Consider the following 115,343-nt stretch of genomic DNA (forward strand, 5'->3'; position numbering starts at 1 on the left):
AACGCGAGCGCAACCTGCGCCACCCAGGATGCGAGGAAGGTGATCAGGATGACGCCGATCAGCGCGCCGAACGCTGCCGAACCGAAGGCGGTCGCGAGCGCCGTCGTTGGCCGGCCGTCGCGCGCCATCGGGTAGCCGTCGAAGGTGGTCGCGACCGACGACGGCTCGCCGGGAATGTTGAAGAGGATCGAGGTCACGGAGCCGCCGAACAGCGCGCCCCAATACATGCTGGAAAGCAGGATGATCGCCGAGACCGGCTGCATGCCGAAGGTCAGCGGCAGGAGCAGCGACACTCCGTTCGGCGCACCCAGCCCCGGCAGCACGCCGACGAGAATGCCGAGCAGCACGCCGACGGCCATCAGGGCCAGATGCGGCACGGTGACTGCGATGGTGAAGCCGTGCAGGAGCTCTGCGAGATTATCCATCGGCCTCTCCGTCAGAACCCGAGCGCGGCGGCGAGCGCGCCGTGCGGCAGGCTGACCTGGAACATGCGCTCGAACACGACGTAGAGCGCGAGTGCCGTCGCCCCCGCCATGGCGAGCGCACGCGGCATGGACTGGTGTCGGGGGATCGCCAGCACCGCGAAGACATACAGCGCCGAGGCGACGTACATCCCGGCCAGCGGAATCGCGGCCACGAAGATCGCGGCCGGCACGAACAGGCCGGCGAGCCGGCGCAGCTCGATCGGCGTGATGGCGATGGGGACATTCGCCAGCGTGGCGGCAGGCAGCACGCCTCGCACCAGATTGTAGAGGCTCCCGACCACGATGATGATCCCGGTCAGGAACGGAAACGTGCCGGCGTCCACGCCCGCGCTCGACCAGCCGATGCCGTTGTCGAGGCTGGAGACGACGACGGCCACACCAAAACTGCCGGTGAGCACGGCGGTCGCAAGTTCAAGCGCGCGGCGGGATATCATTGGGTGCCCTCTCTCAAGCGTCGTCCCGGCGAAGGCCGGGACCCATAACCCCAGGGAGGAATTTGGCGAGGACTAGGGGTTAGATCCACTTTTGTACGACGACCAACGCTTCCCGAGAGATCACGCGGTATGGGTCCCGGCCTTCGCCGGGACGACGGTGGAGTTTGTGGCGCGACAGGCGAGATGCGGCGCGAAGCCCTGCCCACATCGTCGTAGCCGATGCAACAGCCCCGCCTCACTTGACGAGCCAGCCCTGCTCGCCCGCGACCTGCTTGACGTGCTCGAGGTCCTCCTTGATGAATTTGTCGAGCTCGGCGCCGGTCAGGAAGGTGTCGACCTGCGAGGTCTTCTCGATGTAGTCCTTCCATTCCGGCGTGGCCTGGACCTTCTTCATGAGGTCGACATAGAACGCGGCCTGGTCCGGCGTGACCTTGCCAGGCAGCCACACCGTGCGCGGCTGCTCATATTGCTTGATGTCGAGGCCCTGCTCGACGCAGGTCGGAACGTCGCTCCAGCCTTCTGTCGCGGTGACCTTCGGGCCCTGCGGCAGCCGCTTCGGGCTGAAAACACAGAGCGGGCGCTGCGTGCCGCCGCGCCATTGTCCGAGGCTTTCGCTGGGGTTGTTGACGTGGGAGTCGAGGTGTCCGCCGGCGAGCTGCACCGCGGTCTCGGCGCCGCTCTTGAAGGGGATGTAGGTCAGCTTGACCTTGCCGGCCTTCTCGATCATGCGCGTCAGCACCTCGTCGGTGTCCTTTGACTGCGCGCCACCCATCTTGAATTCGCCCGATGCGGCTGCCTTCAGATAGTCGCCCGCCGTCTTGTAAGGCGCGTCCTGCTTCACCCAAAGCAAAAATTCGTCCTGCGCCATCGCCGCGATCGGGGTCAGATCGGTGTAGTTGAAGGCGACCTTGGAAACGAGCGGCTGCCGCCAGGCGTTCGAGGTGCCGAAGATCACCTTGTAGGGGTCGCCCGCGGAGGCCTTGCCGTAGACATAGCCTTCGGCGCCGCTGCCGCCACCCTTGTTGACGACGACGATCGGCTGCTCCGTCAACTTGTGCTTGGTGATGATGTTCTGCACCGCGCGCGCGAGATTGTCGGTGCCGCCGCCCGGCCCGGCAGTGGCCACGAACTCGATCGGCTTTTGCGGTTGCCAGGCCGCACACGCCGGCATCGTGCCGGCGAGCACGGTCGCGGCCGCGGAGAGCAGAAATGTTGACGTCCGACCCATGATTTCCTCCAGCTGATTTTTGTCTTTTGTTGTTGTCGTATCGACGCCCGTTCAGGCGACGCGTTCCTCGCGTCTTCCTGCGGCCAGCACGATCGCGCCTTCTTTTTCGAGCGCTTCGATTCGCGACTGGTCGAACCCGTGCTCGGCCAGCACCTCGCTCGTGTGCTGACCATAGACCGGCGCACCTGATCGCACTTTGCCTGGGGTCTCCGAAAACTTGACGGGAAGACCGATCGTCTTGACGGGGCCGAGCGTGGAGTGCTCGACCTCGACGACCATCTCGCGCGCCAGCGTCTGCGGATCGCTGAGCGCCTCCAGCATGTCGTGCACGGGTCCGCACGGCACGCCCTTCTCGTCCAGCGCCGCGAGCCAGTGCGCGCGGGATTTGGTGCGGAAGCGTTCGCTCAGGACCGCTTCCAGCTCTTTCAGATTGGCCATGCGGTCGGCCCCGTTAACGAAGCGCGGATCAGCGGCGAGCTCGCTGGCGCCGAGCGCCTCCAGCATCAACAGCCAATGCTTCTTGTTGGCGCCGCCGACGACGATCCAGCCGTCCGATGCTTCAAAGGCCTGGTACGGCGCGTTGAGCGGATGGGCCGAGCCCATGGCGCGCGGCGCGGTGCCCGCGGCCAGTGCGATGGTCGATTGCCAGTAGGTCTGCACCAGGGCGGCCTCATAGAGCGAGGTCTCGACCCACTGCCCTTCGCCGGTCTTGAGGCGATGCGTATAGGCGGCGAGGATGCCCATGCTCGCGAGCAGGCCGGCGGTGATGTCGGACAGCGGCGGGCCGCATTTGACGGGCGGACCGTCGGGACGTTCACCGGTGAAGCTCATGATGCCGCTCATGGCCTGCGCGACCAGATCGAAGCCACGGCGGTGCTTGTAGGGTCCGGTGCGGCCGAAGCCCGACAGCGAGCAGTAGATCAGCGCCGGAAATTCGGCGTGCAGTGCGTCGTAGCCGAAACCGAGACGCTCCATCGCGCCGGGCGCAAAATTCTCGACCAGCACGTTGGCGCTCGCGATCAGCCGGCGCAGCACCTCTTTGCCGCCGTCGGTTTTCAGATCCAGCACGATGCCGCGCTTGTTGCGGTTCATCATCAGGAAGGAGGCCGCCTCGTCGCCGATCTTCGGCGGCACCGAATGGCGGGTATCGTCGCCGTTCGGCCATTTCTCGATCTTGATGACGTCGGCGCCCATGTCGGCGAGCATCAGGGTGCAGGTCGGCCCGGCCATGACATGGGTGAGATCGATGACCTTGAGACCGGCGAGCGGTCCCGAACGACGAGAGGTGGATTGCGAACTTTGCATCGGCCCGTCCTATTGGCCGCGCCATTGAGGCGCGCGCTTGTTGAGGAAAGCATCGAGCCCTTCGCGAAAATCCTGGCTCGTGTAGCACATCAGGATGAGGTCTTCGCCCTCGTCCCGCGTCAGCCGCCGTTGCAGGCGGGCCACTGCCTGCTTGGTCGCATTCAGCGTCAGCGGCGCGTGACTGGCGACGAGCCGGGCCACCTCCTCAGCGCGCCGCTCGAGCGCGGCAATATCCTCAACGACCTCGCCGAGCAGCCCGACATTTGCAGCCTCCGCGGCGTCGACGAGACGTGCAGTGAAGATCAGATCCTTGACGCGCGCGGCGCCGATGAGTGCGGTGAGACGGCTGACATTGGACATCGACAGGCAATTGCCGAGCGTGCGGGCGATGGGGAAACCGATCCTGGCGCTCTTGGTGCCGATGCGGAGATCGCAGGCTGCGGCGATGCCCGCCCCGCCTCCGGTACAGAACCCGTTGATCGCCGCGATCGTCGGCACGCGGCACTGCTCCAGCGTGGTCAGCACCCGATCGATGCGGTTCTCGTAGTCGATCGCGTCCTGCGGCGCCTTGAACTCGCGGAACTGGTTGATGTCGGTACCGGATGCAAAGGCCTTGTCGCCCGCCCCGCGCAGCACCAGCACCTTGATCGCATGGTCGCGGTTGGCCTCCTCGCAGATCGCGGCGAGCCGCTCGTACATCGCGAAGGTGAAGGCGTTGCGGGCCTGCGGACGGTTGAAGGTGATCCGCCCAATGCCGTCCTGGCGTTCGAAGACGAGGTCTTCTGCCTCCACTTGCAGGTCCATTTCCTCGTGCCTTTCTGTTTTTTACATTTTTGAATGCAAAATCTGGAATTTTCAAGCAGGAACTTGCAAATATCCGCACATGAGTTCATTTTTGAATGCAAACTGAGTTCAGACCCATGCTTCATGAAGAAGTCGTCGGCCGCATCCGCGCCATCCTGCTCGACGGCGAAATCCCGCCGGGCGCGCGGATTCCCGAGCGCGAGCTGTGCGAGCGGCTCGAGATCTCGCGCACGCCGCTGCGCGAGGCGCTCAAGGTGCTGGCCGCCGAAGGCCTCGTGCAGCTGCTGCCGCATCGCGGGTCGCGGGCGGCGAAGCTGACCGACAAGGACATGCGCGACCTGTTCGAGGTCTGCCAAGGCCTCGAAGCCCTCGCCGGCGAGCTTGCTTGCGAGCGCATCACCGACGCTGAGATCGACGCGATCGCGGCCGCCCACGCGGACATGGTGCAGCATTATCGCGAGGGTGATCTGATCCAGTACTATCGCGGCAACCGCGCCATTCACGAAGCCATCGTCAACGCAGCAGGAAACCCGGTGCTCGCGGGGCTTTACACCTCGGTGACCGCGCGCATCCGCCGCGCGCGCTACGTCACGCCGATGACGCCGCAGCGCTGGGCGCTCGCAGTGAAGGAGCATGATGCAATCCTGAACGCGCTGCAAAGGCGCGACGGCGCCGGCCTCGCCCACATCCTGCGTGCGCATCTGCGCCATAAGCGCGAAGAGGTTTTGCAGGCGGGTTTTGCCGAAAGGGAGGGAAACGACCTCACACTGCGAATCGCGTGAGGCGCGGCCCTGAACTTCTAACGTCGACCGCCGAAACTATGAATCCTGGCGTGGAACATCACCGAAGACCTCGACGAGGCAAAAGCGCTCGCACATCAGCATCATGTCGTCGCTATATCGTCCAAGCCTACCGAAATACGCCTGATGGGCGCGGCGCCAATAGGCCAGGCTCCGGTCACCTTCACCCTCATCATATGCAAAGGCTGCGTCGACCTCATTGAAGCGCCGATATGTTACGTCGATGGATTCGATGACGCAGCGCGCCTCTCCTCGCCCGTCGAGCACGACCCAGCGCTCACCGGGCGTGGACGTGTTCGGCTCGTCTTCGGTGCTGCACGTCGCGGTCTTGATGCCCTTGATGACGAGTTCGACCAATTCATCTGCGAGTGCGGGGCTGTCCCCGAACGCAAACGTCCGGAGGTTCTGATAGCGCTCGGGAATCGGTTTGCTCATGGGTCTTCAGGCCTTCACGTCCCCTCGTCATGCGCAATCAGACTTTACTGCGTCATGAAGACACGGCCTAACAGCCCAGCCTGTTGGCGATCCCGCCAAAATCCTTGGCGACGATGTCCCAGTTGCCGGTGGCCTCGAAATCGACCTTCTGCAGCGGACCATATTCGGTCGGCCGTGCCACGAACGCGGTCTTCAGCCCGTTCTTCTGGGCGGCCGCGAGATCACCGTTGTGGGCGGCGACCATCATTACCTCTTCCGGCTTGAGACAAAGCAGGCGCGCGGCACCGAGATAGGTTTCCGGATCGGGCTTGTAGTGCTCGAACAGCTCGGCCGACATGATGAGGTCCCACGGGAGCCCTCCAAACTTCGCCATGTTGGTGAGCAGCGCGACATTGCCGTTCGACAGCGGCGAGATCACGAATTTCGATTTGAGCCGCGTGAGGCCGGCGACGCTATCGGGCCAGGGATTGAGACGATGCCAGCCTTTCGTGAGATAGTCGAGATCGGCTTCCGTGAGGCCCTTGATCGAGAATTGATCGACCAGCTTTTCCAGCGAGCGGCGGTGCAGATCATCCAACATGACATAGCCGCGCTCGGGATGTTTGCGCACGTCGTCCATCGAGGCCATGTACATGCCGCGCCAGCCGTCGACCAAAGCGGTCCAATCGGCGCTGATGCCGCGCTGCCTGCCCCACCACATGAAGTCGGTGATGAGGCTAGTGCGCCAGTCGACCACGGTGCCGAACACGTCGAAGACAAGGGCTTTGACGGCGGAGAGATCGGACATGGGCGCTTCCCGTGATGATTCTTATTGTCATTCCGGGGCGCGCAGAGCGCGAACCCGGAATCCATTTCACCTCGAACTCTGCCGCTCGATGGATTCCGGGCTCTCCGGGCCGCGCGTTGCGCGGTCCCGTCGCCCCGGAATGACAGGGAGCATCAATCCAAATGGAACTTCGCCAGCTCGCGGTGCTCGGCCTTGATATAGCGCACGGTGCCGGTGACCGAGCGCATCACCACCGTCTCGGTTTCAATCACGCCATCCTTGCGGAACTTGACGCCCGACAGCAGCGAGCCCGTGGTGACGCCGGTGGCCGCGAACAGGCAGTCGCCGCGCGCCATGTCCTCGATGCCGTAGATCATCTTGGGATCGTTGACACCCATCTTGGCGGCGCGCTCGCGCTTCTCCTCGGAGTTGAGGATGAGGCGGCACTGCATCTGGCCGCCGATGCAGCGCAGCGCCACGGCGGCGAGCACGCCTTCCGGCGCGCCGCCGGTGCCGAGATACATGTCGACGCCAGTGTTGTCGGGGTCGGCGCAGTGGATCACGCCGGCGACGTCGCCGTCAGTGATGAGGCGCACGGCCGCGCCGGTTGAGCGCACGCTCGCGATGATGTCGGCATGGCGCGGACGGTCGAGCACGAGAACCGTGATGCCTTCCGGCTTGACGCCCTTGGCCTTGGCGAGGCGGCGGACGTTGTCGGCAGGCGACGCATCGAGATCGACGACGCCCTTGTCGTAGCCCGGTCCGATCGCGAGCTTCTGCATGTAGACGTCGGGGGCGTGCAGCAAGGTGCCGCCATCGGCCATCGCCATGGTCGCGATCGCACCCGGCATGTTCTTGGCGCAAAGCGTGGTGCCTTCGAGCGGGTCGACCGCGATATCGACCTGGGGACCGGCATTCATGCCGACCTTCTCACCGATGAAGAGCATCGGCGCCTCGTCGCGCTCGCCTTCGCCGATCACGATAGTGCCTTCGATCGGCAGCTTGTTGAGTTCGCGGCGCATGGCGTCCACAGCGGCCTGATCAGCCTGCTTCTCGTTGCCATGCCCGCGCAGTCGCGCCGACGACACCGCCGCCCGCTCCGTCACCCGCACGATCTCAAGCGTGAGAATGCGCTCGAGCAACGCTTGCGGCGGGACTGAAATATGGGTCGACATTGGCTCACTCCTTTAAAACAGCTCGGCGGACACCTCTGTCCGCATCAACTCGCAACGCCAACGGTTCGTTCGAACCGTCCTCTCCGCTTGAGCATGATCTCTTTTCCGGAAAACCGCCACATGCGTTGCGCTAACGCGGCCTTCCGGGTCCGGATCATGCTCTAGTTCTTCTCGATCCGGATCACCTGCGGCCGTCCGCTGATTACCTTGTCGTGCTGAACGGCGGCGAGCGCGCGGCGCACGGCGTCTTCATGGGTCGCATAGGTGATCAGGATGACGGGCACGGGCACCACCTTGCCGTCGCTGGGCGCAGCGCCGCCATTGGGATGACGCTGCACGATCGACTCGATCGAAATCTTCTGTTCTGCAAGCCGGGTCGCGATCGCGGCCGCTGTACCCGGGAAATCGCGCGCGAGCAGGCGGATGTAATAACCGCCCTCATGCCGCTCCATCGGCGCCTTCTTGGTGTCGTGCAGTTGCGCAATCGGCCGGCCGAACGGATTGGCGCGGATGCCGCGCGCAACATCGGCGATGTCGGCGACCACGGCAGATGCGGTCGCGGCACCGCCTGCGCCGGGGCCGACCAGCGTGATCGGCGGAATCCCCTCGCCGTCGATCGTGACCGCATTGGTGACACCCATCACCTGCGCGATCGAGGAGGATTTTGGCACCATGGTCGGATGCACGCGCTGCTCGATGCCCTTGGCGGTGCGAACCGCAACGCCGAGCAGCTTGACGCGGTAACCGAGATCGGCCGCCGCACGGAGATCTTCCGGCGCGATGGATGAGATGCCTTCGACATACACTGCGCTTTGAGCAACTTTTGTGCCGAAAGCGAGGCTGGCGAGAATGGCGAGTTTTTGCGCGGTGTCGTGGCCGTCGACGTCGAAGGACGGATCGGCCTCGGCATAGCCGAGCCGCTGCGCGTCCTTCAGGCATTCGGCAAAGGACAGCCCCTCCTGCTCCATCCGGGTCAGGATGTAGTTGCAGGTGCCGTTGAGGATGCCATAGACGCGGTTGATGCCGGTTCCGGCAAGACCTTCACGTAACGTCTTGATGACAGGGATCGCGGCGCCGACCGCTGCCTCGAAATTCAGCGCGCCGCCGTGCTTTTCAGCCGCCTTGGCGAGCTTGAGGCCGTGCTTGGCGAGCAGCGCCTTGTTGGCGGTGACAACGGACTTGCCGGCATTGAGCGCGGTTTCCACCGCCGACAGCGCGGGATCACCGGCACCGCCCATCAACTCGACGAAGCAATCGACCTCGGGATGGGTGGCAAGGGCCATCGGATCCTTCGCCCATTCGACGCCGCGCAGGTCGACGCCGCGCTTTTTCGCCTTCGACCGCGCGGTGACGGCAACGACGCGGATGCCGCGGCCGCTGCGCCCCGTGAGCACGCGCGCTTGCGTTTCGATCAAACGGACAACTTCGGCACCCACGGTGCCGAGCCCCGCTATGCCCACTTTCAGGGGTGCGACCATGATACTTCAGAAAACCTGCAGAAGAGAACTAGCGCCGATTGGCGAGCGGAACGATGTTGTGCAACGTTTCGATGCCGCTTTCAAGGAAGCGGCGCACGCCGCGCGCGGCCTGCCTGATCCGTTGCTCGTTTTCCACCATGGCGATGCGGACATATCCTTCACCATACTCGCCGAAGCCGACGCCGGGCGACACCGCGACGCCGGATTTCTCCACCATCAGGGTCGCGAATTGCATGCTGCCGACGCTGCGGAAGGCCTCCGGCAGCGGCACCCAAGCGAACATCGAGGCCTCCGGTGGCGGAATCTCCCAGCCGGCGCGGCCGAACGATTCCACCAGGGCGTCGCGGCGCTTGCGGTAGGTGTCGCGCATCTCCTTGATGCAATCGTCGGGTCCATTCAGCGCCGCGGTCGCGGCGACCTGCACTGGCGTGAACGCGCCGTAGTCGAGATAGGATTTGACGCGGGCGAGCGCCGCGATCAGGCGCTCATTGCCCACCGCAAAGCCCATGCGCCAGCCGGCCATGGAATAGGTCTTCGACATCGAGGTGAACTCGACGGTGACGTCCATCGCGCCGGGCACCTGGAGCACCGAGGGCGGCGGGCTATTCTCGTCGAAATAAACCTCGGCATAAGCGAGATCGGACAGGATCAGGATTTCGTGCTTCTTCGCGAAGGCGACGAGATCCTTGTAGAAGTCGAGGCTCGCGACATAGGCGGTCGGGTTCGAGGGATAGCAGACGACGAGCGCCAGCGGCTTGGGGATCGAATGGATGATCGCCCGCTCCGCCGCCTCGAAGAATTGCGGCGTCGGCTCCGAAGGTACCGAGCGGATCACGCCGCCCGCCATCAAAAAGCCGAACGCGTGAATCGGATAGCTCGGGTTCGGACAGAGGATGACATCGCCCGGCGCGGTGATGGCCTGCGCCACGTTGGCAAAGCCCTCCTTCGAGCCCAGCGTCGCTACGACCTGGGTGTCCGGGTTGAGCTTCACGCCGAAGCGGCGGTCATAATAGGCGGCCTGGGCCCGGCGCAGCCCCGGGATGCCGCGGGAGGCCGAGTAGCGATCGGTGCGCGGCTTGCCGAGCGTCTCCTTGAGCTTCTCAAGCACGTGCGGCGGGGCCGGCAAATCCGGATTGCCCATGCCGAGATCGATGATGTCGGCGCCGGCATTCCGCGCGGCCGCCTTGGCCCGGTTGACCTGTTCGAACACGTAAGGCGGCAGGCGGCGGATGCGGTAAAATTCTTCCATGGCTCTCTGGGCTCCGGGCAGCCGGTCAGGACAGAATCGACAGGCCACAACGGCCGTTCGGAAACGCGCCCAGCCCCTCGCGAAAACTACTCAAAATCAAATACTTAGAGCAATCATCGACAATGGCGACTGAAGTCGTTCGCCCTAGACTCTCGGCTGAACTGAGGTCTTTTAGCACGGCAAGACGGGGGCGCCAGCGATTACCTTGCACCGTCTCACTTGCTCACTTGGCTGCTCACTTGGCGTCCTTGGCGGCCACGGCCTGACGATCGCGCGCCGCGGCGAGCTCAGCCTCGATCTTGGCGCGCTGGTCCGGCGGGATGGTCGCCTGATCGCGATCCGGCGGCAGATCATGCACCGGCAGATAGCTGCCGGGCTCCTTGGGATGCGCCTGCGCATCCGCAGGTGTCATATCCGCAAGCTGGCTCGAGCAGCCGCCGAGGGCGAGCGCCGCGATCAACAGCGCGCCGCGGATCGGCAGCGTCTTTTGCAGGTCCCATAACGCCAACACTTGGGAAATCCCCTACTCGTCCCAAAGCACGGCCCCGGGCAAACCTTACCCAAGACCGCGCCCAAGCTCAAACCATTGCTGCCCAAATGGTGTGAGCGAGAAAATAGCCCGGCACTACCAAGCCGAGCGGTGCGGCTCGATTGTGACGAAACCAAGAAAATTTGTCGCACTGCAGCACATCTTCGAGAGTGTTTAACGCCAAAGATGCGAGCTTCGCGGTGACGAATACGGAATGAATCGTTACTGTTCTGCGCATGAGTACCATCACAACCGACACGCCCAAATCCGGCAACACGTTCGAGACGAAGTTCGATGCCGAAGCCTTCGCGATGAATGTCGCGCGGGCGATGGAGAGTGGTGGCAAGGCGCTCGCTGCCTATCTCAAACCGCGCGAAAGCGGCGAGGTGCAGGATCGCCCGCCGGCCGAGCTTGCCGAGGTCGTCAAGACCTTCACCTCGGTCGCCGAATACTGGCTGTCGGACACGTCCCGCTCCTCCGATCTCCAGACCAAGCTCGCCAAGGATTATCTCGACCTCTGGGGCTCTGCCGTCCGCCGCATGGCTGGCCAGGACGCTCCGCCCGCGATCGCGCCTTCGCCGCGCGACAAGCGCTTTGCCGATCCGGAATGGAAGTCGAACCAGTTCTTCGATTTCGTGATGCAGCTCTATCTGCTCACGACCAAATGGGCGCAGGAACTGGTGCGCGACGCCGAAGGGCTCGATCCGCACACACGCCGCAAGGCCGAGTTCTACGTCCAGCAGGTCACCAACGCGCTGTCGCCATCGAACTTCGTGCTGACCAATCCGGAGGTGTTGCGCGAGACGGTGGCCAGCAGCGGCGACAACCTCGCGCGCGGCCTCAAGATGCTCGCCGAGGACATCGCGGCCGGCAAGGGCATGCTGAAGATCCGCCAATCCAATCCGGACAATCTCGTCGTCGGCGTCAACATGGCGACGACGCCGGGCAAGGTGATCTACCAGAACGAGATGATGCAGCTGATCCAGTATTCGCCGACCACGGAGAAGGTGCTGCGCACCCCGCTCCTGATCGTGCCGCCCTGGATCAACAAGTTCTACATCCTCGATCTCAAGCCGGAGAAATCCTACATCAAGTGGTGCGTCGATCAGGGCATCACCGTGTTCGTGATCTCATGGGTCAATCCCGACAAGCGGCTCGGCAACAAGGGCTGGGAAGACTACATGAAGGAAGGTCCGCTCACGGCGATGGACGTGATCGAGAGGGTCACTGGCGAGATGAAGGTGCACACCGCCGGCTATTGCGTCGGCGGCACGATGCTCGCGACCACGCTGGCCTGGCTCGCCGAGAAACGCCGCCAGCGCGTTGCATCGGCGACGTTCTTCGCCGCCCAGGTCGATTTCACCCATGCCGGCGATCTCCTCGTGTTCGTCGACGAGGAGCAGATCGCAGCCCTCGAGCATGACATGAAGACGGCCGGCGTGCTCGAAGGCTCGAAGATGGCGATGGCCTTCAACATGCTGCGCTCCAACGATTTGATCTGGTCCTACGTCGTCAGCAACTATTTGAAGGGCCAGCAGCCGAGCGCGTTCGACCTGTTGCACTGGAATTCCGATGCGACGCGCATGACCCAGGCGAACCATTCCTATTATTTGCGCAACTGCTATCTGGAGAACCGGCTGTCGACCGGCACGATGGTGCTCGACAACACCCTGCTCGATCTCTCCAAGGTCAAGGTCCCGGTCTACAACCTCGCCACCCGCGAAGACCACATCGCGCCGGCGGAATCGGTGCTGTACGGCTCGCAGTTCTTCGGGGGCCCGGTGAAATATGTGCTGTCGGGCTCCGGCCACATCGCCGGCGTGGTCAATCCGCCGGCCTCGAACAAATATCAGTACTGGACCAACGACAACATCAAGGACGTCAACGTCGCGCAATGGATGAAGGGCGCCGTCGAGCACAAGGGCTCGTGGTGGCCGGACTGGCGGCAATGGCTGGGTGCACTCGATCCGGAGGAGGTCCCGGCGCGCGCGGCCGGCAGCGACGCCCTGCCTCCGATCGAAGACGCGCCCGGCAGCTATGTCACGGTCCGCGCATAGCGCATGATCCGGAAAAGTGCGAAGCGGTTTCCGAAAGCATCATGCGCAAACAAGGCTTCCATGCGCATGGCGCAATCTTGCGCGCTTTCGTATAGAACTCGCTCTCACCACCGTGACGACAGAGGGGACCGGACTATGACGCGCGAATTGTTCTGGCTGACACTGACGGTGATCCTGACCGGCATCCTCTGGATCCCCTACATCATCAACCGCTGCCAGGTCCGCGGTCTTTCCGGGGCCATGGCCAATCCCTCGCGCAGCGACAAGCCGCAGGCCGAATGGGCCACCCGGCTGATGTTCGCGCACGACAACGCGGTCGAGAATCTCGTGATCTTCGCGCCACTGGTGCTGATCCTGAATGCGATCGACTATTCCACCAAATGGACCGTGCTCGCCTGCGCCGTCTATTTCTGGTCCCGCGTCGCGCATCTGATCGTCTACGCGATCGGGATCCCGGTGTTCCGCACGCTCGCCTTCACCGTCGGCTTCTTCGCCCAAGCCGTGCTGGCGCTGGCGATCTTTAGGGCGCTTTGAGCACGTGATGGCTCGTAGTAATGGACAACGAAGCCGCCCGGGATTTTCTTGAATTCCACGACCTCGGCGCGGAAGCGATCCTGTCCATCATCGACCGCGCGCAGGTGCTCGCGGCGGCATGGAACGACCGCGCCATGCCTCAGCGCCTCGCCGGCAAGCGCGTGGCGCTGATCGCCGACGACAGCGGCTGGCGGAATACGACCGCCTTCGAGCTCGGCGTGAAGGCCATGGGAGCATCTGTGTAAGCGCGCCAGTCAGATTCAACACCGGCGAGGCGACGGCCGATCTCGCCAAATATCTCGACAACTGGTTCGATGTCCTGATCGTGCGCACCAGGGAGCTGTTGGCTCTGCGAGAGCTCGCGTCCCACGCCGATACGCCGGTCGTCAATGCGCGAACGCGATCGAACCACCCTTGCGAAACGCTCGGCGATCTCGCCTATGTCAGGAGCAGGAGGGCGAGCCTGGACGGACTGAAAGTCGTCGGCGTGGCTCCGGCCGCGAACATCCTGAGGTCATGGGCCGAAGCCTCCATCGCGCTGCCACTCCGGGTGACCCAGATCTGTCCGGAAGACCGCCATATCAAGGACGTCGCGGCTCCGAACTTCACCGCCAGCACCAGCCTGGATGCGTTGTTCGATGCGGACGTGATCGTCACGGATTGCTGGCCTGACGACGCACGTGCGGATCAACTCCTTGAGTACCAGATATCGGGATCGCTGCTCGACAAATGCCGTCCCGACGTCATTTTTCTGCCCTGCCCGCCAGTCACGCGAGGCCGTGAGGTTAACCTTGATGCGATGTCGCATCGCGCCTGCCAGAGCCCAGCCGCAAAGGCCTATCTCCTGCACGCGCAGAACGCATTGCTTGAATGGATCGTCGGCTAGCGGGCATCCGGCGACAACGGCCAAACTGTACGCGTTGGCCCTCCGGGGATATGATCGCCACGGCGGTCAGAATGGGGAATCCCGATGCGGCCCCTTTTGCCAATCATGACGATGATCTTGCTTGCCGGATCTGGCGGCGCAGCCAACGCACAGGCGCAATGCCCCGAACTGACGCGCCTGCGCGGTGAGGCCATCGAGGCCACAAAGCCGATGAACCGTGGATTGATGCCGGGCCGCTGTGACGCCTACATCCGCGCATCGCTCGCCTGGAGCTCCCTGCGCGCCTACGCGCGAGACCATCAGGAGGCGTGTGACATCTCCAGCCGCTCGCTGGGTGACATCGAAAAGTCTCACCACGACGCGGTGGTGGCACGCGACAATGTCTGCGCCGGCCGCCCCGTTCGGCCGTTTCCGGCGGACGTGATCCTGCGCTGAAGCGACGAAGCAATCCAGACCGCTTCCGCGCGGACATTTCTGGATTGCTTCGCTTCGCTCGCAATGACGGTGGATAGGTTCGTGCCCTACTCCTCCGGCAATCCCAGCATCAGCCGCATGTTCTGCACGGCTGCGCCCGAGGCGCCCTTGCCGAGATTGTCGAGCCGCGCGACCAGCACCGCCTGCTGATATTTGTCGCTGGCGAAGACGTAGAGCTCGAGCATGTTGGTTTCGTTGAGCGCCTCCGGCTCGAGCCGGCCGCCCTTGGTCGCCTCGTTCTGGAGCGGCATCACCTTGACGTATTTCGAGTCGGCGTAGCGCTTGGCGAGCGCGGCCTGGAGATCGGATCCGCTGGGCTTGCCCGGCAGCGTGTCGAGCTGGAGCGGCACCGAGACCAGCATGCCCTGACGGTAATTGCCAACCGAGGGAATGAAGATCGGCCGCCGCGTCAGGTTCGAATAGAGTTGCATCTCCGGCAGATGCTTGTGCTCGAAGCCGAGACCGTAGAGCTCGAAGGACGGCGCACTGCCGTCTTCGAAGCTCGCGATCATCGACTTGCCGCCGCCGGAATAGCCGCTCACCGCATTGACGGTGACGGGATAATCCTGCGGCAGCAGGCCGGCATCGACGATTGGCCGCAATAGCGCGATCGCGCCGGTCGGATAGCAGCCGGGATTGGAGACCTTCTTCGCGGCCTTGATCTTGCCGGCCTGGTCCGGCGTCAGCTCGGGAAAGCCATAGGCCCAGTCCGGCGCGACCCGGTAGGCCGTCGAGGCGTCCAGCACCTTCGGTGCAGAAGTGCCCATGCTGTCGACGAGGGCGACCGTCTCCCTGGCGGCATCGTCGGGCAGGCAGAGGATGACGAGATCGACCTCCTCCATCAGCGCCTTCTTGGCCAGGGGGTCCTTGCGCTTGTCGTCGGCGATGGTCTTCACCGCGACGTCGCCCTGGAGCTTCAGCCGCTCGTTGATGCCGAGCCCGGTGGTGCCGGAGCCGCCGTCGACGAAGACGGTTGCGGGCTTCTTCGCCGCGCTGGTGGTCGGGGCTTTGGTGGTGTCAGCGAGGCTCATGGCGCGCTCCCTTCGAGCATGTTCGTATCGTTGGCAAAAGCTTGCGGCCGGGTATGCCGCATCAAATGTGCGATCTGCTTCGCATCGGCATCGCCGGCGCCAAGCGCGTTGGCGATCGCCGTATAGTCGGCGTCCGATTTGTGCTGGTTCAGCTTGAAGCTGCCTTCGACCTCCTCAACCGTCATCACCAGACCCACGATCGCCTTCTTCATCGTCTCGAGTTCGGCCCGCCGTCATCTTGCCTGACGTCCACGGCTTTTTCGGCAGCAGCCGGGTCTCGAACTTGTCGCTGAGCGTGTCGATCTGCAGCGCCAGTTCGTCGTCCGATAGCAGCCGCACCGGCCCGCTCAGATGCACCGACTGGTAGAGCCAGGTCGGCACCTGATCGGGCGAGACGTACCAGTCCGGCGATACATAGGCATCGGGACCATTGACCGCGAGCAGCCAGGACGCATCACCGCCCGCAAGCTTTAGCAGCGGATTGTGACGGGCGACATGGAAGGCGGCCTGCGGCGTGCCGTCAGCGGCATAGGTCAGATAGAACGGCAGCGGGGACGCGACCGGCTTGTGGCCGTCGAAGGCGCACATGGTGCCGAAGCCGCGCTCCTCGGCGAATTTCAGGCTCGCGGCGCGGTCCTGCTTGAAAAAGGGTGGCGTGTACATCGTGGTCTCCTGCTGGGCCTCCTTGGGAAGCCGCCGGATCAGATCGCGCTGACAGGAGAGAAAATGCCGCGGACCGGATCCAGCGGCAAAGACGATGATCTCAAACGCGATCGACCGCCCAAACCGCTAAAGAGCGGCGGCGGCGACGGGCGAACAGGATGGTCGCGGCGTTGATCATGGCGCGCGGCTATAAGGCCAGATCCGGTTCCCGTCAAGGTTCACGGTCTCAGAGGAGACGCCAGATCCATTCCATCAGCTTTGCGATCACGTCGCCGAACAGCAGCAGTGCCGCGGACCAGACCAGTGCCGAGACGAAATTGGCGACCTGGAAGCTCCAATAGGGCATCTCGAAGATGCCGGCTGCGAGCGGCACCGAGGCGCGCAAGGGGCCGAAAAAGCGGCCGATGAAGATGCTGGGCACACCCCAGCTCCGCACGAAGACCTCGCCCTTGGGCAGGAGTTCCGGATAGCGCGAGAGCGGCCACATCTGGGCGACGCTCTCCTTGTAACGGTAGCCGAACCAGTAGGAGACCCAGTCACCCAGCGCCGCGCCAAGGCCGCCAGCGATCCAGACCGGAAAGAAGCTGATGCCGCTCACCCCGATCAGCGCACCAATCCCCACCAGCGCGCCCCAGGCCGGAACCAGCAGCGAGATGAAGGCAAGCGACTCCCCGAAGGCGAGCAGGAACACGATCGGCGCCGCCCAAGCCTGGTGAGCGCGCACGAAGTCGGCAAGGGCGTGCGCAAACTGCTCCATTCCAGATTAGCCTTCCGCCCTGTCTCAAGGTGCTGCTCGATGAAAAGGACTGGTAAGCCAAGGGCTTGTGTGACATCAAGTCACAAAGCCCGGTTAGGGATGGGTCCGGACGTCAAATTGCCGGGACTTGGCGGGTCTGCGGCGTAAAATCGCCGAGATTGGCAACCAACCACACGGCCCGACAGGCCCAGATGTAACCTTTCCGAGTCAGAAGTGGCATAGTCGGCCTAACCGATTCGCCGCTCCTGCGGCCCTCAAAACGTATCAAGAATATGTCCAAGCAGTTGAAAACCAAAGCGAAAGACGATCTGTTCGGCGCCGACGGGCCAAAGTCCCGCGCGCCCGCCGCCAAGACGGCCTCGCGCGGAAGCGGCGGGGAAGCCGACTACACGGCGGCCGACATCGAGGTGCTCGAGGGCCTGGAACCGGTGCGGCGCCGACCCGGCATGTATATCGGCGGCACCGATGAGAAGGCGCTGCATCACCTTCTTCGCCGAAGTCATCGACAACTCCATGGACGAGGCGCTGGCTGGGCACGCGACCTTCATCGAGGTCGATCTGAGCGCGGACGGGTTCCTGACCGTGACCGACAACGGCCGCGGCATCCCGGTCGATCCGCATCCGAAATTCCCGAAGAAGTCGGCGCTCGAAGTAATCATGTGCACGCTGCATTCGGGCGGCAAATTCGACTCCAAGGTCTACGAGACCTCGGGCGGTCTGCACGGCGTCGGCATCTCCGTGGTGAACGCCCTCTCCTCGCGCCTCGAGGTCGAGGTCGCGCGCAGCCAAAAGCTCTACCGCATGACGTTCGAGCGCGGGCACCCCAAGGGCAAGCTCGAGGATCTCGGCAAGGTCAACAACCGCCGCGGCACGCGCGTGCGCTTCAAGCCCGATACCGACATTTTCGGCGCCAAGGCCTCGTTCAAGCCGCAGCGCCTGTTCAAGATGACGCGCTCGAAGGCGTATCTGTTCGGCGGCGTCGAAATCCGCTGGAACTGCGCGCCCGAGCTACTCAAGGGCGTCGAGGACGTGCCGGCGGAGGCGACGTTCCACTTCCCCGGCGGTCTCAAGGATTATCTCGCTGCGGCGATCCACGCCGACACGCTCGTGCATCCCGACATCTTCTCCGGAAAATCCGGCCGTAACGGTGCCCATGGCGCCTGCGAATGGGCGGTGGCGTGGACCGCCGATGCCGACGGTTTTCTCTCCTCCTACACCAACACCGTGCCGACGCCCGATGGAGGCACACATGAATTGGGTTTGCGCAGCGCGCTGCTGCGCGGCCTGAAGGATCACGCCGAGCGCGTCGGTCAGGGCAAGCGCGCGGCGTCCGTCACCTCCGAAGACGTGATGGTCGGCGCCGCCGTGATGCTCTCGGTGTTCGTGCGCGAGCCTGAATTCCAGGGCCAGACCAAGGACCGCCTCGCCACGGCAGAAGCGCAGCGCATCGTCGAACAGGCGATGAAGGATCCGTTCGATCACTGGCTGTCGGGCAATCCGAACATGGCCAACAGGCTGCTCGACTTCGTGATCGACCGCGCCGAGGAGCGGTTGCGCCGGCGTCAGGAAAAGGAGACTGCGCGCAAGACTGCAGGCAAGAAGCTGCGTCTGCCTGGCAAGCTCGCAGACTGCACCGATGCCGGCACCGAAGGCTCCGAGCTCTTCATCGTCGAGGGCGACTCGGCCGGCGGCAGCGCCAAGCAGGCGCGCGATCGCAAGACCCAGGCCGTGCTGCCGTTGCGCGGCAAGATCCTCAACGTCGCCTCCGCCGGCAAGGACAAGCTGACGGCCAACGCCCAGCTCTCCGATCTCGTGCAGGCGATCGGCTGCGGCCAGCTCTTGCATTATCGCGAAGAGGATTTGCGCTACCAGCGCATCATCATCATGACCGACGCCGACGTCGACGGCGCACATATCGCTTCGCTGCTGATCACTTTCTTCTACCGGCAGATGCCGCGGCTGATCGACGAAGGCCACCTCTTCCTGGCGGTGCCGCCGCTCTACAAGCTGACCCACGGCACCAAATCGGTCTATGCGCGCGACGACAAGCACAAGGAAGAGCTGATCAAGAGCGCGTTCAACGCCAACGCCAAGGTCGAGGTGAACCGCTTCAAAGGCCTCGGCGAGATGATGCCGGCGCAGCTCAAGGAAACCACCATGGATCCGGGCAAGCGGACGCTGCTCAAGGTGGTGCTGCTTGCCGACGATCGCGACACCACCGCGGATTCGGTGGAACGCCTGATGGGCACCAAGGCCGAGGCGCGCTTCGCCTTCATCTCGGACAAGGCCGAATTTGCCAGCGAGGAACTGCTGGACGTCTGATCCGCCAGCCTCACGCTGCCGCATCCCATCAAGAGCCCCGGTTTGACCGCCGGGGCTCTTTCGTTTGTGAGGACGACCTTGCCGGCGGTTCCGCCAGGACGCGGTTGATTCCCACCCTTCGCGCTGCGACTCGGCCAACAACTCACGGGAACCAAAGCTGAGGCAGGATTGCCTCCATTCCGGACGAAGCCGATTTCGTTAACGAGAGGTTGCCAGACTCCAAGTTTACACCACTAGCATCCAACCCATTGATAGGATGTAGTTATTTTATGAAATGGTCCTCTCAAAGCAGATCTCTGCCGATCGGCGTTTTCCGGCGAGTGTGCCTGCCCAGCAACAGCATTTCGGCCGGAAACGTCTATAGTCCGGGTATCAGATCACACGAACTTACAGCGCGCTCGCGCCGGCTACGACAGACCAAGGTTGGGGATTTTAACATGAAGAAGACTTTGCTCGCTCTGACCGCGGTTGCGGCAATGACCGGTTCGGCTCGGCCGCTGACCTTGCTGCCCGTCCCTACGCGAAGGCTCCGGTGCCCGCGCCGGTCGCCAATTGGACCGGCTTCTACATCTTCGGTGGCGCCGGCGGCGGCGTCTGGGATGCGAACTCCCACACCAACTTCGTTGGCGTTCCCGTGACGATCGATCAGCGTGTTGGCGGCGATGGCTGGTTTGGAACGGTCGGTGCCGGCTACGACTGGCAGTTCTCCGGTACCTGGGTGGCTGGCGTGTTCGCCGATGGTCAGTTCGGCAGCCTGCGCGGCAGCATCAACGATGAGTTTGCTGCGCTGACCGGCCGCATCAAGATGCAGGACGCTTGGGCTGCGGGTGTTCGCCTCGGCTATCTGGTTGCTCCGAATGTTCTCTCCTACGTCAATGGCGGTTACACTGGATCGCACTGGTCGGGCGCTGGCTTGACGAATCTCGCCGGGACGGCTTCGGGCTTCCACACCGACTCGTTCAACCGCAATGGCTGGTTCGTCGGCGGTGGCGTCGAGAACAATCTGAACATTTTCGGCATCACGGCGCCGGGCTGGTTCATGAAGACCGAATATCGTGCTGCCTACTACGATCGTAAGGACATTGCCGTCCGCACCGACGTCGGCAACCTCGTGACCACCGACTCCATCAGCTTCAAGCCCTTGGTGCAGACCATCAGCACCTCGCTGGTCTACCGCTTCAACTGGACCGGTCCGGTCGTCGCGAAGTACTGATCTGATCTTATATTCAGACGTCAAAGCCCCGGCATCGTCCGGGGCTTTTTCGTTGTGGACTTGTCAGCGGTCGACGCACGCCTCAACGAGGTGTATGCATCGACGAGGCTGCGCTTCCACCGCCGCCGATCGGCATCCCTGATCGCCTTTGGCTCGAGTGCTTGTCCAGAAGCATAGCCTCCTCCCCGCACGCCGGCTTGTCCCGGCACCGCCATTGTATCCGAACCGAAGCTACGGTTAGTGTGCGCTCAAGCTTCGCGGCGGCGGCGATCCTTCATCGCCGTGTCGCGACAGAAGCGGATCGATGGGGAGGAATGCATGCGCAGATTTCTGCTGATCGCAGGCCTGTTTGCGACTGCCGTCGGGCTGCTCTGGATCGGACAGGGCACGGGCACGCTTGCCTGGCCGCGATCGAGCTTCATGGTCAACCAGCTACAATGGGCCGGCTATGGCGCAGCCATGGCCGGCTTCGGGCTGGTGCTGATCTGGCAAAGCAACCAATAGAAGAAACCAGGGAATAAAAGCATGACATCCAGCCGGTTCGATCTTCGCGGCAAGGTCGCTGTCGTAACAGGAGGCAATGGCGGCATCGGGCTCGGCATGGCCCGCGGCCTTGCCGACGCCGGCGCCGACATCGCCGTGGTCGGACGCAACGAAGCCAAGTCCGCCGCCGCCGTGGCCGATCTCAGCCAGCGCGGCGTAAAAGCAATCGCCATCACCACCGACGTGACCGACACGGCCGCCGTCGCGGCCATGGTCGACCGCGTCATCAGGGAGCTCGGCCGCATCGACGTCCTCATCAACAATGCCGGGATGAGCATCCGCAAGCCCCCGCACGAGCTCGAGCTCGACGAGTGGAACAAGGTGATCGACACCAACCTCACCAGCGCGTTCGTGTGCTCGAAGCTGGCCTATCCAGCCTTGAAGGCGTCCGGCAACGGCAAGGTGATCAACATCGGCTCGATGATGTCGATCTTCGGTGCGAGCTTCGCGACCGCCTATGCGGCGAGCAAGGGTGGCATCGTGCAGTACACCCGCGCCTGCGCCAACGCCTGGGCGCCCGACAACATCCAGGTCAACGCCATCTTGCCGGGCTGGATCGACACCGACCTCACCCGCGGCGCGCGGCAGCAAGTCTCGGGGCTGCACGAGCGCGTGCTCGCGCGCACGCCCGCGGGGCGTTGGGTGACATCGACGACTTCGCCGGCATCGCCGTATTCCTCGCCTCGCCCGCGTCGAACTTCGTCACGGGAACCGCGATCCCCGTCGACGGCGGCTTCTCGGTGATGGCCTGACGCTAGGCCTGCACCACAACACTGCACGCAAAAAGAAGCCCCGGTGGAAGCCGGGACTTTTGAAATTTTGGCAGTGCTCTTTTTTGATCGTTGGTCGCGTTGCGTCGACGTGCTCAGTAGCGGGCGATGGTCGGTGCGTCGAACTTGTAGCTCGCGCGCACGACGGCCCATTGGATGTCACGCGGCTTGGCATCGAAGGTGTAATTGCCCGCCGTGCCGCCGAGCTGATAAGTCTGGCTGCCGAAGGCCGCGTAGTTGTATTCGAGGCCGACGATCCAGTTGCGGGTGATGCCGTATTCCCAGCCGGCGCCGACGGTCCAGCCATTGGCCCAGTGAGTCTGTCCGCCCGTACCCGCTACGACCGGGTCGGTGACCGAGAGTCGGTTGTTGACCCCCGCATAACCGCCCTTGATGTAGAAGAGATTGTTCTGCACGGCAAAGCCGGCACGACCGACGATCGTCGCCAGCACATTGGCCCGCCAGGAGAACACGTCGTTCGCCGGGGCGAACGCGGTGTTCACGACCGTACCCTTGTTGTCGAGGCCGGAGATCGTGCCTTCCACGCCGAACACATAGTTGTTGGCCTGCCAGTTGTAGCCGATCTGCGCGCCGCCCATGACGCCCGAGTTGCGCTGACGATAGCCCTCTCCCGGGAGCAAATCGCCGAACGCCGCGCCGGTCCCGTTGTTGATGAACTGCTCGTTGGTCCATGCGCCACCGATGTGGCCGCCGACATAGAAACCGGTCCAGTTGAACAGCGGCTCGACATAGGCCGGCGCCTTCGTGTAGCGCGCAGCAAGATCGGCGGCGGAAGCGGCGCCGGTCGAAACCAGAGCGGTCGTGCAGGCGAAGGCGGCAATCAATTTATTACGCATGGTACACCCCGTGTCCTTTGATGGGCGCACGGTCACAGACGGCTCTTACTAAAATTGAAATCAACACGGTTAACGTGACAAGATAGACACGCGGTGGCCCGAGAATCCGTTTGTGCTGTTGCACGTGCGCAACGCGCCGCGCGCGCTTTAACGCAGCGTTATCCCTAGCGATGTCTTGCGCTACGATGGCGGCGCGGCCTTCGACTGGACGTGCTCGGGCCGAACGCCGAGCGCAAGCAGGCGCGCCGGAATGCCCTGGAGCCAGGGCACTGCGGTGATGAGGCGCAAGATCAGCGGCACCTTCAGCGGCCGGTCGCCCGGCTGCAAGGCGCCGCTGATGATGTTGTTCTGCATGATGACCTGCATTCGCTGTGTCATCTTCACCGGGAACTCGCGCCGGCGTCGCACCGCATCGAGCTCGTTCTCCGATGGACAACCGTGCTCCATCTTGTCGGCCAGCAGGTTTGCGGTCGCGACCGCGTCCTGCACGGCGAGATTGACGCCGACGCCGCCGACTGGCGACATCGCGTGCGCGGCATCGCCGATGAGAAGCAGGCCTGGCAATGTCCAGCGCGTCAGACGGTTGATCGCGACGGTGAGCAGCTTGATGTCGTCAAAGCTCTTCACCTCCGCGATGCCGGATCGAAGGATCGGCGCCATGCGCACGACGTCATCGAGCAGCGCCTGCAATCCCCTCGCCTTCACCGCATCAAATTGCCCCTTGGCGATGACATAGGCGCATTGCCAATAATCGCCGCGGTCGAAGGTGATCATCATCTTGCCGGGCTCGATCCGCGCGAACACACTCTCCGTCTCGTCGGGTCTGCGGCCAGCGCGGAACCACAGCACGTCCATTGGCGCGCCGATCTCCTCGACCTTAAGGCCGGCGCGCTCGCGCACCGTCGAATGCCGGCCGTCGCAGGCAATGGTGAGATCGGCCGCGATGTCGATGATGCCCTCGGGCGTCTTCGCCCGCACGCCGGTCAGCGTCTCGCCGCGGCGGATCAGATCGACGGCCTCCGTGCTCATCATCACCTTGAGCGAGGTAAAGTGCTTGCCGGCCTCGCGCAAGAAATTCAGGAAGTCCCATTGCGGCATGAAGGCGATGAAGGGGTACTTGGTATGAAGCCGGCTGAGATCGGCGACGCGCACCGGCGTGCCGCCGAACAGGCCATCCATCTTCTGCAAGCGCTGGTGCGGCAGCTTCAGGAAGCCGTCGATCAAGCCGAGCTCGTCCATCACCTGAAGCGTCGAGGGATGCACGGTGTCGCCGCGGAAGTCGCGGAAGAAATCCGCGTGCTTCTCCAGCACCACGACGTCGATGCCGGCGCGGCCCAGGAGATAGCCGAGCATCATGCCCGCCGGACCGCCGCCGACGATGCAGCAGCGGACTTTCATGGTCCGGTTTGGTTGTTGGTCGGATGTCATTGCCGCCGCGATCCGCGATGTGAATATCGATCAAGATATGCCGGACGATACTAACGCGATTCAGGCCGAAGGCAGTCTCAATTTGCAGGGAAAAGCCCACCGCGGTTTCCAGCAGCAAACAAGCGCCTGATAAAAAAGGCCCGCAGAGCGCGGGCCTTGCCTGAAATCGGGACCGGATTATTTCTGGTCCTCGTTGCTGGTCCCGGTGCCGGGACTGCCGATCGGCAACCCATTCGTCGCATGACCGACCCCCATGTTTCGCTCGGCTTGCGCTGCTGCCGGCGTCTTAGCGTTTGCGGTTGGAGCCTGAACGTTCGGATTGGGCTGACCGATGTTGGTGTTGACGTTGGCCCCCGTAGTGGTGTCATGCGTCCCCATCCCGGAGGGAGCCGACGGCCTGGAGTTGGCGCTGCTGGACGACGTGCCCATTCCGGCACCCGGGCTGGCCGCAGATCCCGCGCTGGCGCCGCCGGTACCTGTACCTGCCGCTGCGCCTGCACCCGCACCTCCGCCGCCAGCACCGCCTCCCCCTTGAGCGAAGGCGGCCGTCGACAGTGCAACGCAAGCGATCGTTACGAAGATGGATCTGCGGATCATGAATCGTCTCCCTGGTTTGACAGACAATCCAAGTCAGGTCAGCAGGAGTTGTTCCGTCTTCTGCTCATCACGCCGCGGCCGACGAAGACCTCAATTATTGCTGCGGTTCGCGCTGCGAAAACTCTTGATCTCCGAGACGCTGCCGTCGCGATAGGTCAGCTCCACCGAGACAAACTGCGTAGCCGGGGCGAGCTTCATGTAGAGCGGCATGCCGGCGCTGATCGCGCTGGGATCGCGCATGTCGCAAGCGGGCATCTTCAGCACCTGGTTGGGCACGGCGGTGTCGATGCCGATGCGCACCTCGCAGATGGCGCAGCGGTAGGACACGAGATGCGTGTAGTAGACCAGCAGCCCATTGAACTCGCGGAACGACAGCCAGCTCGTCGAGGTCATGTCGAGGATCTTGCGCTGGTCGCGGATCAGCGCGGCCTCGGGATCGAACCTGATCGGGAACGGCCCCTGCATGTCGCCGGACTGATCGACATAGCGGACCTCGATGGTGCCGGCTTGCGCATCCGGCGGCAATTCGATCGACGGGTTCGGCATCCGCTTGCGCGTGCGCGGATCGAGGGTGTCGATGAAGCCGGTTTCACGGAAATCGCCCTTGCCGGCCATGCGCCAGGAAATGCCCAGCGTCGGGTCGGCGAAGGAAAACACCACGCTCCAGCCGCCATTGTGCCGCGAGAAGCTCGCGATCGGCGCGTTGGTGGTCTCCTCCTTCGGCAGGCGCGGCACCGACACCGGCGGCAGCGCCGCGAGCTTCTGCGGCGGCGGAACGTCCGGTTGCGCGGCGGCATCCTTGGCGAGACCGCTGAGGAACACGTCGTCGACCATCTGGTCGAAATAGACCGGCACCTGCTTGTGCTTCACGGTATCGGCCATCTCACTGACGGCGCGGCGGGTGCGCTGCGCCACCTGCACGAGATTTTCGACGGCGCGGCGGGTGCGCTGCGCCACCTGCACGAGATTTTCGCCAGGCTTGAGCAGCTCCCTGGCGAAGGTACGCGTGAACACCGAATTGGGATTGGCGTCGTCGTTGGAGAGGCGATCGAGCGCGGTTTGGCGGGGACCTGCCGAAAACACCGAGAACACGCCTTCCGGCAGTTGCGTCATCGGAGCGAGCCCGCCGCCGCCGGCGACCGCGCGGGTTCCTTTGCGCTCGAACGGATTGTTGCGGCAGGCGTCGAACACCAGGATCGAGGTCCGCGCCTTCTTGTTCTGAAGGCGCTCGACGATGCGGTCGGCCAGGATGGAGGCGTCGCGCACCAGCTCTTCCTGCCCCTCCGTCGCCGCCGGAACGTCGGTCGGCAGCAGATAGTTCTGGCCGGCGATCTCGAAACCGTGGCCGGCATAGAAGAAGAACGCGGTGTCGCCGGGCTCAATCGCCTTGTCGAAGGCAAGCAGCGTCTCGGAGAATTGCTGCCGGTTCTGGTTCTCGGCGAGCATCACGGAGAAGCCCAGCTGCTTCAGCGTATCGCCCATGGTGCGGGCGTCGTTGACCGCCTTGAGCAGCTTCGGCACATTCTTGTAGTCGTTGTTGCCGATGACGAGCGCGACGCGCTTCTCGGCATGCGCGGGAAGCGCGAGGCCGCTCAGGCCCGCTGCCAGGCCGAGTGCCGCCAGAATTCTGAAAAGCCGACGCGTCATCGTAATATTTCCCGTTGCAGAACGGCCCCACGCCGATCCCCTCGAACGGTCGTTCATGGCAAACCCGGCCGTTGATGTGATAGTCGGCCCAGCCATATCGACGGTTCAAGGGCCTTGGTCCCCGATTCCATCATCGGCCCTATGGCAGATTCCGTCGGAATCTGCTTTTTCTTTTGCATTCCGTTGAAGGGGGCTGCCGTGTATCGCTGGTGCACCGACGAGGTCGAGCCGCACGACCGCTTCGACTATTGGCGCGAGGTGCGTGCCAAGGGATTGTTCGGCGTCACCGCCGAGCTCGCGCGCGAACGCCGCGCCGACTTCTTCGGCGAATTCTCGCTGCGCCAGCTCGGCGGCGCCGGCCTCGTCGAGCTGAAGGCCTCACCCTACACCGTCGAGCGCAGCGCATCCGACATCGCCTCCGCGCCGGGCGACGCTATCTGCGTCTACCAGCAGCTTGGCAGCGGCGGCTGGTTCGGCGGCATGCGCGGCAGCGACTTCGCGATCGCGAACGGCAGCTTCGCCACCAGCCATACCGACCTGCCTTATCGCACTGCGCCGCTGGGCGCAGGCGGCTTCCATTTGCGGATCCTGAAGATCCCGGTGAGCAGCATCCCGGCCCAGGACAAGCGCATGCGCGAGCTTGCACCGCGGACCTTTGACGATCCCACCCTGGCGCCCTTGCTCGGCGCCTGCTTCGCCGATCTCGACGAGGCCGCGGCGAATGGCGGCGCTGCCGATGCGACCTCCCTCGTCCAGGCACTCGCCCATCTGGCGCTGATCGAGCGCGGCATCCTGCGGCCCGGCAGCCGCCGCGGACAGGCCGCACTGCGGACCGCCCGCCACTCGCAGGCCCGGCGCCTGATCGCGCGCCATCTGCAAGACCCCAAGCTCGCGCCGACGATGGTGGCCGACCTGCTCGGCATTTCCGTGCGTCACCTGCATATGCTGTTCGAGACGGCGGAGAAGAGCTTCTCGCAGACCGTGACCGACGAGCGCCTGAAACAGAGCCGCCGCCTGATGCGCGAGGCCCCGGAGCGGCTGATCGCCGATATCGCGACCTCCTGCGGCTTCGAGAGCCTGGCAACCTACTACCGCGTCTTCAACGCCGCCTATGGCATGGCCCCCGGCGACTTCCGGGCCCAGGATCGGGAGAGGCATTAGCCGCCGTTTGCCGGCTCCGCCGAGCCCCCGGGATTGGGCGGAAAACCCCAGCCGCGCCCGCTATTTGGGCAAAAACCTCAGGCTTTTTAGGGTCTTCCCGCGCCCGCTCCATTGACTTTGGCGGATTCCCGCCTATGTTCCGGGGCGACGCGGCTCAGATCGAAGACCGATTCCCGAGCCTGGCGCTTTGTTCGCGTGAGTCAGCACCCCCAGCTTCTTTGAGAGCGCGCCGTTTCGGGGTGGAACGCGACAGCCTTAGTTACCCTCGATTCCGAACGGCGGTTTCGACCAGAGGCTCAATGTCCTTTTCAGATCTCGGACTGTCCGAAAAAGTCCTCGCCGCAGTGGCGGCCACCGGTTACACCAACCCCACCCCCATTCAGGAACAGGCGATCCCCCACGTCCTCGCACGCAAGGACGTGCTCGGCATCGCCCAGACCGGCACCGGCAAGACCGCCGCCTTCGTGCTGCCGATGCTCACCATCCTCGAAAAGGGCCGAGCCCGGGCGCGCATGCCGCGCACGCTGATCCTCGAGCCGACCCGCGAGCTCGCGGCGCAGGTGAAGGAAAACTTCGACCGCTACGGCGCCGGCGAGAAACTCAACGTCGCCCTCCTGATCGGCGGCGTCTCCTTCGGCGATCAGGATGCCAAGCTGATGCGCGGCGTCGACGTGCTGATCGCAACGCCGGGCCGCCTGCTCGACCATACCGAGCGCGGCGGCCTCCTGCTCACCGGCGTCGAGCTGCTCGTCATCGACGAAGCCGACCGCATGCTGGACATGGGCTTCATCCCCGACATCGAGCGCATCTGCAAGCTCGTCCCCTTCACGCGGCAGACGCTGTTCTTCACCGCGACCATGCCGCCGGAGATCCGGCGCATCACCGAGGCCTTCCTGCACAATCCGCAGAAGGTCGAAGTCTCCCGGCCCGCCACCACCGCCGTGACCGTCACCCAGGCCCAGGTGCCCGCCGGACGCGAGGCGCACGAGAAGCGCGAGCTGCTCCGCCGTCTGTTGCGCGAGGCCAAGGACCTCAAGAACGCGATCATCTTCTGCAATCGCAAGCGTGAAGTCGCCATCGTTCACAAATCGCTTCAGAAGCACGGCTTCAGCGTCGGCGCCCTGCACGGCGACATGGACCAGCCGGCCCGCATGGCGGCGCTGGATCAGTTCCGCAAGGGCGAGCTGCCGCTGCTGGTGGCCTCCGACGTCGCCGCCCGCGGCCTCGACATTCCCGAGGTCAGCCACGTCTTCAATTTCGACGTTCCCCATCACGCCGACGACTACGTTCACCGCATCGGCCGCACCGGCCGCGCCGGCCGCACCGGCACCGCGATCTCGATCGTGACGCCGCTCGACCAGAAATCGATGGCGGCGATCGAGAAGCTGATCGGCCAGAACATTCCGCGCGCCGAGGGCGACTACGAAGTCCACGCTGAGGTCGCCGACGGGACCGAGCGTCCGCGCGAGCAGCGCGGCCGTGAACGTTCACGCGGCGGACGCGGCAAGCCGCAGCGCGGCGAGCGGCGCGGTCACGACCGTGAGCGCAGCCACGAGCCGCGCGAGGCGCGACAGCCGTCCGAAGCAAGGCATCGTCCCGAAGAGAAGCGCGGATCCGAGCCGCGTCACGGCGCGCGTTCGCAGGCCAATGCGTCGCATGTGCCCTCGATCGGCCGTCCCGAGCCGCGCCGCCAGCGCGAGGTCGACAGCGAGCCGGGCGATCACTCGCACCTGCCGGCCTTTCGGCCGCGGCCGGTCCGCTCCCCCGCCGGCGCCTGAAGCGCCGACGCGCTCCAGGTTTCGGTTGCAAAAATACTGCTCCACACTTTTTTAGACGGTTCGTGAACGTATATTTACGGGGCGTTCACGATCGTCCGTTAGCCTACGAACATAATTTAAGCATTGCTGCGGTCGCGGGCGCACCGACCGCTGTGGGGTATGTTCCGTGGTCAAGGTTCTCGATGAACACGAACGCACGATGGCGTTCGCCGAGGTAGCGCTCGGTCAGATCCGATCGCTTCGGCAGACGGCAATCCCCCGCAACTACGAGATCTGGTACGTCTACGCCACCGGCTACAACGCACCGCTCAACAAGATCATCAACGAGACGCTGGCGCGTAACGGCAAGCTGACCGAAGCCGATCTCGAGCAGATCTACGAGACCTATCTCTCCCACATCAAGACCACCGATCGCATCGACAAGGTCGGCGCGCGCGTCATCGGCGAGATCGACGACGTGATGAAGGTTCTCGGCGATGCGCTTGGGATGAGTGGCGCCTACGACGCCAGCCTGTCGGGTGCGACCGAGAAACTGTCGTCAGCCAAGAGCCGCGACCAGATCAAGGCGATTGTCGAGACGCTACTGCGTTCGACCAGCGAGATGCGCGAGGCCAACAAGGCGCTGGAAGGTCGCCTGACGCTGTCGAAGAACGAGATCAGCAACCTCCAGCAGAGCCTGGAGGCAATCCGCGCCGAGAGCCTGACCGATCCGCTCACCGGCCTCGGCAACCGCAAATATTTCGACCGCATGATCGGCATGGCCGTGCAGAGCGCGCTCGCCTCCGGCGAGCCGCTGTCGCTGCTGCTGTTCGACATCGATCATTTCAAGTCGTTCAACGATTCCTACGGCCATCTCACCGGCGACCAGGTGCTGCGGTTGGTCGGCCTGTCGCTGAAGCAGACCATCAAGGGCCAGGACATCACGGCGCGCTATGGCGGCGAGGAATTCGCGGTCGTGCTGCCCAACACCGCGCTGCGCCAGGCGCTCACGGTGGCTGACCACATCCGCCGCGCAGTGATGGCGAAGGAATTGAAGAAGAAGTCGACAGGCGAGATCCTCGGCCGCGTCACCATCTCTGTCGGCGTCTCCCTGCTCAAGCAGGGCGACGACACCGACGCGCTGATCGAGCGCGCGGATGCCTGCCTCTACGCCGCCAAGCGCAACGGCCGCAACCGCGTGATCTGTGAAGTCGATCCGGAATACGCGGTCGAGACGCACAACCGCGTGGCGTAGGTCTTCAGCAGCTGCTGTAGGGTGGGCAAAGGCGCATCGCGCCGTGCCCACCAGTTCCCACACTGTCGTCCTGAATGGTGGGCACGCTTCGCCTTCGCGCTTCGAGCTACGGCGGACGCTTTGCCCACCCTACCGCACCGTCTTCTTGGCTGCCTTCTTGGCCGATCGCTTCTTCGCCGCGGATTTCTTCGTGGCGACCTTCTTCGCCGGCTTACCTGCCGCCTTCTTCCCCTTCGGCCGCTTCTTCACCTTGGCGCGCTGGGCGGCGGCGAGTGCTGCCCTCGCCCATTGCGCCAGCTCCTCGGAATCGTCGAACAGCCGCGCCGGCAACTCCCAATAGGAATTCACCAGCACGGTCTTGGCACGGGTCGAATACTGGAACGGCTTTGAGCCTTCGGCCTCAAACTCAGGAATGGTCACCTCGTCGGCCCGGAAGAACAGGCCGGCGCGCAGGGCCAGCGCGAAATCGATGCCGTCGGCGGAGATACCGTAGCCGGAGAACATTTTGCGGATGGTGACCGGGCCGAAATCGGCGAACAGGTCGATCAGGAATTCGCGGTCCATGGCCCAACTCTCTCCCCACCGTCGTCCTGGCGAAAGCCAGGACCCATTACCCCAGGGAGTAGTTTAGCGAAGAGTAAAAGTTACGCCACGCGGTACGGATACCTCCCACGATCGAGGCATCACGCGGTATGGGTCCTGGCTTCCGCCAGGACGACAGCGGTGGGGGTTGCGAAAGCCGGGCTTACCCCTCAACCTTCGCCGGCCGCAGTTCGACCGACTCGCCGCAGCCGCAGGCGGAGACCTGGTTGGGGTTGTTGAAGACGAACTGGGCCTGCATCTTGTCGGCCTTGTAGTCCATCTCGGTGCCGAGCAGGAACAGCACGGCCTTGGGATCGACCAGGATCTTGACGCCCTTGTCCTCGACGACCTCGTCGGTCGGGCGGATCTCGTGGGCGTATTCGACGGTGTAGGACTGGCCGGCGCAGCCGCCGTTCTTCACGCCGACGCGCAGGCCGACGATCTCGGAGTCCGCGCGCTGGGTCAGCTCCGTGATCCGCTGCGCGGCGGCATCGGTCAGCCGCATCACCTGCGGGCGCGGCCGCCGGGGCTTTGGTGTCGAAGCTGGTGTCGCCTGGGTCATGTTATCTATGTGGTCCGTTGCGAAGCGAATTCAATGCGAGCCGTCACCACATGTTCAGCACGAGGCGCGCCTCGTCGCTCATGCGCTCGGGCGACCACGGCGGTTCCCAGACGACCTTGACGTCGACCACGCCGACGCCGGGAACGCTGGCGACCGCGTTCTCGACCATGGTCGGCAGTTCGCCGGCGGCCGGACAGTTCGGCGTCGTCAGCGTCATCAGCACGTTGACCGAGCGGTCGTCCTTGATCTCGACCTTGTAGATGAGCCCGAGCTCGTAGATGTCGGCCGGGATTTCCGGATCGAACACGGTCTTGAGGCCCGCGATGATCTCGGTGGTCAAGCGCTCGGTCTCCTCCGGCGGCAGCGCCGAATGGGTCTCCATCGGATTGGCTTTGACGTCGGCCATGTCACTCATGCGAACAAATCCCGCGCTTTCAGAAGCGCCTGTGCCAGATGATCGACTTCTTCCCGTGCATTATACATGCCGAACGAGGCCCGGCAGGTGGCGGTGACGTCGAACCGCTCTAAAAGCGGCATCACGCAATGGGTGCCGGCGCGCACCGCGATGCCCTGGCGATCGATCACGGTGGCGACGTCGTGGGCATGCGCGCCCTTGAGCTCGAAGGAGATCACCGGCCCCTTGCCGCGCGCAGTACCGATCAGCCGCAGCGAGTTGATCTCGCGGAGCCGATCCTGGGCGTAGGTGACGAGGTCCTGCTCGTGCGCGGCGATGCGCTCCTTGCCGATCGAATTGACGTAATCGATGGCGGCACCGAGTCCGATCGCTTCGACGATGGGCGGGGTGCCGGCTTCGAACTTGTGCGGCGGATCGCCATAGGTGACCCAATCCTTGGCAACCTCGCGGATCATCTCGCCGCCGCCGTTGAACGGCCGCATCGCGACAAGGTGCTCGTGCTTGGCATAGAGCGCGCCGATGCCGGTCGGACCATAAATCTTGTGGCCGGTGAAAGCGTAGAAATCGCAGTCGAGATCCTGCACGTCGACGGGCAGATGCACCGCGCCCTGCGCACCGTCGACCAGCACGGGAATGCCGCGATCGTGGGCCAGCCGCACGACCTCTTTGATCGGAACGAAGGTTCCGAGCGCGTTCGACATCTGGGTGATGGCGACAAGCTTGGTCTTCGTCGTCAGCAGCTTCTCGAACTCGTCGATCAGGAAATTGCCTTCGTCATCGACGGGCGCCCATTTGATCACCGCGCCGTGGCGTTCCCTGAGGAAATGCCAGGGCACGATGTTGGAATGGTGCTCCATGATCGAGAGGACGATCTCGTCGCCCTGCTTGATGTTCGGCTCGCCCCAGGACGACGCCACGAGGTTGATGGCCTCGGTGACGTTGCGGGTGAAGATGATCTCCTCTGTGCGGCGGGCGTTGACGAACTGCGCGACTTTTGCTCGCGCGCCCTCATAGGCTTCCGTCGCCGCATTGGCGAGATAATGCAGGCCGCGATGCACGTTGGCGTATTCGCTGGTATAGGCCTGCGTCATGCGGTCGAGCACCGCGCTGGGCTTCTGCGCCGAGGCGGCGTTGTCGAGGTAGACCAGCGGCTTGCCGTAGACCTGCATGGCGAGCGCCGGAAAATCCTGGCGCACGCGCGCAACGTCGTAGGCGCCATTCTTGACGGCCGGATGCGTGCTCATGACCGCCGCTCCAGCCAGCGCTCGGCGATGCCGATCACATGGTCGCGCAGGCCGTCATCGGCGATCAGCTCGATCGCCTCGCCCACGAAGGCCTGGATCAGCAGCGCCTGGGCCTGCTTCTCCGGCAGGCCGCGCGCCTTCAGATAGAACAACAGGCTCTCGTCGAGCGCTCCGGCGGTGGCGCCGTGGCCACAGGAGACGTCGTCGGCAAAGATCTCGAGCTCGGGCTTGTTGTCGGCCTCGGCTTCATCCGAGAGCAGCAGCGCGCGGGTCATCATCTTGCCGTCGGTCTTCTGCGCGTCGGGACGAACGATGATGCGGCCCTGGAACACCGAATGACTGCGGTCGTCGATCACGGCGCGGAACGTCTCGCGGCTGACGCAGTTCGGCACGGCATGGTCGACCAACAACGTGGTGTCGCCATGCTCGGTCTTCTGCAACAGATTCACGCCGTTAGCCGAGAGCTCGCTGCCCTCGCCCGCCAGCGTGATGAAGCCCTGCAAGCGGCTGACGGCAGCGCCAGTGGTCATGTTGAAGAAGTTGAGCTTCACATTGGCGCCGACCGTGACGAACTGCGAGGTGACGTTCACCGCGTCAGGCGCATCGTCCATCAGGCGAATATGTGCAACATCGGCGCCGTCGCCGACCGTCACGAGCACGGCATCGTTGACCTGGTAGGCCTTGGCATCGGCCGCAACGAAGCTTTCGACGATGGTGGCGCGAACGCCCTTCCCGATCACAACCTGCGAACGGGTGAAGGTCGACGCGGAAGCCGCGGCTGCGATGTGGATGATCTGGATCGGTGAGGACAGCTGTGCGCCGTCAGCAATCGACAGCACGACACCGTCAGTTGTCATGGCGGCGTTCAGCGCGATCACGGCATCGGTGGACGCGGTATTGAGGAGGCTGGCGTCCTTCTCCAGCGTCTCCCGCAGCGTCTTGAGGCTCGCCTCGGAGCCGAGCGCCTTCACGTCGGAGAGATCGGCCGCAAACACGCCGTCGACCAGCACCAGCTTGCGGGCGCCCGCGATCGCATGCGCCTTCACCGCTTCCGTGGCGCGCTTCAACGCGGCCGAATCGGGCGCCGCTGCCAGCGGCAGCACCTCACCGACCAGCGCACGCAGATCGGTGTACTTCCATTCCTCGATCCGGCGGTGCGGCAGGCCGAGACGCTCATAGGTCTCGAACGCCTCGCGGCGCGCCGCGATCACAGAGGGCGAACCCGGCAAGCGGCCTTCAGCGCTGGCGAAGAGATCGCTCACCGCGCGGCCGTTCCCGGTCTTTGCCACAGCAACGTTCATCTCCAAAATTCCTTACGCGGCATCCTCGAACTGGGTGTAGCCGGACGCTTCCAGCTCCAGCGCCAGTTCCTTGTCACCGCTCTTCACGACACGGCCCTTCGACATCACGTGCACGAAATCGGGCACGATGTAGTTCAGTAGCCGCTGATAATGGGTGATAACGACCATCGCGCGCCCCGGCGAACGCAGCGCGTTGACGCCGTCGGCCGCGATGCGCAGCGCATCGATGTCGAGGCCGGAATCCATCTCGTCGAGGATGCACAGGCTGGGCTCGAACAGCGCCATCTGGAGCACTTCGTTGCGCTTCTTCTCGCCGCCGGAGAAGCCGACATCGACGCCGCGCTTGAGCATGTCCTGCGGGACGTTCAGCGACTTCGAGACCTCGCGGACCTTCTTCAGAAACTCCGGCACCATCAGTTCGCTCTCCCCGCGCGCCTTGCGCTGGGCATTCAGTGCGGTACGGAGGAAATTCATGGTGGTGACACCGGGAATCTCGACCGGATACTGGAACGCCAGGAACACGCCCTTGGCCGCGCGCTCGTCGGGATCCATCTCCAGGAGGTCCTCGCCCCTAAACAGGATCTGGCCGTCGGTGACCTCGTAGCCGGGCTTGCCGGCGATGACATGAGAGAGCGTCGACTTGCCGGAGCCGTTCGGCCCCATGATCGCGTGCACCTCGCCCTCGTTCACGGTCAGCGTCAGCCCGTGGAGGATCTCACGCTCCTCGACGCGAACCTTGAGGTCTTTCACTTCAAGCAAAGCCATTTTGGTGTCCAGTCTATTCAAATGAGGCATGGAGCGCCTAAGCGCACCGCGAGGGTCGGTGTTAACCGACCGACCCTTCAAGCGAGATCGAGATCAGCTTCTGCGCTTCCACCGCGAACTCCATCGGCAGCTGCTGAAGCACATCCTTGACGAAGCCGTTGACGACGAGGCCGACGGCCTCCTCCTGGCTGAGGCCGCGCTGGATGCAGTAGAACAGCACATCCTCAGAGATCTTCGAGGTCGTCGCCTCGTGCTCGAAGGTCGCCGACGAGTTCTTCGCCTCGATGTACGGCACGGTGTGCGCGCCGCATTTGTCGCCGATCAACAAGGAATCGCAGGCGGTGAAGTTGCGCGCGCCGGTCGCTTTGCGGTGCGCCGTCACGAGCCCGCGATAGGTGTTCTGCGATTTGCCGGCGGCGATGCCCTTGGAGATGATGCGGCTCGAACTGTTCTTGCCGAGATGAATCATCTTGGTGCCCGAATCGACCTGCTGGGAAGCCGTTCGAGATCGCGATCGAGTAGAACTCGCCGCGGGAATTGTCGCCGCGCAGGATGCAGCTCGGATATTTCCAGGTGATCGCCGAACCGGTTTCGACCTGGGTCCAGGAGATCTTGGAATGGTTGCCGCGGCAGTCGCCACGCTTGGTGACGAAATTGTAGATGCCGCCCTTGCCGTCCGAATTGCCGGGATACCAGTTCTGCACCGTCGAATATTTGATCTCGGCATCGTCGAGCGCCACGAGCTCGACCACGGCCGCGTGCAGCTGGTTCTCGTCGCGCTGCGGCGCGGTGCAGCCCTCGAGATAGGAGACGTAAGAGCCCTTGTCGGCGATGATCAGCGTGCGCTCGAACTGGCCGGTGTTGCGCTCGTTGATGCGGAAATAGGTCGACAGCTCCATCGGGCAGCGCACGCCCGGCGGCACATAGACGAACGAGCCGTCGGAGAACACCGCCGAGTTCAGCGTCGCGTAGAAATTGTCCGACGTCGGCACCACGGAGCCGAGATATTTCTGCACCAGTTCAGGGTGCTCGCGGATCGCCTCCGAGATCGGCATGAAGATCACGCCAGCCTTCTTCAGCTCCGCCTTGAACGTGGTCGCCACCGAGACCGAATCGAAGACCGCGTCGACCGCGATCTTGCGGCGGGCGGGGTCTTCCTCGCCCACCTTCGGCTCGACGCCTTCGAGCATGGCGACTTCCCGCAAGGGAATGCCGAGCTTTTCGTAGGTCTTCAGAATCTCCGGATCGATCTCGTCGAGCGAGGTGACCGTCTTCTTCGGCTTCGGCGCCGCGTAATAGTAGATGTCCTGGAAGTCGATCTTGGGATATTCGACGCGTGCCCAGGTCGGCTCGGTCATGGTCAGCCAGCGCCGATAGGCTTCCAGCCGCCACTGGAGCATCCAGGCGGGTTCATTCTTTTTCTGCGAGATGAACTTTACGATCTCTTCCGAAAGCCCCTTGGGGGCCTTCTCGGAGTCGATCAGGGTTTCAAACCCATAACGATACTGGTCGACGTCGATGCGCTTCACGCGCTCGACCGTCTCTTGTACGGCTGGCATTCCATCCTCCGCTCGCGGTTTCAAGGACCGCGGTGGATCAAACTCGGACGAGTATTACGTCTATTACGATGTTTTTTGGCGGAAAGCACGCACCTAGAACCATTCAAGCCGTGTTTCGTCGCCTAGCCCTTAAGTAGGTTATTACCGAGCTTTCGCCAAGCCTCTAACGCTCGATTGATCTCCTCGAGTTCCGTGGACCAGCCAAGACTGAGGCGCACCGCTCCCTGGGCCACAATGGGATCGTACCCCATGGCCGAAAGCACGTGGGACGGCTGGACCTTTCCTGATGAGCAGGCTGAACCTGACGACACGGCGACGCCCGCGAGGTCAAAGCCGATCACAGCGGTCTCGGCCTTCAGGCCTGGCGCGGTGAAAAGGACGGTATTTGGCAACCGCTCCACATCGTCCGCAAAGACGATCACCCCGGCAATTGCGCGAAGGCCATTTTCCAAATGATCCCTGAGGGTTGCCATTCGCTTCGCATCCTCCGGCAGAGCCTGAAGCGCCGCTTTGACCGCCGCGCCAAAGCCGGCAATCCCAGCGACATTCTCGGTGCCCGCCCGGCGGCTGAGCTCCTGCCCGCCACCCCGCAGAACCGGCTCCAGACCGGCGAGCCCTTCCGCCACCACCAGCGTGCCAACGCCCTTCGGGCCGCCGATCTTGTGCGCAGAAAAGGTCGCAAGGTCTGCGCCCACAGCCTTGATATCGAACGGAATTTTGCCCAGCGCCTGGATCGCATCGACGTGCAGGAGGCCGCCGACCTCATGAACGATCCGCGCCGCCTCCGCGACCGGTGGAGCGCGCCGGTCTCGTTATTGGCAGCCATGATGGAGACCAGCGCCGGCGGACCGCCACCGAGCTGGTCCCTCAGATCCTCGAGATCGACGACGCCGGAATGCGTCACCCGGATCTGACTGATCTTGTCCGCCGGGAACCGGCCGCCCGTCAGCACCGAAGCATGCTCGGCTGCGGAGACCAGCAGTCGCTCAACGGGTCCGCCCGACGGCCCCCGCAGGCCGGGCGACAGCGCCAGCCCGTTGGCTTCGGTTCCGGCTGAGGTGAAGATGACGTTCCGCGGCAGCGCACCTACGGCTGCGGCCAGAGTGGCACGGGCCTCCTCGACCAGGCGCCGCGCCTCCCGCCCCTCGGCATGGACGGAGGATGGATTGCCGATCAGGTCATATGCAGCCAGCATCGCCGCCCGCGCCTCAGCGCGAAGCGGCGTGGTCGCGTTCCAATCGAGATAGACCCGGGTCGGCATTGAGTAAGATATTACCTCAAATCAAAGGGGCATTTCCGTCGGCCCGACATGGGCCGCGGACAGGCGCTTGGCAACCATGATTCCGAATGATGCGGTCGCGGTGACGCGACCATGACACGCTAACATCTTGAACCCGTTGGGCGATGTTCAAGATGCTTGCTTTTTGACCCTGTGCCTATGTTAGAACGCGCACCGTCAAGTCACCGCGCGCCGTCAGCGCATCACCGCACGACGCGCCCTCTCACTCTTCATTGCGCTTTCGTCGGCATCTGCCGATGAAGCCACAATCGGTTGATTGCCGAGGTAGCCTCCAGGAAATCAATCAAGAGATCATCGATGCCCGAAGTCATTTTTACCGGCCCTGCCGGCCGTCTCGAAGGCCGCTACCATCCGGCCAAGCAGAAGAACGCGCCGATCGCGATGATCCTGCATCCGCATCCGCAGTTCCACGGCACGATGAACCATCAGATCGTGTACCAGTGCTACTACGCCTTTGCGCATCGCGGCTTCTCCGTGCTGCGCTTCAACTTCCGCGGCGTCGGCCGCAGCCAGGGCTCGTTCGACCATGGCACCGGCGAATTGTCGGATGCGGCGGCTGCGCTCGATTGGGCGCAGACCATCAATCCCGAAGCGCGCGCCTGCTGGGTCGCCGGCTTCTCCTTCGGCGCCTGGATCGGCATGCAGCTCCTGATGCGCCGGCCCGAGGTTGAAGGCTTCATCTCGATCGCGCCGCCCGCCAATCTCTACGACTTCTCGTTCCTCGCGCCCTGCCCGTCCTCGGGCCTGATCGTGCATGGCGAGAAGGATGCGGTGGTGCCGCCCAAGGACGTCAACACGCTGGTCGAGAAGCTGAAGACGCAGAAGGGCATCGTGATCGACCAGCAGGTCATTCCCGGCGCCAATCACTTCTTCGACGCCAAACTCGAGCCGCTGATGGAAACCATCACGGCCTATCTCGACATGCGCCTCGCCAACGTGCGCTGAGGCCCTATAGCACTAAGGTCCTGTAGCCCGGATGGAGCGCAAGCGAAATCCGGGAAACTCCATCCGCAGATACAGGGCCCCGGATTGCGCTTCCGCTCCATCCGGGCTACGGGACTGAGTTCGCCGCTCAAGCCAGCTTGAGGGCGACGATCCCCGTCAGCACAAGCGCGATGCCCGCAAGCTTCACCGCGCTCAAGGTTTCGCCGAATAGCATGACGCCCATCAGGAACGTGCCGGCCGCGCCAATGCCGGTCCACACCGAATAGGCAACGCCGACCTCGAGCACCTTCAAGGCGCGCCCGAGCAGGAAGACGAAGGCGGCGAGCAGCACCAGCGAGGTGAGGCTCCAGCCTGCGCGCGTGTAGCCTTCCGCATATTTCATCGAGATCGCCCAGCCGATATCAAGCGCGCCGGCGATCACCAGCATGAGCCAGGCCATGGACTGCGACATTGGCATCGCCTCAGGCCGCGAGCTTCAAAAGATGCGCATCGTGCCGCACCAGGAAGGCCCGCAGCAATTGCGGATAGTCCGTCCCGACTGCGGCGCGCACGCTGGGTCGCTTCGCGAGCTCGGCCCGCCACCCGCGGACCCTGGGCAGATCGCTGAAGATGCCAAGCTCGGTCAATTCATCGAACACATCGAAATAGCGAAAAATCGGCGCGAACACTGCGTCGACGAGGCTAAACGCATCGCCCGCGAAATACGGCCCTGCGCCAAGCGCGGCTTCCACGCGCGCGAATTTGGCCGCGAGCGCCTGGCGCTTGCTCTCGAATGTCGCCGGATCGGTCGTCGTCTCCAGCCCCCAGAGGTCGCCGAGGATCGCCGAGCCGAACTCCATCCAGGCGCGGTGCTCGGCACGCTTCAGCGCATCCGCCGGATGCAGCTTCGCGCCGCCCTGCGTCTCTTCGATGTACTCGCAGATCACATTGCTCTCGAACAACGCAACCTCGCCCTTGTCGGTCGCAACGACCAGCACCGGCACCTTGCCGAGCGGCGATAGCTTCAGGAACCATTCGGGCTTGTTGGCGAGATCGATATCGATCCGCTCGAACGGCACGCCCTTCTCCTTGAGCGCGATCACAGCACGCTGCACGTAGGGACAAAGCTTGTGGCTGATCAGTTTGAGCGAAGCGGTCATGGTGGCGATCTCGGCGGTTAAATGCAACTGCATCTATATAGATGCAACTGCATTAACTCGTCAAGGTCGATGCATCTGCATCAACTGCCTGTGACTTCAGGGCCGTGCGATCATCCCGCCCGTCATCGGCATCGGCACGCCCGTTGTTGCGGGATAGGACAGCGGCAGGCCTTTGAGGCCGCGCGCGGCGAGGAAGCCGAAGGCCTGCGCCTCGATGGCGTCGGAGGCCCAGCCGAGCGTTTCGGCGGCCTCGACGGTGGCCGAACCGACGCGATCTCGGAGCATCCGCAGCATGGTGAGGTTGCGGGCCCCGCCACCGCAGACGATCCAGCTGCGCGGCCGCCGCGGCAGCAATGGAATGACCCGGGCGATCGCCGCCGCGGTAAAGGCGGCCAGCGTCGCGGCGCCGTCGGCCGGCGGCATGTCGCCGAGCTTCAGCGCAGCAAAATCATTGCGGTCGAGCGACTTTGGCGGCGGAGCTGCAAAGAACGGCAGCTCCAGTGCGCGCGCGATCCAGGCTTCATCAGCCTTGCCGAGCGCGGCGAATTTTCCTTCCGCATCGAACGCCTGGTTCATGCTGCGGTACATGAAGTCGTCGAGCAGCGCATTGCCGGGCCCGGTGTCGCAGGCGATCAGCGTGTCGTTGCCGTCGATATAAGTGATGTTGGAGACGCCGCCGATATTGACCACGACAATCGGCCCCTCGCGCTCGAGCGAATTGGCCAGCGCCCGGTGGTAAACCGGCACGAACGGCGCGCCCTGCCCACCGGCCTCGACGTCGGCGGCGCGGAAATCATGCACCACGGGGATATGGATCGTCTTGGCCAGCGCCGGCCCATCGCCGATCTGCACCGTCAGCCGCTTTTCGGGCCGGTGCAGCACGGTCTGGCCGTGGAAGCCGACGATGTCGATGTCCTCCGGCCTCATCCGGTTTTGCGCGACGAAAGTGGCGACCGCCTCGGCATGGGCCCGCGTCACCACGCGCTCGGCCTCGGCCAGGATCCCCGGCCGAGCATCGCGTTGGGACAGGTGCACGGCCTCGCTCAGCGCCTGGCGCAGCAGGTTGCGCTCAGCGGGACTATAGGGCCGGTAGCCGGTCGGCCCGAACGCGTTCACCTGCTTACCATCGGTTTCGATCAGCGCGACATCCACCCCGTCCAGCGAGGTGCCGCTCATCAAACCGAGTGCCGTCAACATCATGGATCAGCGTCCTCAAAAGACCTGCCCTGGCATGCCGATCTTGTGCCAGAGGGACACATCTTATAATGCCACAGCGCCAAGTGGCGGGCGGCAATCGAGTTCCCATGCAAGACTTTTAAATTGCCCCCAAAACAGTAAACCAAGAATTGTCAGGCACGCCGACAGATGACTGCATTTAAATCGGATTTCCTCAATACCCTGCAGGAACGTGGATTTATCCACCAGTGCTCCGATTTCGAGGGGCTGGACGCGCTCGCCGCCAAGGGCGAAGCGACCACCTATGTCGGCTACGATTGCACCGCACCTTCGCTGCATATCGGCAACTATCTGACCATGATGATGCTGCACTGGCTCCAACAGTCGGGCAACAAGCCGATCACGCTGATGGGCGGCGGTACCACGATGGTGGGCGATCCCTCCGGCAAGGATGAGACGCGCGCGATGCGCACCGTCGCCGAGATCGAGGCCAACAAGGCCTCGATCCGCGGCGTGTTCGCAAAGGTGCTGCACTATGGCGAGGGCAAGAGCGACGCCATCATGCTCGACAATGCGGAGTGGCTGACCAGGCTGAACTGGATCGAGATGCTGCGCGACGTCGGCCGGCATTTCTCGGTCAACCGCATGCTCACCATGGACTCCGTGCGGCTGCGCCTCGAGCGCGAGCAGGAGATGAGCTTCATCGAGTTCAACTACATGGTCTGCCAGGCCTACGACTTCGTCGAGCTCGCCAAGCGCACCGGCTGCCGTCTCCAGATGGGCGGCTCCGACCAGTGGGGCAACATCATCATGGGCGTCGATCTCGGCCGCCGCATGGGCACGCACCAACTGTTCGCGCTGACGACGCCGCTGCTGACGACCGCGTCCGGCGCCAAGATGGGGAAGACGGCGCAAGGCGCGGTCTGGCTCAACGCCGACCAATTCTCGCCGTATGATTTCTGGCAATACTGGCGCAACACCGAGGATGCCGACGTCGGCAAATTCCTGAAGCTGTTCACGACGCTGCCGATAGCGGAGATCAAGAAGCTCGAGGCACTCGGCGGCTCCGAGATCAACGAGGCGAAGAAGGTGCTCGCGACCGAAGCGACCGCGCTGCTGCACGGCCGCGACGCCGCGAACGAGGCGGCGGAGACCGCGCGCCGCACCTTCGAGGAAGGTACGCTCGCCGAAAGCCTGCCGACGGTGGAAATTCCGCGTGGCGAGCTCGATGCAGGTTTTGGCGTGCTCAACGCTTTCGTTAAGGCGGGCTTGGTTGCCTCCAACGGCGAAGCTCGACGCCAGATCAAGGGCGGCGGCCTGCGCATCAACGACGCGCCGGTCACCGACGAGAAGATGGCGCTATCAGGAGCCAATCTGACGCCGGAGGGCGTGATCAAGCTGTCGTTCGGCAAGAAGAAGCACGTCCTCATCAAGCCTGCATAGCCGTATGAGCTTTTCGCTGCTTGTCAGGGCGCGCTGAAGCGCGCTCCCTGACCGGCAATGGACCAGAACACGCCCAGGGAAACGAACAGGGATGGCGTCGCGGTAACGCCGCAAGGCGCCGTGCGCATCGCGCTCACCGTGCTCGCGCTCTGCTTCACACTGGCTGTGCTGGGCCGCGGGCTCGGCGACAGTTTTACGGTGTTCCTGAAGCCGATCTCGGAGAGCTTCGGCTGGGACCGCGCGCAGATCGTCTCGGTCTATTCCCTGACCTGGCTCGCCAGCGGCCTCACCGCGCCCTTCGTCGGACGCCTGTTCGATCATTCCGGACCGCGCATCGTCTATGCGCTCGGGCTGCTGTTGCTCGGCGCTGCGTTCCTGATCGCAGCGCACGCACAGCACCTGTGGCAATTCCAGCTGTCGATCGGCCTCTGCGTCGGCATCGGCATTGCCTTCATCGGCATCGTACCGAACTCGATCCTGCTTGGCCGCTGGTTCGGACCCCGCCTGCCGACTGCGATGTCGGTGGTCTATTCGGCGATGGGCGGCGGCGTGCTGGCACTGCTGCCGGCCTCGCAGCTCCTGATCGATCACATCGGCTGGCGCGGCACCTACCAGCTGTTCGGCTTCGCGGCTCTAGGCCTGCTGGTGCCACTCATGCTGCTGCCATGGCGGCTATTCGCCGCCGGCTCGCCGCATGTCGTGAAGAAGACCGATCCGGATTTCGTCGACAATGGCTGGACGCTCCTCGGTGCCATGCGGCACCACGCATTCTGGGCGCTGTTCTCGACCTTCTTCTTCACCGCGGTCGGCATGTATGCGATCGCCGCGCAGATCGTGGCCTATCTGATCGACGCCGGCTTTCCGCCGCTCCAGGCCGCAACCGCCTGGGGCTTCTCCGGCGTCGTGCTGGTGTTCGGCATGTTGGGAGTCTCCGCCCTCGACGGGCTGATCGGGCGCCGGCCGTCGGTGCTGCTGAGCTACGCGATCTCGATTCTCGGCATCTTCCTGCTCTGGCTCTTGCAGTATGATCCGAACATCATCCTGCTCACCGGTTTCGTCGTCTGCTTCGGCAGCATGATGGGCTCGCGTGGCCCGCTGATCAGTGCCACCGCGATGCGAATCTTCCAGGGCAAGCGCGTCGGCACCATCTACGGCACCATCTCGATCGGCAGCGGCCTCGGCTCGGCATTCGGCTCCTGGAGCGGCGGCCTGATTCATGATGCAACCCACGGCTACAATGCAGTGCTCGCCTTCGCACTTGCGAGCGTGGTGCTCGGGATGATTCCGTTCCTGGTCGTGCCCGCCTTGCGGCGGTAGGTTTCTCAGGGGTAACTTGAGTTCATTGGCGTCACCGGACAATTACGGGTGGGCATGACGCAAACACGAGCAAAAAATTCGGATCGAACGCGAACCTGCGGTGTTTTGTCTGACATGACGAAAATGTCAGCTCGGAATTCATCCTGGGTGGCTTGCGAGGCCGAACCGAATGCGGTCCAAGTCGCAGCGTTGGGTCACAGCATTGGATGGAGGGCAAACCAATGAACTTTCCTTATCTCACCCGCTTTGAACCGGTTCTCCTGAGCCTGTTCCGCTTCATTACCGGCCTGTTGCTGTTCCAGTACGGTATTGCCAAGCTGTTCAAGTTTCCGGTGCTCCCGTACTTCGCGAACATCCCGCCGATCATCTACGCGGCCGGTACGCTTGAGCTTGTGCTCGGAGCGCTCCTGATGCTCGGCCTGTTCACCCGCCTCTCGGCTTTCATTCTCTCGGGTGAAATGGCCTTCGCCTACTTCATGGGCCACATGTTCAAGGGCGAAGCGCCGGTGTTCCTGCCGCTGCTCAACGGCGGCACCGCCGCGATCCTGTTCTGCTTCGCCTGCCTCTACCTCTCGGCAGCCGGCGGCGGCTCGGTCAGCGTCGATGCGGTGATGGGCAAGGAAAGCGAATCGACCGGCGGCGCGCTCGCGCGGCGCTGACCCGCGCAATTGGCGTGCAAGTAACGGATGGCGCCGGCAGCTTCGCCGGTGTCATCTACCGCGAACCCAGCACGTTCCAGATCAGGACGAGGGCCGCCACGAGCAGCACGGACATGATGATGCGGTGAACGAATTGATTCATCGCCGTCCCGGCTAGGCTCGGTCACAACCAAAATCCAGCATCAATTCTCTCCGCCATGCGCAGGCGAAGCGCGTTGCGCCTGCACATTTGCGCATGCGGCTGCGTGCGCGGCAGCGCGTCGCACGCGTCCGTTCATGATTGGTAAGAACTTCATGCTACCGACGCGTGCAATAACAACCATTCCGTAGAGGCCGTGATGCAGCTGCTGAGTCATCTCAAGATCCGCACCAAGCTCGCCAGCATGGTCTGCCTCGCGGCGCTCACGGTCACGGCCATCATCGGGGTCTCGGCCGTGCTCAGCAAGAGCCGTATGATGGAGGACCGCGTCCAGCAGATGCGGACTGCGGTGGAGCTCCTCTATAACTACGCGCAATCGCTCCAGGACGAGGTGACGGCTGGCAAGCTCACGCAAGCCGAGGCCAAGAGCTTGTTCCACCAGCGCGGCCGACGCATGAGCTTCAATGGCGGCCAGGGCTACCCGGTGGTCTATAATCAGGACACCTCACTGGTCGTGAACGGCGCCAATCAACAGCTCGAAGGCAAGATCACCGGCGCCAAGGATTCCAACGGCGTGCTGATCGCCGACGCCATCATCAAGGCCGGCAGCGAGACCGCGCAAGGCGGCGTGACCTCCTATCTCTATCCCCGCCCCGGCCAGACCGAGCCGGTCCGCAAGACCGTGTTCGCGCGCAAATTCGTGCCTTGGAACGTGACCATCAGCTACGGACTCTATGTCGACGACATCGATGCGGACGTGCGCGCACTGACGCTGGAGCTGGCCGCCATCGGCATCGGCCTGATGCTGCTGATGGCGGCGCTGTCCTGGCTGATCGCCCGCGACGTGCTCGGCGCGCTCGACCGCCAGAAGAACCGCATGCAGGAGATTTCCGAAGGCGCCATCGACAAGGTGGTCGAGGAGACCGGCCGCGGCGACGAGATCGGCCGCATGGCCGAGACACTCGAAGTGCTGCGGCAAACCGCGCTGACGGCGCGTACCCTGGAGGCCGAGCAGGTCGCCACCAAGGCCCGTGGCGAACAGGAGAAACGTGATGCCTTGATCGCGCTTGCCGACCGCTTCGACGCCTCCGTCGGCCAGCTCGTCGGTCTGATGGCTTCGGGCTCCGGCGAACTCGAGGCCACCGCCAAGTCGATGTCGTCCACTGCCGAAGGCACCAACCGCCGCGCCGCCGTGGTCGGCTCGGCCGCCACCGAGGCCAGCCAGCGCGTCCAGACGGTTGCGGCCGCCGCCGAAGAGCTCTCCTCCTCCATCACCGAGATCAGCCGTCAGGTCGCGCAGTCCGCCGAGGTCACCGGACGCGCGGTGGACAGTGCCCGCCGCACCGACACCATCGTGCGCGCGCTGTCCGATGGTGCCCAGCAGATCGAGCATGTCGCCGAGCTGATCTCCAGCATCGCGGCGCAGACCAATCTGCTCGCGCTCAACGCCACCATCGAGGCTGCACGCGCGGGCGACGCCGGTCGCGGCTTTGCCGTTGTCGCATCCGAGGTGAAGTCGCTCGCGAGCCAGACCGCGGAAGCCACCCGCGAGATCGGCGACAAGATCGCCCAGATCCAGGGCGCGACCAAGGAAGCGGTGGAGGCGATTGGCGGCATCACTACCACTATCGAGGAGGTCAGCCGCATCGCCACCTCGATCGGCGCCGCCATCGAGGAGCAAGGCGCCGCCACCGCCGAGATCGCCCGCAGCGTCTCGCAGACCGCGGAGGCGACCAAGGAGGTCACCACCAATATCGGCGGCGTCAGCACCGCTGCGAACGAGACCGGCAATGCCGCCGGCATGGTGCTCGCAGCTGCCTCGAGCCTCTCCAAGCAGGCCGAGCAGCTCTCCGGCGAGGTCGGGACGTTCCTGGCCGGCGTGCGCGCGGCGTAAGCTGCGGGATACTGCCGCTGACGTGAATGTCGCGCTGGCTTAGCTCGCGCGAACAGGGCCGCGGGTCCTACACCTCTCCCGCTTGCGGGAGAGGTCGGCGCGAAGCGCCGGGTGAGGGCTTTCTCCTCATGGGAATCTCGCTGCGGAGGCACCCTCTCCCCAGCCCTCTCCCGCAAGCGGGAGAGGGAGCGCAGGTGGCTGTAATCGAATCTGATCAGCTGCGAACTACAATGAGCCCCGCTTCTATCGCCGCGCGAGGCTGCAGCCGCTCGACAGCTGGCGCGTCGATCCGGTCGAACCGTCATTCGACTGCGACGGGAATTCTTCGAACGGCGAGTTCTGCTTGCCGGTGTTGAATTCGAAGATCTTGCGGAACAGGCCCGGCGCCATCGCCGAGATCGGATTGACGCGCATCACGGGCGCGGCCGGCGTGCCGACGACCTCGTAGGTCACGCCGATCAGACCTTCGTTGTTGCCGCCGCCGAGGAAGATGCCGAACAACGGGATCTGGCCGAAGATGTTGTTGACGCCATACATCGGCACGAAGGTGCCGCTCATGCAGACCTGGTTGCCGGGATAGTCGATCGAGCCCTCGATGGTGGCACCGATCATCGGCCCCTTGACCACGCCGTCGCGGATCGTGAGTGCGCCATTCTGGCGGGTGAACTCGGCGCGCAACGCGCTGAAGGAGACGCCGTTGCCGGTGCCGTTGGGCGCGCCGGCAGCGACGCGTTCGAGCTGCGCCTCGCCCTTGACCGTGAAGTCGCGCACGTTGATGAGGCCCTCGCGCGACGTGTTCGGCTCGGACGTCGGCGGCTCCAGGGCCACCACCATCTGGCCGCCAACCGCCTTGGTGTAGGTGTCGGTGAAGCGCAGCAGCGCGCCGGCATCGTTGGTCTGGAGGTAGATCACCTCGCGATTGCCTTGCGCGCGGCCGCCGCGCAGGTCGGCCGCAACAGGCGTATCGCGGCCGATCTTGCCGCTCAACGAAAATGCTTTGATGGCGCCATTGCGTTTCGACATCTTCGCGTCGACGCTGCGCATCGCCTCGCCGTTGAAACCCGCGACGGCACCGAGCTTCACGTCGATATCGAAATCGACGTTCTTCATCTTGTTCTTGCCGTCGTCCTTGGAATTGCCTGAGATCGCCGACTTCAGAAAACCGCGGCCGTCGAAGACGTCGCCGCGCATGGTGCCGCGCAGCACGCCGTCCTGACCGCGCTCGGCCTTCAATGAGGTCTTGTCGCCGTCAGACGGCGAATAGGTTGGGAAATTCACGTTCATGAGGTCGCCGTTCGCGTCGACCTCGAGCGAGCCCTTGATCGAGGCGCCGCCGCCTTCGATGACGATATCTTCCAGGCGCGTCGATTGCGCCGTCGGCACCACCTTGAAGCTGGCTTTCCCCGACTTGCCTGGCAGCTTGACCCAGCCGGGCAGGATGTTGTCGAGCTTGACCGAGGTCAGATCGGCCTCGACGCCGAGCTTCGTGGTCTGATCCGCGCCGCTCGCGATCTTGCCCGACAGCTTGATCGGCAACGATCCGCTGACGGCTGGGCTCAGATCAAATCCCAGGCGCGCGCGGCTGGCATCGTCCAGCGTTGCCTGCAATCTGACGTCCGCATCGCCTTCAGTCGGCTTGCGATAATCGAGCGAGGCGGCCTGTCCGTTGATCTTGACGTCGCCCTTGACCTGATAGCCTTGATTGCTCGCGACGATCTTGAGGTTGTTGGCCTCCAGCTTCTGGTTCATCACCAGCTTGTCGGCGGCAAAGCCGTTGAGATCGGCGGTCACGGCATAGGTGGTGTCGGCCTTGGTCAGCTCGCCCTTGACCGGCATGCCGAGCTGGATATTCGCCGAGAACGTCCCCTTGCTGGTGTTGGGATCGACGACGGTCGACGATAGATCGCTCAGGCGATCATTGGCGAGCATTTCGGCCGCGGCGGGAACGGGTCCCTCGACGCGGAACTTGGTGCGCGACGGCGACGGCTTGGGCGCCATGTCCGGCACTTCGAAGGTGAAGTCGGAGATCGTGATCTTGCGGCCGGCGGGGGTATCGGCAATGCCCTGGGCGATATTCACGGTCGCGGTGCGGCCGGTCACGCGCGCCTTCAGATCGGCATCGTGCACGACCGGCATGCCGTCCACGGGACGGACGGCGACGCCGCTGGCGACGATGTTGACCGACAGGCCGTCGTCGGGAATCGGAGGCCCCTTGCGCGGCAGGTTCTTCGTCGGCGAATTGATGCCGATCTCGATGCGCTGGAGCGTGCCACGCTCGATCCGCTCGATCACCCATTCACGCAGCTCGGGAACGATCAATGTGGGCCACATCCGCTTCAGCGCGGAGGCCGACATCGGTGTTCCCGCAAAGCCGAGCGTCAGCCGCGGCTCACCGGAATAGTCGATGGCACCGGTGCCGGCGACGCCGATCTCGCCATTGCTGATATCGGCCTGCGTCAGCAAGAGTCGCTTGTGGTCGGTATCGAAACGGAAGCCGATCGCAATCCGGTTGAAGACGAGCGGCGGCTCGTTGTCGATGCCACCCAGCAGGATCGAGCCGCCACTGAAGCCGAGCTGCCAGTCATTGGTGGCGCCGTTCGGTGGCTCGAGGTGCCCCAGCAGCGTCAGGCGGTTGGCGCCGGAGAGAACCTTGAACGGTGCGACCAGCACCCGCCGGTTCGCGTCCCACTCGACGTTGATCTCGGCCTGATCGATCGCCATCGGATAATCGGGCGTGTCGGTGTCGATGATGTTGCCGGCGCCAACCGCGATCTTGCCGCGGAAGAAGGTCGGCACGCCGTCGCGGCCGAGCTCGCCTTTCAGCTCGCCCGTCAGCGGCAGGTCAGCAGTATAGGTGAGATCCTTGACCCGCAGCGCCAACAGGATGTTGGAGGTCGAGACCTTGTCGGCGCGGATGTCGACCGAGCGCACGCCGTTCTCGACCGGCCCGATCGTGGCGCGCAGCATCCACGGACGCGCGCCCTCCTCGCCGAGGCTAAGCGTAACGCCGCCACGGCTCGGCCGGCGCAGGCTCAGCGTGATGTTCTCGAACGACCATTTGCTACCACGCTGCTGGTCGTCGACGATCAGATTGCCGTTCTTCAGACCGATCTCGTTGAGGTTCTGGCCGTCGAGCCCGGTCATGCTCAGACTGTCGAGCCAGTCGAGGCCCTGAAGAATTCCGCTCTGTGCGGTCGCCTGAGGCGCGACCTGGGACGCGTCCGGGCTCGCGGGCTGCGTGGCGAATGGCGGCGGCGGGACGCCATTGCGCGGGAATGTCGGCGGCAGGCCCGCCTCTTTCTTGGAGGCTACGCCGGTCGCCAGCGGCTTTGCGGTGTCGCCGGCCGAGACCGTGACGGTGCCGTCAGGCGCGATGCGGATCGCGAGTTCGGCATCGACGAGATTGAGGCTTTCTGCGCGCAGATGCCCCATCAGGAGGCCCGCACCCGACAGCTTCACCTCGGCCTTCGGCGCACTGGCGACAATGGCGTGATCGCGGTCGCGGACGATGATGTCACGGATGCGGACGGCGATACGGACCCGCCCGGCCCGCTCGATCTGGGTGCCGCCAACCTCCACGGTGTTGCCGTGGCCGATATTGTCCTCGATGGCGGCTGCCAGCCATGGCGTTGCAATGTCGAGATTGATGGGACCCGCGCCGAGCCGCCACCACAGCGCGCCGAAACAGCCGACGAAAATGACGATGAGGGCACTGACGACGATGGCAAAGCGCATCAGCCATCGACCGCCGCCCAGCCAGCGCTGCAACGAGCTGAACCCGTCACCGAAGCGATGGAAGCCCGAATTGGAACGCGACAACAGCCGGCGCGCGCGATGGCCCGCGGCCGCCTCCTGATCCGGATCCCAGTCGGCGTCGTCCCATTCCCGCGGCTCGTATTGGCCGCCGTGCCGATCGAAGTCCCGGTTGTAGTCCTGGGGCGACTTATTCCTTGCCATTGCCTCTCGATACAGGCGCCCATCGTAGGATTGAGCGCCGTCGGGACCGCAGCCGTCGAGGGGGAGCGAAGACCCCCGCGCCGGCATTGCCGCCATACCTCGAATATTCCTGCTGTTCGTCATTTCGCCCCGGGAGCGCGTTCAACGAGCAGTGGGGTGGTGCGTGGAATTCCTTGTAACCATACTCCGGCGTCGTCAGACTTGCCCAGCCGAGGGCGCGATTCCGGCACACCGGACGAGAGCTGCAATACCGCTTTGGTTGACCTGCCGAAAGCGACGAAAGGAAGGCGTATGTCCAAGAAATCCCAAAAGAAATCGTCCAAAACGCCCTCCGGCAGTTCGACGGCCAAAAAGAAGACCCTGAAAACGCGGGCAACGACTCAAACAAGATCCGCGAAAACACAGCGGACGCCGGCGAGCAAATCAACCAAGACAGCAGCAAAAGCAGGATCACATAAGGCCGCATCGAAACAGTTAAATTCCTCCAAATCGCCCGGGGCGGCGAAGGCCGCCTTGACCGAAGGTCAGAAGGCGCCCGCCTTTCGTCTGCCCCGCGACGGCGGCGACGTGGTCACGCTGGCGGACTACGCCGGCCAAAAGCTCGTGCTGTTCTTCTATCCCCGGGCCGACACGCCCGGCTGTACCAGGGAGGCCATCGATTTCACCCGGCTGGCGGACGCCTTTACGGCTGCCGGCACCGCCGTGCTCGGTATCTCCGCCGATCCGTTAAAGGCCCAGGAGAAGTTCCGCGACAAGCACAAGCTCGGCGTCCCCCTTATCTCGGATGAGACGCATGAGATGTTGGAGGCCTATGGCGCCTGGGGCGAAAAATCGATGTACGGCAAGAGCTTCCTTGGAATTCTTCGCACCACGGTGCTGATCGGGGGCGATCGCAAAGTCGCCAAGATTTGGCGCAATGTCCGGGTCGACGGCCATGCCGATGAGGTGCTGGAAGCGGCAAGAAGTCTTTAACCAGCCCTTTAAATTCGAATGTTCCCGTTTCCGGAAAATTAACCATGACCGGCCCAGATTGCTGCGGCAATTAGGCCGTTACGGACTCATCCGACCGGCGCGGGAGTGCCGATGTCGAAAAGTTCTGCCCAATACTCGCAGCTCCCCCAACATCATCCTCACGACCACGGAAGGGCCTTCCATCGCCGTCCTACCGCCGCCGCAACGGCGGTTGCGATTCCCCTTCCGGCGACCGACGACGCCTACACCATTGTTCATGCCGGCAAGCAGGTCCGCTTCGGACCCGTGGTGTTCTGGATCGTGGTCGGCACGGTGGTGCTGCTCGGGCTGTGGTCGGCTGCGACCGCCACCTATTTCGCCTTCCGCGACGACGTTCTGACCCGGCTGATCGCCCGCCAGGCCGAGATGCAGTACGCCTATGAGGACCGTATCGCCGAACTGCGGGCCAAGGTCGACCGCACCACCAGCCGGCAGCTGCTCGACCAGGAGCAGTTCGACCAGAAGCTCGACCAGATCATGAAGCGCCAGACGGCGCTGGAGTCCCGGGCTACGGCGCTCGGCGCCATGCCCGACGTGACCGGATCGATCCCGCGCGCGACACCGCAGCGTGGTGACGCCGGCCAGAACGCAACGCAGGGCACGCCGAAGCCGTCGCCGATCAGCGACACCGTGATCTTCGTGGCCCCGCCGGATCGCGAAGCGCGGCTCGAAATCGCGCGCGCCGACCGTCGCGCCGCCGCCGACCAGCCAATTCGCCAAGAACCAGGGCTTCGACAACGTCCTGGTCCGGCTCACGACCTCGCTTGATCAGGTCGAGCGGCGCCAGATGGCGGCGCTCAACGCCGTCGAGGAAGGCATGGATTCACGCATGCGCCGGATGCGCGGCGTCGTCAGCGATCTCGGCCTCAACCTCGCCAGTCTCGAAGCCGCCGTACCGCGCACCGCGATGGGCGGGCCTTTCGTACCCGTCAAATTGACGCCCAATGCCGGGCCGTTCGAGAAGCAGCTCTACCGCCTCAACACCACGCGCACCGAGTTGGACCGCCTCAATCGCACGCTGGCGTTGGTGCCCTATCGCAAGCCCGTCATCGGCGAGGTCGAATTCACCTCCGGCTTCGGCGTGCGCAGCGATCCGTTCCTCGGCCGGCCCGCGATGCATACCGGGCTCGACTTCCGCGCCGCCACCGGCGATCCCGTTCGCGTCACCGCCAACGGCAAGGTGGTCTCCGCCGGCTGGTCCGGCGGCTACGGCCGCATGGTCGAGGTCGACCACGGCAACGGGCTTTCGACCCGCTATGGCCATCTCTCCGAGATCAACGTCAGGGTCGGCGAGGTCGTGAAGATCGGCCAGGTGGTCGGTCTCGTCGGTTCGACCGGCCGTTCCACTGGCCCACATTTGCACTATGAGACCCGCATCGAGGGCGAAGCGGTCGATCCGCAGAAATTTTTGCGCGCTGGCGTGCGGCTAAGCGCGGGCTAAACCCGCGCTTCTCTCTTGCCTTAGCGCCGGCCACCGCCCATCCCGCCTCCGGGACCGCCGAAACCACCACCCATTCCACCCCCTGGCCCCATAGGCCCGCCGGGCGCGCCCAGACCGCCGGGACCTGACGGGCCACCCGGTCCTGTCGGCGCCGGGCCGGACGGCGCACCAGGGCTCGACCCCGGCGCAGGCGCGCCCGGTGCACCGGGTTGGCCGCCACCGGGCGTGGTGGTGCCGCGATTTGGATGCAGGATCGAGCCGCCCGGCGAGCGCCCGGGCTGGCCTGCTCCGCCGGGCACCTGCCCCGGCGATCCCGGGAATTGGCCGACCGCGCGCGCCGAATCGAGCTGAAGGCCGCGTGAGCGATCGAACACGCCGTTGACCACCATGCGTGCTTCGCCAGCGGCTGGCCCGAAGCGCGAGCTGTCATGGGCGATGAGCCCGGAGCCGAGCTGGAGGTTCGATCCCATCCGCTGCACATAGGCCTCGACCGACAGGCGGCTCGCGCCGACGAGATCCGAGAAATCGTCGATCCGCGTGCGCGCTGCCTGCATCGCGCCCTGGCTCGCGCTGCCCTCGATCTGGACGCGCTGGCCGACGAGCAAGGGATCGACGCCGTTCAGCTTCAACCCGCCGATTCGCAAGCCGTCCGGCCCGCGCTCGACCAGACCCGTCACGCGCGCGGCCGCATCGCGCCGCGGCTCGACCAGGCTTGCGACGATGACCCCGTCGGTACGGCGCAAGCCGTAGACGGCGACCTGCGTGCCCGTACGGAGCTTGCTCTCCTTGTCGCCGGCGACGATCTTCTGACCGAGCACTGTCAGCTCATTGCCCTTCACCCGCTCAATCGGACCGGAGACCTCGCTCGCGATCGTGATGTTGCGCGTGACGAGCGTGCCGTCGGCCTGACGGGTCGCAACCACGCGCGCGAGCTGGCCGATGCGCAGCGCCTTGGCGCTGGCCGCTTCACCGTCGATCCGGACCGGAACGTCGCTCGCATAGGTGACGCGCTGGCCGTTGACGTAGATGCTGCCGAAACGCTGGATCACGCCGACGATGCCGGTGCCGCCGATGCCGTGATCATCGCCGCGCGTGATTCCGGTGCCGCCGATGCCCTGATCGGTGCCGCGCTTGACTTGCGCACGGGCGAGGCCCGTGCCGGCGAGCCAAAATCCCATCAGCAGCAGGCGGCGGGAGATGAGCGGCGGCCGGCTCATGACGAGGCGCCCTCTTTGCCACCGTCTTTGCCGCCCTCCTTCGCCCCGCCCTCCTCATCGGCATCTTCACTGTAGATGTAGAGGCCGAAATTCCAGCGTGCGTTGCCGCCCTTGTCCTTGGCGAGAGCCCGATTGGCCTCGCGGTTGGCCGTCTTCAGTGCATCCATGGCAAGCTCGCGCGAGCGCGCCTCGAGCTTCCGTGCCAGCTTCGGCGAGATGTTGTTGTAGTGCACCGCACGTTCGAGGAAGCGTGGCGCCCCAGCGACGTTTTCCGCGGCGGCCGCGATATGGTCGTGCAGATTGCGGCCGAGATAGTGCCATTTGCCGTCGTCCTCACCGCTCGGAACGAAGGCGGCCTCGACCAGCTCGATTTCGTCAGCGTCGTTGATGGTGACGAGCTTGCGGTCGATCCATTCGTCGAGCACCGCGCGCGGGCGCACGTCCTTGGTGACGGAAGCGACGAGTTGCTCGAACGACGGCGCATCGCCCTCGGCTGTGCGCGGCAAGGCGAGCGGCTCGCCCTTGGCATCGGTGAATTCCGGCGCGGCAAGCCAGCGCGCGATCACCGCACTGGTCAGCGACACCGCCGCCGGCGCCTCGTGCACGGGTGCGCCGGCGCCGCGCAGCCGCGCCACCTCCTTGCGATGGATGCCGGTAAGCAGGCTGACCCGACTGTCGGTCTGCTCTTTTCCCTCCAGCGCGAAATCGTGCTCGGCGACGTTGACGAAAAGCTCACGAAGCAGCTGCGCCAGCGCCGGAAAGGTCATGCCGCTGCGGATGCACAGCCGCACGAGCGGGCGCAGCAGCCGCGCCAGCGGCGCGTGCAGCTTCCCGGCGGCATTCGGCGGCGGCACCATAGGCTTGTCGGCCGACTTGTCAGCCTCCTTGGACCCGGATTTGGCATTCATGTCTGAATTGTACCGATGCCTCACGTGGGACACAATCCCACTTTTTTCCACTTGGTCGATTGACGTGGTAAATTTTCCCACATATACGAGCCACCCACTGAGGGCGCGACGTAGAGGGACTTAAAACCCATGGTTGACCGCTTGGTCCGCATTTCCACTTCACCGCCTGCTATGCCGGCTCCCGATTGGGGGCATGGCGCGATCGAGCCGATGCTGCCGGCGCTGCTGCGCGGCGCGATCTTCATTGCGGTGCTGGCCGCACCGTTCCTTGCCGCGCTTCTCGCAGGCTGACCACCGTCATGCATCACATCCACGAAACCCCGCGCCGCCCGTCGGTGCTGCACATCTTCAAGGTCTATTATCCCGACCTGTTCGGCGGCACGCTCACGGTGATCCGCGACATCTGCGCGAGCCTGAAAGATGCCTTCGCCTCCGCCGTGCTGGTCTGCTCGCAATCGGCCGAACGGCGCGAGATCATCGTCAATGACGTCCCGGTCGAGCGCGTCCGCTCGTTCGGCAATCTGTTGTCGCTGCCCGCCGCTCCCACCTATCCGTGGCGGCTGTGGCGCAAGATCGCCGCGCACGATCTGCTCGCGCTCCACGCCCCCTTCCCGCTCGCCGACCTCGTCTTTGCCTTCGGATTCGGTGCCAAGCGGCCGCTGGTGGTGCACTGGCACGCCGACATCGTCACCCATGCCGGCCTGCGCTGGTTCATCGAACCGTTGATGCGGCGGACCTTGCGGCGCGCCAAGGCGATCATCGTCTCGGACCACGTGCTGGTCGACAACACGCCCTTGCTGCGCGAATTCGAGGACAAATGCCACGTCGTGCCATTCGGCATCGACACCTCTGGCTATGACTGGCCGAAGATCGAACCGCACCACGTCAACGATCGCGGCCGACTCGTGCTGGCCTGCGGCCGGCTGGTGCCCTACAAGGGTTTCGACGTGCTGATCCGCGCCGCTGCCGCGCACAATTTCGAGGTCTGGATCATCGGCGAGGGCACCGAGCGGCCGCGGCTCGAGCAATTGATCCAGGAGCTCGGACTCGGTGATCGCGTCCGCCTGCTCGGCTCGGTCAACGATTGCGAGCGCATCAAGCTGATGTGCCTCGCCGACGTCTTCGTGATGCCGTCGGTGACCAATGCCGAGACGTTCGGCCTCGTCCAGCTGGAAGCCATGGCCGCCGGCCGTCCGGTCGTGAACACGGCGCTCGACACCGCGGTGCCGCGCGTCGCCCGCCACGGCATGGAGGCGATCACCGTGCCGCCCGGCGACGCCGCGAAGCTGGGCGAGGCCATCGACACGCTGATCCGCGATCCCGAGCGCCGCCGCCGCATGGGACTATCGGCGCGCACGCGCGCCCTCACCCGCTATTCGGCCACGGCCTTCAAGCAAGGCATGGAGACCGTCTACCGCGAGGCCATCGCCGCACCGAGCGAGCAGCGATCGGCGATTGCCGATCCGCCGCAGGCGACGGGGTGGGTGGACACCGTCCGGATCGCCGCGGCGCTGGCCTGGTCCGACATGCGACACCGCTACGTGCGCTCGCTGCTCGGCCCGTTCTGGATGTCGCTCCAGATGGCGATCGTGGTCGCGGTGCTGGGCTCGGTGATCGGGCAGATGTCGAACGCCGACGTGCTGTCGCGCCTGCCCATGCTCGCGCTGTCGATGACGGCCTGGACCTTCCTCAACAGCGTGGTGCTCGATGCCACCACGGCGCTGCAGAACTCCGCAGAGTCTGATCCGCGACCGGGCGCTGCCGCCGGTGATCTTCCTGCTGCAATGCACGTTCCGCCAGGCGCTGTTCGCGCTCCATAACGCCTGCGTGCCGCTGCTCCTGTGGCTGATCCTGTCCCGCCACGATCTCTCTCACGCGCTGGCGGCGCTGCCTGGCCTCCTGCTGTTCGTGGTCTGCACGTTCGCCCTGAGCCTCGTCCTCGGTGCGATGGCAACGCGCTATCGCGACCTCAAGCCGATCATCGAATCCACATTGATGCTCGCCTTTCTCGCCTCGCCCGTGATCTGGTCGTCGGAGATGATCAACCACCGCTCGACGGTGATGCGGATCAATCCGCTGACACACCTGTTCGCCGTGTGGAGGGAGCCGCTGGCGGGTGGCCATGTCGATCCCGTCAGCATCGTCTATGTCCTCGTCGCACTGGCGCTCCTGATCTGCGCGAGCGTGCTGACGCTGGTCCATCTGCGCAAAGCTGCATTCTGGATCTGACGCATGATCTCGATCAGCCTTCGCAACGTCTGTCTCGACTATCCGCTCTACGGCGCCTACGACTATTCGCTGAAACGGCGGCTGCTCGGCCATCTCATTCGCGAGCCGGGCGAGATGCGGATCATCCGCGCCGTCGACAACGTCACGATCGAGGCCGAGGCCGGCGCCCGCATCGGGCTTGCCGGCCCCAACGGCTCCGGCAAATCGACGCTGCTGCGGCTGATTGCCGGCGTCTATCCGCCGAGCAGTGGCAACATCGCAATTCAAGGCAACATCGTGCCGCTGCTCGGCCTCAACGCGGGCGTCAATCTGGATTTCGTCGCCGAGGACAACATCGCGCTGCTGCTGCGGATCAGCGGCCGCAAGCCGACCCGCCGCGTGATCGACGAGATCTGGGCCTTCACCGAGCTCGAGGCGCGCATGCAGCGGCTGCCGCTGCGGATGTTCTCCTCGGGCATGCTGATGCGGGTGCTGTTTGCGACCGCTACGGCGTTTCCTGCCGATATCCTCCTGCTCGACGAATGGCTCAGCGTCGTCGATGAGCACTTTGCGGAGAAGGCCCAGCAGCGGCTGCTGAACCTCGTATCGCAGGCGGCAATCGTGATCATCGCCTCGCACGACCAGCCGCTGCTGCGCCGCACCTGCACCAGCATCATCAATCTCGATCACGGCCGCGTCGCCTCGACCGTCCCGGTCACCCCGCCGCCCACCCACACCTACGAGCTCCGCGAGAAACGCGCATGAAGCAGAACATCCTTGTCGTGTCCGAGGCACTCGGCGAGCCCAACCACAAGCGCGGCATCTTCCACTTCACGCGTGAATTGATGCGCTCGCTCGCGGCCGGGGGGCACGAGCTGACGCTGCTGGTCGAGACCACGCGGCGCTATCGCAAGCTGCACCGGCGCGAGCGACGCACCAAACTCTTTCCGGCGCAGTCGCGCAACATCGAGCTGCTCGCGCTCTACCGCTTCCTCGATGAGGTCAACATGGGCGAACCGGTCGTGCGCGGCGGCCTGCGGCGCACGCTCGACTGGATCCGCCACAAGGCCACCATGTCGATGTCGTGGGACTACATCGTCTGCTTCCTTCGCGCCGTCGGCTTGCGGGGCCTGGACGCCCGGCTGATCGAGAACAGGACCGAGGCGCTCGAATACGTCCCGCCGGACCTGCGCCATCTCGAGCTGTTCCGCGACTTTCAGCTCGAGCCCGGATTCTACAGCTATCAGGACTCCTCGGCGTTCTTCCTGCTGCCGCCACCACGGGTGGACGCGCGCGACTACGACGTCATCGTCGTGGATACGCCGACGCGGGTCGCGATCCGGCGTAAGCCGAACGCCAAAGTGATCTGCGTGGTCCACGATTTGCTGCCGCTCACCGACCTCAAGCTCAGCGACGTCGCAACGCGGCTGTTCCTGTCACGGCTGCTCACCAGCCTGCGCCAGGCCGACGAACTCGCCTTCGTTTCAAACTATAGCATGATGCGGTTCAGGGAACTGTTGCCGCAATTTGCGCACCTGCCGGCGCGGGTCGTGTATCCCCGCACCCGGTTCGACGCCCCGGATGTCCTGCACCTGCCAGCCCCGTCGGGGCGTCCGGGGCGGCCGAGCTTCGTCGTCATCGTCTCGAACGAGCCGCGCAAGAACGTCGCCACCGTGGTCCGCGCCTTCCGCAACGTACCCCACGCCGATCTCGTCGTGATCGGCTATGCCGGCGAGATCAGCCGGATGCGCAATCTGCCGCCGAACGTCCGCTTCGCCGGCTATGTCGACGAGCACGAGAAGGCGGCCCTGATCGCGGAAGCGCACGGCCTGATCATGCCGAGCTTCGCCGAAGGTTTCGGCGTGCCGATCATCGAGGCGCTGGCCGCGAACACGCCGGTGCTGTGTTCCGACATCGCCGTCTTCCGCGAGGTCGCGGGCGAGCTCGCCGACTATTTCGATCCGTTCTCGACCGAGGCGATCGCAGCCTCTGTCACGCGCGTGCTGACGCGGCAAGAGGAGTGGCGCGGTAAGATCCGGGCGAGGCGCCATGAGCTCACTGAGCGCTTCGGCTACGAGACCCAGGCCCGGGATTTCCTCGGTCATGAGACGCCGAGAGAAAGCCTGGTCGCAGCACAGTAGGCGTCAGCCAGATGACAGCTGAACAAGCAGCATGGTCCAGTCCGGCCAGCCCGCCAACTTTCCGCGACCGATGGCAGGCCCTGGGCGATTCCGCCGCGCTGTTCCGCGCTGCCGACATGCTCGCCGTCCTCATCGCGGCGTCGCTGCCCTGGTCGACCACGGCGCCTTCGATCCTCGTCGCGCTCTTTCTGCTCGCGGTCACGCCGACCATCGACTGGCGCGACTATGCGCGCAGGCTCGCACGGCCCGCGCTTGCCCTGCCCTTTGGCTTCCTGCTGCTCGCCCTCATCGGCACGCTGTGGTCGGACGGCGCATGGACCGACAGGCTGCATGCGCTCAAGCCGGTCGCAAAGCTCGTGCTCATTCCGCCACTGCTCTACCATTTCAGCCGATCGGAGCGCGGCTTGTGGGTTTGTCTCGCCTTTCTCGCCTCCTGCGCGCTGCTTGCGGTCTTCTCATGGATCGTGCTGCTCGATCCCAGCTGGAAGATCACCGCGACGGCGTCATCAGGCGTTCCTGTCAAGAACTACATCGACCAGAGTCAGGAATTCACGCTCTGCGCGTTCGCGCTTGCACTCCCTGTACTGACATTCTGGCGCAGCGGACACGTGGTCGCGACAGCCGCTTGCGTGGCGCTGATCCTGCTGTTCGCCACCAACATGGTGTTCGTCGCGTCCGCTCGCACGACGCTGCTCTGCATCGCGGTGCTGCTGGGCTTATTTGCCTGGCGGCATCTGAGCCGGCGCGCGGCACTGCTCCTGCTCGCAGGCTCGCTCGCCGCGAGCGCGCTGGCCTGGACGACGTCGTCCTATCTGCGCCAGCGCATCACCGATATCGCCGTCGAATACCGCCACGGCCATGAGGACATCAGCCGCGCCTCGACGGCGCAGCGGCTGACCTATTGGCGCAAGTCGCTTCACGCCTTTGTCGAGGCGCCCCTGATCGGCCACGGCACCGGCTCGATCAAGCACCAATTCGAGCGCGCCGCCACAAGCGGGAGCAGCCTCGATGCCGAGGTCGTCAGCAATCCGCATAACCAGACGCTCAATGTCGCCGTGCAATGGGGTCTTCTGGGCGTCGTCCTGCTCTACGCCCTCTGGATCGCACATCTTCGCCTGTTCGCAGGGGAAGGCCTCGCCGCCTGGATCGGCCTCGTCGTCGTGGTGCAGAACGTCACGAGCTCGCTGTTGAACTCGCACCTGTTCGATTTCCACGAGGGCTGGATGTACGTGCTCGGCGTCGGCGTCGCCGGCGGCATGGCGCTGAAGGCGAAAGCCGGCAGCCGGCCCTGACTACTGGCTGCGCTCATGGCCGACTGGGAGCTTACGCTCTGCGACGCGGCGCAGCAGGCTCAATGTGCGTCCGTCGATCACAAGCAGCGCGCTGCCGATAACGATTGCGCCCGCGATCTCACGCATGGAGATCGGCTCGCCCAGCACCAGCCATCCCAGAAGGATGGCGGTGACGGGAATGAGCAGCGTCACCAGCATGACATTGCTCGCGCCCGAGCGCCGCAGGATCTGAAAGAAGACGATGTAGGCGAGCGCCGTCGACAGGCCGGCAAGGCCAAGCACCGCAAGCCACGTTGTGAGGCTCGGCATCGGAACGCGCCAGGGTTGCTCCACCGCGCCGGCGACGGCCGCCATCATCACGGTCGACGCCATCAGTTGAAACGTCGCCGTGCCCAGCGGAGCTGCGTCCTTCAGCAATCGTCGCGCCGCCAGCGCCGCAAAGGCATAGCTCAACGCGCCGCCGAGGCAGAGCAGAATGCCGAGCCCCTGCCCCGGCCTTGTCTCGAAACCCCATCCGCGCAGGATGATCACGCCGGCAAGGCCCAGCGCCACCCCGGCCATGCGACGCATCTGCAAGGTCTCGTCGCCTGCCGCCGCCATCACCACCACGGTGAACAACGGCGTGGTGGCGTTGAGGATCGAGGCCAGCCCGCTCGGAATGAAAGTCTGGCCGATCACAATGAGCGAGAACGGAATGACGTTGTTGAGCAGTCCGATCAAGACGAACGGCCTCCAGCCCGCGACGCCCTTGGGAAAACCGATGCCCTGCATGCGCAGCAGCGGAAACAGGATAGCAGCGCCAAGCGCAACGCGCAGGAACACCAGCGTCAGCGGCGGCAAGTCCCGCAAGGCCGCGCCGTTGAAGAAGAACGAGCCACCCCAGAGCACCGACAGCACGGCGAGCAGCGACCCGTCGCGCGCATCGATCCGGTTATCGTTCGGGGACATGGCGTCTCACCTCGGCGGCCGAGCCCATCGCCTAGAACGCTGCGGTGGACAGTGCCACCCGATTTCCGATGAAGCACCGGACTTGAAAACCGGTGCTCGGAATGAATGGAGCGGCCAAGGCGCCCCCATGTTGATACGCTTGTCTACGACGGCTTCTTCGGCCGCGACACCAGCTCGATCATCCTGCCCTCATCATCGTCGGGCATCACAGCCTTCGCCTGCGCGTAGGCCTCGACGGCGGCACGCGCGACTAGCGGCTTGCCGGCCAGCAGGCTCTCCGCCAGGTTCACCGCGTAGGCGGCATCCTTGTGCCGCAGCGCCGACGTGAAGGTCGCGCCGCTGAAATCGCGGGCGACCATGCGCTTGGAGTGGCGCTGCACCTGTGGGCTCGCGGCGACGCCCGCCTGGATCGACTCCAGCACGAGGTTCATGTCGAGCCCGGCCTGCTCGGCGATCGCAAGGCCCTCGGCGAGGCCGGCGATCTGGATCGCGCCCAAGAGATTGTTGATGAGCTTGTAGACCGTGCCGGTGCCGACCGCACCGAAATGGCGGACGGTCGAGCCGATTGGGTCGAGATAGGGCCGTGCGCGCTCGAGATCGGCTGCATTGGCGCCAACCAGCAGCGTCAGCTTTCCGCTAGCGGCCGCATCGGGCAAACCGGTCACGGGGCAGTCGATGTAAATGAGCCCGCGCGCGTTCAGCTCGCGGCCCATCTCGCGGGCATGGTCATAGGAGACGGTCGAGCATTCGATCGCGATGGTGCCGGCCTTCGCGGTCTTGGCCGCGCCCTTGAGCCCGAGCCAGACCGCACGCGAGGCCTCGTCATCGGCGACCATGGTCACGACCGCATCGGCATCGATTGCGGCATCCTCCGGCGAGGTCGCCCAATGCGCGCCGCGGGCGATCAGGTCTTCGGCCTTGGCCTTGCTGCGATTCCACAGCGTCACGGTAAAACCGGCATCGAGATAGCGGCCGGCCATGCCGTGCCCCATCCGCCCAAGCCCGATGAAGGCGACGCGGGGCATGATCAGTCCACGTCCTCGATGTCGCCGCTGGTGGTGCCGAAGGCGCGCTGCGCCAGCGTCGCGGCCATGAAGTCGTCGAGCTCGCCATTGAGCACGCCGGATGTGTCCGAGGTCTGCACCCCCGTGCGCAAATCCTTCACCATCTGGTAGGGCTGCAGCACGTAGGAGCGGATCTGGTGGCCCCAGCCGATATCGGTCTTGGCAGCCTGGTCAGCGGCGGCTTTCTCCTCGCGCTTCTTCAGCTCGATCTCGTAAAGGCGCGCACGCAGCATGTCCCAGGCCTGCGCCCGGTTCTTGTGCTGGGAACGGCCGGCCTGGCAGACCACCGCGACACCGGTCGGAATGTGCGTCAGGCGCACCGCGGATTCGGTCTTGTTGACGTGCTGGCCGCCAGCACCGCCCGAACGCATGGTGTCGGTGCGGACGTCGGATTCCTTGATGTCGATCTTGATGCTGTCGTCGATGACGGGGAACACCTGCACGCTCGAGAACGAGGTGTGCCGCCGAGCGTTGGAGTCGAACGGCGAGATGCGCACCAGGCGATGCACACCCGCTTCGGTCTTCAGCCAGCCATAGGCGTTGTGACCGGAGACCTGGATGGTCGCCGACTTGATGCCGGCCTCTTCGCCCTCGGATTCTTCCAGGAATTCGACCTTGAAGCCGTGGGTTTCGGCCCAGCGCGTGTACATGCGCAAGAGCATCTGCGCCCAGTCCTGGCTTTCGGTGCCGCCAGCGCCGGCATGGACTTCGAGATAGGAATCGAAGCGGTCGGCCTCGCCCGACAGCAGCGCCTCGAGCTCGCGCCGCGCCACCTCCTTCTTGAGGTTCTTCAGCGCGGCTTCGGCCTCGGCAACGACACCGTCATCGCCCTCGGCCTCGCCGAGCTCGATCATGCCGATATCGTCTTCGAGTTCCTGCTCGACCTTGCCGATGCCCGACAGCGCATCCTCCAGCGAGGTGCGCTCCTGCATCAGTTTCTGGGCTTTCTGGGGATCGTTCCAGAGATCGGGATCTTCTGCGAGCTTGTTCAGCTCAGCGAGGCGCGCCGTCGATTTCTCGACGTCAAAGATGCCTCCTCAGCAGCCCGACTGACTGCTTGATCTCTTCTACCAACCGCTCGATTTCGGCGCGCATGTCGTTCTCTGATGTCGCGGAATTGTTCCGGGTTCGATTGCAACGGGATGTAACGGCGGCGGCGCCAAAGCGCAACCGCCCGCTCCTTCAAACGTCAGCGTTATCCGCTAAAGCATGATCCGGAAAAGTGCGCAGCGGCTTTCCGAAAAGATCATGCTCAAACAACAACCTAAAGCGCGATGACGATTCGTCCTAATCTCATCGCGCTTTAGTACAGCCCGCCGGTGCCTGGCCGCATGAAGAAGCCGGAATCCGGCTGCTGCTGCTGCGACGCCGGCATGCGCCCATCGGCATCGGCTACGCCGATGACCGAATAGTTATCCGGCGGCGCCGTGCCCGGCTTGAAGGCTTCGAGGATGGTTCCGCCGGTCTCGCCGGGACCTGCGCGCATGCCGGTCTTGGAGACAACGCGCACGAGCTTGATGCCGGCCGGCACCTTGAACGGAACGGCGGGCTTGTCGGCGAGCGCAAGCTTGAGGAAATCGCGCGCGATGGGAGCTGCCAGATGGCCGCCGGTCGCGGCATTGCCTTTGCCGAGCGGGCGCGGCTTGTCGTAGCCCATATAGATGGCGACGGCGACGTCGGGCGAGAAGCCGACGAACCAGGCGTCCTTGGCCTCGTTGGTGGTGCCGGTCTTACCGGCGATCGGCTTGCCGACTTCCTTGACCACGGTCGCGGTACCGGCCTGCACCACGCCCTCCATCAGCTCCGTGATCTGATAGGCGGTCATGGAATCCAGCACCTGCTCGCGGCGGTCGATCAGCTGCGGCTCGGCCTGATTCTTCCAGCCGCCCGGCGCGTCGCAGCCGCGACATTCGCGCTGGTCATGCTTGAAGATGGTGCGGCCGTAGCGGTCCTGGATGCGGTCGATCAAGGTCGGCTTCACCCGGCGGCCGCCATTGGCGAGCATCGAGTAAGCCGTCACCATGCGCATCGCCGTCGTTTCGCCGGCGCCGAGCGCGTAGGACAGATAGTTCGGCAGCTCGTCATAGACGCCGAAGCGGCGGGCATATTCGCCGATCAGGGGCATGCCGATGTCCTGCGCGAGGCGCACCGTCACGGTGTTCAGCGACTGCCGCAGCGCGTTGCGCAGCGTCACCGGTCCCTGGAACTTGCCCGAGGAGAAGTTTTCAGGCCGCCACACGCCGGCGCCCTGGCCCTGATCGATTTCGATCGGCGCGTCGAGCACCACGGTCGACGGCGTATAGCCGTTGTCGAGCGCGGCCGAATAGACGATCGGCTTGAACGACGAACCCGGCTGCCGATAGGCCTGCGTCGCGCGATTGAACTGGCTCTGGTCGAACGAAAAGCCGCCGACCATCGCGAGCACGCGGCCGGTCCAGGGATCCATCACCACCATCGCGCCCGACACTTCGGGGATCTGACGTAGCCGGTACTGGCCCTCGAACGGGCTGGCCGTCCTTGTAGAGCGGATCGGCATAAATGACGTCGCCGGGCTGGAGCACCTGCGACACCGCTGTCGGCGTCTTGCCCCTTGTGCCGCCCTGCGTGGCCCGTGCCCAGCGCACGCCGTCGACCGTGACGATGCCGGTCTCGCGTTGCTTGCTGATGGCACCGCCAAGCTCACGGCTCGGCTGGAAGCCGATGCGCGCCGACTGGTCGCTGGTCTCCAGCACCACCGCCATGCGCCACGGCGAGATGTCGGAGAGCGACTTGATCTCGGCAAGCTTCACGCCCCAGTCGCCCGAAATGTCGAGCTTGCTCATGGCACCACGATAGCCCTGCTGCTCATCATAGTTCACGAGGCCAGCGACCATGGTCTTGCGCGCCATGACCTGGATCTTCGGATCGAGCGTGGTGCGGACAGAGAGGCCGCCCTCATACAGCTTCTTCTCGCCATAGCGCTCGAAGATGTCGCGGCGAACTTCCTCGGCGAAATATTCGCCGGCGAAAGTGTGGGCCCCGTTGGAGCGGCTGGTGACGGCGAGCGGCTCCTTGCGCGCCTTCTCGGCATCGGCCTGCTTGATCCAGCCGTTCTCCTGGAGACGGTCGATCACATAGTTGCGGCGCTCGATTGCGCGGTCGCGGTTACGCACCGGATGCAGGGTCGCCGGCATCTTCGGCAGCGCGGCCAGATAAGCGGCTTCCGCAACGGTAAGCTCGTTCACCGACTTGTCGAAATAGACCAGCGACGCCGCCGCGATGCCGTAGGCGCCGAGGCCGAGATAGATTTCGTTCAGATACAGCTCGAGGATCTTGTCCTTCGAGTAGGTCTTCTCGATGCGCATCGCCAGCAAAGCTTCCTTGATCTTGCGCGCGAAGGAGACCTCGTTGGTCAGAAGGAAGTTCTTGGCGACCTGCTGGGTGATGGTCGAGGCGCCCTGCGGACGCCGATTCGAGCCGTAGTTCTGGATGTAAAGCAGACCTGCGCGCGCCATGCCGGTGTAGTCGATGCCGCCATGCTCGTAGAAATTCTTGTCCTCGGCCGCCAGGAACGCGTTGATCACGAGCTTGGGCACCGCCTGGATCGGCAGATACAGCCGCCGCTCCTTGGCGTATTCGCCGAGCAGCGAACCGTCGACCGCGTGCACGCGGGTCATCACCGGCGGCTCGTAATCCTGAAGCTGAGAGTAGTCCGGCAAGTCCTTGGAGAAATGCCAGATCAGGCCTGCCACGGCCCCGACACCGACAAGGAACACCACTGTTCCCGCGGCGAACAGGAAGCCCATGAACCGCACCAGCAAGCGCATTATCTGTTTATCCGTTCAAACTCTGGATCAGCCCAAAGCGCCCAAACGGGCGCCGTCCTCACGTCGCGAATTCACCGGCTTACTCAACAACATCAATGCCGGACCGAACGACGCTTGCCGAACGGGATCTCGCCGATTCCGGAACCCCCTGCGGCTTTTTTATAAAGCGCCCGCTGTGGCCAAACTAGGGCTTTTGCGGCGGGACGGAAAAACCCCTTCAGTTCGAAGACCCCCGGGTCGTCAATTTGACGATCCCCGGATCGTCAATTTGACGATCCCGCCGTGGCCATCCGCTTGGCCAAGAACCCGTCGATCGCCTGCGCCATGGAGCCCACGGCACGGGACCGCCAGCCCTCGGAGACCAGATGCTCGAGGTCACCCTTGTTCGAGACATAGCCGATCTCGACCAGCACCGAAGGCACGTCAGGCGCTTTCAGGACCCGGAAGCCGGCCGACTTCAGGGGATGCTTGTGCATCCGCACCGTCGACTTCATTTCTCCCATCAGCAGACGGGCAAAACGGTTTGAAAAAGTGCGGGTTTCCCGCTGCGTGAGATCGATCAAGATGTCGGCGACGTCGGTCGGCTCCTCCGCGAGGTTGAAGCCAGCGATCGCATCCGCCCGGTTCTCGGCGTCAGCCAGCCGCTGGGCCTCGGCGTCGGAGGCCTTATCGGAGAGCGTGTAGATGGTCGCGCCCTGCGCATCGCCCTCGGCACGAGGCAGCGCATCGGCATGAATCGAGACGAACAAAGCGGCCTTGAGGTTGCGGGCGATCTTGGTCCGGTCATTGAGCGGAATGAAGGTGTCGTCGTCCCGCGTCATCACCACGCGATATTTGCCGGCCTTTTCGAGTCTATCGCGTAGCGCCAGCCCAAAGGCCAGGACGAGGTTCTTCTCGCTTTCGCCGCTCGATTGCGTGCCGTTGTCGATGCCGCCATGGCCGGGATCAATCACGACCACCGGCCGGCCATCGGCCTTCTGCTGCGCGGTATCCTGGGCCGTCGTGGCGGGAACCGTGGCAGGCGGCGCCTCGGCGATCGCGGGCCTCAGCTCGGGACGGTTTTCGGGGGCGAGCGAGGGCACAAAGGCGGCGCGATCGACCTCTTCCAGCTCGAGCACGAGACGGGCCGGCTGGCCATTGGCGGCGTCGACCACGTAGGAATTGGCGATCTTCGCCGGCCCGGTCAGGTCGAACACGATTCGCGAGCCGCCGGGCATGACGAGCCCGTAGCGGAAGGCCTTGACCAGCCCCCGCCCCCCGCTGCCGGTACCGGCGGGCAGCTGAAAATTGACTTGCGGCACGTCCACCACCACGCGGTAGGGGTCGGCGAGCGTGACGGCACGAAAGGTAATGGTCTGGTCGATGTCGAGGATGAAGCGGGTCTGCTTGCCATCGCCAGCCAGACGGGCGGCCGAGGCGATTGGAAAATTCGCAACCGCAACAGAGGGTTGCGGCTGGCTTTCCGCCGCGCTCAAGCGCGAGGAATCGGCATATGGCAATGCTGCGGCGCACAGCAGCACGCATCCCAGCAAAACCCTTTGATTTGTGCGGCTCGCCACCGAATTCCGTGCCTCCGAGCAGCCTCTTTAACGCAATAGAACCACAGGGTTAAACGATCCTTAATGACGGATATGCGAAACTCGCTGACTGTGACCGCCGTGCGACGCTCCCTTGCACGGATGGCTCATTCCTCGTATGTACAGACTGCTGACGGCCGATATTCCCGGTTGTGTCGCATTCAGCCTCCCGGTGCAGCGCCGGAACTCTCAAGGTTTGGGAATTCCAGCGTTTTCCGTTCCCCTCTAAGACCAGCGCGGTGCGCGGCAACGAGATGGAGCGGGTCAAGCTCCGGCGGCGGACGGTCCTGGGTTACCACTCACGTCACCCGGGCGGTTCTGACAGCGACGTAACCCATTAACCCGGTCCCTTGATCCCAGGGGAGCGGTTCGTGATCCCCAAGGCGAGCGCGCTCGCGCCATGCCTGGCCAGCAGCAACTGATTGAGGGGCGGCCTCGCCGCCCAATGTTTCATACGGGCCGACGCTTGATGCGCCAGACTGTGCCGACGAATTCTAAAGGACCATTCGCGACGCTGCGGATTGAAAATTCCGCGCGCCACATTGGTCCTGAAGCTTTCGGTTCGGCAAGGCGCGAGAGACGGCGTTTCGGCCTTCCCCTCACCCCCGAATCAGGTGGACCGTCGCGTCACCCGGCGGCGCGATACGCGCCCACGGTGAATCGCGCCCGCCGCCGCCAAGAGTTAAGACATGCCCAACAAGATGTTGATCGATGCCACCCACCCGGAAGAGACCCGGGTCGTCGTGGTCCGCGGCAATCGCGTCGAAGAGTTTGACTTCGAGACCGCACAACGCAAGCAACTGCGCGGGAATATCTACCTCGCCAAGGTGACCCGGGTCGAACCCTCGCTCCAAGCCGCTTTCGTCGAATATGGCGGCAACCGCCACGGCTTCCTCGCCTTCAGCGAAATCCATCCCGATTACTACCAGATCCCGGTCGCCGACCGGCAGGCGCTGATCGAGGCCGAGGAACAGGCTCATCGCGAGGCCGAGGAAGAGAGCGAGAACCGCTCCCACGGCCGCCGCCGTTCGCGCCACCGCAACGCCCGTCGCCGCGGTCATGGCGAGCGCGTCCGCAGCGACATCGTCGAAGGCCTCGAGGCCGGCGCCGACCCCGCGGCCCAGCCGGTCGAGGGCGAGGCCCTGCCGACGCAGATTGAAGGCGCTTCGCACGAAGGCGAGCACCTGCACGGCGATGCCGAGCATCATGGCGAGTACGACGGCCACGATCATCACGAAGACGATCATGGCGATCATCAGCCCCATGATGACGATCACCAACACGCCCACGTTGATGACGACCAGGGTGATCACGGCGAGCACGATCATCACGACCGTGATCAAGCCGACGAGACGCCCGCACCTGTCGCGGCCGTCGGCGCCGAGCCCGTGGTTGCGGCCGAGACCGTTTCCGAGCCGCAGGAGGCCGCCGCCCCCGAAGCCCGCGCCGAGGCTTTCGCCGAAGCGATAACTGTCGTCGCTGAACCGGCCGATGCCGTTTACGCCGCCGACGCGGCGCATGCCAAGGCCGCGGAAGTGACGGCCGACGAAGAGGAAGAGGACGAGGACGGCGAGGAAGCCGAAGAGGAACTCGTCGAATCCGTCGGCGGCGACGACGTGCTGGAGGAAGTGCCGGAGCGCACCTTCCGCCCGCGCCGCCAGTACAAGATCCAGGAAGTCATCAAGCGCCGCCAGGTGATGCTGGTGCAGGTCGTCAAGGAAGAGCGCGGCAACAAGGGCGCCGCGCTGACGACCTATCTGTCGCTCGCCGGCCGCTATGCCGTCTTGATGCCCAACACCGCGCGCGGCGGCGGCATCAGCCGCAAGATCACCAGCGCGCAGGACCGGTCGCGCCTCAAGGAAGTGGTGCAGGATCTCGACGTGCCCGAGGGCATGGGCATCATCCTGCGCACCGCCGGCGCTGCCCGCACCAAGCCCGAGATCAAGCGCGACTTCGAATATCTGATCCGGATGTGGGAGACGGTGCGCGACTTGACGCTGAAGTCGCAGGCCCCGACCCTCGTCTACGAGGAAGGCTCGCTGATCAAGCGCTCGCTGCGCGACCTCTACAACAAGGAGATCGACGAGATCCAGGTTGCCGGCGAATCCGGCTACCGCGAGGCGCGCGACTTCATGAAGATGCTGATGCCCGCCAATGTCAGCGCGGTGAAGCAGTATCGCGACGGCCAGCCGCTGTTCTCGCGGATGGGCGTCGAGAGCCAGCTCGATGCGATGTTCTCGCCGACCGTGCAGCTGCGCTCCGGCGGCTACATCGTCATCAACCAGACCGAAGCGCTGGTCTCGATCGACGTCAACTCGGGACGATCGACGCGCGAGCACCATATCGAGGACACCGCGCTCAAGACCAATCTGGAAGCGGCCGAAGAGGTCGCCCGCCAGCTCCGACTGCGCGATCTCGCCGGCCTGATCGTCATCGACTTCATCGACATGGACGAGAAGCGCAACAACCGCGCGGTCGAGCGCAAGCTGTCCGATTGCCTCAGGCAGGATCGCGCGCGCATCCAGGTCGGACGCATCTCGCATTTCGGCCTGCTGGAAATGTCGCGCCAGCGCATTCGTGCCAGCGTGCTGGAGAGTTCGACCGATCCCTGCCCGCATTGCGGCGGCACCGGTCATGTCCGCTCGGTCTCCTCAGTGGCGCTCCAGTTGCTGCGCGGCCTCGAAGAGATCCTGATGAAGGGCGCGACCCACAATCTCGTGGTCCGCACCCGCACCGACGTCGCGCTCTACGTGCTGAACCACAAGCGCGGTCATCTGCGTGATCTCGAGAACGGCTTCAAGGTCACGCTGTCGGTCATCGCCGATCAGTCCGTCAGCGGACCTCAGGCTTACGTTATCGACCGTGGCGAGCAGGTGCATACGCTGGAAGCTGCCAAGGCGCTGCTCGCGGCACAGGCGGCTGCAAGCCCACCGCCCCTGGTCGAAGACGCCTATGAGGACGAGGAGTTCGATTCGGAGCTGGAATCCGAGATCGAGACCGAGGAGACCGAAGGTCTCTCGGAGGAGCAGGCCGCCGGTGAGGCAGCCCCCGAGCAGGACGGCCAGCGCCGCAAGCGCCGCCGCCGCCGCCGCGGCCGTGGCGGCCAGCGCGACGGCGATTTGCGCGAGGATAGCGCGCCCACGCTTCCTGAGGCCGCTATGGCCGCCGGCGAAGCCGAAGAGGATTCAGAGTCCGAGCAGGATGGCGAGGAAGGCGAGGAACAGGCCGCCCGCGGCGAGCAGCAGGGCGGCGGTGAGCGCCGGCGTCGGCGTGGTCGCCGTGGTGGACGCCGTCGTCGCGGTGGCGCGGAGGAAGGTCTTGCCGGTTCCATCGGCGACGAGCTCGCGGCCAATGCGCCGCCGGAGGCGACCGACGCAGTCGCCGATTTCGACAGCTTCAGCAACGAGGGTGCGCCCTCGATTGCACAGGCCGAACACATCGCCGAACCACAGGCGGCGCAGCATGAACCGCGCGCCGACGTGCAGAGTGAGGCGCCGGCCCGGCCGGAGCCGGCTCCCGTCACGGCGACCGCAGCGCCGGTCGAAGAGCCCACCGACGACAAGGCCGCGCGACGCCGCTCCACGGTCCGGGAAAAGGTGAGCTTCCTGCTGCACAGCCAGCCCGAACCCGCAACACCGGTTGCGCAGCCGACCGAACCGGTTGCTGCGCCCGCGCCAGCAGCTGAGCCCGCACCGCAAGCCGCAAATGAACCTCCGGCCGCCCCGCGCCGTGCCGGCTGGTGGTCGCGCCGCTTCGGTGGCGGCGAATAAAGCCGAATATCGAATGCAAAACGCCCGGCTCAGCCGGGCGTTTTTGTTTGGGCGCTCTCCTTGCTCGCACGACGGCGGCAGTTCGTCGTCACCAAGCGACGCGGCCTGATCTCGCGGAGCTGGAGAGAAGCTCCAAAACGCAAAAACTCGGTGGCAGCGCGTCCAACCGAGTGTCCGGTGTGCTAGATCGTCTTCACGACTTGAAAGGGGATTGGCATTTGTCAGAGCTTTGCGATTCCGGCGCGGTCGAACTGCGCCGCCTGCTGGCCGCCCGGGCGATCTCGCCCGTCGAGCTGCTGGAGTCCTGTCTGTCGCGGATCGCCGCCATCAATCCGGCCGTCAACGCCGTCGTGACGCTGGACGTATCAGGCGCACGCGCCGCGGCCAAGGAGGCCGAGGCCGCCATCCTGCGCGGCGAGGATCGTGGCGTCCTGCATGGGCTGCCCGTTCTCATCAAGGACACCCAGGACACCGCCGGGCTGCGCAGCACCTATGGCAGCCCGCTGCTCAGAGATAACGTCCCGGCGGCCGACCAGGGCTCGATCGCGCGGCTGCGTGCAGCCGGCGCCATCATCTTCGGCAAGACCAACACGCCGGAATGGGCCGCGGGCGGCAATACCCGCAACCCCGTGTTCGGCGCGACCGGCAATCCGTTCGATCCGATGCGCTCGGCGGCCGGCTCGTCCGGCGGCTCGGCGGTGGCGCTCGCCTGCGGCATGGCCCCGCTTGCCTCCGGCTCGGACACCGGCGGCTCCTTGCGCAATCCGGCAGGCTACGCCGGCATTGTCGGCATGCGTCCGTCCTACGGCCTCGTGGCCAGCGAGAAGCGCGCGTTCGGCTGGTCCAATCTGTCGACCGACGGGCCGATGGCGCGCAATGTCACCGACACCGCGCTGATGCTGTCGGTGATGGCGAGTGACGATGCGCGCGATCCGCTTGCCTATACGTTGCCCGGCGAGCCGTTGCGCGGCCGCGCCGAACGCTGGGCCGCGCCGCGTGCCGCCGAGCTCGGCAAGCTGCGCCTCGCCTTCACCGAGGACTTTGGCTTCGCCCCGACCGAGCAGGCGATCCGGCGCGTGTTCCGGCAGCGCGTTGGCAAGCTTGCACCGCTCTTCGCCGCATGCCGCGAAGCGACGCCGGATTGCGCCGGCGCGGACGACGCCTTCGCCGTGCTGCGCGCGGGCATGTTCCTGGCGACGCACGGCAAGAACTACAAGGAGCGTCCCGAGATGCTCGGCCCCGATGTCCGCGCCAATGTCGAGGAAGGTCTCGGCTACAGCCTCGAAGACCACGCGCGCGCCGCAACGACACAGACGCGGATCTATCGCGCCTATCAGAGCTTCTTCGAAACGACCGACGTGCTGATTAGCCCGACCATCACGCTGAGCCCGCGGCCGTGGTCGGAGCTCTACCCCGCCGAGATCGACGGCGCGCCGACAAAATCCTACTTCCACTGGCTCGCGCTCGCCTATGCCGTCACGCTTCCTGGCCATCCCGCCATCAGCATTCCGCTCGGCCTCGATGAAGCCGGCCTGCCCTTCGGCCTTCAGATCGTTGGCCCGCGCGGCGGCGACGCCGTCGTGCTCTCGGTTGCCGCGAGCATCGAAGCGGCGTTCGCTGATGATGCGCAATTATCCCGGCCGGTCCCCGATCTGGCGCGGCTCGCCGCGGCGCCGCCGCTGTCGGCCGCACCAGGCTTCCTCGCCTGGGAATGACCCGACCTCGCCCACAACCAGCCTGACAGGAGATTTCTGCCAATGCAAAGCGCGATCGTTCTCGGCGGCGGCATGATCGGCGTCAGCGCGGCGCTGCACCTGCGGCAACGCGGCTGGTCCGTCACGCTGGTCGACCGCAGGGAGCCGGGCCGCGAGACCAGCTACGGCAATGCCGGGATGATCCAGGCGGAAGCGGTCCGCCCCTATCCGATGCCACGCGACCTCGCCACGCTCCTGAAGATCGCAACCGGCCGCACCAACGACGTGCGCTACAGCTTGTCGTCGCTGCATCTCCATATCGAGCCCCTGCTCCGCTATTGGTGGCATTCGGCGCCGAAGCGGCATCGCGAGGCGATCGAGGCCTGGGCACGGCTGATCGCCTACGCGACGGCGGAGCACGACATCCTCATTCGCGAAGCCCATGCCGACAATCTCATCCGCCGCTCCGGCTATCGCATGCTACATCGCGATCCTGCGTCATTCGATCTCGCGATCAAGACCGCGGAGGAAGACCAGCGCGAATTCGGCGTGAATTTCCGCGTGCTCTCCGGCAGCGACCTCGCCAGGGCCGAGCCGATCCTGCGCGACGATCTCCCCGGCGCGATCCATTGGCTCGACACCTGGACCGTGTCCGATCCAGGCGCCCTCGTCACGGCCTATGCCGAGCTGTTCGAGCGCCTCGGCGGCACCATTGTGCTCGGTGATGCCCAGAGCCTGCGGCAGACCGCGACCGGCTGGTCCGTCGATACGGACCAGGGATGTCTCGACGCTCCCCACGCGGTCGTGACGCTCGGGCCGTGGTCGCCCGATCTGTTGAACAAGTTCGGCTATCGCATTCCGCTGGTACGCAAGCGCGGCTACCACATGCACTACAGCGGCGGCGCCTCGCTCGACCTCCCCCTCGTCGACAAGGGCGGCGGCTACGCCATGGGTCCGATGGCCAAGGGCATCCGCATTACCACCGGCGCGGAATTGACCGGCATGGACGCGCTCGCAACACCGATGCAGCTCGCCAGCGCCGAGGCCTCCGCACGCGAGCTGATCGATCTCGGCAAGCGGGTCGAGCCGGATCCATGGTTCGGCACCCGCCCCTGCACGCCCGACATGCTCCCGGTGCTCGGGCAAGCTCCGCGACATCCGGGCCTTTGGATGAATTTCGGTCACGGCCACCAGGGCTTTACGCTGGGGCCTGCGACCGGCCGCCTGCTCGCCGAAATCATGAGCGATGAGACGCTGGCGATCGATCCGGCGCCCTACCGGCCGGAGCGATTTTAGCGGTCGACGTTCCGATCTGAGCACGACGACGCGCGCCTTGCGCGGATGGTCGCCGAAAGAAAAGGGCTGGTCGAGGATCTCGACCAGCCCTATCAGTTCGAAGCCTGACGGCGCGTCGCGCCGATCAGTCCGTCGTGATCGCCGTCTCCATGTCGGTCGGATCGATCTGCTTGGAGAGGTTGGCGTTGAGCTTGTCGCGGTCGAGCTCGCGCTCCCACCAAGCGACGATCACGCAGGCGACGCCGTTGCCGCACAGATTGGTCAGCGCGCGGCATTCGCTCATGAACTTGTCTATGCCGAGCACGATCGCCATGCCCGGCACGAGGCGCGGATCGACCACGGCGAGCGTTGCCGCCAGCGTGATGAAGCCGGCACCGGTGATGCCGGAGGCGCCCTTCGAGGTCAGCATCGCCACGACCAGGATCGTGAGCTGCTGACTGAAGGAGAGATCGTAACCGAGCGCCTGCGCAATGAAGAGTGTCGCCAGCGTCATGTAGATGTTGGTGCCGTCGAGGTTGAACGAGTAACCCGTGGGCACGACGAGGCCGACCACCGACTTGGAGCAGCCGAGCCGCTCCAGCTTCTCCATCAAGGATGGCAGCGCGCTTTCCGACGACGAAGTGCCGAGCACGATCAGCAGCTCGTCCTTGATGTAGGCCAGGAACTTGAAGATCGAGAACCCCGCCACGCGCGCGATGATGCCGAGCACGACAAACACGAACAACGCCGCGGTGAGATAGAACGTGGCGATCAGCCCGACGAGGTTGAGGATCGCGCCGGTGCCGAACTTGCCGATCGTATAGGCCATCGCACCGAACGCGCCAATCGGCGCTGCACGCATGACGATGGAGATGACGCCGAACACGGCATGAGCGGCGTCGTCGATGAAGCTGCGGATGGTGTGGCCGCGCTCGCCGAGGCTCATGATCGCGAAGCCGAACAGCACCGAGAACAGCAACACCTGGAGGATCTCGCCTTGCGCGAAGGCGCCGACCACGGTGTCCGGAATGATGTGCAGCACGAAGTCGACCGACTTCTGACCGGCAGCCTGCTTGGCGTAATTTGCAACGGCCGCCTCGCTCGCCGCGCCACTGCCGAAGCCCGCGCCGGGCTTCACCAAGTTGCCGATGATGAGTCCGATCACCAGCGCGAAGGTCGAGACGACCTCGAAATAGACCAGCGCCTTGACGCCGATGCGGCCGACCTTCTTGGCGTCCTGGATATGGGCGATGCCCGAGACGACGGTGCAGAAGATGATCGGCGCGATCACCATCTTGATCAGCTTGATGAAGCCGTCGCCGAGCGCCTTGATCCACTCATTGGTGGCGAGCTGTGGCCACAGCCAGCCGACGATGGCGCCGAGCACGATGGCAATCAGGACCTGGACGTAGAGAATTTTGTACCACGGCTTGGCGGCGGGCGGCGCGACCGGCGCTTCCGCCATCGTTGTCGTCGTCATCGTTTCACTCCCCCTCAAACTATGGGGCCAGCCAAGATCAACTTGGCCGGCCCTGTCAATTGGAACTGCTCGTTACTGCGCGTTTTACCCGCGGCGATCGACGATCCGGCGCGCTGCCGGCATCAACGCGGCGCCGAGCGCGTTCTTGACCAGCGAAGCCGCAATAAACGGCACGATGCCGACTTGCCAGGCCTTCGCGGCGCCGAGGCCAAGGCCAAACGCCAGCCAGCCGAACCCGGCGGCGAGAATGATGATATGGCCAACGGCCATCGCCGCAAACAGCAGCACCACGCTGCGATCCCAGCCGCGCTCGGCGAGCCAGCCGGTCGCGAAGGCGGCGGCAATGAAACCGAACAGATAGCCTGCAGTCGGACCAATTAGCGGTGCAATGCCCCCACCGGACCGGCAAATACCGGCAGGCCGAACGCGCCCTCGGCGAGGTAGGCGATCATGGTTGCGCTGCCAAGGCGCCAGCCATAGGCAGCGCCGATCATCAGCACCACCAGCGTCTGCAACGTCATGGGCACATAGGGCAGCGGCAGGCTGACCTTGGCTGATAGCGCCATCAACGCGGTGCCGAGCGCAATCAGCACGAAGGCGCGCAGGACGCCGACGGTTTCGCCCGGCCGGGTCGGCCACATCAATGCGGCGAGAGGAGAATGCGATGTGGCGGCGGGCGAGAAAGATCGTTCGGACAAGATGAACTCCGGAAGTGGATCGAAAACTGGCGGCTATTTAAGCCAGTCAGCGATCCGGTCAACTGCCTCGCGCATCTCCTCGGGCGAACGTGCGTAGGAAAAACGAACGAACGAGCGTCCATGGATGGGATCGAAATCGAGGCCGGGCGTAGCCGCAACATGAGCCTGTTCCAGCATCTGCTTGGCGAACTCGAAACTGTCGGAGGTGAAGTCCGAGACGTCGGCATAAAGATAGAAGGCGCCGTCGGCGGGCAGGAACCTGGTGAGGCCGGCCTTGGGAAGTCCCTCGATCAGAATGCGCCGGTTTTCCTGATAGCCGTGCTTGATCTCCTCCATCTCGGCCGTGCCGTCGAAGGCGGCCTCGGCCGCGATCTGTGACAGCGCCGGCACCGAGATCGAGAGGTTCTGCTGCAGCCGCTCGATCGGCCGCACCAGGATCTCAGGCACGACCATCCAGCCGACGCGCCAGCCCGTCATGCAAAAATACTTCGAGAACGAGTTGATCACGAGTGCCTGGTCCGACAGCGCCGCCGCCGTCACGGCCGGAAACGCATAATCCAGCCCGTGATAGATCTCGTCCGAGATGAAGCGAATACCTGCGTCCTGCGCGGCCGCGATCAGGCCAGTGAGCGCCTCGCGCGACATCATGGTCCCCGTCGGATTGGCGGGGCTGCCGACCAGCACGCCCTTCAGCGGCGCCTTGCGATGGGCAGCAAGCAGCGCCTCGCCGGTGAGCGCGTGGCGCGTCTCGTTCGTGGTCTCGATCAGCACCGGCTCGCAGCCGAGCGCGGTGAGGATATGACGGTATGGTGGATAGCCCGGCACGGTCACCGCGACGCGATCGCCGGGCTCGAACATCGACAGGAAGGCCAGGATAAATCCGCCCGAGGAGCCGGTCGTCACCACGATCCGCTCGGGGCTGACGTCACAGCCATAGACATCGCGATAATGCCGCGCGATGCGCTCGCGCAACGAGGGGATGCCGAGCGCGGCGGTATAATCGATCCGCCCCGCTTCGAGCGCAGCATGGGCGGCCGCGATCGCGGTCCTGGGCGCGCCGGCCGCGGGCTGGCCGACCTCCATATGGATGACATGGCCGCCGGCGGCCTCGATTCGGGCCGCCGCCGCCATGACGTCCATCACCATGAACGGGGGAACATCGCTGCGGCGGGAGGGCTCGAGCCACTGTCCCAACCGGTTCCTCAATGTCGCATCGTGCATCGATTTCTGCTATTCGCTGGCAGACCGGTCCGTCCGGTCCGGAACACGGGGGCGCTTGCGCCCCAGACTAGCCGCATTGTACGGCTCATAAGGGGTAAGGCTCACAAGGGCATATCGCGTATCCGGTCCGCCGCCAATCGCCAAAACCAATCACGAAACTGCTTGACCAAGACCGTTTGACCCAGACCGCTTGATGTTGCTCCAGATCGCATTGCGCAAGAAGGCTTCTGCCCTCACCGCCCTCGTTACGGCCACGGCGATCGCGCTGACGCCGTTCTCGGCTGCGCGCGCGCAGGCCAAGGGGCCGCCGGTCCTGCGCGACACCGAAACCGAGCAGCTCCTGCGCGAGTATACCCGCCCGATCCTGCGCGTCGCCGGTCTGGAGAAGCAGAACATCCAGATGGTGATCATCAACGACGGCTCGTTCAACGCGTTCGTCGCGGACGGCCGCCGCATCTTCGTCAATTGGGGCGCGATCCTCCAATCGGAGACGCCGAACCAGATCATCGGCGTGCTCGCGCACGAGACCGGGCATCTGGCGGGCGGCCATCTGTCCAAGCTGCGCGAGCAGCTCGCGACGGCGCAGACCCAGATGATCATCGCGATGCTGCTCGGCGCCGGCGCAATAGCCGCGGGCAGCACCCAGCGCAGCAGCGCCGGCAATAACGGCCTTGCCAATGCGGGGGCGGCCGCCATCGCCGCTCCGCAGGAGATGATCCGCCGCACGCTGTTGTCCTATCAGCGCCAGCAGGAGGAGAACGCCGACCGTGCCGGCGTGAAATTCCTGACCGCGACGGGGCAGTCGCCGAAGGGCATGTACGAGACCTTCAAGCGCTTCACCAGCGAGAGCCTGTTCGCCGCGCGCGGCGCCGATCCCTATCTCCAGTCGCATCCGATGCCGGCTGAGCGCGTCGCCGCGCTGCAGGTGTTCGCAAGCTCAAGCCCCTATTGGGACAAGAAGGACGATCCCGCGCTCCAGCTCCGCCATGACATGGTGCGTGCCAAGATCTCCGCGTTCATGGAGCGGCCGGAGACGGTGTACCGCCGCTATCCCCAGACCAACGACAGCTTGCCGGCGCGCTATGCCCGCGCCATCAGCACCTATCTGCACGGGGATTTGCGCAGCGCGCTGGCCCAGATCAACGCGCTGATCCAGGTCCAGCCGAACAACCCGTACTTCTACGAGGTGCGCGGCCAGGCCTTGCTGGAGAGTGGGAAGCCCGCCGAGGCGATCGCTCCCCTGCGCAAGGCGGTGCAGCTTTCGAACAATGCGCCCCTCATCGAGATGTTACTTGGGCAGGCTCTGGTTGGAACCGATAATAAGGCCTACACCGACGACGCCGTTCGGATTCTCCGCGCCGCGGTGGCACGAGAGCCCGAGGCCGCGCTCGGCTATACCCAGCTCGCGATGGCCTATGGCCGGAAGGGAGACTATGCCGAGGCGGATCTCGCGTCGGCGCAAGCCGCCTACTTGCGCGGCGACAACAAGACCGCCCGCGAGCTCGCTACGCGCGCGAAAACCCGTTTCGCCGTCGGCACGCCCGGATGGGTCAAGGCCGACGACATCGTGGCGGCCAAGCCGCCGCGCAACTGACGCAACGCAAACGACGCCCGACACCACGACGTCACGACATCGAGCTTTGAGTCCGCCGCGACGTTTTACCGAAACCTGCTTTGGATAAGAGGATTTGACCATGCCTTCGCTGCGCCTGCTTGCTCCCGCGCTGTTTGCGCTCGCCATGTTCAGCGCAGCCGCGCCCGTGTCGGCCGACAGTTTCTCCGATAGTCAGCGCACCGACATCGAGGCGATCATCAAGAACTATCTCGTCAGCCATCCCGAGGTGCTCGAGGAGGCCATGACCGAGCTCAGCAAGCGTCAGGCCGCGGCCGAAACCCAGAAGCACGAGGCCAGCATCGCGCAGAATGCCGACGCGATCTTCAACTCGCCGCGCCAGGTCGTGCTCGGCAACAAGGACGGCGACGTCACCTTCGTCGAGTTCTTCGATTACAATTGCGGCTACTGCAAACGCGCCATGGGCGACATGCTCGATCTGATGAAGAGTGATCCGAAGCTGAAGGTCGTGCTGAAGGAATTTCCCGTGCTGAGCCAGGGCTCGGTCGAGGCGGCCCAGGTCGCCGTCGCCGTGCGCATGCAGGATCCCTCCGGCAAGAAATACCTCGACTTCCACCAGAGACTGCTCGGCGGTCGTGGCGCGGCGGACAAGGCGCGCGCGATTCAGGCCGCCAAGGAGGCTGGTCTCGACACCGCTAGAATCGAGAAGGACATCACCAGCCCCGAAGTGCGCGCCACCATCGAGGAGAACTTCAAGCTCGCCGAAGCGATGGGCATGAACGGCACGCCGAGTTACGTGATCGGCAAGCAGATCGTGGTCGGCGCCGTCGGCGTCGAAGGCCTCAGGGAAAAGATCGGCATCGCCCGCTGCGGCAAAGCGACCTGCTGATCCCACATTTTGCGATACTGAAAACGCGAAAAAGGCCGGCAGAAAAGCCGGCCTTTTTCTTGTGCCAAATCTTGGCGCGCCTCTGCAAAATCATTCATCCGGCGTTCAACAAACAAACAAAGCTGGTCGGAACCTCTTGGATTTCGGAACGACCGCGCTCTCCTTTCGTTGTCGGCGCGGGCAATGACGCAAAGAAATCACGTGAGGAGAGGTACAAATGACTAATCGCTTTTTGGTCTCGGTTGCAGCCTTGGCGCTGATCGCCGGCACCGGTTTCGCCAATGCGCAAGGAACCGGAACCAAGGACTACGGGAGTGGCCAGCAGACCCAGCACAGCACGCAGCCTTCTGGTGAGCGCAGCGGCTCCATGGGCAAACAAGAGTCCATGGACAAGCAAGATAAGCATGACAAGGGAACGGTCGGTCAGGCCGGCGGCATGAAGGATCAGAAGGATCAGCCGAGCGCTCATGACAAGTCGACTCAGTCCGACAAGATGAACAAGGACCAGCCAGGTGCGACGCGTGAGAAGTCAACGCAGTCGGAGAAGTCGTCGACGGTCGGCCAGAGCCCGCGGAGCGACGAGAAGTCCAAGGGTAGCATGAGCAAGGAAACCGAGACCAAGGGCAGCAAGGACATGAAGCCCCAAGGTCAGGAAGACCGCAGCGGTATGAATGCGCCTGGCCACCAGGGTTCCCAAACCCAGACCCAGACCCAGACCGGGACCGAGCGGTCGCAGACGACGACCGGCCAGGCTGGCGCGGCCGCCAAGCTCTCGACCGAGCAGCGCACGCAGATCACCTCAGTGATCCGCGAGGAGAAGGTGGCGCCCGTGACCAATGTGAACTTCAACATTTCGGTCGGCACCCGCATCCCGCGTGAGGGCATTACGCTCCACGCCCTGCCGTCGAAGGTCGTGACGATCTATCCGGAGTGGCGGACCTACAAGTTCGTCCTGATCCGCGAGGAAATCGTGATCATCAATCCGGATACCTATGAGATCGTGGCGATCCTGAACGCCTAAGGCCGGATCACTGCAACCTCAGGGGGCGGACAGCGATGCCCGCCCCCTTTGCGTTCGGCCGGCAGCCATGCTTTGGACCGGTTAACAAGCAATTTCCGCAGCTTCCGCACAGGTTTTTGCGCACTGGATGAGGTACTTGAAGCCACCCGGGAGGCCCTTCAAGGCTTCCCCTCACGCGCTTTGTTACCTATAACCCCCGCCACGCCGAAGCACCTCTTCCGGGATTGGAATGGCTGAACCTGCAACCGACACGATCCTTGTCCTGAACGGGCCGAACCTCAACATGCTGGGGACGCGGGAGCCCGAAAAGTATGGCCATGCGACGCTGGCCGACGTCGAGGCGCTGTGCCGGGAGACGGCGGCGACCTTCGGCCTCAAGGCCGACTGCCGGCAGTCCAACCGCGAAGGCGAGCTGATCGACTTCATCCACGAGGCACACGCCCGCAAGATGAAGGGCATCATCATCAATGCCGGCGGCTACTCCCACACCTCGATCGCGCTCCACGACGCGCTGCTCGCGGTGCAGATCCCGACGGTCGAAGTGCACGTGACCAACATCCACGCCCGCGAGAGCTTCCGTCATCACTCCTACACCGCGCGCGCGGCCTTCGCCTCGCTGTGCGGTTTCGGCATCGAAGGCTACCGCCTTGCGATCCAGGGCCTTGCCGCGAAGCTCGGCATCAAGCCCAAAGCCTGATGCCCCCTTCCAACAGAACATTCGGATCAAACAACATGGCGCGCCAGCCAGACGACAAAGCAGCCGCAAAGTTTTCCAGCGAGGATTCCGCGCTCGTCCGCGAGCTGGCCTTGCTGCTCGATGAGACCAGCCTCACCGAGATCGAGATCGAACGTGCGGGCCTGCGCCTGCGCGTTGCCCGCAACGTCAGCGTCGCCGCGACCATGCCGATGCCGGTGGCAGCCGCTCCCGCCGCCCTGCCGGCGGCGGCAGCCGCGGTCGCGCCGGCAACAGCTGCGGCCGACCTGTCGAAACATCCCGGCGCCGTGACCTCGCCGATGGTCGGTACCGCCTATCGGGCGCCGGAGCCCGGCGCAAAGCCGTTCATCGACGTCGGCACCAAGGTCTCGGTCGGCCAGACGTTGCTGATCATCGAAGCCATGAAGACGATGAACCAAATCCCGTCGCCGCGCGCCGGCACGGTGACGCAGATCCTGGTCGAGGATGGCCAGCCGGTCGAGTACGGCGAGCCGCTCGTCATCATTGAGTAACGGCCCCCGGCGGCCAGCCGCCCTCACCGCTTCCCGCGCGCTATTCGTCCCTTAAGGGCACCATGTTCGACAAGATCCTCATAGCCAATCGCGGCGAGATCGCTCTTCGCATCCTCAGGGCCTGCAAGGAGCTCGGGATTGCGACCGTGGCCGTGCACTCCACCGCCGACGCCGACGCCATGCATGTGCGCCTGTCGGACGAGAGCGTTTGCATCGGGCCGCCACCTTCAAAGGACAGCTATCTCAACGTGCCCGCGCTGCTCGCCGCCTGCGAGATCACCGGCGCGGATGCGGTGCATCCCGGCTACGGCTTCCTGTCCGAGAACGCGCGCTTTGCGGAGATCCTCGCAGAGCACAATCTGCATTTCATCGGCCCGAAGGCCGAGCACATCCGACTGATGGGCGACAAGATCGAGGCCAAGAAAACCGCCAAGCGCCTCGGCATCCCCGTGGTGCCCGGCTCCGACGGCGCCGTCGGTCCCGATGACGATGCGATGGCGATCGCGAAGAAGATCGGCTTCCCCGTGCTGGTGAAGGCTGCGGCCGGTGGTGGCGGCCGTGGCATGAAGGTCGCCCACAGCGAGGCCGATCTCCAGGTCGCGCTGTCGACCGCGGCCAACGAGGCCAAGTCCGCCTTTGGCGATGCGTCCGTCTACCTCGAAAAATACCTCCAGAAGCCACGCCATATCGAGATCCAGATCCTCGGCGACGGCCGCGGCGGCGCCATTCATCTCGGCGAACGCGACTGCTCGCTGCAACGCCGCCACCAGAAGGTCTGGGAAGAAGGCCCCTCGCCCGTCCTCGCCGCGGCTGCGCGCGCCAAGATCGGTGAGACCTGCGCCAAGGCAATGCGCGAGATGAAATATCTCGGCGTCGGCACCATCGAATTCCTGTTCGAGGACGGCGAGTTCTACTTCATCGAGATGAACACGCGCATCCAGGTCGAGCATCCCGTCACCGAGAGCATCACCGACATCGATCTCGTGCTGGAGCAGATTCGCATCGCCGCCGGCGGCGACTTGCCGGCCAGGCAGGACGAAGTCCAGGTCATCGGCCACGCGATCGAGTGCCGCATCAACGCTGAGAATCCGCAAACCTTCCGCCCCTCGCCTGGCCGCATCCTGCAATACCACTCGCCCGGCGGCCTCGGCGTCCGCATCGATTCCGCCGTCTATCAGGGCTACACGATCCCGCCCTATTACGATTCCCTGGTCGGCAAGCTGATCGTGCACGGCAAGACCCGCGCCGAATGCCTGATGCGGCTGCGCCGGGCGCTGGACGAGATGGTGGTCGAGGGCATCGAGACCACGCTACCGCTGTTCCGCGCGCTGGTGCGCGAAGCCGACATCATCAACGGCGACTATCACATCCACTGGCTGGAACAGTATTTGGCCGGCCAGGCGGAACCCGCCCCGCGATAATCTTCCTCCTCGTGGAACCCTTTGGCCCCAATCGCGTTCAGGAGGGTTGGGGCCAGTTCCAAGGGGGGCGCTTTGAACTCCACTGAAATAGACAGGTGAACCGTCGTGAAGGCTGAAGGCCATCGGCGGCGCGCATTCTGGCAGATCCTGCTGTTCTCGGCGGGCCTTTTGGTGCTGACCGTGATCAGCGCCGGCTCGGTCTACCTCGTCAACAAGGCACGGGGAGACAGCAAGTGGGTGGTCCACACCATCGAGGCGGAGAACCAGATCAACGCGTTGCTGCTCGAGGTCCGGCGCGCCGAAAGCGCCCTGCGCGGCTACCTGCTGACGCTGGGACCCGAATTCCAGACAGATTACGAAAGGTCCGTCGCGGCGATCATTCCCGCGCTCGACAGGGTCACGCGCCTGACCCGCGACAACCCCGCGCAGCGTGAGAACATCGAGAAGCTGAGCGCGGCGATTGAGACTCGTCTGGGCCAATTCGCGCGCGAAATCGCTGCCATCAAGCAAGGCCAGCCGGACATGGCGACGGCACTGTCACGGGAGGCGGCGGCCCAGGGCGCCACCACCACGATCGGCAACGTGGCGGAGGCAATGATCGGCGAAGAGGAACGACTGTTCCGGCTCCGGTCGGCGAATGCCGACAGCAGCCAGACCCTCGCTGCATCGATGACCGGCATCGGCTCCGGCCTCGTCGTGCTACTGGCGCTGATCTCGATCTGGCTGGTGCGGCGCTCGGCGCGCGCCCGCGACGAGGCCGAAGCGCGCCTGCGCGATGCCAACGTTAATCTGGAGACCGTCGTCGATGAACGCACGGCTGACTTGCGCGAAGCCAACGACGAGATCCAGCGCTTTGCCTATATCGTGAGCCACGATCTGCGCTCGCCGCTCGTCAACATCATGGGCTTCACCAGCGAACTCGAGGAGCTCGGCGGCGACGTCTTCCGCCGCATCGGCAGCCTCACCCACGTCCCGGCCGACGGACCGCCACTGGCGCCCGGCGCCCCCGGCGAGATCGTGCTCGAAGGCGCCGACAAGCAGCTCTCGGATGACTTCTCCGAAGCGCTCGGCTTCATCAAGACGTCGATCGCCAAGATGGATCGGCTGATCTCCGCCATCCTCAACCTCACCCGCGAAGGCCGCCGCGAATTCCAGCCGGTGAAGATCGACACAAGCGAGCTGATCGGAGCCATCGTGTCGACGCTGGCGCACCAGGCCGCCGAAGCGCAGGCCGAGATTCACGTCGAGCCCCTGCCCAACCTCATCAGCGACCGCCTCGCGCTCGAGCAGATCTTCTCCAACCTGATCGACAACGCGATCAAGTACCTGAAGAGCGGCGTGCCCGGCGAGATCAGAATCCGCGGGCGCACCAAGCTCGGCTATGCCATCTTCGAGATCAGCGACAACGGCCGCGGCATCGATCCGAAGGATCACCAGCGGATATTCGACCTGTTCCGCCGCGCGGGAACCCAGGACAAGCCGGGCCAGGGCATCGGTCTTGCGCATGTGCGCGCACTTGTGCGTCGCCTCGGCGGCACCATGTCGATATCATCGGAACTGAACGCGGGCAGCACCTTCACGATCACGCTGCCGATCGCCTGGAACGTGAGTAACCGGAAGGCAGATCGATGACCAAGCCTGTGACCATCATCATGATCGAGGACGACGAGGGCCACGCCCGCCTGATCGAGCGCAACATCCGAAGGTCCGGCGTCAACAACGAGATCGTCTCCTTTGCCAACGGCACGGACGCGATGAAGCACCTGTTCGGTGCCGACGGCAGCGGGCTCGTGCAGAAGGGCAATGCGCTGCTGATCCTGCTCGATCTCAACCTCCCCGACATGACCGGGATCGACATCCTGAAGCAGATCAAAGAGAACAAATATCTGAAGGCTTCGCCCGTGGTGGTGCTGACCACCACCGACGACTCCCAGGAAATCAAGCGCTGCTACGAGCTCGGCTGCAACGTTTACATCACCAAGCCCGTCAACTACGAGAATTTCGCCAATGCCATCCGGCAGCTCGGCCTGTTCTTCTCGGTCATCCAGGTCCCGCCCGCCGCCTCATGAACCAGCACACGCCAACACTGCTCTACATCGACGACGACGAGGCGCTGTCGCGCCTGGTCGATCGCGGCCTGACGCGACGCGGCTACAGGGTCATTCATGCCGCGAGCGGCGAGGAAGGTCTCGAGCGCATCCGCCGCGCAGGCGCCGAGGGCGGCATCGATGTCGTCGCACTCGATCAGTACATGCCGGGCCTCGACGGGCTGGAGACGCTCGAGCAGATCATGGCGATCCCGGACGCGCCGCCGGTCGTGTTCGTCACTGCGTCACAGGATTCCAGCATCGCGGTCACCGCGCTGAAGGCCGGGGCGGCCGACGATCTGGTCAAGGACGTCCAAGGCGACTTCATCCCCCTCCTCCACGTCGCCGCCGAAGGCGCGCTGCGTCAGGCCGAGTTGCAGAGGGCGCGCGAGGAAGCCGAAGCCGAGATCCACGCCTCGCGCGACCGCTACGCCGCGCTCGCCGCCGAACGCGAGCTGCTGCTGCGCGAGGTCAACCACCGCGTCGGCAATTCGCTCCAGATCATCGCCTCGCTGCTGCATCTTCAGGCGAGCACCGCCGCGCAGGAGGAGGTCAAGGCGGCGCTGACCAATGCCATGGGCCGCGTCGCCGCGGTCGCGCAGGTGCACCGCCGCCTCTATACCTCGCAGGACCTGAAGAGCGTGGTCCTGAACCAGTATCTGGACTCGCTGCTGGAGGACCTCAGGCGCTCGGCCGAGGGCAACCGGATGTCGCGCCTGACGCTGAAGGCCGAGCCGATCGAGATCGATCCGGACCGTGCGGTCGCCGTCGGCATCATCGTCAACGAGCTGGTGATGAACGCGGTGAAATATGCCTATCCCGATGGCGCCGGTCCGATCCATGTCGAGCTGATCTCGCAGGGCGAGGATCTCCTGCTGTCGATCACCGACAACGGCGTCGGCGACAACGTCAAGGCCGATCCGCGCTCCACCGGCATGGGCCAGCGCATCGTCGCGGCCATGGCCTCAAAGCTCGATGCCTCCGTCGAGCGCGATCCCGCCCATCGTGGAACCCGCATCGTGCTCAGGTTCCGCCGCGTGCCTCCGGCCCCCGGCAAGACCAACGCCGCCGCCGCGAGCTGACAGGCGCGAGGCTTTGCGCCACCCATCGCAACCGCATTGCGATCCTGCTATTGTCGCGCGCCATGACGTCTCGCGACTCTGCCTCTTCTGAAATCACGCCGGCCGTGCTGCTGCGTGCCTATGCCTGCGGCATCTTTCCGATGGCGGAAAGCGCCGACGATCCGACCCTGTTCTGGGTCGAGCCGGAGCTGCGCGGCGTCATCCCGCTCGACGGATTTCGCGTGGCCTCGCGGCTCGCGCGCACGGTGCGCTCGGATACGTTTCGCGTCACCGTCAACACCGCGTTCAAGGCGACGATCGCCGGCTGCGCGGCGCCGCAGGCCGGGCGCGAGGATACTTGGATCAACAAGCGCATCCGCGACCTCTATGGGGGCCTGTACGAGCTCGGCCATTGCCATAGCGTCGAGGCCTGGCAGGGTGACGACCTCGTCGGCGGGCTCTACGGCGTCAGCTTGGGGCGCGCCTTCTTCGGCGAGAGCATGTTTCACACCGCGCGCGATGCCTCGAAGGTTGCGCTGGTGCACCTGGTCGCGCGGCTCATCCAAGGCGGCTTCGAGCTGCTCGACACGCAATATGTCACCGAGCATTTGAAGAGCTTCGGCGCGGTCGAGATCTCGCGGCGGCGCTACACCGCGCTGCTCGACAAGGCGCTCGCCGGCGAGCCCGGCGATTTCCTGAGGCTCTCTGCCGGTGAGGCGATTCCGGGGGCGCGCGCGCTCGAGATCATCGCCTCGCGGCAATGATCGATAGCCGGACTTACCGGCCGAACCCGGGGATACCGAACAAACCTGGCCGCTGTTCTGGTGGCGGAGGCGGCGGTGGGGCCGGTTGCTGCTGCTGGATTGGTGGCAGAGGCTGCGGCGGACGCTGCTGCACCTGCTTGGGCGCAGCCTTCTTCTGCGCGGGCGGCGGTGGCGGGGCCGGCTTGGCCGCGGGGTCCGGCGCGGCGGTGGCAATGGTCTGCTGCGGCTCTTTGCAGTCGGTGAGCCAGATGTCGTAGATCGGATGCTCGACGCCGTGCAGACCGGGGCTTGCGGCATACATCCAGCCCGAGAAGATGCGCTTCACCTCGCCCTGCAAGGTGATCTCGTCGACTTCGACGAAGGCGTCGGTATTGGTGGCCTCCGTTGCCGGCCGCGTATAGCAGGCGTCGGTCTTGACCCGCAGCGCGCCGAACTGGACGGTCTCGCCGATCTCCTCGTCGAAATTGATGATACGCCCGGTGATCTTGTCGAGGCCGGAGAAGGTCGCCTTCTTGTTCACGATCTTCTGGGCCGGCGGTTCGGTCACGACCTCGTCGCCCGGCTGGAGGCTCGCCGGCGTCTGCGGGACCGTGCCAGGTGCGCCCTTCTGCTGGGGCTGGCGCTGACCGGGCGCGCCTTGCGGACTGGGCGGGGCGATCGCCGCGGAGGGCGGCTGGTTTGGCGGCGCGACGCTGGAGCCCGGCGGCGGCGCCAGGGGCTGGGTCTCGACCGGCCCGGGCATCACATTGCCCTGCCGGCCCGGAGGCGGCGGCATCGGGCGCGACGGCAGCACCCGGCCCTGCGGCGGCAGCTCCGGCACCTCTTCGTCGTCGTCGGGGATCTGCTGCGGCTGCGGCTGGCCGCGTGGAATGTTGCCGGGCGGCCGCAGCGGCGGCGGATCGGAGAAAATCGTGCCGATCTGCGCCTGGGCCGGCGTCGCAACCGTGAGCGCGGTGGCGGCCAGCAGCGCCGCAAGGCCTGTCAGGGAAAGGGTTTTGAACATCTCGCGCGGCTTCAACAGCGAATCGGGCTTGTTGGACATTCTACAGGGGATACCGCCGCTCGCAGGCCCTCCGGTTAACACGGCGAATACGGCGGGGAAGGGCGGCATCCCTGCCCCGCCCGGCGCCGACTGGCCAGACCGGCTCCCGGATGGGATAGTCGCAAAGACCCTTCCCCGGGGCCGCGGCGGGCGTCGCCCTCCGAAAACGACGTTCCAACCATAACTGGAAACCCCAGAGGCCGCCCCCCATGCCCGTTGTGCTCGATCCCGATGCCGCCGCCGTCTATAAGGCGTTCCAGGAGGCCGGCCGGCCCGCCTACGAGACCCTGACTGCACCGGAGGCGCGCGCCTTTTATTCGCAGGCGCGCTTTGCCACCAACCCCGAGCCGCCGGAGCTTGCCCGCGTCGCAGAGCTCGCAATCCCGGCGCCGCATGGCGTGATCCCCGCCCGCCTCTACGTTCCGAAGGAACCGCGCCGGCACGATGGCCTGTCGCCGGCGCTGGTGTTCTTCCACGGCGGCGGCTGGGTGATCGGCGATCTCGACTCCCACGACGTCGTCTGCCGCCAGCTCGCGGTCGAAGGCGCGCTGATCGTGATCTCGGTCGACTATCGCCTTGCGCCCGAGCACAAGTTTCCTGCCGCCATCGAGGACGCCATCGCCGCGACCAAATGGATCGCCGCGAATGCGCGCGAGCTCGACATCGACGCCACGCGCCTTTCGATCGGGGGCGACAGCGCCGGCGGCAATCTCACCGCGGTCGTGGCGCTCGCCGCGCGCGACGCTGGCGGTCCCACGCTCGCGGGCCAGGTCCTGATCTATCCGGCCACCGATTTCGCGATGACGCACGGCTCCCACAGCGAGCCCGAGACCAGCGTGCTGCTGACCCATTCGGTGATCCGCTGGTTCCGCGACCACTATCTCAATGGCGCGGCCGACATCCACGACTGGCGCGCCTCGCCCGCGCGCGCTGCGAGCCTCATTGGCCTGCCACCGGCCTATGTGCTGACCGCCGGCGCCGATCCCCTCCGCGACGAAGGCGACGAATATGCCGAGCGTCTGAAGCAGGCCGGTGTACCCGTGACTTACAAGCACTATCCCGGTCAGTTCCACGGCTTCTTCACGATGGGAAGATTGTTGCAAGAGGCCAATGTCGCCGTGCGCGAGATCGGCGCGTGGCTGAAGGCGCTGGGCTGACGCCGTTCCGCATGCCCTCCGTTCTTCAAACCGTCTTCGCTCTCCCCCTGCGCGGGCTGACATGGCTCGGCGGTCAGGGCACGCGCGCGGTGGCGGCCATCGCGTTCATCGCGGTCGCGGTGCCGCCGCTCGGTGCGCTGCTGCGTCCCTATGTCACCGAGGCGATCTTCCTTCTGCTCTGCATCTCCTTCATGCGCGTCGATCTCGTCGCGCTGTACGGACATCTGCGCCGGCCGGCGCTGGTCGCGGCCGCCACGGCCTGGACCACGATCGGCGTGCCGCTGATCGTCGCCCTGGCCGTTTACGCGACCGGGCTGACCAATAGCTCGCCCGGCCTTGCGCTTGCGCTGATGCTCCAGGGCATGGCCTCGCCGATGATGGCGGCGCCGGCCCTTGCCGCGCTGATGGGCCTCGATGCCACCTTGGTGCTGGTCACGCTGGTGACCTCGACCGCGCTCGTGCCTTTCACCGCCTCGCTGTTCGCCAGCCTCTTTCTCGGCGGCATGCTCAGCATCGCGCCGCTGACGCTCGGCCTGAAGCTGCTCGGCATCCTCGCCGCATCGCTGCTGGCCGCGACGATCATCCGCCGCCTGTTCGGCACCGCAGCGATTCAGCGTCACAAGCGGCCGATCGACGGCATCAACATCGTCATCCTCTTGGTGTTCGCCTCCGCGGTGATGGGCGACGTCGCCACCGACCTCATCACCGATCCCCTGTTCACGATCGCCGTCGCGCTGCTGGCTTTTGCGGTCTATTTCACGCTGCTCGCCGTCACGACGCTGATCTTCCGCCGCATCGGCACCGACCGCGCCTTCGCGATTGGCCTGATGGTGTCACAGCGCAATCTGGGCCTGATGCTGGCGGCAACCGCCGGCGCGCTGCCGGCCACGACCTGGCTCTATTTCGCGCTGACGCAGTTTCCGCTTCATCTCGCGCCGTACCTGCTGATGCCGATCGCCCGGCGCTTGACCGCGCGTGCAGATACGTCGAGCGGGGCGGCGGCAAATAGCACGATCTAAGCAGTACGCATAATCCAGGATGTCTGCTTTCTCGCGTAATCGGACAGGCGGTCCCAGCTCGGAATGTCGCCTGTGGAACCCGAAGCAGTCATGCGGCATTCAGACACACAACGCCGGTTAACTTTGGTTATTTTTTTAATTTTAAATGGGAAATAAAATGTTTTATCTTAAATCGCAGACCGCTCGGCGGAGCGCAATCTAAGCGCAACTTAGGAAGGGGAGCGGATCCATGAAGGTCACCTGGGGCGTTCTTTCCGCAGCAGCATTTGCGTTAACTCTGGCGATGACGACCGTGCCGTCTGCCTCAGCTTGCAACGGCAATGGGAATTGTCCCAGCGCGCCCGGCCAAACGAGGGGAGCCGCCGGACCGATTGCAGGTGCCGGCCTTCCTATTCTCGCGATCGGGTACGGCGTGTACTGGCTGGTAAGACGGCGGCGGACCCGCTAGTTGTGTAGTCGTCGCGATCACTCATATTCGAGCTGATCTGATCGTCAGCTTCCGGACCCAAGGCGGACATTCGCCTTTGCCTCGTTGACGTCCGTTTTTGTGAAGGGTTTCGGATGCCGGCCGCATGACTGATGGCGCGGCACATTCGGCGGCCGGCGTCCGAAAGCCTCCAAGGGAGGAAACCGCGCATGGTGGGCAGGAAGGGTGCGGCGGGCTCTATGGGGATTTGAGCTCTGCGGGCGAACTGGCCGATGGAGTTCGAAGCAATGCAGCGAGCTGCGCGAGGGTAGCGGGGCTGGTGAATGATGGGTAGATGGCTTCGAACGTGATCAATCGTCGGCGGATTGGCGACGACAGCTGACCGTTGGGGCGTATGCCGTTGTGGCCGGTCGATGAGCGGCGGGCATGGCGAACTGCTTTGCAGAGCGACGGTTGCGCGCTCATGAGGTATCGATCCTGATGGCGCTGGTTGGCGGGGTCGCTTGATGGCGAGGCGTTGTGCCTTGTTCGAAGACCTCGATGACGATCATGCGGCCGCCGCAGCATGGACACGGCGGCCTGCCGCTGTCGACGACAGTCTCGGTCGGCTCATCCTTACGATCCTTGACGACGAGCAGTTCGCGCGCGCGTGCAACGTTGTCGGCGCAGGCGCTCCGCGCGAGCAGACCGTAGTGGCGGATGCGGTGGAAGCCCTTTGGCAGCACGTGGATGAGGAAGCGGCGGATGAACTCGTCTGCAGCGATCGTCATCCGCTTTTGACGGTCGTAGCCTTCGACCCGGTAATCCTTCCAGCTGAAGGTGACGCCGTGCCGGCCGAGGGCGATCAGGCGGCTGTTGGCGATAGCGACGCGGTGGGTATAGCGCGACAGATAGGCCAGCACGGCCTCGGGACCGCCAAACGGACGCTTGGCATAAACGACCCATTCCGTCTTGCGCGACGCTGTGAGCAACGCGGCGAATGATTGTGCTCCGGCGAGATGAGCGTCGTTGCCGAAGAAGCTCAGGCGCCCGGCCTGGTGGAGGGCGGCAAGGCGCTCGAGGAACAGCCGCCGAAACAGGCGTGAGAGCACACGCACCGGCAGGAAGAACCCTGGCCGGCAGGCCACCCAGCGCTGGCCGTCGGGCGAGATGCCGCCGCCCGGCACAATCATGTGGACGTGCGGGTGGTGGGTCATGGCCGAGCCCCAGGTGTGCAGCACGGACGTAATGCCGATCCTGGCGCCGAGATGCTTCGGGTCGGCGGCGATCGTCAGCATGGTCTCGGCCGAGACCTTGAACAGCAGATCGTAGATGGTGGCCCTGTTGTGATAGGCGATGTCGGCGATCCGGGCCGGCACCGTGAACACAACGTGATAATACGGCACCGGCAGCAGTTCGGCCTCACGGTCGGCGAGCCACTGCTTCGCCGCGGCGCCCTGGCACTTCGGGCAGTGCCGATTGCGGCAGGAATTGTAGGCGATGGACGTGTAGGCACAGTCCTCGCAGCGCGCGACATGGCCGCCGAGAGCTGCCGTGCGGCAACTCTCGATCGCCGACATCACCTTCAACTGGTCGAGGCTGACATGGCCGGCATGGGCGTGACGCCATGCCGGGCCATGGCTGCGGAAGATATCCGCAACCTCCAGAGCCGGGCGAGACATCAGGTGCCCAGCGTCAGCCGGGCGGCCGCGCCTCCTTGAGCTTGAGAGCGATGTGCTCCAACGGGCTCATGACCTCGCTGATGGTCTTGGTGGCGACGCGGGTGTAGAGCGCGGTGGTATCGAGCTTGGCGTGGCCGAGCAGCACCTGGATGACGCGGACGTCGACGTTCTGCTCCAGGAGGTGAGTAGCGAAGCTGTGGCGCAATGTGTGCAGCGACACGCGCTTTTTGATCTCCGCCATCTGCACGGCGGCATGACAGGCACGATTGAGCTGGCGCGTCGTCATCTGCTGCGCCGGATCGCGGCCCGGGAACAGCCAGCCTTGCGGCCGAGCCATCTTCCACCAGGCCCGTAGCAGCGCGAGCAGGCTGGGCGACAGCATGACATTGCGGTCCTTGCCGCCCTTGCCCTGCTCGACGCGGATGATCATCCGCTTGCTGTCGATATCGGAGACCTTGAGCGAGACGACCTCGTTGGCACGCAGCCCGGCACCGTAGGCCACGCTGAGAGCCGCCTTGTATTTGAGCCCCGGTGCGGCATCGAGCAGCCGTGCCACTTCCTCCACGCTCAGTACCACCGGCAGCTTGCGTGCCTCGTGAATGAATTGAGTGTGCTCGATGATATCGTGGCGCTTCAAGGTGACTTTGAAAAAGAACCGCAACGTCGAGACAGCCTGGTTGATGGTCGGCACGCCGGCGCCGCCCGTCGCCAGATGCAGCTGATAGCGACGCACGTCCTCGAAGGTCGCAAGATCGGGTGATTGCCCGAGAAACGCGGCGAAATGCTTGACCCGTTGAACGTAGTCATGTTGGGTCTTGGCTGCGAACTTCCGGATCGTCATGTCTTCGATCATGCGCCGGCGCAGTGGGCTTACTGCCTCGTCGGTCATGGGGGGCTCCTGTCTTGGGTGAAGGTTGCGAACCCCTCATCTCAAGACAGGACGCCTCGTCGCGCTATCCTCTCAGCTGCGCTGCCAGCTACCATGCCCTACCGCGCGAGCGGTTTAGTCCGTTGTGGCAATGCGGACCTCGCCATTCCGCAGAGCAAACGCCCTAGCCTGCCCGCGCCGCGCGCCGCAGCGCCTGCGGCGGCTGGCCGAAGGCGCGGATGAAGGCGCGCCGCATTCGCTCGGGGTCGCCGAATCCGGTCACTTCCGCAACGAGCTCGATCGCCTCGCGCGAGGACTGCACGCGTTCGCGTGCGACCTCGAGCCTGAGCCGCTCGATCGCCTTGGACGGTGTCGTGCCGGTCTCGGCGGCAAAGGCGCGGGCGAAATGTCGTGCGCTCATGCCGGCGCGATCGGCGAGGTCTTCCACCGTCAGCGGCGCGTCGAGATTTTCGCGCGCCCAGGACAACAGCGCGCCGAAGCGCCCGTTCGGCGTCTTCAGCTCCAGCAGCGAGGAGAATTGCGACTGGCCGCCGCTGCGGCGGTGATAGAGCACGAGGTGCCGCGCGGTCTGTTGCGCGATCTCCTCGCCGTGGTCCTCGGTAACCATCGCGAGCGCGAGATCGATGCCCGCGGAGATTCCCGCCGAGGTCCAGACATTGCCGTCGCGGGTAAAAATCTGGTCCGGCTCGAACTTCACCTTGGGATAGCGTGCGACGAAATCGCGCGTCCGCCCCCAATGGGTGGTGGCGCGGCGGCCGTCGAGCAGTCCCGCTTCGGCGAGCACATAGGCGCCTGAGCAGACGCTCGCGACCCGCACGCCACGCTTTGCCAGCCGCTGCACGAAGGCGCGCGTGGCCTCGCAGCGCGCGGCATCCGCAACGCCCGCGCCGCCGGCCACGACCAGCGTCGTGATCGCATTCGCCGACTTGAAATCACGTGCCATCATCTCGACGCCCGACGAGCTGCGCACGAGTCCCGCCGTCGCCGCCAGCACGCGAATGCCGGGCGCCTTGCCGGTGCAGCGCGCGGCGACCTCGAACGCCGAGATCGGGCCCGCCGCATCGAGCAGCTGAAAGTCCGGGAAGATCAGGATGCCGATCATGGTCATGTCCGAAAGTGAGGGAATTATGCCATTTTGGACAGAAGGGCACCATGCGATCCTGCCGGCGTCAAGCTCATTTTCGGAGGCTCCCATGTCGTCACCGCTCCAGATCGGAATCCTGGTGTTTCCGCGCGTCACCCAGCTCGACTTCACCGGTCCCTTGCAGGTGTTCGCGATGCTTCCGGGCGCCAAGCTGCACCTGATCTGGAAGCGGATCGAACCGGTGCCGAGCAATTCCGTCCTGACGCTGACGCCGACCACGACCTTTGCGGACTGTCCGCAACTCGACGTCATCTGTGTGCCCGGCGGCGGCGGCGTCAACGATCTGCTCAATGACGAGGAGGTGCTCGAATTCCTGCGTCGGCAGGCCGGAGACGCCAAATACGTCACCTCGGTTTGCACCGGAGCGCTGGCGCTCGGCGCCGCCGGCCTGTTGAAGGGCTACCGTGCCGCCACCCATTGGAGCGCGATGGAGATGCTCGGCCGGTTAGGCGCAACGCCGACCAGGACGCGCGTCTGCATCGACCGCAACCGCATCACCGGCGGCGGCGTCACCGCCGGCATCGATTTCGCGCTGACGCTGGTGTCGATCTTGGTTGACCGCACCGCGGCGGAAGCGATTCAGCTCCAGATGGAATACAATCCCGCTCCACCGTTCGACTCCGGCTCGCCCGACACTGCGCCCGCCGAGGTGCTGGCCCTGCTCCGGGAGCGCGGCGCGCAAAACCAGGCGCGCCGAACTCGAAGCCGTGAAGCGCGCGGCGGCGCGGGTGATGTAGACGTTCCACCTTCGGTGGTGGAACTGAGGTTTTAGGGGAGGAGTTAAACCCGCACGAAACTCACGGCATCCGGAGCGCAATCATGGAGCATCTCCACTACCCCAATGAAAGCACTGAATATCGTGCCGCGCGAAATGCGCTGCTGGATGAGGAGATTGCCCTCCGAGCTCAGATTGAGGCCGTTGCCGCCAGGCGTCGCGCGCTACCGCTCGGCGGCGAGGTGCTCCAAGATTACGTGTTCGAACGCATCGGCAAAACGAGCATGCCAGAACAGGTCAGGATGTCGGAGCTGTTCGGCCCTCATGAAACGCTGGTTCTGTACAGTTTCATGTATGGGCCGGAGCGCGAGCTGCCCTGCCCCGGCTGCACCCATTTGCTTGACGGGCTCGACGGCGCCGCACGGCATGTCGGCGAGCGTGCAGCGCTTCACATCGTTGCGAAATCGCCGATCGCGCGTCTCGCAGCCTGGGCCCACGAACGAGGTTGGGAACATCTGTCGCTGCTGTCCACGGCCGGCAACACCTTTGATGCGGACTACTTCGGCGACACCTCGAAGTTCTCTAAGGGTATGCGCGCGCAGCACCACGTTCCCGACGGGCAGAATTGGGACGAGACGATCTTCAACGTCTTCAGGAAAGCGAATGGCAAGATCAGGCACTTCTGGGGCTCGGAGATGAGTTTCGCGCCGCCCGCGCCGAAGCAGCATCATCGCGCCGGTGATCTGGTCGATCCGCTCTGGGGCCTGCTCGACATGACGCCTGAAGGCCGCGGCGACTTCTTCCCGAAGGTGCGCTACGACTGAGGCGCACAAACCGGCTGACGAAGTGCCTCAAAGAAAAAGGCCGCTCGGTTTCCCAAGCGGCCTTTCCTGTCTTACGGCGGCTGCACATTCCATCGGGCGATTTCGGAACTTCCAGACCGGGGGCCTATCTCCCGATCGAGTCCTTACTCGGCGGCCGCTGCATCTCGGGACAGTCGCGAACTGTTGCCCGAACCGAACGCGATGGTCTCCCATCTCCGTAAGATGGGACCATTGAGCCGCATCGCTCGCGTGAGCACAACGCCGGCGCATGCGGCATCCCCGCTGTTCCCGTTGTCCACAGCGGTTGCGAGGCGGATGCGCATGCATCCAGTGGCGAGTGGACAGACCTCAGTTCGCCGGGGTCCAGGGCTGATAGTCGCCGGTCGCCTTCGGCCGCCGGCCGCTGGCGAGCGTCGAGCCCGAGGGACGGTAGGCCTTCGCCGTACCGGTGAGATTCGGCTGGTGCGGCTTTTCCCACTCGCGCGGCTGGTAGTTGGCCTCGGTCGGCGGCACATCGACAACGTGATGGATCCAGCCGTGCCAGGACGGCGGGATGCGGCTCGCTTCGGCATAGCCGTTATAGACCACCCAGCGCCGCTCGAATCCGAGCGTCGGATCGATCGCCCCGCCGCGGGTCCGATAATAGAGATTGCCCTGCTCGTCCTGGCCGACCAGCTCCCCGTACCGCTTGGTCCAGAGTTGGGTGCCAAACGTCTGGCCATTCCACCAGGTGAAGAACTTGAGGAAGAATTGTTTCATGCGGCAAGGGCCCTGCTTCGTCGGGTCCTGATGCCATCCGGGCGCAGAAATGTCCAGTTCGGCAGGAGCAGCCGCGCTCTCCGCAAATGCGGTGCCCCCGACACGGGCGTTGCCGCAAATCGGACGCGATCCGTTCATCCCGGGTACAGCGGTCAGGTGAGACGCTTCCTGCACGCATGCAAACCGGCGTGATCCAGGAACCACTGCCATTTCGCAGGGTTGGCTTCCGGGAAAGGAGCTTGATCATGAAAAGTCTGACAGTTTTGAGTGCCGCCGCGGCCATGGCGCTGGTTCTTCCGCTGGCGAGCCCGAGCTTTGCTCAGAATCGTCCTACCGTGGGCGGTGGCGCCCATGTCGGCGGCGGTGGAGGCGGTGCTCACTTCGGCGGAGGCGGCGCACGCATGGGTGGCGGTGGCGGCGGCAGTTTCGCGGCTGGCCCCGCGGCGCGTCCAAGCGGAGGCAGTTTCGCGGCCGGCCCCGCGGCGCGTCCGAGCAGTGGCAGTTTCGCGGCCGGAACCGCAGTGCGTCCGAGCAGTGGCAGTTTCGCGGCCGGCACGGTGAGCCGACCCGCCATCTCCCCGACCGTCAGCGGCACCAGCGTCGCAACCGCCCCGTCCGGCACTTGGAGCGGCAGTGGCGGCACTTGGAGCGGCGGCTGGCGCCATCATCATCGCGGCGGCTTCTGGCCCGGCTTTGCGGCAGGCGCCGCGATCGGCGGCCTCGGGTCGTACGCCTATTATGGCGGTGGCTATGGCTATTACGACGACCCCTACTACTACGGCGACAGCTACTATGATGAGCCGTCAGTAGCGGTGGTGCCCGACAGCGGCGACGACTCCGCGGCCTATTGCGCGCAGCGCTACAGATCGTACGACCCGGCTTCGGGGACCTATCTCGGTTATGACGGCCAGCGTCATCCCTGCCCCTAAGCCGATCGATGACATTTATCGATGACATTTGAAGCAAAGGCGTCGCAGCGATGCGGCGCCTTTCGCGTGTCGATCGACCCTCACGGGCTTTGCGGAAACGTTACTCGCCGATTGTGACGCCCCCTACGCGACGCAGTCGGACCTTTATGCACTGCGCCGTGCATATCTACGTTGACCCAATCCAAAATTGACCCGACCCACGATTCGCGGATATCACAAACCACAGTGGGGACTTCGATTACTGGGAAGTGTCATGCCGCGTATTCTCGTGGTTGATGACGATCCGATGGTCGGCGCGACCATCGAGGTCCTCCTCCAACGTCAGGGCTTCGACGTCACGTTGACCGACGGCGGAGAAGCGGGATTGGCTGCGCTCGAAACACAGACTTTCGACGTGATGCTGGTCGACATCTTCATGCCGCACATGCGCGGCTTCGAGTCCATCCGCATCTTTCACGAGCGCGCGCCCGCCACGCCACTGATCGCGATGTCCGGCTACGCCTTCGCCTCGTCCGCCTCGCCTTCCCCGACTTTCTCCGCATGGCGCTGGAGCTCGGCGCGACCCGCTGCCTGCGCAAGCCGTTCACTCCGGACGCGCTGCTGACCACGATCCGGGAATGCCTCACCGGCGCGGGCGGGAGCGCACAGCCGAAGGACAAGAAAGAAGCCCCTTGATCCCAACGCAGCGCGTCATTCTCGGTGCTGGACTAGCCATCCTCCTGATCATCACCGCAGCCTCGATCGCCCTCGACGTCAAGTCGCGGTCCGATGCGGCATGGGTCAATCACACCGTCCAGGTGCAGAAGAAGATCTCCGATCTGCGCGTGCTGATGCGCCGCGCCGAGAGCGCAGCGCGCGGCTACGAGCTCTATCGCAGCCCGGGCTTCAACGACGAGTTTCAGGCGGTACGCGCCCAGATCGCGCCGGCCCTCGCCGACCTCAAGCGCGACGTGCGCGATAGTCGGGATCAAGTGGCGCTATTGGAGGGCACCGAGCCGCTGGCGCTGCGCCGGGTCGAGATTGCCGCCGCAGCGATGCGCCTGCGTGCCGAGAACGATCAGGCCGGCATTGCCGCGCTCAACAGCAAGGCCGAGGGTCGCGGCCTCATGGACACGGTGATGGGCAATCTCGACCATTTGAGCGCCCAAGAAGAGCGCCTGCTCACAGCGCGCTCCCAGGACTCGCGCCGCACCGGGACCGTGCTGCTCGGCATCGACGTTGCAGGCGCCGTGCTGATCCTGCTCCTGGTCGCGCTGGTGATGCGCGAGAGCCAGCGCGCCACGGTACAGCTCCAGAGCACGCTGACAGAGACCACGGCCGCCAAAGAGGCACTCGAGGCGGCGGTGGCCGAGCGCACCGAGCATCTTGTCGCAGCCCATGACGAACTGCGCCTGTCGGTCAACGTGCTCCAGAGCACCTTTCGCAGCATGGCGGAAGCGGTGCTGGTCATCGATACCGAAGGCGCCGTCCTACTGTCCAATCCGGCCGCCGAGCGCATCTTGTTACATCGCGCCGGCATGAATTTGCGCAATCTGCGCGCGCTGTCCGACGTCTATCACGGCGACGGCGTCACGCCGCTGAAGGCCGACGAGCTGCCGTCGACGCGCGTGCTGCGCGGCGAGCACTTCGAAGAGCTGGAGATGATCGTCCGCCCGCACGGCGGCAATCCTCCCCGCCATCTCATGATCAGCGGCCGGCCGATGCTGGACGGGCAAGGCAATATCTCGGGCGCGGTGCTGGTCTATCATGATGCCACCACCTCGCGCGAGACCGAGCGGCAGCTGTACCAGTCGCAGAAGCTGGATGCGATCGGCAAGCTGACCGGCGGCGTCGCGCACGACTTCAACAACATGCTGACCGTGATCTCCGGCAATACCGAGACGCTGGTGGAGAGCCTGAACGGCCAGCCCGAGCTCCAGCACACGGCACGGCTGATCGACGATGCCGCCGAGCGCTGCGCCGAGCTGATCCAGCATTTGCTGGCGTTCGCGCGCAGGCAGCCGCTCCAGCCGCGCAACGTCGAGATCAGCACTGCGGTCGCGGACATCGCAAAACTGCTTCGCCCCACCCTCGGCGAGCAGATCCAGATCGAGACCGTGCTGGAACAGGGGCCGATGACGACGCACATCGATCCGTCTCGGCTCACCAATGCCGTGCTCAACATGGCGATCAACGCCCGCGACGCCATGCCGAACGGCGGCAAGCTGCTGTTCGAGGCCCACCGGGTCGTGCTCGACGAGGCCTATGCGCAGAACAATCCGGACGTACGGCCTGGTCCTTACGTGATGCTCGCCGTCAGCGATACCGGCACGGGCATGCCGGCCGACGTCCAGCAGAAGGCGTTCGAGCCGTTCTTCACCACCAAGGAGGTCGGCAAGGGCTCGGGCCTCGGCCTGTCCATGGTCTATGGCTTCGTCAAGCAGTCCGGCGGCCACATCAAGATCTACAGCGAGGAAGGCCACGGCACCACGATCAAGCTCTATCTGCCGCCGGGCGAAGGCACGGCGGACATGGCGGCTCCCGTCGCGCCGCAGGCCGAAGGCGGCGCCGAGACCATTTTCGTGGTCGAGGACGACACGCTGGTGCGCAACTTCGTCACCGCGCAGCTCCAGAGCCTCGGCTACAAGACGGTGGCCGCGCCCGACAGCCGGGCCGCGCTGCAATTGATCGAGGCCGGCCAGCCGTTCGATCTGCTCTTCACCGACATCGTCATTCCCGGCGGCATGAGCGGCCGCGAGCTCGCCGAGGAGGTGGCCAAGCGCCGGCCGGGCCTGAAGGTGCTCTATACCTCCGGCTACACCGACAACGCCATCGTCCACCACGGCAAGCTCGACGACGGCGTGATGCTGCTGACAAAACCCTACCGCCGCAACCAGCTCGCCGAGATGATCAGAAAGGCGCTGAACGGCGGGATGGCGGCGAGCTGACGCGAGATGCGCTTTGCTAGATCGATGCGGTCGCCCCGAATTCGGATCACCTCTCCCGAAGGGAGAGGTCGGATCGCATCGTGAGATGCGATCCGGGTGAGGGGTTGCGGCCTCTCGTAATGCGACGCCCCCTCACCCGGATTGCTCAGGCGCGCAATTGCGCGCCATAGCGATCCGACCTCTCCCCGCTGGGGAGAGGTGAAGATCTCAGCGCGTCGCCAGCACGACGGCTCCAAGCGTGAAGATCAGCGCCGCGATCTGCCCTGGCCCGAGCGGCTCGCCGAGCGCGATCGCCGAGGTGACGACGCCGATGACAGGCACCGCCATGGTGCCGATCGCGGCGACTGAGGCCGGCAGGCGCGCCAGCGCGGCGAACCAGCTGACATAGGCGATGCAGAACTGCCCGACGACTGAATAGACCAGCAGCCACCAGCCGACCGGCGTCACCTGCGATAGATGCGTGGTCTCGACCAGGAGCCCAATGATCGAGATCGGCAGGCAGCCGATCCCGATCTGCCAGGCCGCGGCCGTGATCGGCGGCAGGTGGATCGGGTACTTCTTCGAGAACACCGTGCCGACGGCAAAGCCGAGCGCGCCGCACAGTGCCATGATGATGCCCGGCAGCTTTTCTGCGCTGGCAGCAATGCCGTTACCGCCCATGATCGAGGCAAGGCCGGCAAAGGCCATCACCAGCCCCAGCGTGCGCAAGACCGTCGGCCGCTCACCCAGCACCGGCCAGGCGATGATCGAGGCCCAGACCGGCATGGTGTAGGCGATCAACGCCGCCTCGCTCGCCGGCAGCCAGAGCAGCGCCAGGCCCATCAGCACCATCCAGCCGGTAACGTTGAGCGCGGCGGCGGTCAGTAAGCGCGGCCAGATCGCGCCGTCCACCCGCAGGCTCTGCCGGCGCATCACCGCAAGCAGCGCCAGCAGCACGGCGCCGAGCACGCCGGTCACCCCGCGCAGCGTCAGCGGCGGCAGCTCGGCGAGCAGGAATTTCGTCACCGGCCAGTTGAAGCCCCAACCGATCGAGGTAATCGCGAGGAACATCAGGCCGGCGGGGGCGATGCGCGGTCGCTGCACCGGCCTCGTCGAATCATGCATGGGGGCAGTCCGGCAAAATCGGGCTCAGCTTGGCGCGGATTCGCCGCGCAAACCACCACCTGGGCCGGCATGCCTGCCCTCACCTTCCGTAGGGCTACGTGAGTCCCGCTGACGCAATCCCATCGCCCAAAAAATATAGCTGCCCTGTGAACAGCGGGATGAAGGGTTGCGAACAGCACGGCATGCAAATTTTTTCGGTTGGGAATCCCTGAGGACTTCACTGATACTTGGCTCCACAACAGGCGCGGCCGAGACCCCTGTTATCCCCCACAATCCACCATATTTCAGTATTTGATTCAGGAACTCGCACTAGTTCTTGACGGGCGCAACGGAGAGTCCTAGCTTTCGGACCGTTCGGCGCGAGTGAGTTTGCGTCCCGCCGGCACTCCCCCAAAGGGTCTCGCAAATCTCAGCTCCGCCGGCCAGCCAAAGGCAGCGGGATGAGGGCTTGTCTGCCCTCGGATAGGGGGCGCCAGAACGGGCCGGCAACAGGCCCGCATGGCAAACGGTTGAAGTGACGGTGTGGGCGTTGAACGCATGTCGGGCGCATCCCCTTGGGGGCGGATGGGTCTGGGCATGCCGGCGGATGTGAGGTGCGCGCACCGAACAATCGCGTCGGGAGAAAAAGGGCCGGGTTCACCGGCTGAACTGCGATGCCCAGAGGCCGAACGGCCAAAAGGACTCGCGAAGCGAAATGTCGACCGGGACGCCTGAACGGAGGCGGTTCGGTCAAAGATAAGGACGGGGCAAGACCATGCGGATTGAGCGGCGCCACACCACGGTAGGACAGTCACCTTATGCGGGAATCGATTTCCGGCTGACCACGTCGGAGATTCGCAATCCCGACGGTTCGGTCGTGTTCAAGCTCGACAATGTCGAGGTGCCGACCGAATGGTCGCAGGTCGCTTCCGACGTGCTGGCCCAGAAATACTTCCGCAAGGCCGGCGTCGCCGCGCGCCTGAAGAAGGTCGAGGAGGAATCCGTCCCCTCCTTCCTGTGGCGCTCCGTGCCCGACACCGAGGCGCTTTCCGCCCTGCCCGAGAAGGAGCGCTATGTCAGCGAGCTCAGCGCAAAGCAGGTGTTCGACCGCCTCGCCGGCTGCTGGACCTATTGGGGCTGGAAGGGCGGCTATTTCTCCACGGATGAAGACGCGCAGGCCTTCTACGACGAGCTCCGCTACATGCTCGCCATGCAGATGGTCGCGCCGAACTCGCCGCAATGGTTCAACACCGGCCTGCACTGGGCCTACGGCATCGACGGCCCCGGCCAGGGCCATTATTACGTCGACCCCTTCACCGGCAAGCTGACCAAGTCCAAGTCGGCTTATGAGCATCCGCAGCCGCACGCCTGCTTCATCCAGGGCGTCGGTGACGACCTCGTCAACGAGGGCGGCATCATGGACCTCTGGGTCCGCGAGGCGCGCCTGTTCAGATACGGCTCCGGCACCGGCTCGAACTTCTCACGCTTGCGCGGCGAAGGCGAAAAGCTCTCCGGTGGCGGCCGTTCGAGCGGCCTGATGAGCTTCCTCAAGATCGGCGACCGCGCCGCGGGCGCCATCAAGAGCGGCGGCACCACGCGCCGCGCCGCCAAGATGGTCGTCGTCGACGTCGACCACCCCGACATCGAGACCTATATCGACTGGAAGGTGAAGGAGGAGCAGAAGGTCGCCGCCCTCGTCACCGGATCCAAGATCAACCAGAAGCACCTCAAGGCGGTGCTGAAGGCCTGCGTCAACTGCGAAGGCTCGGGCGACGACTGCTTCGATCCCGAGAAGAACCCGGCGCTCCGCCGCGAGATCAAGCTGGCGCGCCGCAGCCTCGTGCCCGACAATTACATCAAGCGCGTCATCCAGTTCGCCAAGCAGGGCTACAAGGACATCCAGTTCGAGACCTACGACACCGACTGGGATTCCGAAGCCTACCTCACGGTTTCGGGCCAGAACTCCAACAACTCGGTCTCGCTGAAGGACGACTTCCTGCGCGCCGTCGAAACGGATGGCGACTGGAATTTGAATGCCCGCACCTCCAAGAAGGTGACGAAGACGCTGAAGGCACGCGACCTCTGGGAGAAGATCGGCTACGCCGCTTGGGCCTCGGCCGATCCGGGCCTGCACTTCAACACCACGATGAACGACTGGCACACCTGCAAGGCGTCCGGCGACATCCGCGCGTCCAATCCGTGCTCGGAATACATGTTCCTGGACGACACGGCGTGCAACCTCGCCTCCGCCAATCTGCTGACGTTCTACAACACCACGACCAAGCTGTTCGACGTCGCGGGCTATGAGCATCTCTGCCGGCTCTGGACCCTCGTGCTCGAAATCTCGGTGATGATGGCGCAGTTCCCGTCGAAGGCGATCGCCGAACTCTCCTACGAGTTCCGCACGCTCGGCCTCGGCTACGCCAATATCGGCGGCCTGCTGATGACCATGGGCCTGCCCTATGACTCAAAGGAAGGCCGCGCGCTCTGCGGCGCGCTGACCGCCGTGATGACCGGCATCACCTACAAGACCTCGGCCGAGATCGCGGCCGAGCTCGGCACCTTCCCCGGCTACAAGAAGAACGCCGCGCACATGCTGCGCGTGATCCGCAACCACCGCCGCGCTGCGCATGGCGAGGCCTCCGGCTACGAGCAGCTCTCGGTCAACCCGGTGCCGCTCGACCACGCCTCCTGCCCGCAACAAGACCTGGTCGCGCATGCCAAGGTGGCCTGGGATGCGGCGCTTGCGCTCGGCGAGCAGCACGGCTATCGCAATGCCCAGACCACCGTGATCGCGCCGACCGGCACGATCGGCCTCGTGATGGACTGCGACACCACCGGCATCGAGCCCGACTTCGCGCTGGTGAAGTTCAAGAAGCTCGCCGGCGGCGGCTACTTCAAGATCATCAACCGCGCGGTCCCCGCAGCGCTGCGCGCGCTCGGCTATCGCGAGAGCGAGATCGCGGAGATCGAGGCCTACGCCGTCGGCCACGGCTCGCTCTCCAACGCGCCCGGCATCAACGCCTCGACCCTCAAGGCGAAGGGCTTCACCGATGAAGCCATCGCCAAGGTCGAAAAAGCCCTGCCGACCGCCTTCGACATCAAGTTCGCCTTCAACAAGTGGACCTTTGGCGAGGACTTCATCCGCGACCAGCTCGGCATCGGCGCTGAAGCCATTGCCGCGCCGGGCTTCGACCTGCTCCAGGCCGTCGGCTTCACCAAGCGCGAGATCGAGGCGGCCAACGTCCACATCTGCGGCGCGATGACGGTGGAAGGTGCTCCGCACCTCAAAGCCGAGCACTATCCGGTGTTCGACTGCGCCAACCCCTGCGGCAAGATCGGCAAGCGCTACCTGTCGGTCGAGAGCCACATCCGCATGATGGCAGCTAGCCAGCCCTTCATCTCGGGCGCGATCTCCAAGACCATCAACATGCCGAACGACGCCACGGTGGAGGACTGCAAGTCCGCCTACATGCTGTCGTGGAAACTGGCGCTGAAAGCCAACGCGCTTTATCGCGATGGCTCCAAGCTCAGCCAGCCGCTCAACTCGCAGCTCATCAGCGATGATGAGGACGAGGACGAAGCGGTCGAGCAGCTCTATGAGAAGCCGATGGCCGCGCGCGCGACCCAGGTCTCGGAAAAGATCGTCGAGAAGCTGGTCGAGCGCATCATCGTGATGCGCGAGCGCGAGAAGATGCCGGATCGCCGCAAGGGCTACACCCAGAAGGCGGTGGTCGGCGGCCACAAGGTCTACTTGCGCACCGGCGAATATGACGATGGCCGTCTCGGCGAGATCTTCATCGACATGCACAAGGAAGGCGCGGCGCTGCGCTCCTTCATCAACAACTTCGCCATCGCGGTCTCGCTCGGCCTGCAATACGGCGTGCCGCTCGATGAATATGTCGACGCCTTCACCTTCACCCGCTTCGAGCCGGCGGGCCCCGTGCAGGGCAACGACAGCATCAAATACGCGACCTCGATCCTCGACTACGTCTTCCGCGAGCTGGCGGTGAGCTACCTCTCTCGCTTCGACCTCGCCCACGTCGATCCCAACGAGACGGGCTTTGACGCGCTCGGCAAGGGCGTCGAGGAAGGCAAGGAGCCGGACGAGAACGGCGGCCACCACGCGACAAAACTGGTCTCGCGCGGCCTCACCCGCTCGCGCACGGACAACCTGTTCGTGATGCGCGGCGGCTCGACCGCGGTCTCGCAAGGCAACGACAGCGCCCCCGCCGGCGGCAACAAGGTCACGGCGCTGGCCTCGCACCGGCACCTCAGCCCGTGTCGGCGATGCCCTCGAAGGCGCCGTCGCCCTGAAGCAGGAGGCTAGCCACGACCTCTCCCCGACGGAGAAGCTCGAGCAGCTGCAGTGGAGCAAGGCCGGCACCGCCGCAACCGCCGCTCCCAGCAAGGCCGAGCGCCGCGCCGAAGCCAAGGCCAAGGGCTACGAGGGCGAGATGTGCTCAGAGTGCGGCAACTTCACGCTGGTGCGGAATGGGACCTGCATGAAGTGCGATACTTGCGGGTCTACAACCGGATGTAGCTGATGGCCGCCTTTTGGGGCTTTATCGCTTCCAATTTCTCGCACCTTCCCGCGACGGGTCTCTTGCTTGTCGCGGGACTATCTCTTTTCGGCTACCTTGCCTTGAAGGCGGTCAGCCTCTTCCTCGCTGTTCGGCTTTCCAGAAAGGCTATCGAGCGGGGGTACTCCGTCGAGGTCTCGGCGGGACGGGAGTTCTATTTCCGAATTCCCGCCTCCAAAGCCGCCACCATCAGTAAAGCAAGCATCGCGAAACCGCGGCTCACTGCCCCGGGTTCGCGAATTAGAATCCTGCGGCGGAAGCGGAAATGTACGCTGGCCACGCTCTCAGCCGCGAGCAATATCGCCGTACCACGCCTTTCGGCTCTTGAAACAGGAAGGGCAGAGCTCCTCACCAGTGACATTGACGCCATCTGTCAGGCTTTACATCTGTCCGAGGAAGAAGCTGCGGATCTAAAGCGGCTTGCGGGCCCGGAAGTACACAGCACGAAGAGGGCCCGATGACCAAGCAAACGAACAGGGCTTGCGCCCGTACTGATAGTGAGATCCGTGCAGTCGCTCAACGCCTGCGGCGTGCCCTGCTCCTCACAGATCAGCATGCGATCAATGTAGTGGACGTTGTCGAGTTTGGTCTCCCGAAGTTGATACCCGATTTCACCCTCAGCATTGTGAAAGACGATGACCTCCCATCCGACACCCTTGCGTTGGCGCGCGAGGACCCTCCGGAAATTATCGTTCGGGAATCTGTTTATTATGAAGCCGCCAAGCACGAACCAAGGGCCCGATGGATTATAGCCCATGAGATCGGACACATTATTCTTTTGCATGGCAAAGTCCCTTTACGGGGCTTTCCAAAAGCGCCTGTCGACGTAGCCAGCGCAGAACACCAAGCAAACCTTTTTGCCCGGTACTTTTTGGTAGCGCAAAATCTGGCTGAGGGGTGCAACTCGCCATCAGCGATCGCAACCAAGTTTCAAGTAACCAACTCCGCAGCAAGAGCGTGCTTTGAAGAGAATTACCGGCAATTTGGAGCAAACCTGAACAATGGATCGATAAGAGATTTTTCTGCGCACTGCGCCCCGGGTGAGAATCCGGAAACTTTGCTGATCATACGGAGCAGGGCCGAACAACTCTTAAACGAGCGGAGGATGCAATGGTGGAGCAGCCCGGCCTGCACGGCCGCCATCCCGACCAGAACGGTGAAATCCGTCACAAGAAGCAACGCTAGCCCGCGCGATAGTTGATCCCAGAACACGACTTCCATCCTGACTTCATTTGCATGGGCCAACTTCGACCCTGAATACAAGGAGGACGACATTCCGTTTTGATTTCTACGACCCGTGGGATGGGTAGAGCGAAGCGATACCCATCAATCCAGGCGCGCGAAGAGATGGTTTCAAGGGCTCACCCCCGTCCTACGAGCTTCACCGCAATCTTAAATTATTGCCGACTTTGATCGATCTAGAAATCAGAGAAGACACCAGTGCCATATTCCGCGAAAGTGATCCGCGTGCTGATAGCGTCTCCATCCGATCTCGCTGAAGAACGCAAGGTCGCAATCGAAACAACCTATGAATGGAATGCCCAACACTCCGAAGCAGAGGCCATCGTTCTGCTGCCGGTAGCATGGGAAAAGCGCCTTTGAATTTGCATCGTCTAGAGTCCGATAACCGCCCCTATTGGACTCCAAAATTGCGCGCCGGCTACTAGCCTATATGGAGGTTCCTCGACCTTGGGCTTGACGAGGTTGAGCCCGTAGGACGGTAGCGCGTAGGGTAGGTTAGCGTAGCGTAACCTACCTCTCTAGTTTCCGGGATTGCGGTGACAGTGCACTAAGTTCATTCGCTATCGTCGAGTTGCATAAAGAACCACCAAGCGCTCCCTTGCCGATCTTGTCAAAGCGAGATCGATCGCGGATGGCGGCGAGCATGGTCTCGCGCGCAGGACGCTCAAGACCCGGCAGGATGGCCCGCCGGTATCCGGCAAAATCTCACCACATGGCCGCCACGTAAGCGACAGCCCACAATCGCGATTTCAGCGCAAACGCGGCGGAGGCTCGCGGCTTCATCGATATTCAGGAGCCATTTGCAATGTTGAGTGCGGTAGAAAACAAGCCAACGGGCAAATCCGGCCGGCGCGGCGGGAAGAAGAAGGCCAGGCAACGGTCCGGGGCCGACGAGCAACACGCAACTGCAGCGCATCAATTGCCGGATGCCTCGGCGGGGATCAGCCAAGAGAACAGGCAAGAGACCAAGCAAGAGGTAGAGGCGAGCCGACAGAGCAGTGCGGAGGTACCCTCGGCTGCAGCCTTGCCGTCCGGGATGGAGATCGTTGCCAGCGCGCCCGTTGCACCGGTGGAACCCTCCCAGGCCAGCCCGCAGGCGATTGCCGATGCCTATAGCGGCTACATCAGGACCTCCCTTGAGCACGCCTGGGCCTTCCTGGGAAAGCTCGCGACAGCGCGCTCACCCGTCGAGGCCTTCGAGCTTCAGATGGAGTACGCGAAACAGGCGTGTGAATCGTTCGTCGCCGAGTCCCAGAAGATCGCCGGGTTGCATGAACAAATGACCAGACAAAGGGTCATGCATTTTGAGGGGTTCGTGGCCAGGCTCACCCAGACGACGCTCGAAATCCGCGCGACGCGTCACTAACGACAGCTGCGTATTTCGACGGCGCGGGGACAGGATGCCCGTACGATGGGTACGTTGATCGGCTTCGCTCCGCTCGACTCATACTGCGAACTGCGCTTTGCGCAGTCGCGGTACTAGCCCCTACGCGCTCACGCCCGCCCCACTCCCGCGCCCGCCATAATTTTTCCTTTGCACAATCGTTGTGTTGGACAACGGCGAGACCTATCCTTCCGGTGATCGGACTGCCTCCCATTGACGCCCGACCGGATGGAGAGCGCATCGGTGCCTGAAACGAACGACCCCAAGCCTGATAACGACAAGCCTGAGACCGCCAAGCCGGATGAGGCGCGCGCCGACGGCGGGCTGACGCGGGCCTACGACCGGATCAAGAGCGCGGAGGAAGAGCTTGCGCGGCTGGACCGGCTGGTTTCCGGAATGGAACGCGACAGCGAAGGCCAGCGGACGTCGCACGCAACCGCCGCTAGGACGGCAGCCGCAACTTCCGGAAACAAGGCGCCGACGCCGGATGCCAAAGCTCCGAATGCCGGGGTTCGCGATCAAGGCTTGAAGGGAGATCGGACCATGGTGCGCGCTTTGGTCGGCCTCGTGCTGGCGGTCGGCCTGCTCGGTGCCGCCTTCGCTTCGCAATATCGCGATGAGGCCAAATCGATCAGCAAGTCGATCATGGCACGATGGTCTCCGCCGGCTGCGAGCAGCTCCCAGCAAGCGTCCGCGGTGGAAAGTCCGGCGCAGCCGCCGACCGTGCAACTGGCCGCTGCGGATGAGCCGAGCCCGGTGCCCGCGCCGCCGGTCGCCAAGGACACGGAAAGCGCCCCAAAGCCTGCCGCCGCAGCGCCAGCGCCTGACCCGTCATCGTCTGATCTCGCGCAATCGCTCAAGGCCATCACGAGCGAGCTTGCGAGCATCAACGGCAAGCTCGAGCAACTGAAAAGCCGCAACGAGCAGACCCTGCGTGAGCAGGCCGACACCATTCAACAGCTCAAGGCGGCGCAGGAGAAGGATGCGGCGGACAATGCGCGCCTCGCCGCACAGGTCCAGGCGCTGCAAACGCAACTGAGCGCTTCATCCGCGTCTGCAGCCACCAAGCCCGTCGCGCGGAGCGTGATGAGCAACGAGGCGCATGCCCGGCCGCACGTACCGGCGGCCGAACCCCGGCGGCCCCGACCGCCGCGAGGCCCCTGGATGCCTCCGCCCTATATGGCCGACCCTTACGGCTATCCGGATTGGTGAGCCCGCAAGGCGCGGGCTTGTTTCCCGAAGGCGCGATTGGATTTGAAGCCCGTAAGGGGGGTAGATGCCTTGCGAAACCCATCATTCGCTGATCGACGTTGATGGGTTTCGCTTCGTTCTACCCATCCTACCGTCCAGCGTAGCCCGGATGAGCCAAGCGACATCCGGGGAATGCTTCGGCGCCAAAGGTCCCGGATATCGCTTCGCTCATCCGGGCTACGGATCTACCTTCCTGCCGAGCGAAGGTCTTCCGCAACACCGTCGAATGCGTTCTGACTCGCGACGGCCCCACCCGGCTGCGCATCTGGCGCGGACCGTCGACGCGCGCCGACCCCGAAAATGTCGTGCACCAGCCCGAGTTTCCCGAGCCCCAGAATGATCAGGCCGTTGATGTCGATCTCGTACCAGGCGTGCGAGAGGTAGGCGTCACGCGGAAAGCGATGATGGTTGTTGTGCAGCCCTTCGCCGAAGGTGAGGATCGTGGTCACGAATTCGTTGGTCGTGCCGTCATTGGTCTCGAAGCGGCGGTAGCCGTAGCGGCCGTCACTGTGGCAGACCGAGTTCACCAGCGAGGTGGCCATGGTCATGATGTAGCTGCGGAACAGGCCGGAGAACAACACGCAGCCGATCATCGTGTGCACGCCGCCGAACGCGTAGCCGATGGCGCCGGGAATGATCACCGCCGACAGCGCGTACCAGTACCAGCGCGTCCGCGTGAAGAACATGGAGATCGGATCGGCTAGAATATCCCTGGCGTAATATGCGCCATCGGTGGTGGCCTGGTCCCACACCCAGCCGCCTTGCGCATGCGACATTCCCTTGAGGAAGCTCGCATAGCGATTGCCGAAGCCGTCATAGTAAGGGCTATGGACGTCGCCGGGCCTGTCGGAGTGAAGATGGTGCCGGCGGTGGTTGCTCACCCATTTCAGGATCGAGCCCTGCACCGCCAGCGTGGCGATCGCGGCCAAGATCGCCCGCATCACCGGACCGCAGCGAAAACTCCGGTGCACGAAGTAGCGATGCATGAAGCCGATCCCGACCGTGGTCAGCAGGAACATGCCGACGAAGACCGAAACCTCCACCCAGCCGATGCCTTGCCAGAATGCCCAGATCAGCGCCGCGATCGAACCGCCAATCATGAAGCCGAACGCGATGTAGGAATCGAGAAACTTGGCGTCGACCAGCGGGCCTTCGACAACCACTCCCGGTGGCATTTTCGGGTCCGCAGCTGCCTCCGGCACCACGCCCTCGATTACGGTCATTTCAGCCGATCCATTTACACAAAATTAACTGTTCTGCGGCGCAACGTACAACCGGGGGTTATTTCTCGCAAGGATTGGAGCGGCCGTAGCAGCGCGGAGCCGGGCCCCGAAAAGGCGCGGTCGCGTGAAATGAAGCGAGATTTTAGGGCTGGCGGACAGCGTTAACTAAGTCCACAGGCTCCGCAATTTACGCCCACAGCGCACATGCCAAGGAAAAGCAACAGCCTCCTCCCTCGCCTTCGCAGGTTACGGCGGGCCGCCCGGTGGGCGCGGAAGACTTTCGCGTGCGCGCCGCGGGTGGTTCGGATCGCAGGCGGCATGGCGATGCTGCTTGCAGCCATCGCGCTTGTGAACAGCGTCACTCAAATGGTCCGCAAGCCGACTGAGCTGTTCGTCCTTGTCGGCCACTCCCTCGACAAGGAGCCGGCGGAGACTTGGGCGAGATACGGACCGCTGTTCCGCAAGCATTCCACCGCTGCGATCACGCCGGAATTGCTGGCCGCGCTGGCGCAGGTCGAGAGTTCAGGCAATCCGGTGGCGCGCACCTACTGGCGCTGGCGATGGAGCTTCAATCCGCTTTCGATCTACCGGCCCGCCTCCAGCGCCGTCGGTCTTTTCCAGATGACCGATCCCGCTTACGCCGAGGCCGCGCGGTCCTGTGTCCGCGGCAACGCCGTCACCGACACCGGTTGCGGGTTCACCAGTCTCTATATCCGCACGATCCCTGGCCATGCGATCGAGCTGGCATCGGTCTATCTGGACCGCCAAGTGGCTGACGTTCTCGCCCGCACCGGCGATGTGAAGGCAAGCCCGCAGCAGAAGCAGGATCTGGCCGCCTTCATCCATCTCTGCGGCGCAGGCCCGGCCACAGCCTACACACGCCGCAAGTTTCAGATGATCGCCGGCGAGCGCTGCGGCGATCACCTGGTCGCAAGCTATGTCGCCAGGGTCAACGCGATGAAACGGCAGTTTCAGCGCCTTGCGGCCGGTGACGGCGGTTAGCGGCGCGCGTAGCCCGGATGGAGCGAAGCAAAATCCGGGGTCTTGCTCCAAGCTGCACTGGTCCCGGATTGCGCGGAGCCTGTCATCGGGCGGCGCTGCGCGCCGACCCGTTGGCTCCATCCGGGCTACAGGCGCTTGCCGTGAGTGACGGCGATTAGATGATGCGTTTCGCAAGACCGTAGAGCCTGTGAGCCAATTCGTTTGTTTCGGCATGAACCTCAAGGGGCGTTAGCGTCCCTTGAGGTCGAAGCCGGCGGCGTCAGGCCGTCGGTATGCTGCTGCGGTCTATGCCTTTACGAGACGGTGTCCCTGCAGGATGTTGTTGGTGAGGGCGTACCAGAGCACAACGGCACGGACCTTCGCGATACCGCGCACGGTTAATTGCCTGAGGTCCCAGTTCCGCCATCGGGCATGGATGCATTCGCAGATTGTGCGGGCTTGGTACTGTGCCTTGCCGGCTTCGCTGGCCATGCGAGCACGCCAGGCCGCTACGCCAGGACCGTCGTTGCTCCGGGGTAAAAAGGGATCGACACCGCTCCTGGATTTGGGAGGAGGACAGTAAACCTCGATACCTTCGCCATGCGCCCATTCGATGTCCTCGCCACTGCAAAACCCGCCATCGGCGAGGTAGCGGCGTGGCAAGCGCTTCAGCCGAGCGCGCGTTCGCTCCAGCATCGGTCGCATCAAGCCGCGATCTGAGCCGCTGTTGTCGACATCGATCGCGACCACGATCAGTTCGCCGGCCGCGCTAGCCACCTGCACATTGTAGGCCGGACGGAAGCCGGCATCCGCCATCTTCATCACCCGTGCCTGCGGGTCGGTGGTAGAGGCCCGTGGCTCTTTTGGCTTTTTGCCGTTGCCGCCCTTGTCATCGAGCTGTTTTCGCTTGCGCTTGATCTCAGCCAGCGCCGCTTGCGCGGCCTGCACCCGCTCGCTGCGTTCCCGCGCCGCGCGCTCCTTAGCGGCCCGGATACGCCGATTGCTGGCTTCCGGATCCGCATCGACCTCGCGCTTGAGCTCTTCCACCACGGCCCCGGCCTGTGCCATCTGCCGATCCAGCGTCGCCTCCCGCCGGAACGATCCAGTTCCCGCACTCGCCCGTATCCGCACCCCGTCCTGGGTCAGCTTCTCCAGATCAACCAACCCTGCCTCGTTCAGGGCCACCAGATGTTCGACCAGCAAACGGTCGAGCAAGTCGGCACAGCCGACCCGGAAGTCCGACAGCGTATGATGGTTCAAAGACACGCCGCC

The 115,343-nt window shown here is 64.6% G+C and carries 86 protein-coding genes and 15 pseudogenes (2 of these 101 running past the window's edge); 52 read left to right on the top strand and 49 right to left on the bottom strand.

What is annotated here, in order from left to right; translation table 11 throughout:
• The 5 genes and pseudogenes from ACSKB8_RS32760 to ACSKB8_RS32780 all read right to left on the bottom strand — a co-directional run.
• Nucleotides 1–425 (bottom strand): annotated as a pseudogene (locus ACSKB8_RS32760) (tripartite tricarboxylate transporter permease) (it extends 1,113 nt beyond the left edge of the window).
• A gap of 11 nt (nt 426–436) precedes the next feature.
• Nucleotides 437–919 carry a tripartite tricarboxylate transporter TctB family protein gene (locus ACSKB8_RS32765; protein WP_438108567.1) on the bottom strand — a complete coding sequence of 161 codons (483 nt, stop codon included), beginning with the start codon at nt 917–919 and terminating at the stop codon, nt 437–439.
• A 235-nt stretch (nt 920–1,154) separates the two neighbouring features.
• Nucleotides 1,155–2,147: a Bug family tripartite tricarboxylate transporter substrate binding protein gene (locus ACSKB8_RS32770; protein WP_438108568.1), complete on the bottom strand. Its 993-nt coding sequence runs from the start codon at nt 2,145–2,147 to the stop codon at nt 1,155–1,157.
• Between the two features lie 51 nt (nt 2,148–2,198).
• On the bottom strand, nt 2,199–3,452 hold the full coding sequence (locus tag ACSKB8_RS32775) for a CaiB/BaiF CoA transferase family protein (protein WP_438108570.1): 1,254 nt from the start codon (nt 3,450–3,452) through the stop codon (nt 2,199–2,201).
• Nucleotides 3,453–3,461: 9 nt separating this feature from the next.
• Complete coding sequence (locus ACSKB8_RS32780; protein WP_438108572.1) at nt 3,462–4,256, bottom strand: enoyl-CoA hydratase/isomerase family protein; 795 nt, start codon at nt 4,254–4,256, stop codon at nt 3,462–3,464.
• Between the two features lie 116 nt (nt 4,257–4,372).
• Here ACSKB8_RS32780 and ACSKB8_RS32785 point away from each other — a divergent pair, with 116 nt between their 5' ends.
• Nucleotides 4,373–5,038, top strand: a complete 666-nt coding sequence (locus tag ACSKB8_RS32785) for a GntR family transcriptional regulator (protein WP_128943504.1) — start codon at nt 4,373–4,375, stop codon at nt 5,036–5,038.
• Nucleotides 5,039–5,074: 36 nt separating this feature from the next.
• Here the strand turns inward: ACSKB8_RS32785 and ACSKB8_RS32790 are convergent, their stop codons facing one another.
• The 6 genes from ACSKB8_RS32790 to ACSKB8_RS32815 form a co-directional block, all read right to left on the bottom strand.
• Complete coding sequence (locus ACSKB8_RS32790; protein ID WP_438108574.1) at nt 5,075–5,491, bottom strand: ASCH domain-containing protein; 417 nt, start codon at nt 5,489–5,491, stop codon at nt 5,075–5,077.
• 67 nt (nt 5,492–5,558) lie between these two features.
• On the bottom strand, nt 5,559–6,278 hold the full coding sequence (locus tag ACSKB8_RS32795) for a haloacid dehalogenase type II (protein WP_438108576.1): 720 nt from the start codon (nt 6,276–6,278) through the stop codon (nt 5,559–5,561).
• Between the two features lie 152 nt (nt 6,279–6,430).
• The gene (gene glpX, locus ACSKB8_RS32800) at nt 6,431–7,432 is read right to left on the bottom strand and encodes a class II fructose-bisphosphatase (protein ID WP_438108578.1); all 1,002 of its coding nucleotides are present in this window, start codon (nt 7,430–7,432) and stop codon (nt 6,431–6,433) included.
• Between the two features lie 161 nt (nt 7,433–7,593).
• Entirely contained in the window at nt 7,594–8,910 is a 1,317-nt protein-coding gene (locus ACSKB8_RS32805; protein WP_438108580.1) for a homoserine dehydrogenase, read from the bottom strand.
• A 28-nt stretch (nt 8,911–8,938) separates the two neighbouring features.
• On the bottom strand, nt 8,939–10,159 hold the full coding sequence (locus tag ACSKB8_RS32810; RefSeq protein ID WP_370987448.1) for an LL-diaminopimelate aminotransferase: 1,221 nt from the start codon (nt 10,157–10,159) through the stop codon (nt 8,939–8,941).
• A gap of 235 nt (nt 10,160–10,394) precedes the next feature.
• Nucleotides 10,395–10,670 carry a hypothetical protein gene (locus ACSKB8_RS32815; RefSeq protein WP_091887926.1) on the bottom strand — a complete coding sequence of 92 codons (276 nt, stop codon included), beginning with the start codon at nt 10,668–10,670 and terminating at the stop codon, nt 10,395–10,397.
• Nucleotides 10,671–10,924: 254 nt separating this feature from the next.
• On the opposite strand from ACSKB8_RS32815, the gene ACSKB8_RS32820 reads away from it, so the two are divergent.
• From ACSKB8_RS32820 to ACSKB8_RS32835, 4 genes and pseudogenes are all read left to right on the top strand, one after another.
• Nucleotides 10,925–12,745, top strand: a complete 1,821-nt coding sequence (locus ACSKB8_RS32820) for a PHA/PHB synthase family protein (protein ID WP_438108582.1) — start codon at nt 10,925–10,927, stop codon at nt 12,743–12,745.
• A gap of 135 nt (nt 12,746–12,880) precedes the next feature.
• On the top strand, nt 12,881–13,279 hold the full coding sequence (locus tag ACSKB8_RS32825; RefSeq protein ID WP_438108584.1) for an MAPEG family protein: 399 nt from the start codon (nt 12,881–12,883) through the stop codon (nt 13,277–13,279).
• A 20-nt stretch (nt 13,280–13,299) separates the two neighbouring features.
• Nucleotides 13,300–14,165: pseudogene (locus ACSKB8_RS32830) on the top strand (ornithine carbamoyltransferase).
• A gap of 105 nt (nt 14,166–14,270) precedes the next feature.
• Nucleotides 14,271–14,600: a hypothetical protein gene (locus ACSKB8_RS32835; protein ID WP_438108586.1), complete on the top strand. Its 330-nt coding sequence runs from the start codon at nt 14,271–14,273 to the stop codon at nt 14,598–14,600.
• A gap of 86 nt (nt 14,601–14,686) precedes the next feature.
• On the opposite strand, the gene argC is transcribed toward ACSKB8_RS32835, so the two are convergent.
• The 3 genes and pseudogenes from argC to ACSKB8_RS32850 form a co-directional block, all read right to left on the bottom strand.
• Nucleotides 14,687–15,670: an N-acetyl-gamma-glutamyl-phosphate reductase gene (gene argC, locus ACSKB8_RS32840; RefSeq protein ID WP_438108588.1), complete on the bottom strand. Its 984-nt coding sequence runs from the start codon at nt 15,668–15,670 to the stop codon at nt 14,687–14,689.
• A pseudogene (locus tag ACSKB8_RS32845) lies at nt 15,667–16,333 on the bottom strand (FMN-binding negative transcriptional regulator). Before ACSKB8_RS32845 ends, argC begins: the two are co-directional and overlap by 4 nt.
• Before the next feature lie 226 nt (nt 16,334–16,559).
• Nucleotides 16,560–17,090 (bottom strand): DedA family protein, encoded by a 531-nt coding sequence (locus ACSKB8_RS32850; RefSeq protein ID WP_091887936.1) that lies wholly within the window; start codon nt 17,088–17,090, stop codon nt 16,560–16,562.
• 272 nt (nt 17,091–17,362) lie between these two features.
• Between ACSKB8_RS32850 and parE the strand changes: the two are divergent.
• From parE to ACSKB8_RS32870, 4 genes and pseudogenes are all read left to right on the top strand, one after another.
• Nucleotides 17,363–19,412, top strand: a pseudogene (gene parE / locus ACSKB8_RS32855) (DNA topoisomerase IV subunit B).
• 437 nt (nt 19,413–19,849) lie between these two features.
• A pseudogene (locus ACSKB8_RS32860) lies at nt 19,850–20,625 on the top strand (outer membrane protein).
• Nucleotides 20,626–20,943: 318 nt separating this feature from the next.
• Nucleotides 20,944–21,129, top strand: coding sequence for a hypothetical protein (locus tag ACSKB8_RS32865; RefSeq protein ID WP_091888160.1), 186 nt, complete (start codon nt 20,944–20,946; stop codon nt 21,127–21,129).
• 96 nt (nt 21,130–21,225) lie between these two features.
• Nucleotides 21,226–21,920: pseudogene (locus ACSKB8_RS32870) on the top strand (SDR family NAD(P)-dependent oxidoreductase).
• Between the two features lie 113 nt (nt 21,921–22,033).
• Here ACSKB8_RS32870 and ACSKB8_RS32875 read toward each other — a convergent pair.
• Nucleotides 22,034–22,795 carry an outer membrane protein gene (locus ACSKB8_RS32875; protein ID WP_438108590.1) on the bottom strand — a complete coding sequence of 254 codons (762 nt, stop codon included), beginning with the start codon at nt 22,793–22,795 and terminating at the stop codon, nt 22,034–22,036.
• A gap of 180 nt (nt 22,796–22,975) precedes the next feature.
• Nucleotides 22,976–24,223 carry an FAD-dependent oxidoreductase gene (locus tag ACSKB8_RS32880; RefSeq protein WP_438108592.1) on the bottom strand — a complete coding sequence of 416 codons (1,248 nt, stop codon included), beginning with the start codon at nt 24,221–24,223 and terminating at the stop codon, nt 22,976–22,978.
• On the opposite strand from ACSKB8_RS32880, the gene ACSKB8_RS32885 reads away from it, so the two are divergent.
• Entirely contained in the window at nt 24,192–24,353 is a 162-nt protein-coding gene (locus ACSKB8_RS32885) for a hypothetical protein (protein WP_438110921.1), read from the top strand. The two genes, ACSKB8_RS32880 and ACSKB8_RS32885, sit on opposite strands and share 32 nt — an antisense overlap.
• A gap of 47 nt (nt 24,354–24,400) precedes the next feature.
• On the opposite strand, the gene ACSKB8_RS32890 is transcribed toward ACSKB8_RS32885, so the two are convergent.
• On the bottom strand, nt 24,401–24,820 hold the full coding sequence (locus ACSKB8_RS32890; protein WP_438108593.1) for a hypothetical protein: 420 nt from the start codon (nt 24,818–24,820) through the stop codon (nt 24,401–24,403).
• 90 nt (nt 24,821–24,910) lie between these two features.
• Nucleotides 24,911–26,467 (bottom strand): caspase family protein, encoded by a 1,557-nt coding sequence (locus ACSKB8_RS32895; protein WP_438108595.1) that lies wholly within the window; start codon nt 26,465–26,467, stop codon nt 24,911–24,913.
• A 198-nt stretch (nt 26,468–26,665) separates the two neighbouring features.
• Between ACSKB8_RS32895 and ACSKB8_RS32900 the strand changes: the two genes are divergently transcribed.
• The 3 genes from ACSKB8_RS32900 (at nt 26,666) to ACSKB8_RS32910 (ending at nt 30,640) form a co-directional block, all read left to right on the top strand.
• Nucleotides 26,666–27,628 carry a helix-turn-helix transcriptional regulator gene (locus ACSKB8_RS32900; protein WP_438108596.1) on the top strand — a complete coding sequence of 321 codons (963 nt, stop codon included), beginning with the start codon at nt 26,666–26,668 and terminating at the stop codon, nt 27,626–27,628.
• 299 nt (nt 27,629–27,927) lie between these two features.
• Nucleotides 27,928–29,406 carry a DEAD/DEAH box helicase gene (locus ACSKB8_RS32905; protein WP_438108598.1) on the top strand — a complete coding sequence of 493 codons (1,479 nt, stop codon included), beginning with the start codon at nt 27,928–27,930 and terminating at the stop codon, nt 29,404–29,406.
• Nucleotides 29,407–29,572: 166 nt separating this feature from the next.
• The gene (locus tag ACSKB8_RS32910; RefSeq protein ID WP_130219627.1) at nt 29,573–30,640 is read left to right on the top strand and encodes a GGDEF domain-containing protein; all 1,068 of its coding nucleotides are present in this window, start codon (nt 29,573–29,575) and stop codon (nt 30,638–30,640) included.
• A 129-nt stretch (nt 30,641–30,769) separates the two neighbouring features.
• On the opposite strand, the gene ACSKB8_RS32915 is transcribed toward ACSKB8_RS32910, so the two are convergent.
• The 8 genes and pseudogenes from ACSKB8_RS32915 to ACSKB8_RS32950 form a co-directional block, all read right to left on the bottom strand.
• Complete coding sequence (locus ACSKB8_RS32915) at nt 30,770–31,204, bottom strand: TfoX/Sxy family protein (RefSeq protein WP_438108600.1); 435 nt, start codon at nt 31,202–31,204, stop codon at nt 30,770–30,772.
• Between the two features lie 181 nt (nt 31,205–31,385).
• Nucleotides 31,386–31,784, bottom strand: coding sequence for a HesB/IscA family protein (locus ACSKB8_RS32920; protein WP_091887957.1), 399 nt, complete (start codon nt 31,782–31,784; stop codon nt 31,386–31,388).
• 43 nt (nt 31,785–31,827) lie between these two features.
• Nucleotides 31,828–32,199 (bottom strand): SUF system Fe-S cluster assembly protein, encoded by a 372-nt coding sequence (locus tag ACSKB8_RS32925; protein ID WP_438108602.1) that lies wholly within the window; start codon nt 32,197–32,199, stop codon nt 31,828–31,830.
• Nucleotides 32,196–33,443, bottom strand: coding sequence for a cysteine desulfurase (locus ACSKB8_RS32930; RefSeq protein WP_438108604.1), 1,248 nt, complete (start codon nt 33,441–33,443; stop codon nt 32,196–32,198). The genes ACSKB8_RS32925 and ACSKB8_RS32930 overlap by 4 nt, the downstream gene beginning before the upstream one ends.
• Nucleotides 33,440–34,744, bottom strand: coding sequence for a Fe-S cluster assembly protein SufD (gene sufD, locus ACSKB8_RS32935; protein WP_438108605.1), 1,305 nt, complete (start codon nt 34,742–34,744; stop codon nt 33,440–33,442). Before sufD ends, ACSKB8_RS32930 begins: the two co-directional genes overlap by 4 nt.
• A gap of 12 nt (nt 34,745–34,756) precedes the next feature.
• Complete coding sequence (gene sufC, locus ACSKB8_RS32940) at nt 34,757–35,509, bottom strand: Fe-S cluster assembly ATPase SufC (RefSeq protein ID WP_438108607.1); 753 nt, start codon at nt 35,507–35,509, stop codon at nt 34,757–34,759.
• 61 nt (nt 35,510–35,570) lie between these two features.
• Nucleotides 35,571–37,068: pseudogene (sufB, locus tag ACSKB8_RS32945) on the bottom strand (Fe-S cluster assembly protein SufB).
• A 122-nt stretch (nt 37,069–37,190) separates the two neighbouring features.
• Nucleotides 37,191–38,329: pseudogene (locus ACSKB8_RS32950) on the bottom strand (cysteine desulfurase family protein).
• A 336-nt stretch (nt 38,330–38,665) separates the two neighbouring features.
• Here ACSKB8_RS32950 and ACSKB8_RS32955 point away from each other — a divergent pair.
• Nucleotides 38,666–39,313, top strand: a complete 648-nt coding sequence (locus tag ACSKB8_RS32955; RefSeq protein ID WP_014495555.1) for an alpha/beta hydrolase — start codon at nt 38,666–38,668, stop codon at nt 39,311–39,313.
• A 127-nt stretch (nt 39,314–39,440) separates the two neighbouring features.
• Here the strand turns inward: ACSKB8_RS32955 and ACSKB8_RS32960 are convergent, their stop codons facing one another.
• The 3 genes from ACSKB8_RS32960 to ACSKB8_RS32970 all read right to left on the bottom strand — a co-directional run bounded on the left by ACSKB8_RS32960 (nt 39,441) and on the right by ACSKB8_RS32970 (nt 41,652).
• Nucleotides 39,441–39,764, bottom strand: coding sequence for a DMT family transporter (locus tag ACSKB8_RS32960; RefSeq protein ID WP_370990350.1), 324 nt, complete (start codon nt 39,762–39,764; stop codon nt 39,441–39,443).
• A gap of 10 nt (nt 39,765–39,774) precedes the next feature.
• Complete coding sequence (locus ACSKB8_RS32965) at nt 39,775–40,452, bottom strand: glutathione S-transferase family protein (RefSeq protein ID WP_438108610.1); 678 nt, start codon at nt 40,450–40,452, stop codon at nt 39,775–39,777.
• 96 nt (nt 40,453–40,548) lie between these two features.
• A complete protein-coding gene (locus ACSKB8_RS32970) occupies nt 40,549–41,652 on the bottom strand; it encodes an anhydro-N-acetylmuramic acid kinase (protein ID WP_438108612.1) in 1,104 nt (367 codons plus the stop codon).
• Between the two features lie 165 nt (nt 41,653–41,817).
• On the opposite strand from ACSKB8_RS32970, the gene tyrS reads away from it, so the two are divergent.
• From tyrS to ACSKB8_RS32990, 4 genes are all read left to right on the top strand, one after another.
• Nucleotides 41,818–43,071, top strand: coding sequence for a tyrosine--tRNA ligase (gene tyrS / locus ACSKB8_RS32975; protein ID WP_438108614.1), 1,254 nt, complete (start codon nt 41,818–41,820; stop codon nt 43,069–43,071).
• A 57-nt stretch (nt 43,072–43,128) separates the two neighbouring features.
• A complete protein-coding gene (locus ACSKB8_RS32980; protein ID WP_438108616.1) occupies nt 43,129–44,388 on the top strand; it encodes an MFS transporter in 1,260 nt (419 codons plus the stop codon).
• A 221-nt stretch (nt 44,389–44,609) separates the two neighbouring features.
• Nucleotides 44,610–45,047, top strand: a complete 438-nt coding sequence (locus ACSKB8_RS32985) for a DoxX family protein (protein ID WP_438108618.1) — start codon at nt 44,610–44,612, stop codon at nt 45,045–45,047.
• A gap of 338 nt (nt 45,048–45,385) precedes the next feature.
• Entirely contained in the window at nt 45,386–47,080 is a 1,695-nt protein-coding gene (locus ACSKB8_RS32990; protein WP_438108620.1) for a methyl-accepting chemotaxis protein, read from the top strand.
• A gap of 243 nt (nt 47,081–47,323) precedes the next feature.
• Here the strand turns inward: ACSKB8_RS32990 and ACSKB8_RS32995 are convergent, their stop codons facing one another.
• On the bottom strand, nt 47,324–51,124 hold the full coding sequence (locus ACSKB8_RS32995; RefSeq protein WP_438110780.1) for a YhdP family protein: 3,801 nt from the start codon (nt 51,122–51,124) through the stop codon (nt 47,324–47,326).
• A gap of 204 nt (nt 51,125–51,328) precedes the next feature.
• Here ACSKB8_RS32995 and ACSKB8_RS33000 point away from each other — a divergent pair, with 204 nt between their 5' ends.
• Both ACSKB8_RS33000 and ACSKB8_RS33005 read left to right on the top strand, forming a co-directional pair.
• Nucleotides 51,329–52,009 (top strand): peroxiredoxin, encoded by a 681-nt coding sequence (locus ACSKB8_RS33000; RefSeq protein WP_438108622.1) that lies wholly within the window; start codon nt 51,329–51,331, stop codon nt 52,007–52,009.
• Between the two features lie 111 nt (nt 52,010–52,120).
• A pseudogene (locus ACSKB8_RS33005) lies at nt 52,121–53,489 on the top strand (peptidoglycan DD-metalloendopeptidase family protein).
• Nucleotides 53,490–53,509: 20 nt separating this feature from the next.
• Here ACSKB8_RS33005 and ACSKB8_RS33010 read toward each other — a convergent pair.
• Nucleotides 53,510–54,706, bottom strand: a complete 1,197-nt coding sequence (locus tag ACSKB8_RS33010; RefSeq protein WP_438108623.1) for a DUF5666 domain-containing protein — start codon at nt 54,704–54,706, stop codon at nt 53,510–53,512.
• A complete protein-coding gene (locus ACSKB8_RS33015) occupies nt 54,703–55,614 on the bottom strand; it encodes a DUF6502 family protein (RefSeq protein ID WP_438108624.1) in 912 nt (303 codons plus the stop codon). The genes ACSKB8_RS33010 and ACSKB8_RS33015 overlap by 4 nt, the downstream gene beginning before the upstream one ends.
• Nucleotides 55,615–55,743: 129 nt before the next feature.
• On the opposite strand from ACSKB8_RS33015, the gene ACSKB8_RS33020 reads away from it, so the two are divergent.
• From ACSKB8_RS33020 to ACSKB8_RS33040, 5 genes and pseudogenes are all read left to right on the top strand, one after another.
• Nucleotides 55,744–55,905: a hypothetical protein gene (locus ACSKB8_RS33020; protein ID WP_438108626.1), complete on the top strand. Its 162-nt coding sequence runs from the start codon at nt 55,744–55,746 to the stop codon at nt 55,903–55,905.
• A gap of 8 nt (nt 55,906–55,913) precedes the next feature.
• A pseudogene (locus ACSKB8_RS33025) lies at nt 55,914–57,843 on the top strand (glycosyltransferase).
• Nucleotides 57,844–57,846: 3 nt separating this feature from the next.
• On the top strand, nt 57,847–58,587 hold the full coding sequence (locus tag ACSKB8_RS33030) for an ABC transporter ATP-binding protein (protein ID WP_438108628.1): 741 nt from the start codon (nt 57,847–57,849) through the stop codon (nt 58,585–58,587).
• Complete coding sequence (locus ACSKB8_RS33035) at nt 58,584–59,963, top strand: glycosyltransferase family 4 protein (RefSeq protein ID WP_438108629.1); 1,380 nt, start codon at nt 58,584–58,586, stop codon at nt 59,961–59,963. Before ACSKB8_RS33030 ends, ACSKB8_RS33035 begins: the two co-directional genes overlap by 4 nt.
• Nucleotides 59,964–59,974: 11 nt before the next feature.
• Nucleotides 59,975–61,255: an O-antigen ligase family protein gene (locus ACSKB8_RS33040; RefSeq protein WP_438108630.1), complete on the top strand. Its 1,281-nt coding sequence runs from the start codon at nt 59,975–59,977 to the stop codon at nt 61,253–61,255.
• Here the strand turns inward: ACSKB8_RS33040 and ACSKB8_RS33045 are convergent, their stop codons facing one another.
• The 6 genes and pseudogenes from ACSKB8_RS33045 to ACSKB8_RS33070 all read right to left on the bottom strand — a co-directional run bounded on the left by ACSKB8_RS33045 (nt 61,256) and on the right by ACSKB8_RS33070 (nt 70,170).
• The gene (locus tag ACSKB8_RS33045) at nt 61,256–62,203 is read right to left on the bottom strand and encodes a DMT family transporter (RefSeq protein WP_438108632.1); all 948 of its coding nucleotides are present in this window, start codon (nt 62,201–62,203) and stop codon (nt 61,256–61,258) included.
• Nucleotides 62,204–62,346: 143 nt separating this feature from the next.
• Nucleotides 62,347–63,330, bottom strand: coding sequence for an NAD(P)-dependent oxidoreductase (locus ACSKB8_RS33050; protein ID WP_438110782.1), 984 nt, complete (start codon nt 63,328–63,330; stop codon nt 62,347–62,349).
• Nucleotides 63,231–64,362 (bottom strand): peptide chain release factor 2 gene (gene prfB / locus ACSKB8_RS33055; RefSeq protein ID WP_128934108.1). Its coding sequence is split into 2 segments (ribosomal slippage): nt 63,231–64,292 and nt 64,294–64,362, totalling 1,131 coding nucleotides; the frame shifts between segments, so codons are not numbered across the junction. The genes ACSKB8_RS33050 and prfB overlap by 100 nt, the downstream gene beginning before the upstream one ends.
• Nucleotides 64,363–64,570: 208 nt before the next feature.
• Nucleotides 64,571–67,073, bottom strand: a pseudogene (locus ACSKB8_RS33060) (penicillin-binding protein 1A).
• Nucleotides 67,074–67,336: 263 nt separating this feature from the next.
• A complete protein-coding gene (locus ACSKB8_RS33065; protein WP_438108634.1) occupies nt 67,337–68,632 on the bottom strand; it encodes an N-acetylmuramoyl-L-alanine amidase in 1,296 nt (431 codons plus the stop codon).
• A gap of 617 nt (nt 68,633–69,249) precedes the next feature.
• The gene (locus tag ACSKB8_RS33070; protein WP_438108635.1) at nt 69,250–70,170 is read right to left on the bottom strand and encodes a hypothetical protein; all 921 of its coding nucleotides are present in this window, start codon (nt 70,168–70,170) and stop codon (nt 69,250–69,252) included.
• Nucleotides 70,171–70,185: 15 nt separating this feature from the next.
• Here ACSKB8_RS33070 and ACSKB8_RS33075 point away from each other — a divergent pair, with 15 nt between their 5' ends.
• The 3 genes from ACSKB8_RS33075 (at nt 70,186) to ACSKB8_RS33085 (ending at nt 75,410) form a co-directional block, all read left to right on the top strand.
• Nucleotides 70,186–72,420: an Rne/Rng family ribonuclease gene (locus ACSKB8_RS33075; protein WP_438108637.1), complete on the top strand. Its 2,235-nt coding sequence runs from the start codon at nt 70,186–70,188 to the stop codon at nt 72,418–72,420.
• Nucleotides 72,421–72,638: 218 nt separating this feature from the next.
• Nucleotides 72,639–74,135 (top strand): amidase, encoded by a 1,497-nt coding sequence (locus ACSKB8_RS33080; protein WP_438108639.1) that lies wholly within the window; start codon nt 72,639–72,641, stop codon nt 74,133–74,135.
• Nucleotides 74,136–74,177: 42 nt separating this feature from the next.
• Nucleotides 74,178–75,410, top strand: a complete 1,233-nt coding sequence (locus tag ACSKB8_RS33085) for an NAD(P)/FAD-dependent oxidoreductase (RefSeq protein ID WP_438108640.1) — start codon at nt 74,178–74,180, stop codon at nt 75,408–75,410.
• Between the two features lie 124 nt (nt 75,411–75,534).
• Here the strand turns inward: ACSKB8_RS33085 and ACSKB8_RS33090 are convergent, their stop codons facing one another.
• From ACSKB8_RS33090 to ACSKB8_RS33100, 3 genes and pseudogenes are all read right to left on the bottom strand, one after another.
• Entirely contained in the window at nt 75,535–76,869 is a 1,335-nt protein-coding gene (locus ACSKB8_RS33090) for a dicarboxylate/amino acid:cation symporter (protein WP_091888021.1), read from the bottom strand.
• A gap of 84 nt (nt 76,870–76,953) precedes the next feature.
• Nucleotides 76,954–77,510, bottom strand: a pseudogene (locus ACSKB8_RS33095) (biotin transporter BioY).
• Between the two features lie 90 nt (nt 77,511–77,600).
• Nucleotides 77,601–78,788: a pyridoxal phosphate-dependent aminotransferase gene (locus ACSKB8_RS33100; RefSeq protein WP_438108642.1), complete on the bottom strand. Its 1,188-nt coding sequence runs from the start codon at nt 78,786–78,788 to the stop codon at nt 77,601–77,603.
• 193 nt (nt 78,789–78,981) lie between these two features.
• Here ACSKB8_RS33100 and ACSKB8_RS33105 point away from each other — a divergent pair, with 193 nt between their 5' ends.
• From ACSKB8_RS33105 to aat, 10 genes are all read left to right on the top strand, one after another.
• Nucleotides 78,982–80,382: a M48 family metalloprotease gene (locus ACSKB8_RS33105; protein ID WP_438108644.1), complete on the top strand. Its 1,401-nt coding sequence runs from the start codon at nt 78,982–78,984 to the stop codon at nt 80,380–80,382.
• Nucleotides 80,383–80,482: 100 nt separating this feature from the next.
• The gene (locus ACSKB8_RS33110; protein WP_438108645.1) at nt 80,483–81,250 is read left to right on the top strand and encodes a DsbA family protein; all 768 of its coding nucleotides are present in this window, start codon (nt 80,483–80,485) and stop codon (nt 81,248–81,250) included.
• Between the two features lie 217 nt (nt 81,251–81,467).
• The gene (locus tag ACSKB8_RS33115) at nt 81,468–82,271 is read left to right on the top strand and encodes a DUF1236 domain-containing protein (RefSeq protein WP_091888030.1); all 804 of its coding nucleotides are present in this window, start codon (nt 81,468–81,470) and stop codon (nt 82,269–82,271) included.
• A gap of 229 nt (nt 82,272–82,500) precedes the next feature.
• A complete protein-coding gene (gene aroQ / locus ACSKB8_RS33120) occupies nt 82,501–82,968 on the top strand; it encodes a type II 3-dehydroquinate dehydratase (RefSeq protein WP_018646964.1) in 468 nt (155 codons plus the stop codon).
• Nucleotides 82,969–83,003: 35 nt separating this feature from the next.
• The gene (gene accB, locus ACSKB8_RS33125; RefSeq protein WP_438108647.1) at nt 83,004–83,498 is read left to right on the top strand and encodes an acetyl-CoA carboxylase biotin carboxyl carrier protein; all 495 of its coding nucleotides are present in this window, start codon (nt 83,004–83,006) and stop codon (nt 83,496–83,498) included.
• A 62-nt stretch (nt 83,499–83,560) separates the two neighbouring features.
• Nucleotides 83,561–84,919 carry an acetyl-CoA carboxylase biotin carboxylase subunit gene (gene accC / locus ACSKB8_RS33130; protein WP_091888036.1) on the top strand — a complete coding sequence of 453 codons (1,359 nt, stop codon included), beginning with the start codon at nt 83,561–83,563 and terminating at the stop codon, nt 84,917–84,919.
• A gap of 105 nt (nt 84,920–85,024) precedes the next feature.
• Nucleotides 85,025–86,551, top strand: coding sequence for a sensor histidine kinase (locus tag ACSKB8_RS33135; RefSeq protein WP_438108649.1), 1,527 nt, complete (start codon nt 85,025–85,027; stop codon nt 86,549–86,551).
• Complete coding sequence (locus ACSKB8_RS33140) at nt 86,548–86,988, top strand: response regulator (protein ID WP_091888040.1); 441 nt, start codon at nt 86,548–86,550, stop codon at nt 86,986–86,988. Before ACSKB8_RS33135 ends, ACSKB8_RS33140 begins: the two co-directional genes overlap by 4 nt.
• A complete protein-coding gene (locus ACSKB8_RS33145; RefSeq protein WP_438108651.1) occupies nt 86,985–88,088 on the top strand; it encodes a sensor histidine kinase in 1,104 nt (367 codons plus the stop codon). The genes ACSKB8_RS33140 and ACSKB8_RS33145 overlap by 4 nt, the downstream gene beginning before the upstream one ends.
• A 62-nt stretch (nt 88,089–88,150) precedes the next feature.
• The gene (gene aat / locus ACSKB8_RS33150; protein WP_438108653.1) at nt 88,151–88,831 is read left to right on the top strand and encodes a leucyl/phenylalanyl-tRNA--protein transferase; all 681 of its coding nucleotides are present in this window, start codon (nt 88,151–88,153) and stop codon (nt 88,829–88,831) included.
• A 13-nt stretch (nt 88,832–88,844) separates the two neighbouring features.
• Here the strand turns inward: aat and ACSKB8_RS33155 are convergent, their stop codons facing one another.
• Nucleotides 88,845–89,873: a DUF2155 domain-containing protein gene (locus ACSKB8_RS33155; RefSeq protein WP_438108655.1), complete on the bottom strand. Its 1,029-nt coding sequence runs from the start codon at nt 89,871–89,873 to the stop codon at nt 88,845–88,847.
• A 209-nt stretch (nt 89,874–90,082) separates the two neighbouring features.
• Here ACSKB8_RS33155 and ACSKB8_RS33160 point away from each other — a divergent pair, with 209 nt between their 5' ends.
• Together ACSKB8_RS33160 and ACSKB8_RS33165 are read left to right on the top strand one after the other, a co-directional pair.
• Nucleotides 90,083–91,030: an alpha/beta hydrolase gene (locus ACSKB8_RS33160; RefSeq protein ID WP_438108656.1), complete on the top strand. Its 948-nt coding sequence runs from the start codon at nt 90,083–90,085 to the stop codon at nt 91,028–91,030.
• Nucleotides 91,031–91,041: 11 nt separating this feature from the next.
• The gene (locus ACSKB8_RS33165) at nt 91,042–92,049 is read left to right on the top strand and encodes a Na+-dependent transporter (RefSeq protein WP_438110784.1); all 1,008 of its coding nucleotides are present in this window, start codon (nt 91,042–91,044) and stop codon (nt 92,047–92,049) included.
• 888 nt (nt 92,050–92,937) lie between these two features.
• Here the strand turns inward: ACSKB8_RS33165 and ACSKB8_RS33170 are convergent.
• The 3 genes from ACSKB8_RS33170 to ACSKB8_RS33180 all read right to left on the bottom strand — a co-directional run bounded on the left by ACSKB8_RS33170 (nt 92,938) and on the right by ACSKB8_RS33180 (nt 96,128).
• Nucleotides 92,938–94,137 carry an IS91 family transposase gene (locus ACSKB8_RS33170; protein ID WP_438104195.1) on the bottom strand — a complete coding sequence of 400 codons (1,200 nt, stop codon included), beginning with the start codon at nt 94,135–94,137 and terminating at the stop codon, nt 92,938–92,940.
• A gap of 13 nt (nt 94,138–94,150) precedes the next feature.
• Entirely contained in the window at nt 94,151–95,026 is an 876-nt protein-coding gene (locus ACSKB8_RS33175; RefSeq protein WP_438104197.1) for a tyrosine-type recombinase/integrase, read from the bottom strand.
• Nucleotides 95,027–95,189: 163 nt separating this feature from the next.
• Nucleotides 95,190–96,128, bottom strand: a complete 939-nt coding sequence (locus ACSKB8_RS33180) for a GlxA family transcriptional regulator (protein WP_438108658.1) — start codon at nt 96,126–96,128, stop codon at nt 95,190–95,192.
• Between the two features lie 91 nt (nt 96,129–96,219).
• Here ACSKB8_RS33180 and ACSKB8_RS33185 point away from each other — a divergent pair.
• Together ACSKB8_RS33185 and ACSKB8_RS33190 are read left to right on the top strand one after the other, a co-directional pair.
• Nucleotides 96,220–96,907: pseudogene (locus tag ACSKB8_RS33185) on the top strand (DJ-1/PfpI family protein).
• An 82-nt stretch (nt 96,908–96,989) separates the two neighbouring features.
• Nucleotides 96,990–97,709 carry a DUF899 family protein gene (locus tag ACSKB8_RS33190; protein WP_091888168.1) on the top strand — a complete coding sequence of 240 codons (720 nt, stop codon included), beginning with the start codon at nt 96,990–96,992 and terminating at the stop codon, nt 97,707–97,709.
• 348 nt (nt 97,710–98,057) lie between these two features.
• Here ACSKB8_RS33190 and ACSKB8_RS33195 read toward each other — a convergent pair whose 3' ends face one another.
• Nucleotides 98,058–98,468, bottom strand: coding sequence for an NADH:ubiquinone oxidoreductase subunit NDUFA12 (locus ACSKB8_RS33195; protein WP_128934126.1), 411 nt, complete (start codon nt 98,466–98,468; stop codon nt 98,058–98,060).
• A 245-nt stretch (nt 98,469–98,713) separates the two neighbouring features.
• Here ACSKB8_RS33195 and ACSKB8_RS33200 point away from each other — a divergent pair, with 245 nt between their 5' ends.
• The 3 genes and pseudogenes from ACSKB8_RS33200 (at nt 98,714) to ACSKB8_RS33210 (ending at nt 102,324) form a co-directional block, all read left to right on the top strand.
• On the top strand, nt 98,714–99,397 hold the full coding sequence (locus ACSKB8_RS33200; protein ID WP_438108660.1) for a BA14K family protein: 684 nt from the start codon (nt 98,714–98,716) through the stop codon (nt 99,395–99,397).
• Nucleotides 99,398–99,650: 253 nt separating this feature from the next.
• Nucleotides 99,651–100,072 (top strand): annotated as a pseudogene (locus tag ACSKB8_RS33205) (response regulator).
• Nucleotides 100,069–102,324, top strand: coding sequence for a CHASE3 domain-containing protein (locus tag ACSKB8_RS33210; RefSeq protein ID WP_438108662.1), 2,256 nt, complete (start codon nt 100,069–100,071; stop codon nt 102,322–102,324). The pseudogene ACSKB8_RS33205 and the gene ACSKB8_RS33210 overlap by 4 nt, the downstream one beginning before the upstream one ends.
• A gap of 207 nt (nt 102,325–102,531) precedes the next feature.
• Here the strand turns inward: ACSKB8_RS33210 and ACSKB8_RS33215 are convergent, their stop codons facing one another.
• Complete coding sequence (locus ACSKB8_RS33215) at nt 102,532–103,428, bottom strand: DMT family transporter (RefSeq protein WP_438108663.1); 897 nt, start codon at nt 103,426–103,428, stop codon at nt 102,532–102,534.
• Between the two features lie 754 nt (nt 103,429–104,182).
• On the opposite strand from ACSKB8_RS33215, the pseudogene ACSKB8_RS33220 reads away from it, so the two are divergent.
• The 6 genes and pseudogenes from ACSKB8_RS33220 (at nt 104,183) to ACSKB8_RS33245 (ending at nt 111,828) form a co-directional block, all read left to right on the top strand.
• Nucleotides 104,183–107,954: pseudogene (locus tag ACSKB8_RS33220) on the top strand (vitamin B12-dependent ribonucleotide reductase).
• Nucleotides 107,954–108,451 (top strand): helix-turn-helix domain-containing protein, encoded by a 498-nt coding sequence (locus tag ACSKB8_RS33225; protein ID WP_438108665.1) that lies wholly within the window; start codon nt 107,954–107,956, stop codon nt 108,449–108,451. The pseudogene ACSKB8_RS33220 and the gene ACSKB8_RS33225 overlap by 1 nt, the downstream one beginning before the upstream one ends.
• Nucleotides 108,448–109,191 (top strand): ImmA/IrrE family metallo-endopeptidase, encoded by a 744-nt coding sequence (locus ACSKB8_RS33230; RefSeq protein ID WP_438108667.1) that lies wholly within the window; start codon nt 108,448–108,450, stop codon nt 109,189–109,191. The genes ACSKB8_RS33225 and ACSKB8_RS33230 overlap by 4 nt, the downstream gene beginning before the upstream one ends.
• Before the next feature lie 257 nt (nt 109,192–109,448).
• Nucleotides 109,449–109,592 (top strand): hypothetical protein, encoded by a 144-nt coding sequence (locus ACSKB8_RS33235; RefSeq protein WP_438108669.1) that lies wholly within the window; start codon nt 109,449–109,451, stop codon nt 109,590–109,592.
• A 445-nt stretch (nt 109,593–110,037) separates the two neighbouring features.
• Nucleotides 110,038–110,598, top strand: coding sequence for a phasin family protein (locus ACSKB8_RS33240; protein ID WP_438108670.1), 561 nt, complete (start codon nt 110,038–110,040; stop codon nt 110,596–110,598).
• A gap of 246 nt (nt 110,599–110,844) precedes the next feature.
• The gene (locus ACSKB8_RS33245; protein WP_438108672.1) at nt 110,845–111,828 is read left to right on the top strand and encodes a hypothetical protein; all 984 of its coding nucleotides are present in this window, start codon (nt 110,845–110,847) and stop codon (nt 111,826–111,828) included.
• A 224-nt stretch (nt 111,829–112,052) separates the two neighbouring features.
• Here the strand turns inward: ACSKB8_RS33245 and ACSKB8_RS33250 are convergent, their stop codons facing one another.
• Entirely contained in the window at nt 112,053–113,090 is a 1,038-nt protein-coding gene (locus tag ACSKB8_RS33250; RefSeq protein WP_438108673.1) for an acyl-CoA desaturase, read from the bottom strand.
• Between the two features lie 204 nt (nt 113,091–113,294).
• On the opposite strand from ACSKB8_RS33250, the gene ACSKB8_RS33255 reads away from it, so the two are divergent.
• Nucleotides 113,295–114,092 (top strand): transglycosylase SLT domain-containing protein, encoded by a 798-nt coding sequence (locus tag ACSKB8_RS33255; RefSeq protein WP_438108675.1) that lies wholly within the window; start codon nt 113,295–113,297, stop codon nt 114,090–114,092.
• A gap of 285 nt (nt 114,093–114,377) precedes the next feature.
• On the opposite strand, the gene ACSKB8_RS33260 is transcribed toward ACSKB8_RS33255, so the two are convergent.
• A protein-coding gene (locus ACSKB8_RS33260; RefSeq protein ID WP_091895192.1) for an IS1182 family transposase crosses the window boundary here: on the bottom strand, nt 114,378–115,343 show its 3' portion. 366 nt of this gene lie beyond the right edge of the window; only the last 966 of its 1,332 coding nucleotides appear in the window; its start codon lies beyond the right edge, outside the window; its stop codon occupies nt 114,378–114,380.

Source organism: Bradyrhizobium sp. BR 1432, from assembly GCF_051547705.1.
In the GTDB taxonomy this organism is placed as follows: Bacteria; Pseudomonadota; Alphaproteobacteria; order Rhizobiales; family Xanthobacteraceae; genus Bradyrhizobium; species Bradyrhizobium zhanjiangense.

Bases quoted from the DNA above. Each gene is read 5' to 3' on its own strand.
- ACSKB8_RS32765 (WP_438108567.1), bottom strand. From the start codon at position 919: ATGATATCCCGCCGCGCGCTTGAACTTGCGACCGCCGTGCTCACCGGC.
- ACSKB8_RS32770 (WP_438108568.1), bottom strand. From the start codon at position 2,147: ATGGGTCGGACGTCAACATTTCTGCTCTCCGCGGCCGCGACCGTGCTC.
- ACSKB8_RS32775 (WP_438108570.1), bottom strand. From the start codon at position 3,452: ATGCAAAGTTCGCAATCCACCTCTCGTCGTTCGGGACCGCTCGCCGGT.
- ACSKB8_RS32780 (WP_438108572.1), bottom strand. From the start codon at position 4,256: ATGGACCTGCAAGTGGAGGCAGAAGACCTCGTCTTCGAACGCCAGGAC.
- ACSKB8_RS32785 (WP_128943504.1), top strand. From the start codon at position 4,373: ATGCTTCATGAAGAAGTCGTCGGCCGCATCCGCGCCATCCTGCTCGAC.
- ACSKB8_RS32790 (WP_438108574.1), bottom strand. From the start codon at position 5,491: ATGAGCAAACCGATTCCCGAGCGCTATCAGAACCTCCGGACGTTTGCG.
- ACSKB8_RS32795 (WP_438108576.1), bottom strand. From the start codon at position 6,278: ATGTCCGATCTCTCCGCCGTCAAAGCCCTTGTCTTCGACGTGTTCGGC.
- glpX (WP_438108578.1), bottom strand. From the start codon at position 7,432: ATGTCGACCCATATTTCAGTCCCGCCGCAAGCGTTGCTCGAGCGCATT.
- ACSKB8_RS32805 (WP_438108580.1), bottom strand. From the start codon at position 8,910: ATGGTCGCACCCCTGAAAGTGGGCATAGCGGGGCTCGGCACCGTGGGT.
- ACSKB8_RS32810 (WP_370987448.1), bottom strand. From the start codon at position 10,159: ATGGAAGAATTTTACCGCATCCGCCGCCTGCCGCCTTACGTGTTCGAA.
- ACSKB8_RS32820 (WP_438108582.1), top strand. From the start codon at position 10,925: ATGAGTACCATCACAACCGACACGCCCAAATCCGGCAACACGTTCGAG.
- ACSKB8_RS32825 (WP_438108584.1), top strand. From the start codon at position 12,881: ATGACGCGCGAATTGTTCTGGCTGACACTGACGGTGATCCTGACCGGC.
- ACSKB8_RS32835 (WP_438108586.1), top strand. From the start codon at position 14,271: ATGACGATGATCTTGCTTGCCGGATCTGGCGGCGCAGCCAACGCACAG.
- argC (WP_438108588.1), bottom strand. From the start codon at position 15,670: ATGAGCCTCGCTGACACCACCAAAGCCCCGACCACCAGCGCGGCGAAG.
- ACSKB8_RS32850 (WP_091887936.1), bottom strand. From the start codon at position 17,090: ATGGAGCAGTTTGCGCACGCCCTTGCCGACTTCGTGCGCGCTCACCAG.
- ACSKB8_RS32865 (WP_091888160.1), top strand. From the start codon at position 20,944: ATGCGCAGATTTCTGCTGATCGCAGGCCTGTTTGCGACTGCCGTCGGG.
- ACSKB8_RS32875 (WP_438108590.1), bottom strand. From the start codon at position 22,795: ATGCGTAATAAATTGATTGCCGCCTTCGCCTGCACGACCGCTCTGGTT.
- ACSKB8_RS32885 (WP_438110921.1), top strand. From the start codon at position 24,192: ATGGTCCGGTTTGGTTGTTGGTCGGATGTCATTGCCGCCGCGATCCGC.
- ACSKB8_RS32880 (WP_438108592.1), bottom strand. From the start codon at position 24,223: ATGACATCCGACCAACAACCAAACCGGACCATGAAAGTCCGCTGCTGC.
- ACSKB8_RS32890 (WP_438108593.1), bottom strand. From the start codon at position 24,820: ATGATCCGCAGATCCATCTTCGTAACGATCGCTTGCGTTGCACTGTCG.
- ACSKB8_RS32895 (WP_438108595.1), bottom strand. From the start codon at position 26,467: ATGACGCGTCGGCTTTTCAGAATTCTGGCGGCACTCGGCCTGGCAGCG.
- ACSKB8_RS32905 (WP_438108598.1), top strand. From the start codon at position 27,928: ATGTCCTTTTCAGATCTCGGACTGTCCGAAAAAGTCCTCGCCGCAGTG.
- ACSKB8_RS32915 (WP_438108600.1), bottom strand. From the start codon at position 31,204: ATGGACCGCGAATTCCTGATCGACCTGTTCGCCGATTTCGGCCCGGTC.
- ACSKB8_RS32920 (WP_091887957.1), bottom strand. From the start codon at position 31,784: ATGACCCAGGCGACACCAGCTTCGACACCAAAGCCCCGGCGGCCGCGC.
- ACSKB8_RS32925 (WP_438108602.1), bottom strand. From the start codon at position 32,199: ATGAGTGACATGGCCGACGTCAAAGCCAATCCGATGGAGACCCATTCG.
- ACSKB8_RS32930 (WP_438108604.1), bottom strand. From the start codon at position 33,443: ATGAGCACGCATCCGGCCGTCAAGAATGGCGCCTACGACGTTGCGCGC.
- sufD (WP_438108605.1), bottom strand. From the start codon at position 34,744: ATGAACGTTGCTGTGGCAAAGACCGGGAACGGCCGCGCGGTGAGCGAT.
- sufC (WP_438108607.1), bottom strand. From the start codon at position 35,509: ATGGCTTTGCTTGAAGTGAAAGACCTCAAGGTTCGCGTCGAGGAGCGT.
- ACSKB8_RS32955 (WP_014495555.1), top strand. From the start codon at position 38,666: ATGCCCGAAGTCATTTTTACCGGCCCTGCCGGCCGTCTCGAAGGCCGC.
- ACSKB8_RS32960 (WP_370990350.1), bottom strand. From the start codon at position 39,764: ATGTCGCAGTCCATGGCCTGGCTCATGCTGGTGATCGCCGGCGCGCTT.
- ACSKB8_RS32965 (WP_438108610.1), bottom strand. From the start codon at position 40,452: ATGACCGCTTCGCTCAAACTGATCAGCCACAAGCTTTGTCCCTACGTG.
- ACSKB8_RS32970 (WP_438108612.1), bottom strand. From the start codon at position 41,652: ATGATGTTGACGGCACTCGGTTTGATGAGCGGCACCTCGCTGGACGGG.
- tyrS (WP_438108614.1), top strand. From the start codon at position 41,818: ATGACTGCATTTAAATCGGATTTCCTCAATACCCTGCAGGAACGTGGA.
- ACSKB8_RS32980 (WP_438108616.1), top strand. From the start codon at position 43,129: ATGGACCAGAACACGCCCAGGGAAACGAACAGGGATGGCGTCGCGGTA.
- ACSKB8_RS32985 (WP_438108618.1), top strand. From the start codon at position 44,610: ATGAACTTTCCTTATCTCACCCGCTTTGAACCGGTTCTCCTGAGCCTG.
- ACSKB8_RS32990 (WP_438108620.1), top strand. From the start codon at position 45,386: ATGCAGCTGCTGAGTCATCTCAAGATCCGCACCAAGCTCGCCAGCATG.
- ACSKB8_RS32995 (WP_438110780.1), bottom strand. From the start codon at position 51,124: ATGCCGGCGCGGGGGTCTTCGCTCCCCCTCGACGGCTGCGGTCCCGAC.
- ACSKB8_RS33000 (WP_438108622.1), top strand. From the start codon at position 51,329: ATGTCCAAGAAATCCCAAAAGAAATCGTCCAAAACGCCCTCCGGCAGT.
- ACSKB8_RS33010 (WP_438108623.1), bottom strand. From the start codon at position 54,706: ATGAGCCGGCCGCCGCTCATCTCCCGCCGCCTGCTGCTGATGGGATTT.
- ACSKB8_RS33015 (WP_438108624.1), bottom strand. From the start codon at position 55,614: ATGAATGCCAAATCCGGGTCCAAGGAGGCTGACAAGTCGGCCGACAAG.
- ACSKB8_RS33020 (WP_438108626.1), top strand. From the start codon at position 55,744: ATGGTTGACCGCTTGGTCCGCATTTCCACTTCACCGCCTGCTATGCCG.
- ACSKB8_RS33030 (WP_438108628.1), top strand. From the start codon at position 57,847: ATGATCTCGATCAGCCTTCGCAACGTCTGTCTCGACTATCCGCTCTAC.
- ACSKB8_RS33035 (WP_438108629.1), top strand. From the start codon at position 58,584: ATGAAGCAGAACATCCTTGTCGTGTCCGAGGCACTCGGCGAGCCCAAC.
- ACSKB8_RS33040 (WP_438108630.1), top strand. From the start codon at position 59,975: ATGACAGCTGAACAAGCAGCATGGTCCAGTCCGGCCAGCCCGCCAACT.
- ACSKB8_RS33045 (WP_438108632.1), bottom strand. From the start codon at position 62,203: ATGTCCCCGAACGATAACCGGATCGATGCGCGCGACGGGTCGCTGCTC.
- ACSKB8_RS33070 (WP_438108635.1), bottom strand. From the start codon at position 70,170: ATGCGCCGCGTCGGCGGCGTAAACGGCATCGGCCGGTTCAGCGACGAC.
- ACSKB8_RS33085 (WP_438108640.1), top strand. From the start codon at position 74,178: ATGCAAAGCGCGATCGTTCTCGGCGGCGGCATGATCGGCGTCAGCGCG.
- ACSKB8_RS33090 (WP_091888021.1), bottom strand. From the start codon at position 76,869: ATGACGACGACAACGATGGCGGAAGCGCCGGTCGCGCCGCCCGCCGCC.
- ACSKB8_RS33100 (WP_438108642.1), bottom strand. From the start codon at position 78,788: ATGCACGATGCGACATTGAGGAACCGGTTGGGACAGTGGCTCGAGCCC.
- ACSKB8_RS33105 (WP_438108644.1), top strand. From the start codon at position 78,982: ATGTTGCTCCAGATCGCATTGCGCAAGAAGGCTTCTGCCCTCACCGCC.
- ACSKB8_RS33110 (WP_438108645.1), top strand. From the start codon at position 80,483: ATGCCTTCGCTGCGCCTGCTTGCTCCCGCGCTGTTTGCGCTCGCCATG.
- ACSKB8_RS33115 (WP_091888030.1), top strand. From the start codon at position 81,468: ATGACTAATCGCTTTTTGGTCTCGGTTGCAGCCTTGGCGCTGATCGCC.
- aroQ (WP_018646964.1), top strand. From the start codon at position 82,501: ATGGCTGAACCTGCAACCGACACGATCCTTGTCCTGAACGGGCCGAAC.
- accB (WP_438108647.1), top strand. From the start codon at position 83,004: ATGGCGCGCCAGCCAGACGACAAAGCAGCCGCAAAGTTTTCCAGCGAG.
- accC (WP_091888036.1), top strand. From the start codon at position 83,561: ATGTTCGACAAGATCCTCATAGCCAATCGCGGCGAGATCGCTCTTCGC.
- ACSKB8_RS33140 (WP_091888040.1), top strand. From the start codon at position 86,548: ATGACCAAGCCTGTGACCATCATCATGATCGAGGACGACGAGGGCCAC.
- ACSKB8_RS33145 (WP_438108651.1), top strand. From the start codon at position 86,985: ATGAACCAGCACACGCCAACACTGCTCTACATCGACGACGACGAGGCG.
- aat (WP_438108653.1), top strand. From the start codon at position 88,151: ATGACGTCTCGCGACTCTGCCTCTTCTGAAATCACGCCGGCCGTGCTG.
- ACSKB8_RS33155 (WP_438108655.1), bottom strand. From the start codon at position 89,873: ATGTCCAACAAGCCCGATTCGCTGTTGAAGCCGCGCGAGATGTTCAAA.
- ACSKB8_RS33160 (WP_438108656.1), top strand. From the start codon at position 90,083: ATGCCCGTTGTGCTCGATCCCGATGCCGCCGCCGTCTATAAGGCGTTC.
- ACSKB8_RS33165 (WP_438110784.1), top strand. From the start codon at position 91,042: ATGCCCTCCGTTCTTCAAACCGTCTTCGCTCTCCCCCTGCGCGGGCTG.
- ACSKB8_RS33170 (WP_438104195.1), bottom strand. From the start codon at position 94,137: ATGTCTCGCCCGGCTCTGGAGGTTGCGGATATCTTCCGCAGCCATGGC.
- ACSKB8_RS33175 (WP_438104197.1), bottom strand. From the start codon at position 95,026: ATGACCGACGAGGCAGTAAGCCCACTGCGCCGGCGCATGATCGAAGAC.
- ACSKB8_RS33180 (WP_438108658.1), bottom strand. From the start codon at position 96,128: ATGATCGGCATCCTGATCTTCCCGGACTTTCAGCTGCTCGATGCGGCG.
- ACSKB8_RS33190 (WP_091888168.1), top strand. From the start codon at position 96,990: ATGGAGCATCTCCACTACCCCAATGAAAGCACTGAATATCGTGCCGCG.
- ACSKB8_RS33195 (WP_128934126.1), bottom strand. From the start codon at position 98,468: ATGAAACAATTCTTCCTCAAGTTCTTCACCTGGTGGAATGGCCAGACG.
- ACSKB8_RS33200 (WP_438108660.1), top strand. From the start codon at position 98,714: ATGAAAAGTCTGACAGTTTTGAGTGCCGCCGCGGCCATGGCGCTGGTT.
- ACSKB8_RS33215 (WP_438108663.1), bottom strand. From the start codon at position 103,428: ATGCATGATTCGACGAGGCCGGTGCAGCGACCGCGCATCGCCCCCGCC.
- ACSKB8_RS33225 (WP_438108665.1), top strand. From the start codon at position 107,954: ATGGCCGCCTTTTGGGGCTTTATCGCTTCCAATTTCTCGCACCTTCCC.
- ACSKB8_RS33230 (WP_438108667.1), top strand. From the start codon at position 108,448: ATGACCAAGCAAACGAACAGGGCTTGCGCCCGTACTGATAGTGAGATC.
- ACSKB8_RS33240 (WP_438108670.1), top strand. From the start codon at position 110,038: ATGTTGAGTGCGGTAGAAAACAAGCCAACGGGCAAATCCGGCCGGCGC.
- ACSKB8_RS33245 (WP_438108672.1), top strand. From the start codon at position 110,845: ATGGAGAGCGCATCGGTGCCTGAAACGAACGACCCCAAGCCTGATAAC.
- ACSKB8_RS33250 (WP_438108673.1), bottom strand. From the start codon at position 113,090: ATGACCGTAATCGAGGGCGTGGTGCCGGAGGCAGCTGCGGACCCGAAA.
- ACSKB8_RS33255 (WP_438108675.1), top strand. From the start codon at position 113,295: ATGCCAAGGAAAAGCAACAGCCTCCTCCCTCGCCTTCGCAGGTTACGG.